This window comes from Nonomuraea sp. NPDC003709 (assembly GCF_040610775.1).
Taxonomy (GTDB): Bacteria; Actinomycetota; Actinomycetes; order Streptosporangiales; family Streptosporangiaceae; genus Nonomuraea; species Nonomuraea angiospora_A.
On record NZ_JBEXMW010000039.1, the window covers coordinates 1 to 92,947 of the forward strand.

The following is a 92,947-nucleotide window of genomic DNA, read 5'->3' on the forward strand; positions in this document are numbered from 1 at the left end:
GCGCCCGAGCCGCCGGCGCCGGAGGGCGACTGGTCCCCCGCCTCCGGGTACGCGGCGGGCCGGGCGCTGGCGGCGGACCCGCGGGTCACGGCGGTGTTCGCAGCCAACGACGACATGGCGATCGGCGTGCTGCGCGCCCTGGCCGAGGCCGGTCGCGCGGTGCCGGACGACGTGAGCGTGGTCGGCATGGACGACATCCCGGCGGCGGCGTACCTGTCGCCACCGCTGACCACCATCCGCCAGGACTTCGAGGCGATCGCCCGCCACGGCCTCGCGCTGCTCGCCGCCGAGATCGAGCGCTCCCCCGGCGAGCCCGGCGAGCCCGGCGAGCCCGGCCTGCCCGCGCACCTCGTGGTGCGCCGATCGACCGCACCGCCCGCAAAGTAAGGAAGGGAACCCCTGTGCCGCGAGTACTCTTCGGCGCCGCCTACTACCCCGAATACCACCCCGCCGACCTGCTGAAGACCGACCTGGACCTGATGGCCGACGCGCGTTTCTCGGTGATCAGGGTCGGCGAGTCGGTCTGGTCCACCTGGGAGCCCGAGAACGGCCGCTTCGACCTCGACTGGCTGCAACCGGCGCTGGACGGCGCGCACGAACGCGGCATCGGGGTCATCCTGGGCACGCCCACGTACGCGGTCCCGCCGTGGCTGGCCCGGCTCTACCCGGAGATCGCCGGGGAGCGGGCCACCGGGCAGCGCATCGGGTGGGGCGCCCGGCAGGAGATGGACTTCACGCACCCGGCGTTCCGCTTCCACGCCGAGCGGATCACCCGCAAGGTCGTCGAGCGGTACGCCGGCCACCCGTCGGTCATCGGCTTCCAGGTCGACAACGAGCCGGGCCTGCACCTGCTGCACAACCACGGCGTGTTCCAGCGGTTCGTCGACTGGCTGCGCGAGCGCTACGGCGACGTGGAGACGCTGAACCGGGAGTGGGGCCTGGTCTACTGGTCGCACCGGCTGTCGGACTGGGCCGACCTGTGGCGGCCGGACGGCAACGCCCAGCCGCAGTACACGCAGGCGTGGCGGCGCTTCCAGGCCGACCAGGTGACCGAGTTCATCGGCTGGCAGGCGGACATCGTGCGCGAGTACGCCCGTCCCGAGCAGTTCGTCACCACGTGCATCGCCTACGACCGGCCCGGGGTGGCCGACGACGAGCTGACCCGGCGGCTCGACGTCACCGCGGGCAACCCGTACTACACGATGCAGGACGGCCTCGCGCTGCCCGCGCCGCAGGACGCGCCGCAGAGCTGGATGACCAGGAGCACCTGGGCGCTCTATCTCAGCGCGGACCGGATGTTCTCCTCCCGCCAGGAGCCGTTCCTGGTGACCGAGACGAACGCGCAGGCCATCGGGGCGCCCTGGGTGAACCAGCCCGCCTACGACGGCCAGTGGCGGCAGGCCGCGTGGGCGCTCGTCTCCCGCGGTGCCTCCATGATCGAGTACTGGCAGTGGCGGACGCTGGTGTTCGGCACGGAGACGTACTGGGGCGGCGTGCTGCCCCACAGCGGGCGGCCGGGGCGCACGTACCGGGAGATCGCCCGGATCGGGGCCGAGCTGGAGACGGCGGGAGGGCTGGTCGAGGGGCTGGTCCCGGACGCGGACGTCGCGATGCTCTACTCCACGCCGAGCAAGTGGGCGCTGAGCGCCCAGCCCGCGCTCGGGCGGCCGGACGGCGGGCCGGACGAGCGCTCCTACCAGGGCATCTTCGAGCCGTTCTACCGTGGCGCGTTCGACGCCGGCTGCCAGGTGCGGGTGGTGCACGCCGCCCAGGCCGTCGCCGGGGAGCCGGCCGCGCTGGCCGCCCGGCATCCGGTGCTGGTGGCCGCTGGGCTGTACGTGGCCGACGACGCCACGCTGGACTGGCTGACGGCGTACGCGGCGGCAGGCGGGCACCTGGTGGTCGGCCCGCGCACCGGCTACGCCGACGCCGAGGCGCGGGCCCGCAGGGACGTCCAGCCGGGCAGGCTGGCCGACGCCGCCGGCGCCTGGTACGACGAGTTCAGCAACCTGTCCGAGGACGTGCCGGTCAGGGGCCCAGTCAGAGGCACAGTCAGAGGCGCGGCGTTCCCGGAGGACGCGGCGGGCACCCGGTGGGCGGACGGCCTGCAGGCGGACGGGGCGGAGGTGCTGGCCGGCTACGAACACCCGCACTTCGGGCGGTTCGCGGCGATCACCACCCGCGCGCACGGGCGAGGGCGGATCACCTATGTCGGCACCGTGCCCAACGCGGCCCTGGCCGAGGCCCTGTTCCGCCGGCTGGTGCCGTCGCCCGGCCCCTGGTCGGAGCTGCCGCCCGGCGTCACCTCGACCGGCGCCACCGCGCGCGACGGGCGGCGGGTTCGTTTCCTGCACAACTGGGCGTGGGAGCCCGCGTCGGTGCGGGTACCGGTCCCGGTACGGGATGTGCTCGACGGCTCCGCCCACGAGGCCGGCGCCGAGTTGCCGCTGGGGCCGTGGGACGTGCGGGTGCTGTCGGAGACGGCAGGCGGCGACGTACGCTGATCTTGCGCCCGTACGGCCAGGAAGGAAACGCATGGCGGTCAACGTCACTGTCTGGAGCGAGAACTATCACGAGCCGCGCGAGGAGGCGGTACGCCGCATCTATCCCGACGGCATGCACGGCGCCATCGCGGAGGGGCTGACCGAGCTGCTGGGCGAGCGCGTGAGCACGCGTACCGCCGTGCTCGACGAGCCCGAGCACGGCCTGACCGACGCGGTCCTGGCCGGCACCGACGTGCTGACCTGGTGGGGCCACATGGCGCACGAGGAGGTCGACGACAAGGTCGTGGAACGCGTGCGGCGGCGCGTGCTGGGCGGCATGGGCCTGCTGGTGCTGCACTCGGCCCACTACTCCAAGATCTTCCGTGCGCTGATGGGCTCCACCTGCACGATCAACTGGCGCGACGCCGGCGAGCGCGAGCTGGTCTGGACGGTCGCGCCCGGCCACCCGATCGCGCAGGGCGTCCCCCGTCCGCTGGTCATCGAGCAGCAGGAGACGTACGGCGAGCCGTTCGGCATCCCGGAGCCCGACGAGCTGGTGTTCATCAGCAACTTCAGCGGCGGCGAGGTGTTCCGCAGCGGCTGCTGCTTCCGCAGGGGCCTGGGCAAGATCTTCTACTTCAGCCCCGGCGACCAGGAATATCCCGTCTACCACCACCCCGGCGTGCGGCGGGTGCTCGCCAACGCCGTCCTGTGGGCCGCGCCGGCGGACGGCGTGGGCGAGCCGCTCCAGAACGCCCACACCCCCATCCAGTGGTAGGGGGCCGCGTGACCTTCGACATCGTCAAGGAGGACCGGCCGCTGCGCGGCGTGGTGGTCGGCGCGGGCTACATCGGCGGCCAGTGGGCGCCCGAGCTGCTCGCCCACCCCGGCACCGAGCTGGTGGGCTGGGTGGACGTGGTGGAGGAGCGCGCCCGGGCCGCCGCCGCCGAGCTCGGCCTCGACGACCTGCCCGTCAGCGCCTCGCTGACCGCCGTGCTCGACGGCGAGGAGCCCGACTTCATCGTCAACTGCACCGTCCCCCAGGCCCACCACGACGTGACGGTCACGGCGCTGCGGCGCGGGGTGGCGGTGCTGAGCGAGAAGCCCATGGCGGTCACCCTGGACGAGGCCCGCTCGATGGTCCGGGCGGCCGACGAGGCGGGGCGGCTGTTCGCGGTCAACCAGAACCGCCGGTTCATGCAGACCCTGGTGGCCTTCCGGCGCACGGTGGCCGACCTGGGGCCGCTGGGGGTGCTGACCTCGGAGTTCTTCATGCCCTACCGTGGGCCGGACTTCCTGGGGACGCTGGAGCATCCGCTGTTACAGGACATGGCGATCCACCTGTTCGACGCGGCGCGGGCGGTGTCGGGGACGGATCCCGTGTCCGTCTACTGCGAGTCGTTCCGGCCGTCGTGGACGTGGTATCCGGGGGCGTGCTCGGCGACCGCGATCTTCGAGATGACCGGCGGGCTGCGCTACACGTTCGCCGGGAGCTGGTCGGCGCCGGGCCAGGCGACATCCTGGACGGGCAGCTGGCGGGCGGCCGGTCCCCGCGGGACGGCGCGCTGGGACGGCAAGGGTGATCCGACGGCCGAGGCGGCCGAGGGGCACGTGGTGCGGCCGCACCCGCCGGAGGCCGACGCGTTCCCCGGCCGGCGGCGTTTCCAGGGGCTGGCCGAGGGGCTGGAGGAGTTCGTGACGGGGCTGCGTACGGGGCAGGCGCCGCAGGGCGAGTGCCACGACAACATCCGCAGCCTGGCCATGGTCACCGCGGCCCTGGAGTCGGCCCGCACGGGCGCGCGGGTGCCGATCACGCTCTGACACCCGGGGGCCGCGTCTCGGCGCGGCCCCCGCTAGGATGGGAGGGCGTTGCCGGGCGCGTCCAGTCCGCGGGGAAGGGATCATCCCACTGGCGGCACACTCCATGTGGTCGACGGACCTCGGCCCGAGCTCGCGGACCCGGGCAGCCGGAGGTTCGCCGTGTCCGATCTTCCCCAGCGCCCTTCGCTGGAGCATCTGCGCAAGCAGGCCAAACACCGCAAGCGTGCCCGGGGCGTCCCGCTGAGCCGGGCGCAGTTCGAGCTGGCCCGCGAGTACGGCTTCCCGAGCTGGCCGAAGCTGGTCGAGCACGTACGCGTCGCCGCCCTGGAGGGCATCGAGCGGGCGCTCGTCCTGGCCGATCCGGCCGCGCTGGCGGCGTTCCTCCCGGCCGGTGAGCCGGTCGGCGGGCTCCCGCCGCTGCTGGTGCTGCTGCGCCGGGCCGTCGCCCCCGACGAGCGGGTACGCGAGTGCGCCCGGCTCCTGCTGGACGCCGGCGCCGACCCCGGCAGCCACACCGTGGAGTGGGGCGGCGAAGGCAGGCGGACGGCGCTGTTCGACGCCGTGGAGCGGGGCGACCTGGCCCTGGCCCGGCTCCTCGTCGAGCGCGGCGCACCCCCGGACGAGGACGCCTTCTACCACGCGTGCGAGCAGTCGGACCCGGCCTTCCTCGACCTCCTCCACCGGCCCGGCTTCGAGCGCATGGTGGCGCACAAGCTGGACTTCGAGGACGCGGCGGGGCTGCGCTGGTTCCTCGACCGCGGCGCCGACGTGAACGCCTGCCGCGCCCTGCACCACGCCATCGCCCGCGGCCGGGGCGTCACCATCCTGACGATGCTCCTCGACGCCGGGGCCGACGTGAACCTGCCGTGGGACCGCTGGGACGTCGGCCGCCGCCCCCTCGCGCTGGCCGCCCGCTGCGGCCACCTGGCCGCGTACGAGCTGCTGGCCGCGCGTGGCGCGACGGCCGACCTGGACCCGGTGGACGCCGCCGTCCTGGCGGTGGCCCGGGGCGAGTCGGCGCGCCTGCCCGCCGCGCCGCCACCGGCTCTCGGCAACCCGGCGGACACCGGGGACTACGGCTGGGCGCTGGGCCAGTTCGCCCTGCTGGGCCGTACCGACGTGGTGCGGGCCCTGCTGGACGCCGGCATGGCGGTGGACACGCGCGGCTGGAGCAACTTCACGCCGATCGACCAGGCCGCCATGCACGGCCGCACGGCGACCGTGCGGCTGCTCATCGAGCGCGGCGCCGATCTGGACGACCGCGCCTTCGACGACGAGGGCCCGACCCCGCTGGACTGCGCGCTGTGGGGGCTGCGCCACAACCGCGCGGAGGACGGCGACTACGTCGGCACCGTGGAGGCCCTCCTGGAGGCAGGTGCCCCCACCCGCCTGGACCCGCCCACGGGCGACCCGGCCATCGACTCCCTCTTTCTCAACAGGATCAGTCGAGCTTGAGCAGTAGCTCGGCGAGCTCGGCCGGCATGGTGATCATGCAGTCGTGGCCGGTCGCCAGTTCCCACACCTGCGCCGGGGTGCCGTTGGGCTGCGTCTCGGGGACGGGCCGGCGGGTGATGCCGTCCGGCTTGCCGACGGTGCAGTGGATGTGGGTCCGCGGGATCGCGTTCACGGCCGGGTTGTCCAGCCGGACCGGTTGCTGGAGGGAGCGCACCGGCTGATCCGACAGCATCGTGCGCAGCCAGGCGACGTCCGCGGGGTCGGTGACCCCGAACAGCCCCGCGGGCGGCGGCAGCTCGGGCAGCGGCGGAACCCGCCAGCCGCTGCCGGACTGCGCGGCGCGGTCGATCAGAACCCGGGTCACGGGCTGGACGTCGGCCGCGCTCTCGCCGTCCTCCGGGACCATCGCGTCGAGGTAGACCAGGTGCGCGATCCGATCCGGGACCTGGTTGGCGGCGGACGAGATGACCAGCCCCGCGTAGCTGTGTCCCACGAGTATCACCTCGGTGAGGTCCTCCTCGAGGATCAGCCCGACGATGTCGCCGACGTGCGTGTCCAGCCCGACCTCGGGGCTGAGCAGATGCGCCTTGTCGCCGTGGCCGGTCAGCGACGGCGCGGCCACCCGGTGTCCGGCCGACTCCAGCAACGGGACGACCCGCTCCCAGCACTGTCCGCTGTGCCAGGCACCGTGTACCAGCAAATATGTTGTCATGGTCCGCCAGGCTGCCGACGAGGCCCGGACGGAGCCAGAGCCCCCGCGATCCTGGGGGTGACAGGACCAGGCAGGCAGGCGGTCGCGCGGATTACAGTGCGGAGATGAGCGAATCGAACCTGCTGGGTGATTACGTGCGCGCGCGCCGCGAGCTCATCACTCCGGAACAGGTCGGTATCCCCGTTTCGGGGGTGCGGCGCGTGCCGGGCCTGCGCCGCGAAGAGGTCGCGATGCTCGCCGGCATCAGCGCCGACTACTACCTGCGCCTGGAGCAGGGCCGCGACCGCAACCCCTCCGCGCAGGTCCTCGAGGCCCTCGCCCGCGTGCTGCGGCTCGACGACGACGCGACGGCGTACCTGCTGCGCCTCGGCGCCGGCAACCCCCGGCGGCGCCGGCGCCGGGCCAGGAAGGAGACCGTCCCTCCGGGCGTCGCCCAGCTCGTCGCCATGCTGCCGCTGCCCGCGTACGTCGAGGGCCGCTACTTCGACGTCCTCGCCGCCAACGCGCTGGCCACCGCTCTGTCGCCGCGCCTCGTGGCGGGAGCCAACCGCCTGCGGGACTTGTTCCTCGACCCCGCCGAGCAGGCGCTCTACCCGGACTGGGAGAACGCCGCCGCCGGCATGGTCGCCGGCTTCCGTGAGTCCGTCGGCACCGACACGGACGATCCCCGATTCATCGAACTCGTCGGCGAGCTCTCCCTCGCCAGCCCCCGCTTCAGCCGGCTCTGGGCCCGGCACGACGTGGAGGCGTGCGAAGGCGCGCCCAAGCACATCGATCACCCGCAGGTCGGTGGCCTGCGGCTGAACCGGGAGCGGCTGGGCGTCAGCGGCGCTCCGGGCCAGACGCTCGTCGTCTACCACCCGGACCCCGGCACTGACGACGCCGACAAACTCGCCCTTCTCGCCTCGGCCACGTCCACAATGGTCCACAAGAGCGAGCAATCGATTTCCCTGAAGATCCGCACGCCACGCGAGGGGTGAAAGATACTGCAAAGAACCAGTATGTCGTGACGAAGGCCACGGCCCCCAGCACGTAGAGTGACGGTTCTGGAGAGGGGTCTGGGGCGAGGCACGATCGGGATGGTGTGGGAAGACGCGCCGTACCCGATGCTGACGGTCGATAGCGCCGGCATCATCGAGCAGGCGAACGAGGCGGCCCGGCTGCTTCTCGCCGGCGCGGCCGTCGGCGTGCCGCTGGCGCGGGTGGCCCCGGCCTGGCTGTCGCAGGCCCATCGTGAGGCCTGCGCCGGGCGCCGTGTCGATCAGCGTGTCGATCAGCGTGTCGATCAGCAGGTGGGTCAGCGGGTGGGTCAGCGGGCCCGCGGGCCGGTCGGCGGGCCGGTGTTCGAGGCGCATCCGGTGCACGCCGGGCGCGATCGGGTCACGTGGTGGCTGGTCGACGTCGACGATCACCAGCGGGCCGTCGAGGAGCTGCGCGCCGAGCGGGAGTGGACCGCGTTCATGGTGGAGGCGTCCGTCGAGCTGCTGTCGTCGCTGAACATGGAGCGTTGCCTGGAGGCGACCGCGCGCCTGGCCGCCCGGCGGCTCGCCGACGCCGCGCTGGTCGTCATGCCGCTGGCCCCGCGCCAGTACATGATCGTCTACTGCGATCCGCGGGGCGAGGTGTCCCGCGAGCGCGCGTCGGTCGATCCCCGTACGCTCCCGGGGCTCGCGGAGGCGCTGCAGGGCTTTCCTCCGGCGCCCGTCCGGTGGGTCGAGCCAGCCGAGGCGCCCGGCTGGGTGCTGCGCGACCGGGGCGGCGAGGTGGGCTCCGTGGCGGTGACCGCGCTGCCGGGCCATGGCCTGGCCGCGGGCGCGCTGGTGCTGCTGCGCCGTACCCCTCAGGCCGGTTTCTCGGACGCCGAGACGGTGTTCGCGCCGCTGTTCACCGCGTGGGCCGGGGCGGCGATCTCGGTCGCGCGGCTGTACGCCGAGCAGGCGGCCATCGCCGAGACCCTGATGGCGGAGCTGCTGCCGCCCACGGCGCCGCCGCTCGAGGGCGTGGAGCTGGCGGCCCGCTACCGGCCCGCGGGCGACAGCGAACGCGTCGGCGGCGACTTCTACGACGTGCATCCCGTCGGCGGCTCCGGCCGGGAGTCGCTGGTGGTGCTCGGCGACGTGTCCGGCAAGGGCCTGGAGGCCGCCGTGCTCACCGGCAGGATCCGCAACATCCTGCGCGCCCTGGTGCCGCTGGCCGACGACCACCATCGGGTGCTCGAACTGCTGAACGGCGCGCTGCTCACCCATGGGGATCCGACGAGCTTCGTCACGCTCGTCCTGGCCTCGATCTCGCGCCGCGCGAACCAGGTCGTGGTGCGGCTGACCAGCGCCGGGCATCCGCCGCCGCTGATCCTGCGCAACGACGGCCGCGTGGAGCCGGTGCACGCCGCCGGCACGCTGATCGGCCTGGTGGAGCACATCACCAGCGTCACCGAGCCGGTGCTGCTGGAGCCCGGCGAGACGTGCCTGCTCTACAGCGACGGCATCGTCGAGGCCAGGGGCGGACCGCTCGGCGACGAGTTCTTCGGCGAGGAGCGGCTGTGCGAGCAGCTCCGGCAGTGCGCCGGCATGCCCCCCGAAGCCCTGGCCGACCGCGTCCAGATGCTGGCCTGCCAGTGGGTCGGCGCCGGCGAGCACGACGACATGGCGGTCGTCGCCATCACCGCGCCCCGCGAGCCCTCTCACGGCGCGCCGCCATGACACACGACGTCGAGGAACGGGTCGAGACATTGTGGGCGGCGGCGACGGCCGGTGACGAGTACGCCGCCGCCGACGCGGTGCTGGCCGCGCTCGACGCCGGGATGCCCATGGAGACCCTGCTGCTGGACGTCGTCGCCGCGGTGCAGTCGCGCGTCGGCCTGGAATGGGTGGCCGACCGCATCACGGTCGCCCAGGAGCACACCGCCACGGCCGTCAACGAGCGCGTGCTCGCGACGCTGGCTCATCTGCCCTCCGCACGGCGGAGTCCGGAGCCGGGCAGGGGCCGCATCACGGTGGCCTGCGTCCACGGCGAGTGGCACGCGTTCCCGGCGCGGCTGCTGGCCGAGGTGCTGCGCCTGCGCGGCTGGCACGTCGACTACCTGGGCGCGCAGGTGCCCACGCCGCACCTGGTCGCCCACCTGCACCGGACGGATCCGGACGCGGTGGCGCTGTCGGGCTCGCTCGCGCCCCGCCTGCCCGCCGCGCACGCGGCCATCACGTCGTGCCAGGCGGTGGGCACGCCGGTGCTGGCCGGCGGCGCCGCCTTCGGCCCGGACGGACGCTATGCCCGGCTGCTCGGAGCCGACGCCTGGGCCCCCGACGCGTGTGCCGCCGCCGACCTCCTGGCCGGCGGGCCGCCGCCGCGCCGCCCGGCGTCCGGCCGGAGCGCCGAGGAGCGGCCGCATCTGGCCGGCCGCGAGTACGCCGACCTCACCGGGTCCGCCGCGGACCTGGTGAGAGGCGTCGCGGAAGAGCTGACCCGGCGCGTCCCCGAGCTGGCGCCGGCCTACGCGGAGCGCAGGCTCGGACATCCCGCCGAGGACGTCGCGTCCATCATCGACCACCTGCGGGCCGCCCTGTACGTCGACGACCCCGAGCTGTTCTCCTCCTTCGCGGGCTGGATGGCGGACGTCCTCACGGCGCGGGGCATCCCGGCGCGGGTGCTGCTCCCCGTCCTGGAGGCGCTGGCCGAGCGCCTGCCCGGCGCCCCCCGCGCTCTCATCATGCTGGAGGGGGCGCGCGACGTGGCGCGTCGGTAGCGCCGTCTGGGAGGAATGACGGGGCTTCGTCCCTAGTTCTTGATGCCCGTCAGGGTGACCCCCTCGATGAAGTAGCGCTGCATGAAGAAGAACAGCGCGATGATCGGCGCGATGATGGCCGCCGAGGCCGCCATGAGGTAGCCCCACTGGGTGATGTACATGCTCTGGAATGACGCCAGCCCCAGCGACAGCGTGTAGTTCTCCTCGTTCTGCAGGTACAGCAGCGGCCCGAGGAAGTCGTTCCAGGTGCCGATGAACGTGAAGATGGTCACCACGATGATCGCGGGTTTGGACAGCGGCATGATGATCGTCCAGAACACCCGCCACGGCGAGGCCCCGTCGATGTAGGCGGCCTCGTCCAGCTCGAACGGGATCGTCAGGAAGAACTGCCGCAGCAGGAAGATGTTGAACACTCCCCCGCCCGCCCCGGCGAACCAGCTCGGGACCGTGAGCGGCGCGATGGTGTCGATCGCGTCCAGCTGCTGCCACATGACGAACGTCGGGATGAGCGTCACCGCGTACGGCAGCATCACGCCGCTGAGCAGCAGCGCGAACACCACGTTGCGCCCGCGCCAGCGCAGCCTGGAGAAGCTGAAGGCCGCCACCGCGCAGGTCAGCACGGTGCCCAGGACGCTGATGACGGCGATGACCACCGTGTTGAGGAAGTAGCGGGCGAACGGCTGGGTGGTGAGGGACTCGCTGAAGTTCGACCACTGGAACGGCGAGGGGATCCACTGGGGCGGCGAGACGAACATCTGCGCGTCCTGCATGAGCGCGCTGCGCACCAGCCAGACGAACGGCAGCAGGGTCGGGATCGACCCCGCCACCAGCGCCACGTAGAGCAGGATGCGGCCGTACCTGCGCGGTTTGCGCAGCCCCTGGGTCGGGGCCACGCCGCGCGCGGTGGTCTGGTCCGGTGTCGCCAGGGCGGTCATCGCGCGCCTGCCATCTCGTAGTAGACCCAGCGGCGGGCGTTTCTGAACATGAGGAACGTGACCACCATAATGATCATGAACAGGGTCCAGGCGAGGGCGCTGGCGTAGCCCATCTCGCTCTCGGTGAACGCCTTGCGGAACAGGTAGTAGACGTAGAAGAGCGTGGCGTGGTTGGGGCCGCCCTCGGTCATCACGTATGCCTGGTTGAACACCTGGAAGGTGCCGACCACGCCGACCACCAGGTTGTAGAAGATGGTCGGCGTCATCATCGGCAGCGTCACGTGCCAGAAGCGCCGCCAGGGGCCGCCGCCGTCGATCGAGACGGCCTCGTACAGGTGCCTCGGCACGCCCTGCAGCCCCGCCAGGAAGATCACCATGGTGTTGCCGAAGCCCCACGTGCTCATGATGATCATCGAGGGCACCGCGGTCGACTCGGCGTAGATCCACTGGGAGCCCGGCAGGCCTCCCTGCCGGAGCAGGGAGTTCAGCAGGCCGAAGTCCGGGTTGAAGATCCAGATCCACAGGACGACGTTGGCGATGGCGGGGACGAGCGTCGGCAGGTAGAAGATCGTCCGCCAGACGGCCAGGCCGCGCACCTTCTCGTTGAGCAGCATGGCCACGGCGAAGCTGACGATCAGCACCAGCGGCACCGCACCGAGGGTGTAGTACGTGGTGGTGGACAGCGACTTCCAGAACAGCTCGTCCTGGACCATGGTGGCGTAGTTGTCCAGGCCGACGAAGTTCGGGCTGGCGCCGATCGTCCAGTCGGTCAGGCTGAAGTACGCCGACGCCACCATGGGCCCGATCGTGAAGATGACGAACCCGAGGATGGCGGGCAGCGCCATCAGGATGCCCCATCGTGTTTCGAGGCGGCGCATCACAGCTCCTGGGAGTGCTGCCAGCCCTGGAGCATGCTGGAGATCTTCGGCGCGACGGCCTTGAGGATCTCGGCGGCCGGGCGCTTGCCGGTCTCGAGCTCCTGGAGGGCGGGGGTGAGGACGTCGCTGGAGATGGTGGACATGTTCTTGACGCGGTTGCCGAACGTGGGCACGCCGTGGTCGCGCGCGTAGTCCACCACGGCGGTGCGGAACTCCGGCGGGTGGAGCTCGTTCTTGGTCCAGGAGTCGATGGAGGCCTGGTCCTCGTAGTACTTCTTCTCCTGGGGCATCCACAGGCCCTTGGCGAACAGGTCGACGTAGCGCGGGTCGTTGTGGAAGGCGAACAGCTCGACCGCCTCCTGCTCGTGCTTGGACCCCGCGAACACCGCCGAGGCGCCCGCCACCTGGGAGGAGGTGAACGGCTCCTTGTACTTGGGCAGCACGCCGATGCCGTAGTCGACCTTGCTCTCGTTCATGTCGAGCAGGCTCCAGTGACCGTCCACCACCATCGCCACCCGCTTGGTCTTGAGCAGGATGTTGGTGCCGGGCACGTCGTCGCCGGTCGCGGCCAGCTGGCCCGGGCCGGGGGCGACGCGGTGCTTGTAGATGAGGTCCTGCAGGTTCTGGAACACCTGGATCGCCTCAGGGGTGTCGAGCAGGCACTTCTTGCCGGCCTCGTCGGCGAAGTCGACGCCGTTGCTGCGCAGGAACCCGTACCAGGCGGCGCCGTAGGTGATGCTGCTGGAGATGCCGAACTGCTTGATCTGCTTGGGGTCGAAGCCCGACTCGTCCGGGTGCTTGCCGTTCTGGTCGATCGTCAGCTTGTAGGCGTTCTCGACGAGCTGGTCCCACGTCCACGCGGAGGCGGCGTCGGCGGGCGGCGTCACCCCGGCGGCGGCGACGGCGGACTTGCTGTACCACAGCAGCTCGATCTCGTTCGCGGTCGCGACACCGTGCAGGTTGTCCTGGCCGCTCCACAGGTACGCGTCCGGCAGGTATCCGGCGAGCTGCGGATATTTCTTCAAATAGGGGAACAGGTTGACGAGCTTGCCCTGCTGGCCCAGCCGGTACGACATCGCCAGCGGCACGTACCCGGCGTCCGGGAGCCGGTTGCTGGCCACGAGCGTGTTGAGCTTCACGTCGTACTCGTCGGGCGTGTAGAGCGGCTTGACCGTCACCCCCGCGTGCTTCTGCTCGTACTGCTTGAGCATCCGCTCGACAGCCGCCTTCTCGAACGTCGAACCCCAGTACATGAACTGGAGCTGCACGTTCTTGCCGCCCGAGCCGGAGCCCGAGCCGCCGCCGCAGGCCGCGGCCGCGGTGCCGAGGGCGGCGAGCCCGCCCAGCTTCAACAGGTCGCGTCTTCTCATCCGCGTCTTTCCTTACGCGAGGGGGATCCAGACCCGCATCGGGCCGCCGTCCCGGTTGTCCCACTGGAAGTAGGGGACGGCGGTCGCGGTCACGCTGGTGCTGGTCGCCAGGGTTTTCGTGGTGTACGGCAATCCGCCGCGCGGCTGGTCCACGGCGGCGGCGTCGGTTTCGATCAGTACGGTGCGCCCGACGCCCGGGAGGTCGTCCACGGGCTTCAGACGCAGGGGTGCCTGCGGGCTCAGGGCAAGGTCGTCCACCTCGACGCCCTCGGGCTGGTCGGTCTGCTCGAAGCAGTAGACGAGCGGTCCGCGCTCCAGGGCCACGCTGCCCCGCAACGCGTCGATCCTGCGGTGGGGGTGGACGATCCTGGGCGTCATGTCGAGCCGGAGCTCGACCGTGTCGCCCCGGTGCCACTGACGACGGATACGGAAATATCCGTCCTCGGCGGCTCGGGCGGGGCTGTCATCGATGGTGGTTTTCTCGCTCCAGGCGGGGATGCGCAGCGCGAGCTCCCATTCGCCCTCGTCCTCGATCGTGATGCGGACGAGCCCGTCCCACGGGTAGTCGGTCTCGATCCGGACCCGGCCGTTCACGGTGCCGGGGACGTACTGGTGCAGCTGGAGGCCGGCGTCGGTGGTCGTGGCCAGGTAGGAGCCGAGCGAGGCCACCAGGCGCATGATGTTCGGCGGGCAGCAGGCGCACGCGAACCACTCCCTGCGCCGGCCGAGATAGGCGTCCTCGACGAGGTCGGAGCGGCGCTGCAGCGGGTTGACGTAGAAGAAGCGCACGCCGTCGGCCGACGTGGAGGCGGCGAAGGCGTTGTAGAGCGTGCGCTCGATCAGGTCGGCGTGGCGCCCGTGGCCGGTGGCCAGGAGCAGCCGCCAGTTCCAGTGAATGCTCGCGATGGCGGCGCAGCTCTCGCTGTAGGAGCGGTCGGACGGCAGCTCGTACCGCTCGCCGAACGCCTCGCCGTCGTGGCGCGAGCCGTGGCCGCCCGTGATGTACGTCTTGGTGGCGACCATGTCCTCCCAGCGGCGCAGCGAGCACTCCAGCAGCGACTCGTCGCCGGTCTCCAGGTAGACGTCGACGATGCCGGCCTCCAGGTAGAGCTGGCGCACGGCGTGCCCGACCGCGGTGTCGGCCTCGCGGACCGGCAGGTGGTCCTGGGCGTACAGCATGCCCATGCCGCTGTCCTTGATGAGGCCCTTGCCGCGGTTGTCGATCAGCTTGGACGCCAGCTCCAGGTACGTGCGCTCGCCGGTCAGCCGGTACAGCTCGACCAGCGCGGTCTCGACCTCGGCGTGGCCGTCGATGCCGTCGTTCCCGCCGGTCAGGAACTCCTCCACCAGGTGGTCGGCGAAGCGCCTGGCGACCTCGACCACCCCGTCGCCGATCCCGGCGCGGGCGGCGGCCACCGCCGCCTGGAACAGGTGGCCGGCGCAGTACATCTCGTGGCTGTACTCGAGCTCGGCGTAGATCTTGTCCGGCTTGACGACCTGGTAGTGCGAGTTGAGGTAGCCGTTGTCACGCTGGGCCTTCTTCAGCACGGCCGCGGCCTGGTCGGCGAACTCGGCGTACCCTGGCTCAGGGGCGCGGACGTACTCCCACGCGATCGCCTCCAACTGCTTGTAGAGGTCGGAGTCCTGGAAGCGGTAACCCTGGAAGGGGCCTTCGCCCTCACCTCCGGCGCGGCGGAGGTTGGGCAGCACGCCCGAACGCTCCATCTGCTCCAGGCCCAGCGGGATGCTGTCCTCATGATTGATCCGCTGCCATCGCGCGAACGGGCCGCCGGTGATGACGACGTCATTGATGCCGATCGGCCGCCACAGTGCCCGACTGGACGGAACGACAGGACTCTGGTGCATCAAGCTCCTCAACCTCAACTCGGGGCCTTGCTGAGAAAACCTTGGGAATAGGTTTTCTCAAACGGAGGGTAAGGTGTGATACATCACAGGTCAAGAGCGGATGCTTGTGCGAAAGGGGACTCGGTTGATCAGTCCTTCGGATGGGACGGCGAAGACCATCACGATCAGGGACGTCGCGGCCGCGGCCGACGTGTCGATCGGCACCGCGTCCAAGGCGCTCAACGGCCGCGGCCGGATGCGCGACGAGACCCGCGACCGGGTGCTCGCCGCCGCCGAGCGGCTCGGCTTCCGGCCCAATCCGCTGGCCCAGGGGCTGCTGGCGGGCCGCACGTACACGGTGGGCCTGGTCACGGGCGACAGCTTCGGCCGCTTCAGCATCCCGGTGATGCTGGGCGCCGAGGACGCGCTCGGCGCGGGGCAGATCTCGGTGTTCATGTGCGACACGCGCGACGACCCGATCAGGGAGCGGCACTACGTCGAGCGCCTGCTGGCCAGGCGCGTCGAGGGCATCATCGTCACGGGGCGGCGCACCGAGCCGCGCGCCGGCATCGGCCATGACCTGCCCGTTCCCGTCGTGTACGCGATGACGCAGTCGACCGACGACTCGGACGTGTCGATCATCCCGGACGACGAGGGCGGCGGGGCGCTGGCCGCCCGCCACCTCATGGCGACGGGCCGCACCCGCATCGGCCACGTCACCGGGCCGCAGCGCTTCCAGGCCGCGCGGCGGCGCGCCCAGGGCCTGACCACCGCCCTCGCCTCGGCCGGGCTGTCACCGGCGGGCGAGATCCTGTACGGGCAGTGGAGCGAGGAATGGGGGCGGCAGGGGGCCGACGTGCTGCTGCACGCCGCGCCCGACGTGGACGCCATCTTCTGCGGGAGCGACCAGATCGCCCGCGGGGTCGCCGAGACGCTGCGCGAGCGGGGGCGGCGGGTTCCCGAGGACGTGGCGCTGGTCGGGTTCGACAACTGGGAGCCGATGGCGCTGGGGTGCCGGCCGCCGCTGACGACCGTGGACATGAACCTGGGGGAGATCGGCCGGATGGCGGCCCGGCACCTGCTGGACGTCATCGCGGGCAAGCCCGCCACCGGCGGCGTCACGATCGTCCCGGCCAGCCTGGTCCTGCGCGAGTCCACCCGTCGCGCCGCCCCGTAGCGGGGGGCGCTGCAAGGCTCTGCAAGGCGGCGGATGGGGTTGACCGGTGCTGTGTAACACCTTACTGTGCGCCAGGGAAAACCTATTCCCATCCTTAAAGGAGTCCGGATGGACCGAGGATGCCGCAGCGCCCCGAAAGCCGCCAGGGGCGCCAGGCGAGTCACCGTGGCGGCAGTCGTACTCGCCTCCTTACTCACCGGCGTGTCGCAGCCCGCGCACGCCGCCGCGCCGACCGCGACGGTCGTCGACATGTTCGGCAGGACCGTCAACGACTACGGCGTCAAGCTCGTCGACTGGCAGGGCTACCTGGCCAACCCGTACGTCGAGCTCACCGTCAAACCCCCGACCGGCGTCCAGTACCCCGTCACGATCGACCTCAAGGCCGAGGGCACCTCCAGGCTCATGATGGACCTGCCCAGCCAGCTCACCGCCACCGGCGCCACCAAGACGCTGACGTTCGCGAGCGCGAGTGACCAGAAGGTGTTCCGCCTCGCGATCCACTCCAAGCGGGGCCCCGGCCAGGATGAAAGTTACACGCTCAAGCTGAACATCCGGGACGGGTCCGGCACGACGACCCTGCAGCAGCTGCCGATCCGGGTGCAGCAGGACGAGAAGACCGCGCTGCAGCCCAGCCTGCCCATCGCCTTCGACTACCGCTACGACAACATCACCGGCTACTTCAACGAGCCGAACTTCAGGAACGCCGCCGAGGAGGCGGTGAAGGACTGGTTCAGGTTCTTCGACATGCAGCCGTTCGACACCGTGGCGGCCGGGGCGGAGAACAACCACCTGCCGGGCAACGACTGGCAGAACAACATCAACGTCACCAACAACGCGGCCTACAACGGCATGTACGTGTTCTTCCGCGGCATCCAGACCCCGTACTCGACCGGCTACCCCGCCGCCAACGGCAAGTACAGCACCCGGGGCGGCCAGCAGCTCGCGGGCCCGCTGCACCGCTCGACCGCGATGATCTTCGAGTACGACGAGGCCGGCAAGCAGCTGTTCACCTCCCTGGCCGACGAGGACTGGTACAAGACGGAGATCGCGGGCTCGGTGCTCGACGTGCACGGCCTGGTCATGCACGAGTACGGCCATGCCGTCGCCTACCACAGCGACTGGGCCGGGATGCGCTCCTACGTGGCCTCAGGGGGCAATGACCCCGATGTCGTCGCCTACGAGGGCTACCCCGTCCCCCTGGACAGCAGCTACCACATCCCCGGCGACCAGAAGTACTGGGACCGGCTCAGCGGCCAGAACGGCGGCTGGACCCACATGTTCCCCACCCGCCGGTGGATGCTGACCAAGCTGGCGCTGCTGGTCGCGGAGAACGCCGGGTGGAAGCTCAACCGCAACCTCACCCCGTTCCTGCCGCCGTCCATCGTCACCACCTCCCTGCCGTCGGCCACGCCGGGCACGGCCTACAGCCAGACCCTTCAGGCCAAGGGCGGCGTGCCGTTCTACGACTGGCAGGTCACCGGCGGCTCCCTGCCCGCGGGGCTCACGCTCGACCGGTTCACCGGCGCGATCAGCGGCACCCCCACCACGGCCGGGACGTCCGGCTTCACCGTCCAGCTGCGTGACTACGACAAGCTCAGCACGCCGCAGACCAGGACCTTCCAGCTGACGGTCGGCAGCGGCGGCGGCACCTCCACCAACGTGGCCGGCAGCGCGACCCCGTCCGCCTCCTACACCTCCCCGTGGGAGAGCGTGGCGGCCATCAACGACGGCATCGACCCGCCCGGCTCGAACGACACCGTCAACCGCCGCTGGGGCACCTGGCCCAACACCGGCAGCCAGTGGGCCGAGCTCACCTGGCCGTCCGCCCAGACCCTCAAATCCGCCGACGTCTACTTCTTCGACGACGCCGACGGCGTGCGCCTGCCCGCCTCCTGGAAGCTCCAGTACTGGAACGGCAGCGCCTACGTCGACGTCCCCGGCACGTACCCGATCGCCATCAACGCCTACAACAAGGTCACGTTCAACCCGATCAGCACCACACGACTACGCGTGGTCCTGCAGAGCGGTCAAGCCTCGGTGGGACTGCTCGAAGTGAAGGCCTACACCTAGAAGGGTTCAATGCGGAAGATCGCCATCTTCAGCGCGCTGGCTGCCCTGGCCGGCGCGCTGTCGGTCCCCTCTCCCAGCCTCGCCGCACGCCAGCCCGCTCCCGCGCTGGACGTGTTCGACATCTTCTACCGCAAGGTCAACGACTACGGCGTCCAGCTCGTGGACTGGCAGGGCTACCTCGCCAACCCCTACATCGAGCTGACCGTGCGCGCGCCGAAGGTCCCCGGCATCCAGTATCCGCTGAAGGTGGATCTGCAGGCCAAGGGCACGTCCCGGCTGATGTTCAACATGCCGAGCGAGCTGACGGCCGCCGGGGCGACCAAGTCCTTCACGCTCACCGGCCCCGCCGACCGCGAGGTCGTACGGCTGGCCATCCACTCCAAGCAGAGTGGCGGCCAGGACGAGCAGCACCAGTGGATCATGAAGACCACGGACGCGAGCGGCGCCACCGGCACCCAGACCATGCCGATCCGGGTGCAGCAGGACGAGAAGACCCCGCTCAAGCCGACGATCCCCATCGACTTCGACTACCGCTACGACGACATCACCGGCTACTTCAAGGACCCCGGCGTCCGCAAGGCCGCCGAGGCCGCGGTGCGCAACTGGTTCGCGTTCTTCGACCTGCAGCCGTTCGACACCGTCCCGGCAGGCGACGAGGTCAACCGGCTGCCGGGCGATGACTGGCAGAACGAGGTCGAGGTCTCCAACGCCAAGCCGTACAACGGCATGTACGTCTTCTTCCGCGGCATCCAGACCCCGTACTCGACCGGCTACCCCACCATCAACGGCAAGTTCCACACCCAGAACGGCAAGCCCACCCCCTACCACCGCTCGACCAGCATGATCCTCGAGTACGACGAGCAGCTGATGAAGCTGTTCACCTCGCTCAAGGACGAGGACTGGTGGAAGACCGACCTCGGCCAGGTGATCGACATCGAGGGCCTGGTCATGCACGAGTACGGTCACGCGGTCGCCTTCCACAGCGACTGGCAGGGCATGGCCGACTACGTGGCCTCCGAGGGCAAGGACGACCAGGAGGTCATCGACTACCAGGGCTACCCCGTGCCGCTCGACACCAGCTACCACGTGCCCGGCGACGACCCGTACTGGGACCGGATCAGCGGGCAGAGCGGCGGCTGGCGGCACGTCTTCCCGACCCGCAGGTGGGAGCTGACCAAGCTGTCGCTGCTGATCGCGGAGAACGCCGGGTGGAAGCTCAACCGCAAGCTGACCCCGTTCCTCAAGCCCTCGATCGAGACCGCCACCGTGCCCGCCGCCACGGTCGGCGCCGCCTACCAGCACAAGCTCGCCGCCAAGGGCGGCGTCCCGTTCTACGACTGGCAGATCACCGGCGGCTCGCTGCCGGAGGGGCTCACCCTCGACAGGTTCACCGGAGCCGTCACCGGCAAGCCCGCCAAGGCCGGGTCGTACGAGTTCACGGTCCAGCTCAGGGACTACGACAAGCTGAGCGCCCCCGTCACGCGTGACTACAAGCTCACCGTCGGATAGCACGAAGGAGGGCGGCGGAGACCCCGCCGCCCTCCTCCTTTGCGTCTTTCGTCTTTCGTCAGAGGCCGTAGCGGCTCTTCAGGTGCCGCCACCAGTCCCGGAACATCCACTTGTCGAACTCCGTGATCTGCGCCGCGCTGCCCGCCTTCATCAGGAAGCAGCACTGGCCCGTCGGAGTCCAGTCGTAGAAGTCGTCCAGGCCGAACGAGTGGCCCATCTCATGCAGCAGGATGTGGATGTTGTCGGCGTTGAGGTTCGACATGTAGTACTCGCTGCCGATCCGCTGCCCCCAGTCGCCCCCGGCTCCCCCGCCGAACCCGGCGGTCAGCCAGAGCGACATGTCGTAGTGGTGCGAGGCGCCGCCCGGGCAGTTGGGGTACTGACCGCTCTGGTTGAAGAACCGGCCGCAGGGCTCGGAGCACTGGGGCGCCTTCTCGCGGATGTTGTTGACGTAGACGTCCACGGAGTTGTCGCTCCACTGCAGCTGCGCGCGGTCCCGTACGGCCCAGCCCACGACCTTGACCGGCACGTTCGCGTAGGGCCAGCCGTTGTGGCCGGCCATGACGTCCATCCACTTCTTGAACTGGCGGGCCAGCGCCGCGTGGATCTGGTCACGCTGCGCCGCGGTCACGGTGGCGGTGGTGTCCCAGCGTACGCAGTAGTTGATCGAGCCGCCGTTGGCCATGATCTGGTCCCAGCCGTAGTTGCGGAACCCGTACAGGTTGGGGTACGTGCTCTCGACGTGCTGCCAGACCTCGTTGAGCGGGGTGACCAGGTTGGCGGGCGGGTTCCAGTTCGAGGTGCCGCCGCCGGAGTCGGGGGCCCACGCCTTGACCTCCAGCAGGCCGACCGAGCCCGCGCCGCTCTGCAGCTGGACGCGCAGGCGCGTGGTGCCGACCTGCGTGAAGGTCACCTTGTTGTAGGCGTTGACGGCGATCGGGTACGAGGCGGAGATGTCGACGTAGGCGCTGCCGTTCCAGTACTGGAGCTTCCAGGAGGCGGGGACGCGGACGCCGCCGCCGTCGTCGAAGAAGTACACGTCGGCGCCCTTGAGGTTCTGGGTCGAGCTCCAGGTGAGCTCGGCCCACTGGGTGCCGGTGTTGGGCCAGGTGCCCCAGCGGCGGTTGACGGTGTCGTTCGAGCTGGGCGGGTCGATGCCGTCGTTGATGGCCGCCACGCTCTCCCACGAGGAGGTGTAGGAGGCGGACGGGGTCGCGGTGCCGGCCACGTTCGTGTCGGCCAGGGCGTTCTGGATGGGTAAGAAGAACGTGATGATCAGGAGGAGGGGCAGGACGGCCAGTCGTTTCATTCGGGCCTCTCTGGTTGTGGTAGCGCTAACATTCGAGGGCTCACCGGTAGGTGATGTCGGATGTGGAGTAGATGCAGTTCACGCCGTCGGCCCCGGATCCGATCTTCACCGGCTCCTGGCCCTTGGGGACGCCCCGGTACTTCTCGCAGATGGTGGCGCTGCCGTACACGGTGATCCGGCTGAACCTGGCCGTGTCGCCCCAGTTCGTGTTGATCCCGGCCAGAACCTTGGTGGTGCGGACGGTGACGCCGTCCATGACCACGTTCCGCCGGTAGGAGGTGGAGCAGTTTCCGCAGGCGCGGTAGAGCTTGCCCGAGCCGTGCACCTGGAAGTTCCTGATGGTCAGCGTGCCGGCGCCGTTGTGCTGGAACACCTTGTCGGAGGCGGACTTGGCGCCGCCGCCGTCCACCAGGTAGGTCGCCGACGAGCTGGACGACTTGAACGTCGCGGCGTCCTCGCCCACGTCGTTCCACCACACGTTGCGGATGGTGCACGAGCCCTCGCAATGGATGCCGTCGCCGGCCGGGGCGTCGATGATGACGTTCTGGATGGTGCCGCCGTTGGCCACGACGAACATCGGGTCCTGGCTCTCGCCCTGGCCGCCGTCGCCGATGCCGTAGTAGCGCTTCATGCCGCCGTCGAAGAACGTGCCGGCGTTGCGGGTCGAGGTGAGGTGCACGCTGCCGGTGTCCGAGGGCCAGGGGCCGCTGCCGTCGGTCGGGGCTGCCTGCGCGGGCGGCGCCGAGGTGACGGCGGCCAGCAGTCCGGCGGCCATCGCTGTGGCCACCACGGTGGAACGGGATCGGAATGTCAAGGTCGCCCTCCCTTTTCGGTAAGCGCTTTCCCAACGGGACTGAACCCGCGCCTGCTTTGATCGCACGGGCACGGGTCCACGTCAAACCGGGGACGGGGTTGTCACCGCCGACCTGCGGGTTCGGGCTGAAAGTTTCATCTTTCCCGGACCCCCTGAATTGTCGGCCCGGCCGCGTAGGGTGCCCGCATGGCGATGCTCATCGGGAGGGAGCGACCCGCGGCCGTGCTCCGCGGCGAGGTCGAGCGCACGCTCGTCAGCCACGGCGCGCTGGTGCTCGTCACCGGCGAGGCGGGCATCGGCAAGAGCGCCCTGGTGGCGGGCGCGGCGGAGGAGGCCGTGCGCGCGGGCGCCCGGCTGCTCGGCGGCGCCTGCTGGGAGGGCGAGGGCGCGCCGGGCTACTGGCCGTGGGTCCAGGTGGTCCGCCGCCTCGCGCCGGGGGCGACGCTGCAGAGCCCTTTTCTGGGCCTGGCCGGATCGGACGGGTTCGAGCTGTACGACGCGGTGACCGGCCTGCTGGTGGACGCCTCCCGCGAGCGGCCGGTGGTGGTCGTGCTCGAAGACCTCCATTGGGCGGACGCGGCCTCGCTGCGGCTGCTGGAGTTCGTGGTGCGTCATGCCTGGTTCGAGCGGCTGCTGGTGATCGGCACCTATCGTGACGCCGAGGTCGACGGGCCGCTGAGCCTGCCCCTGGAGGCCAAGGCCACCGTCCTGACGCTGACGGGGCTGGACCGGGAGGAGGTGGGCCGGCTGGTGGCCCACACCACGGGCGTGGACCCCGGCGAGGAGCTGGTGACGGAGATCCACCGGCGCACGGGCGGCAACCCGTTCTTCGTGGAGCAGACCGCCCGCCTGTGGCAGGGCGGGACCCCTCTCGCGACGATCCCGCCGGGGGTGGGGGCGGCCGTGCGCCGGCGGTTGTCGCGGCTGCCGGAGGAGGTGCTCGAGGTGCTGCGCATGGCGGCGGTCCTGGGCCGCGACTTCACCGAACCCACCCTCCACACCGCCCTCACTCCCCCACCCACCGACCCCCCACTCACCCCCTCCCCACCCCACGGCACCGCACCCCACAGCACCGCACCCCACAGCCCCGCACCCCACAGCCCCGCACCCCACAGCCCCGCACCCCACAGCACGGCACCCCACAGCACGGCACCCCACAGCACGGCACCCCATGCCACCTCATGCGACGGCCTCTCATCCCACGGCGCCTCACGCGACGGCACCTGTCTCGACCGCTCCCCATCCGACGGGGCCGCGCCCGACGGCTTCTCTCCCGACGCCCCTCCGCATGACGAGCCTGCACCGACCGAGCCTGCGCCCGACGGCTCCTCTCCCTACGAGCTCTCGCTTGACGAGCTCGCACCCGACGACCCCTCGTTTGACCAGCTCCCACCTGACGGGCCCGCGCCCGATGACCCCTCACCCGACAACTCTCCACCTGACGGACCCCTGCCCTGCCGAGGATCCGCTTCCTCACCCGCTCGCGGCGCCTCTCCGGCCGGGCAGTCGTTCGTGGCGACCGAGCTCTCGGTGCGGCGGGCCCTCGACCAGGCCGTGTCGGCCAAGCTCATCACCTCTCTGGGCTCCGGCCACCATGCCTTCATCCACGACCTCGTACGCGAGACCCTCTACGCCGAGCTGAACGAGCACGAAGTCCGTGCCCGACACGCGGCAGCCCTCCGCGCCCTCGACCCGGCAGCACCCGCGATCCGCGCCCACCACGCGTACCTCGCCGCCACACCCGATGCCCCCGCCCTCCTCCTCACGGCGGCCAGGGACGCCGAGGCACGGATGGCGAACGAGGAGGCAGTCGGCCACTACAGGCGCGCTCTGAAGCTGACCCCCACGGGGGAGGCTCGCAAACGGGTCACGATCGGCCTGGACCTAGGCGTGGCGCAGCACCGCGTGGGCGACACCGCCGCCGGCACCCGCACACTGGAGGCCGCCGTCGCCATCGCCCGTCGCCTCGACGACCCCGACCTGCTGGCCCTGACCGCCCTGAAGCTGCACGACCTCGGCCACACCGACCACGGCCGCTGGACCGACTTCGTCCACGAGACCCATAACCGCCTACTCCCGTCACCCACCCCCAATGCCGAGGCGCCACCCCACGAGATCACCGGCCCTGTACGGGGCGAACCCGCATACGAGCCACCCGAGGCTCAAAGCGCGCCGGATCAGGGCAGGCCCAGCCCAGCGAGCGCAGTGGGCCCGGCACGCAACCACACCCCAACGACACACCGACGCAACGGCATCGCGCAGACGTCCACCCACGTCTCCCACGGGACGAGCGACACCACGCGTGAAAGCGGAACCCCCCACCAGGGCCACACCACGCACGAAGGCAACACCAACAGACGCCCGCACGGCGACACCATGGGTGAGCGCAACACCACAAGCTCGCGCGATATCACGGGCAACCGGTGCGGCGGCATCGCGCACACGACCACTGACCCGTCCCACGAGGCAGCCGACACCGCAAGTCAGCACGACACCGCACAGGACCGCAATGCCCTCCACGAACGCAACGCCCCGCGCGAGATCGACCACCTGCACGAAGACGACGCCCAGCCCGGAGGCGACGCCCTTTTCAGGGATGACACCACACCCGACACCGCTGGCTACGGCCGAGGACGGTTGGATGTCGCCGCCCGGGAGTTGAGCGAGGTCGCGGCGGAGCTGGCCAGACAGGGGGAGGATGACGAAACACTCGGCTTCAGCCTGCTGACCAGACTAGGGGCCATTTGGGGGCCGGGCAGCGCGGCCGAGCGAATGGCCGTCATCGCGGAGTTGTCGGCCGTGGCGCGGCGAAGCCGGGATCCACGGCTGGAGCTGACCGCGCGCTCCTGGCACGTCGGGGCGCTGCTGGAGATGGGTGATCCACGGTGCCTGCCCGAGCTGCAGGCATTCGCCACGCGTGCCGAAGGTGCCGAGCTGGCGCTGTTCCAGCACGAGGCCACGGTCCTCAGAGCCATGTTCGCCACGCTCGCCGGACGCTTCGACGAGGCGGCGACGCACATCGACGCCGCCTACGAGCTGGGCGAGCAACCAGGCATCGGCCGACGTGACCTGCGCTGGATGCAGCGGTGGTCGGCTGCGACGCTCAGGGGCCACTTCGACGTGGCCGACGGCGTACTGGCGGAGATGGAGCTCGCGGGCAGCCATCACTTCCCGCTCTACCGCGCCGCGACGGCGGTGCAGCGCGGCGACGAGGGTGCGGCGCGCCACCTGGCGGAGGTCGTGACGCCGGGCGAGCAGTACCTACGGTGGATGGCGCCGCTGTGGCTGAGGCTCCAGGCGCAGGCGGCCGCCCTGTCCAAGGATCCGGTGCTCTGCGAGCGCGCGCGGGCCGCGATCACCCCGTACGTCGGCCAATGGGGCGTGACGGCCACTGTCGCCGTCGAGGGGCCGTTCGCGCACTGGGCAGCGGTGCTCGACGCCGCCCAGGAACGCTGGGACGAGGCCGTCGACGGGTTCACCGCCGCCTGTCGCGCGGCTGACCTGCTGGGTGCCCGACCCTGGTCGATCGAGTCCCGCGCCCGCCTGGCCGAGGCGCTGCAGGCGCGCGGCGACGACCCCTCCACGCTGATCGCGCAGGTCGAGCGGGACGCCGCGGCCCTCGGCATGCTGGTACGCCTGCCGCCCCCCGCAGCCAACGCCTTCCGCCTCGACGGCGGGGTCTGGACCCTGACCTTCGCCGGCCGCACCGTGCACCTGCCCGACTCCAAGGGCCTGGCCGACCTGCGCGTCCTGCTCGACCGCCCTGGAAGCGATGTCTCGGCGGTCGAGCTGCTGAACCCGGCCGGCGGCGAGGTCGTGCTCGCCACCCGGAGCATGGGCGGTGACGACGTACTGGACGAGGAGGCCAGGATCCGGTACCGGAGGCGGCTGGAGCTGCTCGACGACGAGCTCGACCGGGCCGCCGAGCTGGGCGACAACCGCCGGGCGGCCGAGCTCGACGCCGAGCGCACGGCGCTGCTGAACGAACTACGCACGGCCGCCGGGCTGGGCGGCCGCCCGCGCCGGCTCGGCGACGAGGCCGAACGCGCCCGCAAGGCGGTCACCAACCGGATCCGCAACACGCTGCGCCAACTCGACCAGCGCCACCCGGAACTGGCCGCCCACCTGAGATCCTCGCTCTCCACCGGCGCAACATGCCGCTATCACCCCAGCCCCGAGGTGCGCTGGCCACCGTGACAACCGGCCCTTGAAGGCGCTGGCCACCGCAACGACCGACCGTTTGGATGCCGGTCACCGCCTGAGCACCGTCACCCATGTCACCGAGTTGCCGTTACCGGGCACCCGCCGCCGTCACCGGGCGGGGTCAGCGGAGCTTTGCGAAGAACGCGGTGACGTCCTTGGCGAAGAGGCCCGGCTGCTCGGTGGCGAAGAAATGGCCGCCCTTGTCGTATTCGGCCCAGTGCACGATGTTGTGGTCGCGTTCAGCCCAGGGGCGGATGGTGACGTCGCAGGGCTTGGACACGAGCACTCCCGTCGGCACGGTGCCCCGCGCCGCCGCAACCCAGTCCCCCGCACCACCCCAGTCGCCCACACCACCCGAGTCGGACGCCCCCGAAGCGGCCGTACCGCCCCAGTCGCTTGCACCCTCCGAACCGAACGCAGCCGAAGCGGACGCAGCCGAGCCCGACGTACTCAAGCTGGACGCGCCACCCCGCTCACCGGCACCACCCAAATCGGAGGCACCACCCGAGTCGGGAGCATTCGCATCGGGCGTGCCAGCCCAGTCTTCGGAAGTGCCGCTCGAGGCGGACCCGCCGATTGAGGTGGCGGCCCAGTCGTCTGCGCCGGCTTCGCTCCAGTCGGCCGCGCCCATGCTCTCGTAATAGAACTGCGCCGACGACCCCGCAGTGCCGGTCAGCCAGTAGATGGTGACGTTGGTCAGCATGAGGTCGCGGTCGAGCGAGTCCTCAGGCAACCCCTCCACCGGGTCCGTCAGCTCCTTGAACTTCTCCATGATCCACGCCAACTGCCCCACCGGCGAGTCGTGCAGTCCGTACGAGACCGTCTGCGGCCGCTTCGACTGGGTCTGGAGGTAGCCGTCGTTGAAGTTCTGCATCGTGTCCCAGCGCCGCCGCTCCTCCTCCGTCAGCCCGTCCATCTCCCCCTCCTGGCCGACGGGAAAGGTGATGGCGGCGTTGAGGTGGACGCCGACGACGTGGTCGGGGGCGTGTTTGCCCATCTCCGGCGCGATGAAGGAGCCGCTGTCCCCGCCCTGCACCCCGTACCTGTCGTAGCCGAGCAGCGCCATCAGCTGCGTGAAGGCTCTGGCGGTGCGGGCGGGATCCCAGCCGAGGCCGGACAGCGGGGTGGAGAAGCCGAAGCCCGGCAGGGAGGGGATGATCAGGTGGAAGTCTCGCGAGAGGGGCTCGATGACGTCCAGGAACATCACGAACGTGCCCGGCCAGCCGTGCAGGAGCATGAGCGGCAGGGCGGACGGGTTTTCGGAGCGGATGTGGGCGAAGTGGATGTTCTGCCCATCGATCGTGGCGGTGAACTGGGGGATCTCGTTGAGCCTGGCCTCGTGGGCGCGCCAGTCGTAGCCGGTGCGCCAGTATTCGGCCAGGTTCTTGAGGTAGTCGAGGGGGACGCCGCGCTCCCAGCCGGTGCCGGGGAGCTGGTCCTGCCAGCGGGTCATGGCCAGGCGGGTACGGAGGTCATCCAGGTCTACCTGTGGGACTTCAATACGAAAAGGGCTAATTGTCATGATATTTCTCCTGTTAATGAGCTAAGGGCGGAAGGCGGCGGCGTGCTCCGAGGCCCACTGGGCGAACGTGCGCCCGGGGCGGCCGGTCACCTGCTCGACGGTGGGCAGCACGACCGAGGCGGCGTCCGGCGGATTGGCCCCGAGCCGGACCGCGAACTCGATCAGCTCCTCCCCCGCCCCCCACGCCTCCATCGACGCCCGGTACTGCGCCTCGCTCAGCTCCTCGAACCGGATCTCCCGCCCGACGGCCTCGCCGATCACGCGGACCCGCCGCTCCGGGGTTAGCGCCTCCGGCCCGGTGACCAGGTACGCCTGCCCGGCGTGCCCCTCCTCGACCAGCGCCGCCACCGCGACGGCGGCGATGTCGGCCTCGTGCACCACGGCCCCCGGACGGTTGCCGAAGGCCCGGACCACACCCTCCTCACGGATCGATTCGGCCCATTCGAGCGCGTTGGTCATGAACTCCACGCAACGCAACTGCGTCCAGCCGAGGTCCCCGGCCCGCAGCGCCTCCTCGACCGAGCACTCGTCCCAGCTGCTCAGCACGCTGACGCGGGTCACGCCCGCCTTCGCGGCCAGCTCGACGAGCTGGGGCCCGGTCTGGAGCGCCGCCTGGTCATCACCGGCGACGGTGATCAGGTGCAACCCGGTCACGCCTTCCAGCGCGGGGGCCAGGGACTGCGGCGCGGTCAGGTCGCCGTAGGCCACCTCCACGGACCCGGGCAGCCGCGCCGCCGCCGGGTTCCTGGTCAGGGCCCGGACCCGCTCGCCACGCGCGACGAGCTGCGCCACGATCTGGCGGCCGACCGTGCCGGTGGCGCCGGTCACGAGAATCGTCATTCTTTCCTCTCATCCGAAGGTCTCGAACGTCTCGAACGTCTCGACAGGCAGGCGCCACACGGAAAATGGCACCCGCTACACGGGTGGAGGCTCCGTCCCAGGCCGTGCCGCATGACCGCGCCCGCCATCGATGACGTACCGGACGAGGGCACTGGCGGCCCGGACGCACGCGCTCGGCGTGGGACGCATGTTCAGACAGCTCGGCCCCCTCATCGGCGACAGCCTGGCCACCTTGGAGGGCCCGCCCACCTGCTGCGCCGCCGCCTGATCCACCCGCCGTTCCGCGCCCGCGAGATCCCTGGGCACGCCAGCGTCATCACCCGGCTCGCCCGGGATCTGAGCGGCTCGTTCAAACCGCGAACCCGTACGCCTCGACCGCGCGCTCTAGCGGCTGACCCTCACCGCCACGGCCGAGACCCTGTTCTCGGTGGACCTGGCGGGTCCGTTCGTGGCGGAGGTCGATCGGTCGGTGCCGGTCGTCACCAGCGGCGTGGCACTGCGCGCCTTCCTGCCGCGAGCGTTCGAGCGGCTCCCGTCCGGCGCGGCCCGCCTGCCGCACACCGGCCTGGTCTTGAACGAGGCCAACCGCCTGTACTCGGCTCTGCTCTCATGCGGGCCACCGCCGGCCATCGACCTCGACGACGCTCGCCGGGCGAACGCCTCGCGCCCGGCACGGACATCCTGCTCAGCCCTTATGTGATCCTGCGCTTCTTCGACGACCGCTTCGACAGCGGCCGCGTCCACCACATCCCGCGCAAGGCGTACCTGCCGTTCGGCGCGGGTCCGCACGAGCGCGTCGGCGACGCCCAGCCCTGGGCCGAGGCGGTCATCGTACCGGCCGCACGGTGACCGCCGTCCCCAGCGTCGTCCCCCGGCCGGACACCCTTCGCATGATCCCCGAACCCGCACGTGAGCCCCGACGAGCGACATTTGACAAATTCACCTTCACCTGCTCTCTCAATTTACCTGGAGAGCGCCTTTAATTAATTTGTCAAATCGCCTCGATAAAGTCCTGAGTGGTCAAAATGAAGCGCTACCTTAAATGCATGGAATTTCGTCGTCTCGGTCGTAGCGGCCTGTCCGTAAGCGCGATCTCCTACGGGCACTGGCTCGCACACGACGCCCCTGACCAGGAAGAACGCGCGCGAGCGTGCGTCACGGCGGCGCTGGACGCGGGCATCACCACATTCATCACCGCGGACGCGTACGCGAACACCGCAGCCGAGTCGGTGCTCGGCCGCGCGCTGAAAGGACAGCGGCGGGAAAGCCTGGAAATATCCACGAAGGTGTTCTGGCCCACCGGGCCGGGCGGGCCCAATGACAAAGGTCTGGGCCGCAAGCACGTCATGGAGTCGGCACGCGCGTCGCTGCGGCGGCTGGGCACCGACTATCTCGATGTGTACCAGGCGCATCGATTCGACCGGACGGTGCCGCTGGAGGAGACCATGGTGGCGTTCGCCGATCTGGTCAGGCAGGGCCATGTGCTCTACGTCGGCGTCTCCGAATGGACGGCCGAGCAGATCACGAGGAGCGCCGCGCTCGCCCGGGAACTGCACGTGCCGTTGGTCTCCAACGAGGCGCAGTACAGCGCGTTGTGGCGGGTGATCGAGGCCGAGGTCGTGCCGGCGTGCGAACGGGAAGGGCTCAGCCAGCTCGCCTGGTCCCCTGTCGCGCAGGGCGTACTGACGGGCAAATATCGGCCGGGGCAGCCGGCGCCCGCCGGGTCGCGCGGCGCGGACCTGAACGGTGCGGGCAGTTTCATCCAGCCCTTCCTGCGCGAGGACGTGCTGGTACGGGTGCAGCGGCTGCGTCCTCTGGCCGATGAGGCCGGGCTGTCGCTGGGACAGCTCGCGCTGGCCTGGGTGTTGCGGCGCCCCAACGTGGCTTCGGCGATCATCGGGGCATCGCGGCCCGAGCAGGTGCGGGAGAACGTCCAAGCGGCCGAGGTCCGGCTCGACGCCGACCTTATGGAGCGCATCGATCAGGTGCTGGGCGGCGTTGTCGAAACGAACCCGGCGCTGACGACGAGCCCGTAAAGGGCCTTCGCCCAGCTCGACCGGGCACGGGTTGATCTTGACCCGGAAGACGGCACAGAGTCAGCCATCACGGCAGTCGTCGACGATCACGGCCAGGCCAGGCCATACACCCGCCAAGCGGCGCAGGTCGTCGGCGAGCGGGAGCAGGTGCGCGCCGGGGAGAAAGTGCACGGTCGTCCCCGTGGTGCCGTCACCGGCGATGGGCTCCAGGCCGGTGACGGGGACGCCGTGCTCGTACCGCTGGGTCCAGGATCCGTTCAGGCGGCGGTTGGTGTGGACAAGCCACTCGCTGAGCGCGGCGACGACGGACATGCCGCGGCGCGGATGCCCGTCGGCAAGCACCTCCGCGCCCGGGTCGTCGAAGAAGCGCAGGTCCTTGGACGCCATGACGGGCTTCTTCACCGGCCGCCCCTGCTCGTCGAACCGGGTGTCGGTGCCTCGCCCCTCGTCGGCCACGGACACCGAGCCGTCGGCGTGGAGGGTGACGGTGCAGCGTCCGGCGCCCGTGCTCGCCGCCTCGTCGGCCGGGTAGGCGAGGACTTCGAGGATCAGGTGCCGGACGCCGCCGGGGGCGAACTCGTCCGGGTTCTCCCGGATGCGGGAGAGGTGACCGAGGTCGACGTCGGCCGCCCAGTCATGGGTGGTGTTACGCCAGGAGGCTCGAGGTGCGCTCACCCCCGCACCCTATCCACGGTGGCTGCGGACAGAGCGTAGGTGACGCCGGTCAGGCGTTCGGACAACTGCCAGAGGCGTGCGGCTGTGGCCGTGTCGCGGATGGCGCGCTCACGAGTGCGACCGGTGGGCTCTCCGCGCAGTTGCAGCGGCCCGTCGGGAACGATGTAGCTGCCGCCGGGCAAATCCGGCGCGGTCGCCGCGTACAGAGAGGTCTTCGCCCCTTCCGGAGTGGGCCGGAAGGCCACGCGCACCAGCAGGCGGGCAAGGGCCGCATACAGCCGTCCCCTGCCGCTGTTGGCGCCGCCGGTGAGCACGTTGGTGCGGGTCAGACCGGGGGCGACTGCCATGCTGCGCAGCCGCAGCCCGGCGGCGTCGGCCCGGCGCTGCAGTTCCATCGCGAAGTAGAGGTTGGCCCGCTTGGACTGCACGTAGGCGAACGCCGTCCGGTAGCCGCGTTCGGCGTTGAGGTTGGCCAGGTCGAAGCGGGCGAAACGCTGGCCCTCGCTGCTGACGGTGACCACCCGCGGATCGGGCGCGGCGAGCAGATGCGGCAGGAGCAGACCGGTCAGGGCGAAGGTGCCCAGGTGGTTGACGCCGAACTGCGACTCGAACCCGTCGACGGTCAGTGCGTACGGCACCATCGCCACCCCGGCGTTGTTGACCAGCAGATCGATCCGGCCGCGGTCCCAACCGGCGGCGAACTCCCGGATGGAGGCCAGGTTGCCCAGGTCCACCCGGCGCAGATCCACGCGAGCGCCGGGCACCTCACCCCGCATGCGAGTGAGGGCGGCCTGGCCGCGTTCGGGGTCGCGGCAGGCCAGCACGACGTACGCGCCACGACTGGCCAACTCCCGGGCGGTTACGTAGCCGATGCCGCTGTTGGCTCCGGTCACCACAGCGACGCGCCCGGTCTGGTCGGGGATGGTACGGAGTGTCCTGGAGGGAGAGTTGCGCATGATGTATCACCCCAGTGAATATGTATCGCAACTTCGAGTTGCGATACATTCATCCTGTCAGCAGCCTCCGAATATCGCAACTTGGAGTTGCAATGCAGTCCGATCCTTCCACCGCCAGGCCGGTCGGCCGCGGCGCCAAAGTACGCGCCGCCGTCCACGCCGCCACGCTCGCCGAGCTCGTGGACAAGGGCTACGCCGCATTGACCATCGAGAACATCGCCCAGCGCGCCGGAGTCCACAAGACGACGGTGTACCGGCGGTGGAAAGATCGAGAGAGCCTGCTCACCGACGCCCTGTCCGAGCACATGGCGCTGGACATCCCCGTCCCCGACAGCGGAGCGATCGAGTCCGACCTGCGGGCGCTGGCGCGCTCGCTCGCCCAGGCCTTCACCAGCCCGACCGGGCAGGCCATCCTCGCCGCCATGTTCACCGGGGCCGCCCATCTTCCGGAGATCGCCGCAGCCCGGCGTCACGTGTTCGAGGACCGGCTCGCCAGAGCCGAACCGGTGGTCACGCGCGCCATCGAGCGCGGTGAACTTCCCGGCGACACCGACCCCGCCGAGTTGTTGAAGACCTTGGCCGCACCGATCTACCTGCGCCTGCTCATCACCGCCGAACCGGTCGACGAGACGACCGCCGACCAGGCGGTGCGCGTCACGCTCGCCGCGGCGCACGCAGGCGCCCTGCAGCCGGCCAACGGATGACACGGCCCAGCCCAGGACGCCGGTCAGCTTCGGTGGCGAGGGTAGGCGGAGGCGATGAGGCGGCCCAGGAATTGGTCGAGGTCGTCGAGTCCGTAGGAGGCGAGCACGTCGGGCGGCTGGGTGAGCAGGTAGGTCAAGGCGCTGTTGACGGCCAGGGTCACCATGGCGGCGCTCTCACGGGTGACCGGGAGGCCGGCGGCCTGCTGGGCGGCCAGGTGCAGGTCGAGGTCGGCGCGGGAGAGCCGGGCCAGGGTCTCCTGCACCTGGGGATTCCTGGCGGCCTCGGCGTGCAGCTCGATGTAGGCCAAAACCCGGGACCGGTTCACCGTCATCGCCCGCTCGATCATCAGGCGCAGCAACGCGAGCAACTGGTCGGGGGTGTCGATCTCGGCCTGCTGCAGCTCACTCCAGTAGCGCTCGACGCACCGCTCGGCGGCGGCCTGGAGCAGGCTGTCGCGGGTCGGGAAGTAGTTCTTGGCCGTGCCTTCCGGCAGCTCGGCAGCACGGTCCACCGCACGGTGGGTCAGGCCCCTGCCACCCTCCCCCGCCAGCACCTCGATAGCCGCGTCGCGCAACCGGTCGCGGCGGTCCCTGTTCTCCACCATGGCCCCCATCCTTCCGCCTTTGTGCAATCACCATAGCTGTGGTACCATATATGTGGTGATTGAGATGAAAAGAGCTGTCGTCGTCGGCGCCGGAGTCGGCGGGCTGACGACCGCGATCGCACTGCGCGCGATCGGCTGGGATGTTTCGATCTTCGAGCGATGGCCTCGGGTCGTCGCCGAGGGCACGGCGCTGGGCCTCCGCCCGGACGCCCAGGCCGGCCTGGCCCGTCTGGGGCTGGGCGAGCAACTGCGCGAGCGCACCGTCCCCTACCGGCGTGCGCAGATCCGCACCCCCGATGGCAGGCGTCTGGCCGACCTGCCGCTGGAGCGCATCGAACGGCGCGGAGGGGCGCCGGTCCGCATGCTGTCGCGGGTCTCGCTGATCGAGATGCTGGTGCAGCAGGTGGACCCGGCGACGATCAGCACGGGCGTGGAGATCACCGATCCCGCCGCACTACGCGCCGACTACGACCTGGTCGTGGGCGCCGACGGGGTGCGCAGCGCGGTGCGTCAGGCGTTCTTCGGCACCGCGACCCGTCCCCGCTACTCGGGCATCGTCGCCTGGCGCGGCGTGATCAAGGGCTTCGAGCCGCAGGACTACGGCGAGACCTGGGGGCGCGGGCAGATGTTCGGGATGACGCCGCAGGCTCCGGGGGTGACCAACTGGTACGCGCCCGTACGCACCCCGGAAGGGGTTCGCGAGAGCCTCGACGACCTGCGCGCACGCTTCGCCGGCTGGCACGACCCCATCCCGCGCGTGCTCTCGGCCGCCGAGGCGGACGCCGTGCTGCGGCACGAGGTCTACGACCTGGCGCCACCGCTGGGGTCCTACGTCACGGGGAACGTGGCGCTGATAGGAGACGCGGCCCACGCGATGACGCCCGCGTTGGGGCAGGGCGCCTGCCAGGCCGTGCTCGACGCGGTCGAGCTCGCCGGCTGCCTGCGTACGCACCCCGGCGACGTGGCGAAGGCGCTGCTCTCCTATGACGCACGGCGGCGCCCGGCCGCCCAGCGGACGGTCACCGCCTCCAGTTGGATGACCCGCCTGGCCGGAGCCGGTCGCCTGGCAGGGCCGCGCAACACTCTGATGCGGATGCTGCCCATCTAAGCCTACGAGAGGACCTTGAGCAGCCGGTCGGCCAGGACGGCTGCCGAGGCAGGGTTCTGGCCGGTGAGCAGGTTGCGGTCGACCACCGTGTAGGGCTTCCACACCTCGCCCTTGGTGAAGTCGACGCCCAGGTCGATGAGCTCGTCCTCCAGCAGCCAGCGGGCCCTGGGGCCGAGACCGACCGCGTTCTCCTCCTCGTTGGTGAACGCGGTGATCCGGTAGCCGGCGAAGGGCGACACGCCGCGGATCCTGGTCGCCAGCATCGCCGCCGGGGCGTGGCAGACGACGGCCAGGGGCTTGCCGGAGGCCAGCGCCTCGGTCAGCAACCGGCCGGCGTCCGCGTCGACGCACAGGTCTTCCATGGGGCCGTGGCCGCCGGGGAAGTAGACCGCGTCGTAGTCCTCCAGCCGGGCGTTCGCCAACCGGATCGGCCGTCGCATCTCCTCCGCGGAGCGGATGATCGCCTCCAGGTCGAGAGCGATCTGAGCGCTACCGGCCATTTCGGGGCGCAGGCTCATCATGTCGACGGTCGGGACCACTCCGCCGGGCGTGGCGACGACGATCTCGTGGCCGGCGTCGGTGAGCGCCTTGTACGGGGCCGCGAACTCCTCGGCCCAGTAACCCGTCGCATGCCTGGTGCCGTCCTTGAGCGTCCAGTACGCCGTCCCGGTCATCACGAAAAGTAGCTTCGCCATCGGACAACCGCCTCCCTGTCCTGCGTCTACAGCATTTTATGTCCGGCGTGATGTGCCGGATGAAAGCCTCCCATGCCGATATTGTTCTCTTTTTGCCAGGTGCCGAGTTTCCGATGGTAGCCGGGACCGGATATTCACCGGCGAATGATGAAGGGCTTACGAACACGAGACCGACCGCTCACACGGCGTTTCCCGGCGCGCCTGAAAGCCTTGCCGACCTGTAGACCTTTGAGAATGAAAAGGCAGCGAGGCTGAGCCGCCATTTGGCCGTCAGAGCCTAGCGTCAGGCCCATGACCTCACCGACCCGGTTCACCCTGACCGAGCACTCAGCCGCATTGTGGCGAGTGACGTTCGACAATCCTCCCGTCAATCTCGTCGACGCGACGATGACGAGCGAGTTGAATGCCCTGTTCGCGCGCGCCGAGGCGAGCGACAGTCTCGCGGTCATCGTCTTCGACAGCGCCGACCCCGACTTCTACCTGGCCCACTACGACCTGTCCGACAGTGACGAGGTGAAGCGCGTCCTGGCCCATCCGGAGGAGGTCCACCCGTGGACGGCGCTGCTGACCCGTCTCAGCTCCCTCCCCGTGGCGACCATCTCCTCCATCAGGGGCAGGGCACGCGGTGCGGGGAGCGAATTCCTCCTCGCCACCGACATCCGCTTCGCCAGCCGCGAGAAGGCCATCGTCGGTCAGTTCGAGATCGGCATGGCCGCCATCCCGGGTGGCGGACCCGCCACGCGTCTGCCCGGCCTGGTCGGACGGGGCCGGACCTTCGAGATCCTCTTCGGCGGGCTCGACTACGACGGAGCGCTCGCCGAAATGTACGGGTACGTGAACCGGGCCCTGCCCGACGACGACCTCGACGGCTTCGTCGACGCGTTCGCGTCCCGCGTCGCCTCCTTCGACCTGCAGACGATCAGGGACATCAAGCACTTCGTCAACCTCGCCACGCAGCGGCCCGAGGCCGAGTTCAAGGACCAGATGGATGCCTTCTGGGCCGCGGTGACCCGTCCGGCCCAGCAGCACATCGCGAGGCACCTGTTCGAGGCGGGACTCCAGCAGCGGAGCGACGTCGAACGCGACCTCCCGCATTGGGTGACGCGGTTCCCGTACCGGCCCGGCTCCGACGGGAAGTAGACGGCCCGAACTTCGCCCTCGGGCCACCGTTGGGCCACAGACGACGGCTTCCCGTGGCAGGCCCGGGGTCTCGTAAAGCGGCCTCAGCCCGGGCTGAACCAGCGGGTGAGGGCCGCCTTCAGGCCGTCGGAGTCCGCGCCCGCCCAGGCGACGTAGCCGTCCGGCCGGATGAGCAATGCGGGTGCCGGGGCGTCGGCGGCGGTTGCGGTCACACGGCGCACCCGGTCGTTCCAGGGCTCTGCGGTGGCGGCGAGGTCGTTCCCGCCGGTGAGGTCGAGAAGCAGGGGGCGGGCGTCGCGCAGGAGCTCGGCGAGGCGCCGCGCATGTCCGTCGCCGGTGGTCAGCTCAAGGGATGGTACGAACCAGCCGGTGGGCGCGGCGGGGTGGTCCTCGCCCATGGTGTAGCGGACATCGGCGCCCGCCAGCAGGGCGGCGACCAGATGCAGGTTCTCGGTGCGGCCGAGGAGTTCGGCGAAGAGCAGGCGCAGGGCGGTGACATCGCCTCCGGGTGCCATCAGGGCGGTCGCGGCCTGCGTGTGCATGAGCACGCGTTCGCCGCTCGCGTGGCGTTCGGTTCCGTAGCTGTCCAGCAGGCCTTCCGGGGCCCAGCCCTGCAGTGCGGCGGCCAGTTTCCAGGCCAGGTTGGCCGCGTCCTGCAGCGCCAGATTCAGGGTCGGCCCGTGGCTGACGTGGGCGGCGTCGCCGGCGATGAAGACTCGGCCGGCGCGGTAGCGGTCGGCGAGCCGGGAGTTGCGGCCGCACTGGCGGCGAAGCAAGGTAGGCGCACCCTCGGGCGGCGGAGTCAGGGGCAGGCGCACTCCGAGGACCCGTTCGACGCTGTCCTCCATCTCGGCCATCGTCATCGGCGCGCCCGGCCCCGGGAAATCGCCCGCCGGGTGATCTTCCCATTCGGCGGTGTTGACCAGCGGCCGCTCCGGGTCGTGCGCGAGGAGGGTGAAAACGCCCCGCTCGGTACGGTGGAAGTGCGCCGGGATCTCGCCGAGGCCCTCGATCACGACCCGTCCCCCCGGCGCGAAACGGAAGCGGTCGCTCGGCCCGATGAGGGCCGTCCGGTCGACGACATTGTCGTCGCCGGCGCCGAGGAAGGCGATTCCCGCCTGCCTGCGAACCAGGCTGTGGCCGCCGTCGCAGCCGACGAGGTACCGGGTCGTGAAGGTCGTCTCCGTTCCGTCCGCGCCGCGTGCCACGACGTCGACCTGGTCATCGTTCTGGCTGAAGGACAGCACGTCCCAACCTCGCCGGACATCCGCGCCGAGTTCTGCCGCGCGCTCGCCGAGCACCCGTTCCAGGTCACGCTGGTTGACCGGCAGGAGATACATCGGGTTCTCGCTGCCGAGCACGTGCAGCGGCAGGGGCATCCCGCCGAAGAAGAACCCGGGCGCAGGCACCGGTGCTCCTCGGCCCCCGCAGCGTTCCAGGAGGCCGCGGTTGTCCAGTAACCGCACGACCTGGCCGGCGAGGCCGTGTGCCTTGTCTGCCGGGTCCGGTTCCGGCCGTCGTTCCAGCACCAGGGGCCGGGCTCCCGCGAGGCGGAGCTCGCAGGCCAGAAAGAGGCCGGCGGGTCCACCGCCGACGATGATGACGTCGAACATCACTGACGCCTCCTTAGGATACGTGGCTGTATCTAACGGCGGACACCGTAAGTCACCGCGATAAGATACGCAAGTGGATCCTAAGTACGAGCGGATCGCGGATGAGCGCGGGACGATCGGGGCGCAGGCGGCGGAACGCCGTACCGACGGCGGCGCATCCCGTCGCCGTGGCTCCGAACTCGAGGGCGCGATCCTCGACGCCGCGTGGGACGTGCTGATCGAGCACGGATACCACGGCTTCACCTACGAAGCGGTCGCCGCCCGCGCCGGTACGAGCCGTCCCGTGCTCTACCGGCGCTGGCCGCACCGCGACGACCTGCTGCTGGCCACGCTCACCAAGTTCTGGCAGCCGATCGCGGTGCCCGACACCGGCAGCCTCCGCGACGACGCGATCGGCTTCCTGCGCAACGCCAACGCCGACCGCGCGCCCACGATCACGTTCATGAGCGTGCAGCTGGCGGACTACTTCCGCGACGCCGGCACCAGCTTCGGCGAGCTGCGCCGCACCCTCCTCCCGCCGGGCCAGGCGACCGCCTTCGAGACGATCGTCGCCCACGCGGTCGGGCGCGGCGAGCTGCCCGACGTGCCACGCCCGTCCCGTGTGGTGAACCTGCCGTTCGACCTGCTGCGCCACGACCTGCTCACGACGATGCGCGCGGTGCCGGACGAGTCGATCGTCGAGATCGTGGACGAGGTGTGGCTGCCGCTGCTGGGGACACGATCCCGTCCCCAAGCACCGCGACCGGGCCGCCTCTGAAGCCAGGTCGACGAGACGGACGGGACGCGCGCCTCAACGTTCGCGAAGACATCTGATGATCTCGTCAATCACCGGCACCCCCTGCCGCGTTCGGGCTACAGTTTGCAGTCATGATCACGGAGGAAGTGCTGTGAAACAGTCCAAAGCCCAACGAATCGGCCGGTCAGCGCTGGTCACGGCGCTGGCCGCAGGCGTCATGATGGCAGGCGTCGTTCCCGCGGCGAACGCCGCTGCCACCGCCCAGAAGAGGACGCTAGGACCGTTCGGGTACGGCAACATCAAGCTCGGGATGACGGAGGCGCGGGCCAGGGCGACCGGGAGAATCGTCCGCAAGACCATCAACGTCCCCACCAAGTGCTCGACCTATGACCTGAAGGAGCGGCGGTACAGCGGCAACCGGGCAGGGATGTACATTTCGAAGAAGCAGGGCGTGGTCACGATCTCCGCGCCGGGCCGCGGCGTCAAAACGCCACAGGGCATCGGCATAGGCGCCACTCCCGCGCAGTTGAAGGCCGCCTACCCTAACCTGAAGCAGAATGCGCTGTACGGCACCTTCGCCACCGTGCCGGGCAACCCCAAGGCGTCCTACGTCTTCCTCGTGTCGAAGAGGATGGTCCTCGGTGTGACCCTGGTCCTGACCGCTCAGGACTGCCTCGGGTAGCGGCTCCGTCCCACTCGTGAACGCGGCAGGCAGGACAATGGAATCCGTTCATGGAGACGGGTACGGGGAGCTCAGGCTCCAGACCCGGACCTTGCCGTCGTTGCCCCCGGAGACCGCCACCAGGCGGCCGTCCAGGTGTCCGGTTGCCACCGCTTCGATCAGGCCCACGTGGTCCTCGAAGGGTTCGCCGATCGGCTTGCCGGTCGCCAGGTCCCACACCCGTACGGTCTGGTCGTTGTAGCCGCCGGAGACCACGATCGGGCGGCCGTCGGTCAGTTGCGCCGCGGCCAGGCCGAGCGCCCAGCTCCGGTGACCCCTGAAGGGCCGGCCGATCAGTTCGCCCGTGGCCAGGTCCCAGACGCGTACGGTGTGATCGCCTTTCCCGCCGCCGGAGATCGCCACCGGGCGGCCGTCGAGTCGCGCCACCGTCGCCGATTCGACCGGCCCGTCGTGAGCGTTGACGCGTCTGGCCATGGGAGTGCCGGTGGCCAGGTCCGTCATCAGGATGGTGCCGTCCACGTCCCCGGAGACCACGATCGGGCGGCCGTTCACCTCGCCCACCGCCACCGAGAGCACCCAGCCGCGGCCGGCGCCGACGGGGTCGCCGACCCGGTCGCCGGTGGCCAGGTCCGAAACCTGCACCGTACCGTCGAGACCGCCGGACACCGCCACGGGGCGGCCGTTCACCTGCCCGACCGCCACCGATTCGACCGAGCCCCGATGGCCTTGGAAGGGCGTGCCGATCGGTTCGCCGGTGGTCTGGTCCCAGACGCGTACGGTGCCGTCGCGACCACCGGAGACGACGACCGGGCGGCCGCTCACCTGCCCCGTCGCCACCGACCAGACCGGACCCTGATGCCCCGTGAACGGGGAGTGGAGGGGTGCGCCGGTGGCGAGATCCGATATGAGCACCGTGCCGTCGTAGCCTCCAGAGGCGACCACGGGACGGCCGTCCCACTGTCCGACGGCCAGCGACAGCACCCACCGCTGCCAGCCGTTGACGGGCTCGCGGATCAGGGTGCCGAACAGCGCGCCCGTCGTGGAGGGCTTCGCGCCGGCGGTGGAGAGGGGGGTGCCGGGGAGGCTCCCGGCCAGGACGGACGCCAGCCACAAGGCCACGGGGATCGCGAGGACGACGGCGGCCGCCGCGAACACCTTCGCCAAGCCGGGCGGACGTTGACGGCGGCGGCGCGGGGCGTTTTCGGGTGGCGGTGCGGGCCGCCGGTAACCCGTGTCCTGGAGGGGAGTTTCGTGGGTGAGCGCGGTGAACAGGTCGGTGATGCTCGGCCGGGACGCGGGGTCCTTGGCCAGGCCGGCGGCCAGGAGGGGACGGAGGCGGTCGGAGACGCCTGCCAGGTCGGGCTCGCGGGTCATGATCGCGTTGAGGACTCCCGCGGTGACCGTGCCGGAGAAGGCCCGGTGCCCGGTGGCGGCATACACCATGGTCGCGGCCCAGGCGAACACGTCCGAGGCGGCCCCGGCCGGCTCTCCGTTGAGCTGTTCGGGCGACAGGTAGGCCGGGGTGCCGATCAGGCCGGGTCCCGTGGTGGAGTGGTCCAGTACCCGGGCGATGCCGAAATCGATGACGACGGGGCCCTCCTGGCCCATGATCACGTTGCTGGGCTTGAAGTCCCGGTGCACGATGCCGGCCCGGTGGATCGCGTCCAGCGCGACCAGGGTGGTGATCGCCAACCGGTCCAGCCCGCCGCCCGTGCGCGGCCCTTCCCGGGTCACGAGCTCGTCCAGGGACGGGCCCTGTACGTACTCGCTGACCAGGTAGGGCGCCCGGTCGGCGATCCCGGCGTCGACGACCCGCGCCGTGCAGAACGCCGCCACCGACCTGGCTATCTCGGTCTCGCGCAGGAACCGGTCCAGGGCTTCGTGCTCGGAGGCCATCCGGGCGTGCAGCGTCTTGACGGCCACCTGCCGGCCCGAGGGGGCCTGCCCCAGATAGACGACTCCCTGCCCGCCCACGCCCAGCACGCCGATCAGTCGATAGTCCCCGATCTGCCGGGGATCGTTCTCGGCCAACGGGCGCGGACCGGACATGAGGCAATCTTCTCCTGGGGTCAGGGAGGATCCACTCGGCTGCTCAAAAGGTATATGTCCGCATGATGACGCAAAAGCCTTGCTTATGGGCGCATGTGGCGGCGATCGCCCAACGCCTGGTGCTGCCGGCCGAGGCGGGCCTGGTGGCGGGTGCGCCATCGGGGCGGCGTTTCCGCGCCGATGCGGGCCCCGCGACCGGGACGGCCCGCTGGAGGCGTTGAAGGATCGTCCCGACGGGGATGGGGAGGGGAACGCGGAACTGGACGGGAAGGTGAACGACACCATGAAGACACCCCCGATCGTCACGCCACAGGAGTGGGAGGCAGCGCGCCGGCGGTTGCTCGTCAAGGAGAAGGAGCTGACCCACGCCCGGGACGCGCTGGCCGCGGAGCGCCGGCGGATGCCGTGGCTGGCGGTGGAGAAAGAGTACGAATTCGACGGGCCGGCGGGTAAGGCGAGCCTGCCGGACCTGTTCGAGGGCCGTCGCCAGCTGGTCGTCTACCGCGCATTCTTCGATCCCGGCGTGCACGGCTGGCCCGATCACGCGTGCGTCGGGTGTTCCATGGTGGCCGATCATGTCGGGCACCTCGCCCATCTGAACGCCCGTGACACCACTCTCGTCTTCGTCTCCCGCGCACCCCAGCCGGACATCGCGCGGGTGAAGGCGCGGATGGGCTGGACGATGCCCTGGTACACCCTGACCGACGACTTCGACGCCGACTTCGGCGTGAACGAGTGGCACGGCACCAACGCGTTCATCCGCGACGGCGACAGGGTGTTCCGCACGTACTTCATCAACGACCGCGGCGACGAGGCGCTGGGGAGCACCTGGAGCTATCTCGACATGACCGCGCTCGGGCGGCAGGAGGAGTGGGAGGACTCTCCCGAGGGCTATCCCCAGACCCCGCCGTACCAGTGGTGGAACTGGCACGACGAGTACGGCGCGGGCGAGGGCCGTCAGCCGGACAGGACCCGGTAGCCCGCGTCCACCGGGATACGGACGCCGGTCACGGCGTCGAAGCCGCCGTCGAGAATGGAGCCGATCACCGCGGCGACGTCCTGGGGATCGACCATCCGGCCGAGGACCGAGCGGCGCCCCAGCGCCGCCTCCGTCTCGGGCGTTCGCATCATGGCGCTGGCTTCGGTACGGACCGCGCCGGGCGCCACGACGTTCACCCGGATTCCCCAGGCACCGGCCTCCGCGGCGACGTGCTGGGCAAAGGTGTTGAGCGCCGCCTTCGCCGTCGCATGCGCGGCCGCGCCCGGACGTACCAGCTCGGCACTGAGGCTGGAGACGTAGACGATTCGGCCGTCGCCCTGCTCGCGCATGCGGTCCAGTGCCCGCCGGGTGATGTGGAAGACCCCGGCGAGCTCCCCGGTGACCTTGCCGGCGAAGTCCTCCCACGACATCTCGGCCAGCGGGCCGAACGGCGGGGGGACGTTGGCGTTGCAGACCAGCGCGTCCACCCGCGCGCAGGCCTCCACGAGTCCGGCCACCTGGCCAGGGTCGCGGACGTCGGCCTGGACAGCCTGCGCCGTACCGCCGGCCGCCTGGATCTGCTTGACCACCGAGGCGGCCGCCGACGTGTCGGCGCGATAGTTGACGATCACGTGGAAACCGCGACGGCCCAGCTCATGTGCTGTCGCGGCACCGATACCGCGTCCCGCGCCGGTGATGAGTGCGATGCGTCGCATGTCATGCCTCCCCTGCTCTACGGCTTCGGGGGCAGACTCTAGGTATTGAGCATTCCAGGAGAAAGTACCTACCTCTTGGTAAGCTCCATACCTTGCCGTCGGCTTTCTGCTCGTCAAGGGGTGGCAAGAGGTATGAGTGACGCGTTTCACAGGGACTGCCCGGCGCGCATGGTGCTCGACCACGTCACCAGCCGCTGGGCGGTGCTCGTGCTGACGGCCATCCGCGGTGGCCCGCTGCGGTTCCACGAACTGCGCACCAAGATCGAGGGGATCAGCGAGAAGATGCTGTCCCAGACGCTGCGCACCCTCGTACGCGACGGCTTCGTCCGCCGAACGGTCACCCACACCACGCCGCCACAGGTCAGCTACGGCCTGACCGCCCTCGGCGAGGGGATCACCGAGCCGCTCCAGACCCTGTCCGACTGGATCCGGGACCATGCGGGTGACATCCTCGCCGCCCAGGCCGTGTACGAACAGGAAACTCCCTGAGCGGTTCCGTCGACCCTGCGACCCCAAGGTGGCAGGCCGCATCCCGCGCACGCGGCGGACTCTCGCTCGAGATTTGCCGGTAACAACCTGGTAACAGGGTCTTCTCCTCGGCAATGTGAGCGGTCACACTCAGGCAACAAGAAATGTGACCGGTCACATCTGCGCACCTCCACGTCCCCCCAAGGGCTCTGACGCCCGAAGCACGCAAGGAGGTTGTCTCGCCATGAGGAGGAAATATGCCTGGTCAGCGATGCTGGCGGTGGTCCTGTTGACGGGTGCCGTGCACGCCGCCCCCGCCCAGGCCGCGTCTCAGCTCGTCGTCGATCTCGGCAGCTCGACCGGCGCGCTCAGGTACGGAGCCACTGGCTTCCTGTACGGGCTCGGCGACGAGGGCATCCCGAACGAGACCATGCTCGCCGCCATCAAACCGCAGGTCACCGCCCAGAAGGCGCCTGACGGCCTGCAGCACCCGAACGGCGACGCGCTCAAGATCGCCCCCATGTTCAAACGCGCCGGCGGCCGCGAGATCCAGATCTACATGCAGGACGTCTACAAGCAGTGGCCGTACGAGAACCTGGGCATCAACGACTACCTGGCCAAGGTGGACACGATGGTCAGGAAGGTCGTCGCCGACCCGTACCGCACCTCGTACGTCTACGTCCCCTTCAACGAGCCCGACCAGATCTGGTACGGCGGCAACCTCACCGGGTTCATGAACGACTACCGGACCGTCTACCGCCGGATCCGCTCCCTCGACCCCGGCGCCCGCATCGCGGGCCCGAACTTCGCGAGCTACCGCTCGGCCGACATCCGGACCTTCATGCAGTTCGCCCGGGACAACGCCGTACTGCCGGACGTCACCACCTGGCACGAGCTCGGCGACGACTTCTTCACCAGCTGGCACACCCACTACGCCGACTACCGGGCGATCGAGTCCAGTCTGGGCATCTCCCCCAGGCCGATCACCATCAACGAGTACGGGCGCTTCTCCGGGGACCTCGGCGTGCCGGGCAACCTGGTGCAGTTCGTGGCGAAGTTCGAGAACAGCAAGGTCGACGGCTGCCTGGCGTACTGGACGACGGCCGGCGGGCTCAACGACCTGGTCACCAGGAACAACCAGGCGACCGGCGGCTGGTGGCTGTACAAGTGGTACGGCGAGCTGACCGGCAACACCGTGGCCGTCACCCCACCCGCCCCCGACGGCTCCCTCCAGGTCCTGGCCGCGCTCGACCAGGGCAAGAAGCAGGCCAGGGTGATCTTCGGCGGCAACAACTCGGCCAGCGGCACGTACGACACCAACCTGGTCGTCAAGGGCATCCCGGGCGCCCTGGGCACCACGGTCCACGCCGCCGTCTGGGGCGTGGACAACACCGGGCTGAACCCCTCCCCCGGCCCGTACAAGGTCACCGAGGCGGACTTCACGCCGTCCGGCGGCCAGATCACGATCCCGCTCACCGGGCTCAAGGGCTCCTCGGCGTACCAGGTGATCGTGACCCCGGACAAGGACCCGACCACCGGCTCCCGCTACGAGGCCGAGTACGCCGCCGCGCCGGGCGCGATCACCTACGGCCCGGTCTCCTCCGCGGACGGCGGCGCCAAGTTCGTGGTCACGGCCCCCTCGGACGGCTACTACAACGTCGACCTGCGTTACTCCGCCTCCGCCGCCCGCACGGCCAAGCTGCGGCTCAACGGCTCCGACCTGACCGACGTCAGCCTGCCCGCCGCCGCGAGCTGGAGCACCGTCACCACCAAGGTGTTCCTGACCGCTGGGATCAACCGCCTGGAGGTCAGCGCCGCCGGCGTCAACGTCGACTACCTCGACGTGTCGGCGACGACGGGGACGATCACCGCGTACGAGGCCGAGTCCAGCGCCAACACGCTCGGCGGCGCCGCCAGGGTGGCGGCCAACTCCGCCGCCTCGGGCGGGAAGTACGTCGGATATGTCGGCGCCGGCGCGGCCAACACCTTGCGCTTCAACAACGTCACCGCCGCCTCGGCCGGCCGCTACCGCCTGGTCGTCACGTACGCCAACGGCGAGCTGGGCGAGGGCGCCACCAACTACAACAGCAACATCGTCGACCGCTACGCCGACATCTCGGTCAACGGCGGCGCGGCCCAGCGGCACTACTTCCGCAACACGCTGGGCTGGTCGAACTATCGGACCACGGTCGTGGACGTCACCCTGGCCGCCGGAGCGAACACGATCACGTTCGGCAACGCCTCCACCGGCTACGCGCCCGACATCGACCGCATCCAGATCGCCAAGCCGGTCGGCTGAGCCGAGCCGGCTCGACAAGCAGCACCCGCTAAGAAGCAGCAGAGGAGATCCATGAACACCAGCGTCGTCTGGGGCCACCCGAGCCTGCGGGTCGTGCTCGACGTCTCACCCGACGGCCCGGTCGGCGTCCGGTCGCTGTCCGGCGGCGACGCCGCCACGGCGCACCTGCCCAGGGCGACGCAGCCGCTGGTGGAGCTGCTGGTCCCGGAGGAGGGCCGGGCGCGGGCCTCGCACCGCTTCTCCCGGACGGCCGTCGGCCTGCGCCTGGCCTACCGGGGCTGCGAACAGCGCAGGGAGGGGGCATGGCACGTGCTGCAGCTCGACCTGCACGACGCGCGGAGCGGGCTGAGCGCCGAGGTGTTCCTTCGCTCGGCGGAGGGCGTCAGCGCGTTCCAGGTCTGGACGCGGGTGACCAACCGCGGCCAGGCCCCCCGGCTGCTGCTGGGCCTCACGTCGTTCGCCGCCGCCTTCGCGGGGGCGGTGGACGACCTGGACGTGGTACGGGCCGACAGCGAATGGCTGGGCGAGAGCCGCTGGGTCCGCGAAGCCCTGCGCGGGCAGGCCGTACCCGATCTCCGCCTGGGCGGCCACGGGCAGGACGGCCGCGGGCGGCTCGCGGTCGTCAGCACCGGCACCTGGTCGACCGGCTCCCACCTGCCCACCGGCGGCCTGATCGACCGCGCCGGCGGGCAGGCGTGGCTGTGGCAGATCGAGCACAACGGCGCCTGGCGCTGGGAGGTCGGCGAGCGGCTCGACGACCCGTACGTCGCGCTGCTCGGCCCGACCGACATCGACCACCAGTGGCAGCACCTGCTCCAACCCGGCGAGTCGTTCACCACGGTGCCGGTGTCGGTGGCGGTGTCCGGCACGGGCCTGGAAGGGGCGGCCGCGGCGCTCACCGCGCACCGGCGGATGATCGTCCGGCCGCACCCCGACCGGGAGCGGCTGCCGGTGGTGTTCAACGACTACATGAACACGCTGGCGGGCGACCCGACCACGGCCAAGCTCCTGCCGCTGATCGACGCCGCCGCCTCGGCCGGGGCCGAGACGTTCTGCGTGGACGCGGGCTGGTACGACGACGGCGGCACCTGGTGGGACAGCGTCGGCGAATGGCAGCCGTCGCAGACGCGCTTCCCGCGCGGCATCGAGGAGGTCCTCGGCCGCATCAGGGAGCACGGCATGGTGCCGGGGCTGTGGCTCGAACCCGAGGTGATCGGCGTCCGCAGCCCCATGGCCGACAAGCTGCCCGCCGAGGCGTTCCTGCAGCGTGGCGGCGTGCGCCTGGTCGAGCACGGCCGCTACCACCTCGACCTGCGCCATCCCCGCGCGATCGCGCACCTGGACCAGGTGGTGGACCGGCTGGTGGAGGAGCTCGGCGTCGGCTATTTCAAGCTCGACTACAACATCGACCCGGGCGCGGGCACCGACCTGGACGCCGACAGCGCCGGGGACGGGCTGCTGGCCTGCAACCGGGCCCACCTGGCCTGGCTGGACGGCGTCCTGGCGCGCCATCCGGGCCTCACCCTGGAGAACTGCGCGTCGGGCGCCATGCGCATGGATTACGCCATGCTGTCCCGGCTGCACCTGCAGTCCACCAGCGACCAGCAGGACTTCCGCCTCTACCCGCCGATCGCGGTGTCGGCGCCGATGTCCGTGCTGCCCGAGCAGTCGGCGAGCTGGGCCTACCCGCAGCCCGACATGTCGGACGAGGAGATCGCCTTCGCGCTGTGCACCGGCATGCTGGGGCGGCTCTACCTGTCCGGCCACCTGGACGGGATGAGCCCCGCCCAGCTCGACTCGGTCCGCGACGCCGTACGCGTCCACAAGGAGATCCGCGCGGACCTGGCCCGCGCGACGCCCGTGTGGCCGCTGGGGCTGCCGCGCTGGGGCGACCGCCACCTCGCCCTGGGTTTGCAGACGGCTGACGTCACATACCTTGGCGTATGGCGACGCGACGGGGCGAAGCCCGTACGGCTGGACCTGCCGCACCTGGCGGGCCGCGCGGTCGAGATCGACGTGATCTACCCGCGGCACCTGCCGGACTGGGCTCGCGACTGGCAGCCCGGCACCGGCGTGTTGACGCTCACCCCCTGCTGCGACGAGCCCCACTCCGCCCGGATCCTCCGCATCCGCACCGCCTCATGAAAGAGACCACCATGAAGACCACCTGGACGGCCGCCGCCGCCGCGACGGCGCTCGCGCTCGGCCTCGCCGCGTGCAGCGACCCCTCCGTCGAGACCTCCTCCGCCGCGCCCGCCACCGCCGCGGCCTGGCCCGAGCCGGCCACCAAGCTCGACGGCGTCAAGCTGACGATCTGGGCCGCCCAGAACAGCAACACCGTGCCCAAGGCGGTCATCGCCGGGTTCCAGCAGGCGACGGGCGCGACGGTCGAGGTCGTGACGATCCCGGACCCGTACGAGCAGGGCATCCAGACCAAGGTCGCCACCGGCGACAAGCCCGACCTGGCGTTCTGGCAGCCGACCGCGTCCATGCTGACCGCGATCAACGCCAAGGCCAACCTCCAGCCGCTGAACGACGCGCCGTGGCTGGCGCAGCTGTCGCCGGACCTGAAGGACATCACCGGCATCCTGGACGGCGCCCGGTACGCGGCCCTCATCACGAGCCCCGCGGTCGAGGGCGTCTACTACAACAAGGAGGTCTTCGCCGCCAACAAGATCACCAGCACGCCGAAGAACTTCGACGAGATGGTGAAGCTGGGGCGCACGCTGAAGGCCAAGGGCGTCACGCCGTTCTTCGAGATGGCCGGCGACAAGTGGGCGACCCAGTGGTGGGTGCAGGTCCAGCTCGCGGACGCGGCCAAGGACGGCCTGTGGGAGCGGATCAACACGGGCAAGGAGACGTTCAACGGCCCGGCCGTCGTGGGGGCGATCAAGACGTACAAGTCGCTGATCGACGAGGGGCTGTTCAACTCCGACATCAAGACCGCGAAGTTCGAGGACCAGGGCGCGGCGCTGCTGGCCGGCAAGGCGGCCATGGTCGTGCAGGTGAACTCGTTCTTCGGGCAGCTGCAGGCCTCGGCCGACACCGCCACGCTGAACAAGAAGATCGGCTTCTTCCCGATCTCGCCGTCGGGGAACGTCGGCACGTTCATCCCCGACCAGTCGAACGCGCTGGTGGCGTTCAAGACCGGGGACGCCAAGCGCGAGGCCGCGGCGCGGCAGCTGCTGGCGTACTGGATGGGGCCCGGCTACAAGGACTTCGTCGCCGACCGCAACACCGTCTCCCTGGAGCCGTCGGTGCCCAGCCCGGCGGGCGTGCCGCAGGCGCTGCTGGACGTGCACGCCGCGCTGCCCACCGCAGTCGGGTCGATGCAGGCGCTGGCGGTGGCCAACCCGGACCTGTACCTGAACCTGGCCGACATGATCACCGGGACCATGACGCCGGAGAAGGTCGCCTCGGCCACCCAGGATCAGTTCGCCCAGCTCGCCAAGGCCGCCGGGGCGAGCGGTTTCTGACGTGCTGATCACCACCTCGCGGCAGACCGCCTCCCGCACCACGACCGCGACCCGCGGGCGCCCGGTCGTCGGGAGGCGGACGCACCCCATGTGGTTCATGGCTCCGGCGTTCGCCATCCTGCTGGTGTTCTTCTTCCTGCCGACGCTGTTCAACTTCGTCTACGCCTTCACCGACTGGTCGGGCTTCAAGAGCGCGATCCGGCCCGTCGGGCTGGACAACTTCACCGACCTGGCCTCCAACGGCACGCTGTTCCGGTCACTGCGGGTCACGGTCGTGTACGCGGTGCTGGTGGCGCTCTTCCAGAACGCGTTCGGCTTCGGCCTGGCCGTGCTGCTCGAACGCGACACCTGGCTCAACCGGGTGGCCAGGGTGTTCTTCCTCATCCCGGTGCTGATGTCGGCCCTCGCCGTCGGCTACATCTTCCAGGCCCTGCTCAAGCCGACGGGCGGCCTGAACCGGCTGCTCGGGATCGACTACGCCTGGCTGGGCGACACCACCTGGACGGTCGTGGTCGTCGCGCTGATCCACGCGTGGAAGTGGATGGGGCTGTCGATGCTCATCTACCTGGCGGGGCTGAAGACCGTCCCGGAGGACATCGTGGAGGCCGCCCACATCGACGGGGCGTCGCGGTGGCGTACGTTCTGGGCGGTCCGCTTCCCGCTGCTGGCGCCCGCGATCACGTTCAACGTCGCCACGGCGCTGCTGGGCTCGATGAACGGCTTCGACATCGCCCAGGCCACCACCAGCGGCGGGCCCGCCCGCACGACGGAGATCCTGAACATCTTCATCTACCGCACCTTCGGCCAGGGGCTGTTCGCGCAGGCCACGACGATGAGCCTGGTGCTGTTCCTGCTGGTGGCCCTCATGGCCTTCCCTGTCATCTACGTGCTGCGCAAGCGGGAGGAGATCCTGTGACCCCCGTCGTCCCCGACCGCCGCGGGGTGAGCGACGCGCCCGTGTGGCGCCGGCTCCAGCCCGTGGTCACGTTCGTGCTCGTGGTGCTGTCCATCGGCATCCCGCTGTGGCTGGTGCTGGTGACGGCGGCCAAGTCCCGCGGCGAGGCGCTCACGCCGGACCTGTCGCTGCCGACCGAGTGGCACCTGCTGGAGAACCTGCGGCAGGTGTGGGGCGACGGCGAGGTCCTGCGGGCGTCGCTGGGCAGCCTGCTCGTCGTCGTGCCCTCGGTGATCGGGGTGCTGCTGTTCGGGTCGATGGCGGCCTGGATCCTGGCCCGCCGCGCCACGCGGCTCAACGCCGTCCTGTACGCGCTGGCGATCAGCGGCATCGTGCTCCCGCCCGCCGTCGTGACCGTCGTCCTGCTGCTGCGCCAGCTCGGCCTGGCCGGGAGCGCGGTCGGGATGATCGGCGTCTACATGGGCATCTACATGTCCACGGTGATCTTCTTCGTCACCGGCTTCGTGCGGACCATCCCCACCTCCCTGGAGGAGGCGGCGCAGCTCGACGGGGCGAGCCCGATGCGGGTGTTCTGGCTGGTGGTGCTGCCGCTGCTGCGCCCGGTGCTGGCCACGGCCACCATCCTGGTCTGCCTGTACGTGTGGAACGACGTCTTCTACGCCTTCTTCGTGATCGGCGGGCGCCTGGACACGCTGCCCCTCAACCTCTTCCGCGTGGCCAGCGCCGGGCTCTATCTCAACAACTGGCACCTGATCTTCGCGTACGTGATCCTGATGAGCCTGCCGCTGGTCGTGGTCTTCGCCGTCGCCCAACGCAAGATCATCTCGGGTATCACCAGCGGCGCCGTCAAGTAACGGGCCGGTCAGCCCCTGAAGAGCAGTGAGTCCAGTCCCCTGCGCACGCCCGTCTCCTCGCCCGCGTGGCGCACCGCCAGCAGCGTCCCGGCCACGTACGGGCTGGGGTCGGTGCCGGGGTCGTGCCGCATGACCAGGCGTTCCCCCGGACCGCCGAACACGATCTCGGTGCTCACCACGAAACTCGGCAGCCGTACCGAGTGGATGCGGCTCCCGGCAACCTCGGCGCCGCGCGCCTCCACCGGGCCGTGCAGCTCGCCGAGCGGCACCGCCGGCTCGGGTGTGCGGACCGTCGCCAAGGTCTCGGCCAGCTCCCGGGCGGTGCCGCTGGGCACGTCCGGCTTGGTGACACCGGCGTAGTCGATGATCTCCCAGTGGTCCAGGTGCTCGGCGGCCATCGCGGCCGCCCGGCGCAGCACGGTCGCCATCACGGAGAAGTTCCCCGCCGCGATCACCCCGGCGGCGTGCTCGCGGGCCAGCCGGTCCAGCTCGGCGTAGTCGTCGGCGGTCAGGCCGCTGGAGCCGACGACCACGTTCACCCCGGCCCGCACCGCCGTCCACACGTTGTCCTTGACCGCGGCCGCGCTGGTGTAGTCCACCAGCACATCGACCGGGACCGCCGCCAGCGCCTCGGCGACCGACCCGTACACCCGCCCGGCGCTCGCGGAGCCGGCCGCCTCCGCCAGGGACTTCCCCGCCGCGGACCGCGACACCCCGGCGGCCAGCGTCAGGTCGTCGGCCCGGTCGATCGCCGCGACGATCGGCGGCGCCGTCCAGCCGGTGACCCCGGCGAAACACACGTTGATCATGCCGTCACTCTAAGCGTCCGGACCGCCCGTCACGACGCCTTCTGCCAGACCGACACGTGGCTCCTGCTGTCGCCGGTGAAGGGCTCGCGCTCCCAGCCGGCCCACCGCTCGCGCAGGGTCATCCCGGCGATCCGCGCCATCAGGTCGAGCTCGGACGGCCAGACATAGCGATGCGCCGTCGAGCGGGTCTCCAACTGGCCGTCCACGACCCAGTAGTGATGGGAGACGGCGATCTGCGACGCCACGTCGTACTCCTCGAAACCCAGATGCGCGGGGGTCACGGTGAACGGCTGGACGGTCTGGCCGGGCGGGAGCCGCCGGAGCTCCGGGACGTACACCTCGATGACGAACCGGCCGCCGGGCTCCAGCTGGGCCGCCACCGTGCGGAAGCACTCCACCTGCTCTTCTTGCGTCGTCAGGTTGGTGATGGTGTTGCGCACCAGATAGGCGAGCGTGAACGTGCCGCCCGCCCTGGTCGTGGCGAAGTCGCCGATGGTCACGCCGATGTTGCCCCCGCCCGGCTTGGCCCGCAGTTGTGCCACCATGGCCGGCGACAGTTCGATGCCGTGCACCCGGACACCGCGCCGGCTGAGCGGCAACGCGATGCGGCCAGTGCCGATGCCCAGCTCAAGTGCGGCGCCTGGTCCCGCCAGATCGGCGAGGAAGCTCACAGCGGGGTCGACGACGGCCGGATCGAACAGTTCCGGCCATTTGGCTTCGTACGTCTGCGCTGTCCGTTCGTCGAAGTGGTTCTCCGGCACAGACCCACTGTGCCCAGGACGCCGGGCGACCGCCACCGATTAACCCGGCCTCCGCCTCGCGCCCGGCCCGGGATCGGCGGGCCGGGAGAGCCGGGGCGGTCAGGCGCAGGTGTAGCCGGAGGGGAGGTCGGTGTTGCCGTTGGGGCGGGTCGCCTGGAAGCCGACGCTGGTGGTGGCGGCTCCGGGGGCGAGGGTGCCGTTGTGGCCGACGTTCTTGATGGTCACGGTCTGCCCGCTGACGGTGGCGGTGCCGTTCCACGAGCCGGTCAGCGTGTGCCCGGCCGGCAGCGTGAAGGTGACCGTCCATCCGTTGATCGTCGAGGTGCCGGTGTTGGTGATGGTCAGGGGCTGGATGACGTACCCGGTGGCCCACTGGGTCTGGACGGTGGGGACGGCCGTGCACGTTCCGGTGGAGCTGCCGGGCTGGGTGGTGACCTGCGCGGTGTTCGAGAGCGGCGAGGTGTTGCCCGCGGCGTCGCGCGCCCTGACCTGGTAGCGGTAGGTGGTGCTCGGGGTCAGGCCCGTGTCGCTGAACGAGGTCGTGGCCGAGGTGCCGACCTGGGTGAACGTGCCGCCGCTCGCGCCGGGCGCGCGCAGGATGTCGTAGCCGGCGACGCCGGTGTCGTCCGTCGAGGCCGTCCAGCCCAAGGTCGTGCCCGTGGACGTGGTCGCCGAGGCCGCCAGGCCGGCCGGGGCCGTCGGCGGCGAGGTGTCGCCACCGCCGGTCGTCGTCGTGAACGTGACCGGTGGCGAGTCGCCGGACAGGTTGCCCGCACCGTCCCGTGCCCGCACGTACACCTGGTACTGGGTGTTCGCGGTCAGCCCGGTGAGGGTGATCGAGTTGGTGGCGGACTGGCCGAGTTGCGGGTCGGTGGTGCCCTGCTCGCGGTAGACGTTGTAGCCGGCCAGGCCGGAGCCGCCCTGGTCGGTGGACGCGGCCCAGGTCAGCGTGGCGCCGGTGGCGGTCACGTTGGACGCGGCCGGGGTGCCCGGCGTGCTCGGCGGGGTGGTGTCGCCGGAATCGCCGAGCGTGGGAGTCTGCCAGTCTCTCCACTCGGCCAGATTGCCGAGCGCCTTGGACGAGATCCTGATCGCGCCGGGGGCATTGCCCGTCTTCAGCAGGAACTTCTGGATGTTCTGCTGGAGCGGGGTCCGCCATTCCGCCCTGTTGGCGCAGTGGTTGCCGTCCTGGATGTCGGACCAGTACGTGATGTTGTCTCCCGCGCCGAGCGCCTTGTAGACCTCCGCCCCGCCCAACGCCGCCACGCTGGCGGACTTGGGTCCGAGATTGGTGATGTGCGGATTGTCCATGATGAACAGTCCGCGCGGCGCGACCATGGCCACCATTTCATGCGTGTCCACCGGCAGCCTGGCCGGGCTGCTCGTGAAGGAGCCGAACGCGTCACCCAGCCACGGCTGCTCTCCGTACGCGCTGCTCAGGCTCTGGGCGCCCTCCCCGGGAATTCCGCGGAAGATGGGAACGCCGGCGCTGCCCGACTCGATCGGCATGGTCAAGGCGATGCGCTGGTCGAACGCGCCGATCACGAAAGCGCCCTTTCCGAAGCGCGAGCATCCCGTGACGCCGGTCGCATCCGCTTTGAGAATGCCGCCGCCCGACTGTTCGATGACGTCGATGATCCGGCTCACGCCCCAGGCCCAGGCGAGCAGCAGCCCCGTGCTGCTGGAGGAGCCGTAGATGCTGTAGAACGCGCCTTGTTTGTTACTGCGTGGCGTGCCCTCTTTCCCGACCGCGTACGGGTCGTAATTGATGACGGCGGCGCCGGCCGCTTTGATGGCGGCCGTGTCCGCGCCGAATCCGCCCACGACCACGACGGCCGGGAAAGGTCCGGAACCACTCGGCAGATCGACGCTCGCCGAGAAACTCGAGCTCTTGCCGTTGTGGTTCACGTTCACGGTGATACCGGTCCTCGAAACCGTTCCGGTGACGCCGGCCGGTTTTCCCGGCTTCTCGCCGTAGACGAATTTCTCCGCCAGCTTCTTGATCTCCTGCCGTCGGCACCGCCAGTCGGACCTGGCGGAGATGCGCGTACCGTCCAGCTTCTTGAAGGGGTCGGGAAGCTTGGAGTTGGTGGGCAGGGAGCCCGCGTCGGGCAGGCCGGTCACCGTGCAGTCGGCGCCCTCGTCCTCGACTCCGGCCGCCGCGACGGCCTCGGGGGGCGCTACCGTCACCGCTCCGGCGACCGACAGCGCCGCTGCCGCCGTCAGCGCGACGACCCTCGTACGGATCTTGGAGCGGGCCAAGCTGGTGATCACCAGGGCTCTCCCTTCCGGGTGGAGTGTTGGCGATCAGTCTGGGAATCCCTATGAAACATGTCAATATAAGACAGAAATATTTCAACGATCAATCTTTTGCCGGGATTGTGAACTGGGAATATATCAGCACGACTGTCGAAACTTTCGGAGATGGGGCGCCGTTTAGTGCACCCCTGTCTCCATAGAGCCGCTATTCCGAAAGTTTCGAGATATCGCCGTTCGAGCCGCCGACGTACACGAAGCCGCCTGCCACGACCGGTCTGGTCTCGATGGGGCCGCCGGTCGGGAAGCTCCGGCGCACCGTGCCGGTGGCGGGGTCGAGCGCGTGCAACGTTCCCGCGCCGTCCCCGATGTGAATGGTCCCGCCTGCCGCGACCGGGCCCGCCGGGCGGCCCTTGCCCAGCGGGAACGACCATCGCGACGCGCCGGTGGCGGCGTCGAGCGCGTGCAGCATGCTGTCGGCGCCTGTGGCGTACACGAGTCCGGAGGCCACGGCGGCATCCCATCGGTAGCCGGGTTTGTCGCCTTCGGTCCGGAAGCGCCACAGCCGCGTGCCGGAGGCGGCGTCCAGCGCGTACGTCGTGCCGTCCCTGCCGCCGAGGTACACGGCCCCGCCGGCCGCCACCGGGCGGAAGTCGACGGAACCGGCGATCTCCGAGCTCCACCGGGCCTTCCCGGAGGCGGCTTCCAAGGCGTGCACCTCGCCGTCGGTGCTCGCGGCGTAGACGACCCCGCCGGCTCGCGCCAGATAGGTGTGGTCTCGTGCTCCGCCGGCCCGGAAACGCCATTTCCGGGCTCCGGAGGCGGCGGCCAGCGCGTACACCATGCCGTGGTCCCCGCCGACGTGGACGACGTCGCCGGCCAGCACGGGGTCGGGGTTGAGGACGTCGCCCTCCGGCCGGAAGGCCCACGCCCGCCTGCCGGAGGCGGCGTCGAGCGCCACGACATCGGCGTTCGCGGACCAGGCGGGGCTCCTGGTCCAGGCGTAGAGGCGGCCCGCCGCGCCCACCAGGTCGCCGGCCACGTTGAGCCTGCGGCTCCACCTCGGGCGGCCGGTGGCGGCGTCCAGCGCCGTCAGCCTGCCGGACGTGTTCGCGACGAAGACGGTGCCGTCCATCACCACGTGATCGAACTGAACGGGGCCGCCGGTCCGGAAGCTCCACCGCAGCCCGCCGGTGGCGGCGTCCAGCGCGGAGACCGTGCCGTCGCCGCTCGTGGCGTAGACGACACCGCCGGCCACCACCGGCTCGGCGTGGACGGCCCCGTCGGTCGGATGGATCCAGCCGCGCTCGCGGACGGGGCCGGGAGCGCGGGCGCCCGGCCGGTAGCGGGCGAGCAGATTGTCCCGCAGCAACGGGGAGAGGAGCCGCACGGCCTGCCGTGAGGTGGAGCTCAGCCGGACGATGACGGGGCCCGCGGTGACGATCGTCGCGCCGTGGAGTCCGTTCGTCCTGGCCACGGTGTAGGAGAGGAAGTCCGGGCGCTGGGTGGTGAGGTCGACGGCATCGGCCCCCTTGACGGCGTCCGCCTCGGCGGTGAACAGCTTCCGCGCGGCCGCGCTCGACGGGGACACCCATTCCACGGAGAGCGAGACGACGGCGCCGTCGTCCGTGGGCGGTATCCAGTCGCATGTCGCCGGTTTCGGCAGCGCCGGATCGTCCTGTCCGGGCACCGCGCGGTAGCCGTCCGCGAGGACGGACAGGTCACGGCCGGCCAGCAGGGCGCAGGCGTCCGGCCAGGCGCTCGCCGGGACGCCGCCGAACCGGGCAGACCCGTGGGAAAGCCCGTAGCTCAGCTTGTACGCGCTGAGGCGGCCGTCACCGTACACGAAAGCCAGGTCCCGGATCGCCCCGACGAGGGACACCGACCGCGCGGGCAGGTCGAGCGGCAGTGCGCCGAGCCGTCCGGTGGCAGGGTCCAGGGAGGTCAGGTACGCGGGCAACGGCCATCCGTTGTGCAGGAAGAGCGCGCCGTTGTCGGCCGCCACGGGGTATGAGCCGACGAACAGGGGTGTGCTCCAGCGGGTCGGGTTCATGACCCGCGCGGCTTCCGAGGCGGTGGACGCCGGGCGGCCGTCCGGACCGTAGAAGAAGTCCTCCTCCCCCACCGAGGCGTGGACATATCCCTCCGCATTGGCCGTGAGGGTCATCGGCGGGCCTCCGTCCGGCGGCGAGGCGAGCGACGACAGCAGGCGCGCCCAGCCGGGCCGGAGCGTGCGCGGATCCATCGAGGCGAGCCGCACCTGGCTGCTCGCGCAATAGCTGAGCAGCATCACCGATCGGGCGGTCGCGGCGCCTTGAAGGTCGCAGCCTCGCGGGTACGTCGCCCGCACCGTGGTCGCGCCGGTCCGGAGATCGAGGGCCTGGAGGTCGAAGGGTTCGGCGGGCCGCTCGAACACCACGATGCCGCGCTCGGTCACCATGATCCGCGGGCCCCGGTACACGACGGCGCCGATCGCCGGGGGCCGATGAGTGGAGACGGCGATCGTGCGCCGCCACAGCGTGGCGCCCGTGGCCAGGTCCAGGCCGATCAGGGCATGGGCGGCGACGTCGGGCGTTCCTCGCGACACGACCAGCGTGTCCGCCGCGATCCACACGCCGGTGACGGGCGCGGCGGGAGCCGGGCCTGCGGGGACGGTGCGCCGGAGCTCTCCTGTACGCGGATCGTGGATCCGTACGGTGCCCTGGCGGGTCGCCATGGCGACCGCGCGGTCGGACACGGCGTAGCGCGGAGTCTCGAAGGGCGGCTCGCCGGTGCCGGCGTCCGCGGGCGCCGACCACGCCACGCGCCACTCGACGGGTACGAGCGAGAGCCGCGGTGCGTCCGCGGACGAGCAGGCCGCCAGGACCACCACGAGCAGGATCGCCCCCGCGCGCCGCCCGAACACGGTCAGCACCCCTTGATCTTTTGGATCTTACGCTCGATCGCGCATGCCTGGCCGCGCGAGATCGGCTGCCAGCCGCCGAGCGAGGAGACGGCGTAGTAGGCGCTGTAGGCGTCGGCGATGCCGGTCACCCGGAACGGGCTCTTCCCCGGCCCCTCGATCGTCACCTGCTCGGTCCGGTCCTCCGCCAGCACGGTGACCAGGAGATCGAACTCGTAATACGCCGCCGTGCCCTTGATCGACAGGGAGAGGGTGACTGGCTCGTCCCGTTTCAGGTCTATCTGCTTCTTCCTGAAATACGAAGCGTCCTCTGCGGTGGCGAAGCGGGGAGCCGGCTCGTCGAGGTCGGCGGAGAGCTCGATGGTGTCGGCCTCGCCGGCGGGGGTGTAGACCAGCAGCGCGCCGTCCGACACCGGCTTGCGGTCGAGGACCCGCGGCTCGATGTCGACGATGCGTACGCTGCTGCGGTTGCCGATGAGGACGACGGTGACGTTCGCCTGTTCGAGCGGGGCCCGGCGATGGCTCGCCATGATCGTGTCACGGCCCGAACCTGAGGTGTTGCCCAGCAGGGCCGCTCGTTCTCCGGGGTCGGTCACCGGCATCCTCAGGGCGGTGTCCTGCGCGGAGTGGTCGACGGCCACGTGGCCGACCTTGATCGGGGGCGCTCCGCTGATCCGGTCGACCGTGTCGGGTCCGCGGGCGTTGAACCAGGCGGTGAACACGACGCCGATCGCCGCGATGAGCCCGGCGCTGAGAATGCCCGCCACCCACGTCCGCGCGGCCTTCCACCGCCCGGCCCCGGCCTCCTCCGATCGAGAGGCGGGAGCCTCGTCGGCTCCAGCGGATTTCGCACGCCTTTTGCGGCGCGCTTTGGCCATGAGGCGTCCCCCTGTGCCCGGCGAACGGCGGCTGACTCTCCCCTTACTGTCTACCTATACGGCTGCGACGGCTGTGGCGTTGCGCTGTCGACGAATTTCCTATGGCACGGACGGGGCTCGCCCGCTCGCCTTCGTCAACGGCCGAGAGGCGGGCGGCTCTCGGCGAGGGTGCGGACGGCCGACACCACGCTCTCGCGGCGCCGGGCCAGGGCCGCCTTGTCGTCCTGCTCGTCGAGGACGAGGCGGCACAGCTGGGGGACGGCGAAATTCCAGGCGACCAGCCCGAGCACGGTGAACATCCAGTCCTGGGCGGCGCAGGTGCGCTCGGGCCCGTCCAGCCCGGCGCCGACGCCGGCGTCCACGAGGTCGCGCACGTTGCCCCGATAGGCCTCGCGGCGTTCGTCCTCGCCCTGGACGGGACCCGGGCCGCTCTCCAGGGCCTCCCACAGCAGCAGCCTGATCAGGTCCGGATGGTCCTGGTACCAGTCGAACAGCTGCCCCACGGAGTCGGCCACCGCACCGGGATCGAGGGTGTCCGCGTGGCAGACCTCGTCGACCTTGGCCTGCACCACGGCGCCGAACAGCTTCTCCTTGCCCCCGAAGTACAGGTAGATCGCCTGCTTGTTGGCCTTGGCGGCGGCGGCGATGCGCTCGACCCGGGCGCCGGCCAGGCCGTGCGCGGCGAACTCGGCGGTGGCGGACTGGAAGATCCGCTGTCGGGTGGCCTCCGCGTCGTAGCTCATGAACTGAATTAAACCATCCAGTTGACTTTCTGCGCGACATCCGCTTCGATCTAAACCAACCAGATGGTTTATTGCTGAGGAGACATCATGTCCATAGCTCCCGTACCGGTCCGCTCGCCGCTCCCCACCGGTCTGGCCGGCTCCACCGTCGTCCTCATCGGCGGCACCTCGGGCATCGGCCTGTCCGCCGGCGTGCTGCTGGGTGGGGTGGGCGCCCGGGTCGTGCTGGTCGGCCGCGACCAGGCCAGGCTGGCCGCCGCCGTGGACCGGGTACGCGACGCGGCCCCGGCGGACGGCCCGGCCGACTCGGTGCTCGGCATTTCCGCGGACGGGTCGGACGAGGACGCGCTGGCGGAGATCTTCGAGCGGGCCGGGCACGTCGACCACGTGCTCGTGACGGCAGGCGGCCTGAGTGGCGCGGGCCCGGTGACCGAGCTCTCCCACGACGACCTCCGCTCGGCCCTGGACACCCGGCTCTGGGGGGCGGTCGTCGCCGCCCGGCTCGCGGCGACCCGGCTGCCGGCGGGCGGTTCGATCACCTTCACCTCGGGCACGTACGTCGTCCGCCCGATCCCCGGGATGACCGGCCCGCTGGCGGCCGTCGGCGCCGTCGAGACCTTCACCAAGGCGCTCGCCGTCGAGCTCGCGCCGAAGCGGCTCCGGGTGAACGCCATCCGCTACGGCACCTTCGACACCCCGCTGCTGCGCACGCTGTCCGGGCTCGACGGCGACGACGCGGTCGCCAAGGCCGGGGAGGGCTCCCCGCTCGGCCGCTTCGGCACCGCCGAGGAGGCCGCCGCGTCGGCACTCTTCGTGATGGCCAACAACTACGTCACCGGCCAGGTGATCACCGTGGACGGCGGACAGAGCCTGGCCTGAGCCGACCGGGGTGAGCGGCCCGGGCGCCGCTCACCCCTGTCCGCTCGTCGCTCGTTTCTGACCGCTCATCGTAAAGATCTTCGATACTGCATACCGTATGTGGTACGCGTGTGAGGTGGCAAGATTCCTCGACCGTTCCCGGATCGTGGCGGCACCCGGCTGGAGCCGGTGGCTGGTGCCGCCCGCCGCACTCTCGGTCCACCTCGCGATCGGGCAGGCGTACGCGTGGAGCGTGTTCAAGCCCCCGCTGGAGTCCTCCCTTCACCTCTCGGGCACGCAGAGCGCGCTGCCGTTCCAGCTGGGCATCGTCATGCTCGGCCTGTCGGCGGCCTTCGGCGGCACGCTGGTGGAGCGCAACGGGCCGCGCTGGGCGATGTTCGTCTCGATGGCCTGCTTCTCCTCCGGCTTCCTGCTGTCCGCGCTCGGCGTGGCCACCCGGCAGTACTGGCTGGTCGTGCTCGGCTACGGCGTCGTGGGCGGGATCGGGCTCGGCATCGGCTACATCTCCCCCGTCTCCACGCTGATCAAGTGGTTCCCCGACCGGCCCGGCATGGCGACCGGGATCGCGATCATGGGGTTCGGCGGCGGCGCGCTCATCGCCTCGCCGTGGTCGGCGCAGATGCTGGAGTCGTTCGGCACGAGCACGGGCGGGATCGCCACCACGTTCCTCGTGCACGGCGTGGTCTATGCGGTCTTCATGACGATGGGCGTGCTGCTGGTGCGTGTCCCGGCGGAGGGCTGGTCGCCACCCGGGTGGACGCCGCCGGTGGTCGCGTCGAGGCCGCTGATCACCGACGCGGACGTCTCGGCCCGCAACGCGATCCGCACCCCGCAGTTCTACTGCCTGTGGGTCGTGCTGTGCTGCAACGTCACCGCGGGCATCGGGATCCTGGAGAAGGCCGCGCCCATGATCAGGGACTTCTTCGCGGGCACGGCCACGCCGGTCGCGGTGGGGGCAGCGGCGGGGTTCGTCGCGCTGCTGTCGCTGGCGAACATGACCGGCCGCTTCGTCTGGTCCTCCACCTCCGACGTGATCGGCCGCAAGAACATGTACCGCGTCTACCTGGGGGTCGGCGCGCTGCTCTACCTGGTGATCGCGCTGGCGGGCAACTCCTCCAAGCCGCTGTTCATCGTGTGCGCGCTGGGCATCCTGTCCTTCTACGGCGGCGGCTTCGCGACGGTCCCGGCGTACCTGAAGGACCTGTTCGGCACCTACCAGGTCGGCGCGATCCACGGCCGCCTGCTCACGGCCTGGTCCACGGCGGGCGTGCTCGGCCCGCTGATCATCAACGCCATCGCCGACGCGCAGAAGGCGGCGGGGCGGTCTGGGCCGGAGCTCTACACGACCTCCCTCTACATCATGATCGGGCTGTTGGCGGTGGGCCTGCTCGCCAACGAGCTGATCCGGCCGGTGAGCGACAGGTACCACGAGAAGCCGGCCGAGCCGGCCATGGAAGGGCAGGCGACATGACGTCCAGGCGGACCGCCCTGATGGTGCTGGCGTGGGCCTGGGTCGCGCTGCCCTTCGCGTTCGGCGTGTACGAGCTGGTGCTGAAGCTCACGCAGCTGTTCGACTAGGCCCGGAACTCGGTGGTGGGATCGAAGACCGCGAACGGGATGCCTCTGGCGCGGCTGGTACCGCGAATCACCGAATGGCGTACCGAGCGTTTCAGGCCGTGCGGGCGGATCGGCTGTCCTGGGCGCCGTGTCCGCGCCCGGCACGGTGCCCGATCGGGATCACCGCGGCGGGACGGCCGCGGAAGTGCAGGGTCAGCAGCGAGCCCGAACCGTTGTGTTCCAGGGTGACTTCGTCGCACAGGCGCTGGATCACCCACAGGCCGAACCCTCGCGAGCCGGTCGCATCCACCGTGGCGGCGGCCAGATGCTCCGGGGTCAGCCGGCCGCCGATGTCGAGGATCTCCACGACGACGCCGTCGTCGTGGCCGCGCGCGGTGATCAGGCCGGCCTGGCCGCCGTGGTCGAAGACATTGGTGACGGCCTCGTTGACCGCCAGCACCAGCCCGTCCAGCTGCTCACCGTTCAGCCCGTGATGCTCGCCGTGGACGCGCACCAGGTCGCGAATGTAGCCCAGATCGGGGCTGATGGGGCAGTGCAGCTCGAAATTCATCGCTCTCCGAGGCCGCGGGCCGGGAATGGAGGGAAGGTTCGCGGGCTTTGGGGTTGTTTTCCGGCTGGCTGATCGTTAAACACCCGGGGTGTGATCTGCCGCGTGACGAGCAGCATGGAGTGGCGCCTCGGCGAGGCGGCAGCGGGCGAGGATCAGGACGGCTTCTGGGCGCCATCCGCGTCGTGGCCGCACATCGCGATGGCGGCCTGCTGAGCGTCGGCATAGATGGTCAGTAGCGACCACACGCCGGTGATCTGCAGGATGCGCGCGGGCCTACCCTGCACGGCGGCCACGCGGAGAAGGCCGCCCTGCTCGCCTACCGCGGCGTGCAGCCGGAGCAGGAGGTGCAGGCCGCGGCTGTCCAGGAAGGTCAGCCCACCCAGATCGAGGACCATGCCCGAACCGGGGCGGCGCTGCGACTCGGCGTAGGACTCCAGCTCGTGAGCGTTGGTGGCGTCGAGCTCGCCCGTCACTGTGATCAGCACGCCGCCGGGCAGGTCGCGGCAGCTCAGGCTCAGGGACGACATTGCACCTGAGCAAATCTCTTCCGAACAGGGCTCACCCATCACCCTCTCTACTACACGGCGCCGATCGGTTTCGCCCTCCCACTCTTGTCTCGCCGTCGCGGCTGGTCTGCACACCAGGCGAAGTATTGTCCGCACCGCTGTCCGAGAAACGAAATCGGCCGTCCCCATCCGCCCGCAGGCCGGGCTTCCTGCCGCGGGGCGCCGCTCAGTGGTGACGCGGTTCGGCCGAGGCATTCAGGGTTTCGCTGGGCGCGCACCCGTACACGGCCTTGTAGGAGAGGGCGAAACGCCCCGGGTGGAAGAAGCCCCAGCGGGCCGCGGTCGCGGCCACCGTGGTGGCAGCGGGATCGCCGGTCTTCAGCTCGTCGTGCGCGCGGGCCAGCCGGACTTGGCGCAGGTGGCCCAGCGGGGTGGTGTTCAGGTGCCGGTGGAAGGCGTACTGCAGGGCGCGGGCGCTGACCCGGGCCGCGGTGGCGATCTCGGCGATGCCCACGGGCATGTCGGCGTGCTCGTCGATGAAGGCGATCGCGCGGCGCAGCGTCTGGGGATGGGCGTCATGCCGGTCCATGCCGGTGGCCTCGGTGCCGGCGTTGCTGGGCAGGGCAGCCAGCACACTCGCGGCCAGCAGCTGCCCGGCGGTGGAGACCACGAGGGGCTCGCCGGCCAGGTCCGGGTCGGCCAGGACGTCGTCGCGCAGGTAGGCGATGGTGCGCTGGAGATGCCGGCCGGTGGCGGCGGAGACGGGCCGGTGCCCCAGCAGCCGTACCGGCTGCGGCCGGCGACCCGGGAGAGTGTCGGCCACCTGCTGCAACAGCTCCGCGTCGAACATGATGATGTTGTAGTGCGAGCGGCGGATCTCACCCGCGTAGGGCCGATCCGGCGGCGCGAACAACACCGCGTCCCCCGGCCCGAACACGTCCTGCTCGCCCCCCGCGACCTGCTGGACGATGGACCCGGACTCCACGGTGCACAGGCACACTTTGCCGAGCGGGTTCACGTCGTAGCTCATGGCGTACTCCAGCTGCAGCTGGTCGATGCTCACCGATCCCATGACCTGACGCGAGATCGAGGTCCGCGGACGCTCCACGTCGGACCCGATGCGCATCTTGGCGTAAGCCTTGCTGAGGAACTCCTCGGTCTGCCCGATATCCCGGCTGTCGAAGGTCAACGGCTCCATGGCACCCTCCGCTCGCGGCACGACCCGTAGCCACACCCGTGACATCTTCGAGACCCGCGTGCAGGCGCCGGAGCAAGGTGACTGATTAACCGACCATACCGTCACGGTAGTCCGCAGCAGACCTCCGCGGCGTATCTCGCAAGCCCGCCGATCTGGCTGACGCTCATCGTCGCGGCGGTGTTCGGGGCCGTGCTCGATGCAGCCGAAAGTCCCTCGATCGCTCCCCCTCAGACATCCGACGAATACTGCAGCCGCAGCCCTCGGTCAAGAGTCTTGACGCGCCAACGCGCTAAGTGATCCTATGACTCGTGATAGGAAAGTTTACTAATGGAGGGTCGATGCGATTACTCACCACGAGCGCGCTGACCGCCGGACTGCTGCTGCCCGCCCTCCCGGCCGCGGCCGACCCCGTGGAATCGGGGCCGTGGACCTCGTACTCGCCCACGTTCACCGTCCAGGAGCGGGGCTGCGGCGACGTCGGCGATCTGACGTTCAAGCTGACCTGCTCGACCGACAGCGGCGACCAGCGGGCCGAACGGCGCTACGCCACCTACTCCGACGGCACGCGCCAGTTCGAGGGCTACTTCAAGATCACCAGCCTGCCCGGTTCGCGGATCAGCCTCAAGCAGACGTTCAAGACCACGGGCCCGTTCTTCATGCTCGCCGTCGAGCGCGGCGGACGGCTGTACGCGGTGCACGGCGGCGACACGATCGCCACGGGCGCGACGATCGGCACCACGGTCCGCGTCAACACCGTCCACGTGGTCGGCAGCGTGCACCGCACCTATATCAACGGGTCGCTGAAGCACACCGTGGCCAGCGAGAGCGGCAGCTTCTACGACAAGTTCGGGGCGTACCGGACGGCCAGCGGGCAGGGGCCCGCCACGGTCGAGTGGAGCGGCGTCCGCTTCTGGCGTAAGTAGGGGCGATGAGGGCCCGGATGGTGTTGGTGCTGATGGCGACGGTGGTCGCCGGGTGCGCGGCCCCGCAGCAGGAGCGGCCGCAGGATCCGGCGGTCCGGCTGGAGGCCGCGCTCGTGTCGCCGACCGACGTCGCGCTGCGCTGGCAGGGCGGTGATCCGGGCGCCGCCGGGCACGTGATCGAGTTCGCCACCGAGCCTCAGGGGCCGTACACGATCCTGGGTTTCCTGCCGCCGGAGCAGATCACGTACACCCATCCCGACCTGATGCCGCGCACCACGTTCCACTACCGGCTGCGGCCCTACTACGGCGCGGCCTCCGCGCCCGTCGACGTCACGCTCGGCGACGGCCCGTACCCGAAGCCCGGCCCCGGCTGGGCCGAGCCGCGCGTGATCCCGGGAGGGTCCCCCGGGAGCCGGCCGGTGGGCGGCGAAGGGGCCGCGCCCACCGGCCTGACGGCCACGGTGACGCAGGCCGACGGAGTCGCGTTCCGGTGGGCCGACCGGGCCCGCGACGAGGAGGGTTTCCTGCTGGAGGACCGGCCCGCCGGCCGACCCGACTACCGCGTGACCGCCGTGCTGGCGCCGGACGTCAACGCGTTCGGCCTGGTGACCCTGCCCGAGGAGCGGCACGCGTCGTACCGGGTGCGCGCCTTCCGCTACGGCCCGCCGTCGAACGTCGTCAGGCGGACGACCGGCGACGACCTCCCATCCCCCACCACCGGAGAAGACTGAGCTCACCATGAACAAGCTGTCCGCGGCCGGAGCGCTCGCGCTGGCCGTCACGTTGGCGCTGAGCGCCTGTTCGAGCGGCACGCCGAGCACGTCCGCCGCACCCTCCACCGGGTCCTCCGCCGGGTCCTCCGCCGGGGGCAAGCAGAAGGTCACCTTCCTCGTCTTCCCGTCGCCGAACCTGCCGGAGTCGTACTGGAAGGCCCAGGTCGCGCTGGTGACGAAGGCCAACCCCGACCTCGACGTGGAGCTCGTCGCCGCGCCGTCGGAGTCGGAGCGCAACGACTACGCCAAGCAGCTCGCCGCCTCGGGCCAGCTGCCGGACGTGCAGATCGGCATGCAGGACCTGATCGCGCTGGAGCCGAACCTGGCGACCTGGACCGAGCAGGAGCTCAAGGACTTCATCTGTCCGACCTGCGGTGCGGTCAACGGCAAGGTGCTGCAGCTGCCGGCCAACACCCAGACGATCCCGAACGTCTACTACAGCAAGAAGCTGTTCAAGAAGGCCGGGATCGAGGCGCCGCCGAAGACGTACGCCGAGCTGCTCGCCGACGCCGGCAAGCTCCAGGCCGCCGGGATCACGCCGTTCGTGAGCGGCGGGGTGTTCGTCACCTCCCAGCCGTGGACCGCCATCCTGGCCACCGACCTGTACGCCAGGACCCCCGACTGGATCGCCAAGCGGCGCGCAGGCCAGGTGACGTTCGCCGCCGACCCGGCCATGAAGGCGGCCACGCAGAAGTTCGCCGACCTGGCCGCCAAGGGCTACATCGACAAGCGGCAGATCGGCCAGGACTACCCGAAGACGCAGGAGGCGTTCCTGGGCGGCAAGGGCGCGATGTACCCGATGGGGAGCTGGTTCGCCGCCGCGGCCGACCAGTCGGAGATGAAGGACGACATCGGCGTGTTCGCCTGGCCGAGCGACGACGGGAGCCTGCATCTCCCGGCGTTCACCGGCGGCGGCCTGTCCGTCAGCGCCACGGCCAAGAACATGGCCGCGGCCAAGAAGTTCGCGCTGGCCTTCCAGCTCACCAAGGAGAACCTGGACGCCTCGGTCAAGGCCGACGCGCTCTTCCCCGCCGTCAAGGGCTACACGCCGCCGTCCACCACCGGCCCGGTCTTCAAGGCCGTGTACGACCTGTGGCAGCAGGCGCTCCGGCAGAACGCGACCGTCCCGGCGTTCAGCTGGGAGGCGGGCGACGCGGCGATGCTGCCCGGCATGCAGGGCAAGTTCTGGTCGACCGCGCAGGACCTGGTCAGCGGCAAGAAGACGACGGACCAGGCGCTGGCCTTCCTCGACACCGAATGGGAGAAGAGCGGCTGATGGCCGTCAGCACCACCCATCGCAGGCCCGGCACGCTCACCCGCCGTGGGAGCAGGCGGCCGGCGTGGCCGGGCCTGTGGCACTTCCTGACGTTCGCGGCGCCGGGCACGCTCGTCTACACGTGCCTGGTCCTGCTGCCGATCGCGATGAGCGTCGGCTACAGCCTCACCAACCAGGCGCTGCTCAGGCCGAACACGCAGTTCGTGGGCCTGCGCAACTACGCGCTGCTCCTGCGGGACGAGACGTTCCTGAACTCGCTGCGGGTCACCACGATCCTGACGCTGATCGTGGTCATCGTCCCGAACGTGCTCGGCGTGGCCGTCGCCGTCGTCCTCGACCGGCGCGGCTGGCTCTACAACGCGCTGCGCAGCGTCTTCTTCACGCCGATGGTGATCAGCTCGGTGGTCATCAGCGTGATCTGGACGCGCGTGCTCGCCGACGACGGGCCGGTCAACCAGGGACTGCGGGCCCTCGGCGTGGCCGAGCCGCCGGGCTGGCTGTCCGACCCGGACGTCGCGCTGTACTCGCTGGCGTCCATCGTCTGCTGGCAGATGCTCGGCTTCTGCGTGGTCGTCTACCTGGCCGGGCTGCAGGGCGTGCCGCAGGAGCTGGCCGAGGCGGCCGCGATCGACGGGGCGGGGCCGCTGCGCCGCTTCTGGAAGGTGACCTGGCCGCTGCTGGCGCCCGCGCTGACCATCAACACCGTCGTGCTGCTGATCTCGGCGTTCAAGATCTTCGACCACGTGAAGGTCATCACGAACGGCGGCCCGGGCACGGGCACGACGGCCAGCGTGGCGTTCGTCGTCCTCCAGGAGGGGTTCGTGGAGAACCGCACCGGTTACGCCTCCGCCGAGGCGGTCGTCATGCTCGTCGTCATCGCCGCCCTGTCGGTGGTCACGCTGCGGATCCTGCAGCGCAGGGAGGTCCAGCTATGACCGGATCCCGGCTGCCGTGGGTGCGCCCGCTGGTGGCGCTGGTCATCGGCGCGGTCTTCTTCATCCCCCTCTACATCGCGCTGATCAACGTCTTCAAGGCGAGCGGGCAGGTCTCCCGCGACACGATGTCGTTGCCCGATCCGTTCACCCTGGACAACCTCACCCGCGTGCTGACCGACCCCGACAGCCTCTTCTGGTCGTCGCTGCGCACCAGCGTCGTGGTCACGTCGCTGTCGATCGTCATCCTGACGCTGCTGTCGGCCATGCTGGGCCACTACCTGGCGCGGCACACCCAGTGGTGGTCGCGCGCGGTCATGGTGCTGCTGCTGTGCGGGCTGATGATCCCGCCGCAGGTCATCCTCATCCCGGTCACGCAGGTGCTGAAGTCGCTCGGGCTGATGTCCACGCTCCAGGGGCTCATCCTGTTCAACGTCGGCTACTACGTGCCGTTCGGGGTGTTCGTCTTCTCCGGGTTCATGAAGGGCATCCCGCGCGAGCTGGAGGAGGCGGCCGCGATCGACGGGGCGACGCGCTGGCAGACGTTCTGGCGCGTCGTCTTCCCCCTCCTGCGGCCGGCCACCGCGAGCGTGCTGATCTTCCTCGGGGTGTGGATCTGGAACGACTTCCTCAACCCGCTGATCATTTACGGCCCCCGCGAGGGCACCACGATCATGACGGGCGTGTACAAGTCGCTCGGCCAGTACGCGGCGGACTTCGGCGGCATGTTCGCGCTGATGTTCCTGGCCACGCTGCCGATCCTGGTCTTCTACCTGCTGCTGCAGAAGCAGTTCGTCAAGGGCCTCACGGGCGGAGCGACGAAGGGGTGACGGTCTCCTCCAGGCGGATGCCCGGGGGCAGGCCCTTGAGCGTGGCGGTGCCGTCGCGGTCCACCCGTACCTCGACCTCGGCGTCCGCCACGCGCAGCCCGGCGGTCAGCGCGCCCAGGGGCGCGCCGGACAGCGGGCGCAGCTCCACCCGGCCCGCCGGCACGTCGGGGTAGAGCCCGGTGGCCGCGTGGGCGATGACGACCGCGGCGGCGGCCGACCACGCCTGGGGGCGGCAGGAGGCCGGGTAGGCCACCGGGCGGCCCACCCGGTCCCGGGCGTCGCCCGCGAACAGCTCCGGCAGCCGGTAGCCGAACGACTCGGCCGCCTCCAGCAGCCCCTCGGCCAGGGTGGTGGCCTGCTCGTCGAAGCCCTCCCTGGCCAGACCGGCGATGACGATGGCCGTGTCGTGCGGCCAGACGGAGCCGCAGTGGTACGACAGCGGGCTGAACCCGCCCTCCTCCGACGACATCGTCCGCAGCCCGAACGCCTCGGCCATGCCGGGCGAGGCCAGCAGGCCGGCGACCCGGGCCGACTCCTCGCGCGAGAGCAGGCCGGTGCCGAGCAGGTGGCCGATGTTGCTGGTCAGGGAGTTCACGGGGCGCTTGTCGCGGTCGAGGGCGAGCGCCGGGAAGGGGCCCTGGGGTCCGTCGACCCAGAAGGCGGCGCGGAAGCGCTCGGCCAGCGCCCCGGCGTAGTCTCGCCATCGGCCGGCTCCCGGGAGGTCGAAGGCGTCCAGGAGGGCGGCCCCGTGCAGGGCGGCCTGGTGGGCGTAGCCCTGCACCTCCGCCAGCGCGATCGGCGGCTCGGCCTGGCGGCCGTCGTGGAAGCGCACCGAGTCGCCCGAGTCCTTCCAGCCCTGGTTGGCCAGGCCGCGCCCGCTGGAGTCGATGTACTCGAGGAACCCGTCCCCGTCGGGGTCGGCGTGGTCGGCGAGCCAGCCCAGCGCCGCCTGGAGGTTCGGCAGCAGCGCCCGCACCTCGGAGTCCGGCAGGCCCCAGCGCCACGCGTCGTGCAGCAGGCTGATCCAGAGCGGGGTGGCGTCGATGGTGCCGTAGTAGGCGGCGGGCAGCCGTCCGCCCTTGTCGTCCAGGTCGAAGGCGTCCCGGCGCAGCTCGTGCATGATCTTGCCCGGGGCCTCGCCGGAGTCCGGGTCGAGACGCCGGCCCTGGCGGCGGGCCAGGACGCGCAGGGTGCCCGCGGCCAGCCGGGTGCCGAGCGGGAGCAGCATGCGCGCCGCCCAGATGCTGTCCCTGCCGAAGAGGGTCAGGAACCAGGGCGCGCCGGCCGCGAGGAAGGTGTCACCGGGCTCGCCGGGCTCGGCCAGCCGCAGCGACCGCAGGTCTTCTAGCGACTGGTCCAGCAGCCTGGTGACGCGCCGGTCGGCCGCGGTGACGTGCGGCGGGATCCATTCGAGGGTCGCGGCGGGGGGCACGACGACCGCGGCGGGGTCCTCGACGGCGAGCTCCCAGCGCAGGGTGGCCCGGCCGCGGGGCGGCAGGCTCACCTCCCACCGCAGGCAGGCCCCGTCGCCCGCCGTCGCGTGGGCGCCGTGGCCGGTGACGGTGACGCGGGCGGTGTCGGCGTGCCAGGTCAGGCGTCCGTCCCCGGCCGCGCCCGCCGGTACGGGGGTGCCGGAGCGCCCCGACTTGACCGCCTCGACGGCCGCGAAGTCGCAGGCCAGCTCGACCGTGACGGTGGCCGTGACCGGCGACGACGCGGTGGAGACGATCTCCACCTGCTCGCCCATGCCGAACGGCGTCACCTCCCGCGAGCGCTCGATCCGGACCGTGGGGTCGATCGTGCGGTCGCCGAGCCAGCGGGCCAGGGACACGAACCGGGCCTGGCCGGCGGCCCCGGGCGCGTACCCGATGGACTCCGGCTCGCGCCCGTCCACGAGGAGCCGGGCCTGGGACAGCACCCGGCGGTCCGCGCAGAAGAGCCCCTGCACGCCGGCCTGACGGATCTGGCCGTCGGCGTCGCTCAGCGCGCTCGCCGGCGCCATGACGGTGCTGACCAGATCGTGCAGCAGCGGCTGAAGCACTACGTTTCCCCCTGAGGTCAGATCAATGATCACCCCGGGTCTTGACAGACGGACGCCGGGGGTGCAGATTTCGAAACACTCCGCTAACTTTGAACGATCAAATCATGCCTCACCGGACTTTGAACGTTCAACCCCCTCGAAAGGCGATTTATGGCGGAAAAGGTGACGATCACCGATGTGGCGAAGGCAGCAGGCGTGTCGCGCCAGACGGTGTCGAACACGCTCAACAGCCCGGAAGTGGTCCGAGAGGAGACCCGCAAGCACGTCCTCGAGGTGATCGAACGGCTCGGCTACCGCGCCAACCAGGCCGCCCGCCAGATGCGCACCGGCCGCTCCCGCCTGATCGCCATCGGCATCGAGCCCGACGGCGACGGGATCAGCGGCTCGTGGGCCGACCGCTTCCTGCACAGCCTGTCGGAGACGGCCGCGCAGGAGGGGTACCGGATCCTGCTCTACACCGCCGCGGACGACCACGCGGAGATCGCGACGTACGAGGACCTGCTCGGCGCGTACAAGCCGGACGCGTTCGTGCTGACCGGCACCCACCACGACGACCTGCGCGCGGCCTGGCTGCTGGAGCGCGGGCTGCCGTTCGTGGCGTTCGGCCGGCCCTGGAGCGACCTGCCCGACGCGCGCCATCCGTGGGTGGACGTGGACGGCGCCGCGGGCACCGAGGCCGCCACCCGCCACCTGCTGGGCGCCGGTCACCGCCGCATCGGCTTCATCGGCTGGCCGCCCGGCTCGGGCGTGGGCGACGACCGCCGCGAGGGCTGGGCGAGAACGCTGACCGGCCACGATCTGGGCGGGTTGCAGCGAGCGGTCGAGGACGGCATCGCGGCCGGGGAGAGCGCGGCCCGCGACCTGCTCGCCGCCGACCCCGGCGTGACCGCCCTGGTGTGCGCGAGCGACTCCCTCGCCCTCGGCGCGCTGCAGGCCCGCGAGCCCGGCCGCCCCGTCGCGGTGATCGGCTTCGACGACACGCCCGCCGCCAGGGCCGTCGGCCTCACCAGCGTCCACCAGCCGCTCGGCGAGGCCGCCGCGGCCTGCGTCGACCTGCTCGCCCGTGCCCTGGAGAGCCCCGACGCCGAGCCGCCGTCGGCGCACGTGCTGCTGCCCCCCTCTTTGACCATCCGCAAGTCCGCCTGACCTTTAACCCCCCACAACGCGAGAACAGGAACCACCCCGATGACGTCACGTAACCGCCGCGCCGCCGCGATCAGCGGCCTCGCCTGCGCCACGCTCGTTCTGTCGGCCTGCGGCAGCGGCTTCGACGACAAGCCGAGCCAGGCCCCCCAGCAGAGCGGCGGCCAGGTCAACCTGCAGATTCTCATCGGCTCCTCCGGCGAGGCGGAGACCGCGGCCGTCAAGCAGGCCGCCCAGACCTGGGCCTCCTCGGCGGGCGCGGCCGCGACGGTGACGCCCGCGCAGGACCTCGCCCAGCAGCTCGGCCAGGCCTTCGCCGGTGACAGCCCTCCGGACGTGTTCTACGTGGACGCCTCCCGCTTCGCCGACTACGCCAGCGTCGGCGCCCTGGAGCCGTACGGCGACAAGATCAGCCAGCCCGACGACTTCTACCCCTCCCTGCGCACGGCGTTCACCCGTGACGGCAAGCTCTACTGCGCGCCCAAGGACTTCTCCACCCTCGCGCTGATCGTCAACAAGGACCTGTGGTCCAAGGCCGGGCTCACCGACGCCGACGTGCCGACCACCTGGGAGCAGCTCACCTCGGTCGCCGAGAAGCTCAAGTCGAAGGACGTCACCCCGCTGGCGATCGGCCCGACCCGCGACCGCGTCGGCGCGTTCATGGTGCAGGCCGGCGGCTGGCTGACCAGCCCCGACGGCAAGCAGGCCACCGCCGACAGCCCGCAGAACCTCGCGGCCCTCGAGTACGTGCGCTCGCTGGTGTCGGCCAAGCTGGCCCGCTACCCCGACCAGCTCGACGCGGGCTGGGGCGGCGAGGCGTTCGGCAAGGGCAAGGCCGCCATGACCATCGAGGGCAACTGGATCAAGGGCGCGCTCAAGGCGGACTTCCCCGACGTCAAGTACTCGGTCCACGAGCTGCCGGCCGGCCCCAAGGGCAAGGGCACGCTGTCGTTCACGAACTGCTGGGGCATCTCCGCCAAGAGCAAGCACAAGGAGCAGGCCATCTCGTTCGTCGAGGCGATGACCAAGGCCGACCAGCAGATGACCTTCGCCAAGGCGTTCGGCGTCATGCCCTCGCGCCAGTCCGCCAAGACCGCCTACACCGCCGAGTTCCCCGACGACGGCCCCTTCGTCAACGGCGCCGACTACGCCCAGGGCCCCGTGAACGCCCCCAAGATGGACAGCGTCCTTACCGACTTCGACACCGGGCTGCAGCAGCTGGCCACCACCGCGCCCAAGACGCTGCTCCAGCGGACGCAGAAGAACATCCAGGCCGCGCTCGGCACGTCATGACCATCAGCAAGACTCGTGAGCACCTGGCGGGCTGGCTCTTCGTGGCCCCCGTCGTGGTGATCCTGGGCCTGTTCATGCTGGCGCCGATCCTCATGGCGCTGTGGGTGAGCCTGACCGACTGGAACGGGCAGGGCAGCCCGTTCCGGGGCAGCGTGCCGTTCGTCGGCGTGGACAACTACACCCGCCTGTTCACCGAGGATGGGCTGGCCAGGCAGGACTTCATGACGAGCGTCCGCAACAACGTCTACTACGTGGCCATCGTGGTCCCGTTGCAGACCGTGCTGGCGCTCGGCCTGGCCCTGGTCGTCAACAGCCGGCTGCTGAAGGGCCGGACGTTCTTCCGCGCCGCGTTCTTCTTCCCGTCGGTGACCAGCTCGGTGGCGATCAGCGTGGTGTTCCTGTTCGTGTTCGCCAACTCCGGCGCGGTCAACGCCCTGCTGGGGATGTTCGGCGTCGACGGGCCCCAGTGGTTCGCCGACTCGCGCGGGGTGCTGCACCTGCTGCTCGGGTCCGTCGGCCTGGTCGATCCGGCGGCCCCGCCGGAGGCGCTGACCTCCGGCGGGCCGTTCGGGCTGTCGTGGTGGGAGTGGCTGTCCGGGCCCAGCGTGGCGATGACGACCATCATCGCGCTGGTCGTCTGGACCACGTCGGGGACGTTCATGCTCATGTTCCTGGCGGCGCTGCAGGACATCCCGGTGTCGCTGGAGGAGGCCGCCATGCTGGACGGGGCGGGCCGCCGCCAGGTCTTCCGGCGCGTGACGCTGCCGCTGCTCAAGCCGACCATGTTCCTGGTGCTCACGCTGGGGCTGATCTCGACGTGGCAGGTCTTCGACCAGGTGTACGTGATGAGCCAGGGCAATCCCGCCAAGACCACCCTGACGCCGGCGTTCCTGTCGTACCAGACGGCCTTCCGCAGTTTCGAGTACGGCTCGGGCACCGCGATCTCGTTCGTGCTGTTCGCCATCATCGTGGTGCTGACCCTGGTCCAGCGCTGGGTGATGAGAGAGAGGCGTCATGCGTAAGGACAACGCGCGGTCGCTGGCCTCCACGTTCGCCGGCTACTGCATCCTGATCTTCTTCGCGCTCGTCTTCCTCTACCCGTTCGTCATCCAGATCGCCGCCTCCTTCAAGACCGAGTCGGACGCGGCGGCGCATCCCCTGTCGCCCATCCCCGACCCGGTGACGCTGGGCGGCTACGAGAAGGTGTTCCTCAACACCGACCTGCCGCTGTGGCTGGGCAACTCGTTGCTGGTGACCGTGGTCATCACGGTCGGGCGCGTGCTGCTCGACTCCATGGCCGGGTACGCGCTGGCGCGGCTGCGCTTCCCGGGGCGGCGGGCGATCTTCTCGACGATCATCGCGATGCTGGCGGTGCCGGGCGTGGTGCTGTTCATCCCGAAGTTCCTGGTGCTGAACCAGTTCGGCATGTACGACAGCTACACCGCGCTGATCCTGCCGGTGATCGCGGACGCGGCCGGGGTGTTCATCATGAAGCAGTTCTTCGAGTCGCTGCCGGTCAGCGTCGAGGAGGCGGCGAAGGTGGACGGGGCGGGCGTCTTCCGCACGTACTGGTCGATCGTGCTGCCGATGGCCCGGCCCGCGCTGCTCACGCTCACCATCATCTCCTTCCAGGGCTCCTGGAACGAGTTCGCGCACACGCTGGTGGCGGTGCAGAACCCCGAGCTGTTCACGCTGCCGCGAGGGCTGGCCGACCTGGTGAGCGGGTCGCTGGGCAAGGGCACGCAGTATCCGCTCAAGCTGGGGGCCGCGCTGATGGCGACCATTCCGGTGGCGGTGGTGTTCGTGATCTTCCAGCGGTACTTCGTGCGCGGCGCGAACGAGGGCTCCGACAAGGGCTGAGCGTTCCTCTGGACGTCAGCGGATGTTCAGAAGCACCCCCTAGATTCCGGTCACGTGAAAGTCGATGACAGATCTTCCCTGCTCACCCGTCGTTCCCTCCTTGCCGGCGCGCTCTCCGGAGCGGGCCTCGCCGTCCTGGGCGGCACCGCCGCCCAGGCGGCCACGCTCGGGAGGGCACCCCGGGTTCTGATCGCCACGAACGAGCCGTGGGGCACCTACCACGTGGCCCCGCTGCTCCCGGAGGCGCGGCGGCGCGGGTGGGAGATCACGCAGCTGGTGCCCGACCTGACGGGGATCAAGCCGGGCGACCCGGTGCCGGTCGCGACGCCGGACCGCGTTCCGGACGCCGACCTGCTCGTCGTGACGGGCGCCGGAGACTGGCCGGCGGAGTGCGCCGCCCGGTTCCGGAGCCTGCCGCTGGTCGCGAGCTCGCTGGCGTACCAGCTGCCGGTCGAGGCGCCCCGCGCGAAGGAGTTCCGCGACCGGCTCAGGGCGATCACCGCGTCCTCGCCGGCCGAGGCCAAGGTGTTCGACGACTACCTGGGCACGCGCCGCCCGATCACGGTCGTCGGCACCCCGCAGACCGACGACCTGCCCAGGCACGCGCCCGAGCCCGGCACCGTCCTGGTGCTCACCAGCGTGACCAAGTCCAGCAGCACGGGCGGCTCGGCCCCCGGCACCGAGCTGCTGCTGGCGGCGGCCGATCGGCTGGCGGCGGCGGGCAAGCACATCCTCGTGGGACTGCACCCCCGCGAGGACCGCTCGCTCTGGGAGAAGTACGAGATCAGCTCCGTGCCGTCGGTCCAGGCCTCGGCCAGGGCCGAGGCCGCCATCGGCATCCCGGGCACCGTCTTCCCGGTGGTCGCGGCCGTGGGCGTCCCGCTGGTGGGCTGCACGGACCCGGGTCTGAACATCCCCGCCTACCTGCTGAGCGTCTGCTCCCACACGATCACCACCGCGGACGAGGCCGTGACCGCCGTGGCGGGGGCCGAGCCGGTGTCGCGGGAGGTGCTGTACGAGGCCGTCGGCCCCATCGGCGGCTCGGCCCGCCGGCTGCTGAAGGCGTGGCGGAAGGCCGGCGTCCGGGTCTAGCGGGTCATCGTCTGGCGCAGCCGCTCGGCCTGCTCGCGCAGGGGTTGCGGGATCAGCTCGACGAGCTGGTCCGGCCTGAGCGGCAGGTCGAGCAGGCTGAGCTTGATCCGCTTGCGCTGGGCGTAGGTGTCGGCGTCGAACCGTACGACGTCCACCGCGTCCGTACGCAGCCGCGCGGACAGCTCGGCTCCGGGCCGGAGCTGCCTGGCGGGGGTGCCGTCCACGGAGAAGAGCAGCGTCATGTCGTCCGACGGGTTGCGCAGCACGATGTGGTCGTCCTTGCCGAGGATGACCGAGCGGCTGATGCCGGACATCGGGGCCACCGGGGTCAGGGCGACGGCCTCGGTGGACGGGGAGATGATGGGGCCGCCGGCCGCGTGGTTGTAGGCCGTCGAGCCGGTCGGGGTGCAGACGATCACCGCGTCCGCGCGGTAATAACCGTGCCTCAGGCCGTTGACCTCGAGGTCGAGGGTCAGGCTGGACAGCGGATCGGCGGCGGTGACCACGATGTCGTTGAACGCGGTGTGGTCGTCGGCCTCCAGGCAGCTGTGCGGTTCGAGGGTGTAGTGGCCCTCGGCCAGGCGGTCGAGGGCCGGCTCCAGCTCCGACGGGGTCACCTCAATGAGGAAGCCCAGGTGCCCGTGGTTGACGCCGAGCACCGGCACCTGGCGGCCGACCACCAGGCGCATCGCGCCCAGCATGGTGCCGTCGCCGCCCAGGCTGATCACTCTGGTCACCCGCTCGACGAAGTCCTCGGGCGTGACGATCTCGACCTCCGGCCCCACTCGCCCGGCGTCGCACCGCCGGGCGATGACCACGCCTCCGGCGCGCCGCGCGTGCCGGAGGATCAGCCGTACGGAGTCCTGCACCGGCCGGTCGGGGTGCACCACCAGCCCAAGAGTGAAGTGCTTCACGTGGTGCCCCCTACCCAGCGATGCGGTCAGCGGACCTTTCGGATAGGAATCACCGTCAGGGCGCCGAGCACGGCGAACACCAGGGCGGCCGTGAAGGCGGCGGGATAGTTGTCGGTGCCGCCGCCGATGGTGAGGAAGAGCGGGGCGATCAGCGGGGCCAGCGACTGGGGCAGCGAGTTGGCGATCTGGAAGACGGCCAGGTCCTTGGCCGCGTTGTCGGGGTTGGGCAGGACCCGCACGACCAGCGCGATGTCGACGGCCATGTACGCCCCGGTTCCCAGGCCCAGGATCAGCGAGCCGACCAGGTACTGGGGGTAGGTGGTGGTGAAGCCGAGGGTCAGCAGGCCCACCCCCATGATCAGGGACGCCACCAGCACGAAGACCTTCCTGCGTCCCAGCCGGTCGGACAGCCAGCCGCCGATCGTGGCCGTGACCAGCGAGCCGCAGGTGAAGACGAGCGTGGCGGTGAAGACCAGCGACACGGCCTCGGTGGGGCTGTAGCCGAGGCGGTCGGTGATGACGTAGAAGCCGAACGTCAGCTTGAACGCGTTCCCGGTGAAGATCAGGAAGCGGCCGGCGAAGGCCCACCCGAAGTCGCGGTGGGCGAAGGGGTTGACCCACAGGCTGCGCAGCAGGTCGAGGGGGCGGAACGGGCCGAGCGCGGCCCGGTCGGCGGGACGGTCGGGCAGGAACGCGATCAGCAGCCCGAGCGCGACGAACGCGAAGACCCCCGGCAGCAGGAACATGAGGAACGTGCTGCCGGCGACGGACGTGGTGATGAACGTGCCGGCCAGGATGCCGACATTGCTCATCAGGCCGATGACGCCGGAGACCCGTCCGCGCTGCCGCTCCGGTATGTGGTCGGGGTTGATGGCGTTGAGCGCGGCCTGGGCGGCGTTGTAGCCGGCCTGGGTGACGCACCAGCCGAGCAGGATGGTGGGGACGTTCTGCGCGAGCGCCATGATGAGCAGCCCCGCCGCCCCCGCGAGGGCGCCGCCCGCCAGCCACGGACGGCGGCGGCCGAAGCGGCTGGTGGTGCGGTCGGAGAGGTTGCCCCAGATGGGGGTGATGGCCATGGACAGGAACGCGCCCACGGACAGGATGAGCCCGAGGCTGGCGGCCTTGGTGTCGGGGGCGACGGCGCCGACCTTGACCGAGAGGGTCACGGTGATCGGGGTCAGCAGGGCGGCCCAGAGGCCGAGCTGGCCGAAGGCGTACAGGGCGATGAGGCGGGTGCTCGCGGGGGCGGCCGGCGCGTCGTGCGGGCCGGTCGCGGCCGGGGTCGGGAGAGCGGTCACGGGGACCTCCGGAGGTGGAGCAGGGGGGTCAGTTGTGGAGCAGGTCGAGGTCGTCGGCGAGGTCGTGCAGCGAATACGGCGGGGCCGCGCCATCGGTGACGGCGGCGTGCAGGTGACGCCAGGCGGCGCGGTAGGCGCTCTCGTACAGGGTGGGCAGCAGGCGTTCGCCGTCCGCGTCGGTGCGGGCGACGGTGGCCGGGCGGGCCGTCGCGGGATCGGGGAACGAGAGCCGCCACTGGACGGCGGGCCCCAGCACGTCCAGCCGCGCCCGCCGGGTGCCCAGGCCGGAGACGGCCGCGGCGAGGTGCACGGGCACGTCGCCGACGTGGGCCCGCGCGAGGTGCCCGTGGACGTCGGCCTGGATCACCTCGACGGCCCGGGCGGGGCCGATCGCGGTACGCAGCAGGGCGAGCTGGTCGAGCAGGACGTCCGGCGGCGAGCTCCCGGCCGGGACCGTCGCGGTCACCTCGATGAGCGAGGCGTCCTCGGCGTCCAGGGCTCCGGCGAGGGCCGCGACCGCCGGATCGAGCGCCCACGGCCCGGCCACGACGACGGGGACCCCGGCCGCGGCCGCACGTCCGGCGAGCTCCCGCACGTCCGCGACACCGCCCGCGGCGACCCCGGCGAGCAGGATGCCGGTGGGCCGGGCGTCCAGGGCGGCGCTCAGGGCGGTCAGGGTCGGCACGGCCGTGACCGTGCCAGTGATTGGGCCGGTGGTCGGGCCGCCGGGGGTGGCGGGGCGGAAGTACTTGGGCAGCGAGGCCAGGGTGGCGTGAACGGCGGGGTGGTCGGTGCTCCCGGCGAGGGAGACGGGCAGCGGTTCGAGGGTGGTGCTGGTCATGCGGCGGTTCCTTGGAGCAGCAGGTCGGCGGCGCGTTCCGCGAGGTCCAGCGCGTAGGCCAGGTCGTCGACGAGGTCGGACGCGGCGTAGCGGAGCGGTTCGGCGCCGGTGGCCAGGGCGGCGAGGTGCTGCCACTCGCCTGTGTAGCCGTTGTCGGGGTGGGGGCCGAAGGTGTGCAGCCCGGTGGGGGTGCGAAGCTCCGCGGTGGCCGAGCCGGCGCGCACGTACGACGGGGTGAAGTCGAGCCGCAGCTCGCCGCCGTCCCCCCACACCTCGAAGCTCCACTCCTCCCGCCAGCCGCGGTGCAGGTAGCCGATGAGCTCGGCCGTCCGCCCGCCGCCCTGGAAGGTCAGGACGTAGCCGAACGGGCTGAGCGGCCGGGCGACGTCCACGCGCTCGACGCGCGGCAGGAAGCGCCGTACCAGCGGGAGGTTGTGGATGGCCAGGCCGAGAACGGCTCCCCGGATGGACGCCGCCCGCACCGCCGGGTCCGACGGGTCGCCGGCGCGGACCGGGAAGACCGGTTCGGCGTGCAGCTGGGTCGCCAGCGTCTCGAAGCGGGCGTTGGGCGGGAGCACGATGCGCGAGCGGATCCGGCGGGCGGTGGCGGGCAGGTCGGCCCAGTGCCGCTCGGCGGCCAGCCACGCCGGGTCGTAGGTGTGCATGGCGCCGACCACGATCGGGACACCGGTGTCCTGTGCCGCCTTGGCGATGCCGCGGGCGGCGTCCAGGGTCGTGGCCAGCGGCTTCTCCACCAGGACCGCCTTCTTCCCCGCCGCGCAGGCGGCCTCGGCCTGCTCGGCGTGGAAGGCGTGCGGGCTGCACACGGCGACGATCTCTACAGCGGGGTCGGCGAGCAGTTCCTCGACGGAGGTGCCGTGGGCGGCCCCGGCGCGGGCGGCGACCGCCGCCGCGGTGCCCTCGTCCACGTCCATGACGCGGGCCACGTGCAGCCGGTCGGACAGCCCGGCGACGGCGGGGAGGTGGATGGCCTGGGTGACCGGGCCCGCTCCGATGAATCCGACGCCGACGGTCATCGACGCTCCTCTGCGGTGGTGAGGTGTTCGGTGACCCACTGGCGCGACAGGAGCGCGCTGTCCTTGGGGGTGCCGTGGTCGGGTACGTCGACCTCGACCACCAGCCACCCGCCGAAGCCCGCGGGCAGCGCGGCGAGCGCTCCTTCGAGATCCACGTCGCCCTGACCCGGCTCGGTCCACAGGTGGCGGGCCACGGTGGCCTCCCGGTAGTCCGCGCCCGCCTCGCGGGCCTGCCGGGCGACGGCGGTGTGGACGTCCTTGAGGTGGACCGCGCCGACCCGGTCGCGGTAGCGGGTGATCAGTTCGGCCGGATCCGCGCCCGCCCAGTGCAGGTGGCCGGTGTCGGGCCCGAAGGAGAGCAGTTCCGGGGCGATGGCGTCCAGGACCGCGCGGGTCTCCTCCTCGGTCTCGATCCAGGTGCCGACGTGCGGATGCAGGCACGGGCGCAGCCCCTCGCCGGTGATGATCTCGCAGGTCCGGGCGAGGTTCTCGATGACGGTGGCGAGCCTGCCCGGGTCGTACGCGGCGCCGGTCGCGGGTGCGGCGAGCCGTTCCGGGGTGAGGGCCGAGGCGATGAACACCTCGGTCATGCCGAGCGCGGCCTGCGTTCCCGCGTGACGCCTGGCGTGTTCGAGGAGGCCGGGCATCGCCTCGGGGTTCTCGTACGTGCCCTGGAAGTAGCCGGGCGCGGGGGCGAGTCCGTACTCGCCGAGGAGGGCCAGGTAGGCGGCCGCCGAGGTGCCTTCGGGCACGTCGGCCTGGACGGCGGTGAAGCCCGCCTCGGCGATCTCGGCGAAGGCGGTGCGCAGGGTGGGGACGTCCAGCATGAAACCGGACGGCCCGAGCAGCCAGGGTAGCGGGTTGATGCCGATCATCTCGGGGTCCTTCCAAGGGCGCGAGCATGTGGCGTCGCGCCTGCTCCAGGGCGTAACGGAGCCCATCGGGGAAATGTGATCGAGTGTTAACCTTTGGGACTCAAAACGTAAACGCCTGATAGCTTTTGACGCAAGAGGTTGATCCGAAGATTTTCCGTGGGAGGCTCAGAGGGTGGCGAACGTCGGCGGGACCCCGCGCGGCCCGTACCGGAGCGGCATCAAGCGCCGCGAGCAGATCGTCAGCGCCGCCGCCAAGGCCTTCGGCGAGCGCGGCTACAACGGGGCGTCCATGCGGCAGATCGCCGCGGACGTGGGCGTCTCACCGGCGGCCCTGCTCCGCCATTTCCAGGACAAGGAGGAGCTGCTCGCCGCGGTGCTCGAATGGTGGGCGCGGGAGACCGCCGCGCTCCGGCACGAACGGCGCGACGGGCTGTCGGCCTTCGACGACCTGCGCGACCTCATGACGTACCACACCCACCACCGGGGCCTGCTCGAGCTGTTCATCCACCTCACGGGCGAGGCATCCAACGAGAAGCACCCGGCGCGCGCCTTCATCCAGGACCGCTACACGGGCATCGTGAACATGCTGGTCAAACGTCTGCTCGCGACGGCGGAGACGGGAGAGATCCCGCCGTTGACCGACGCGCAGGCCGAGGCCGAGGTACGCGCGCTCTGCGCCACCATGGACGGCCTGGAGATCCAGTGGCTGCTCGACCCCACCGTGGACCTGGTCGGCCTCTTCGACTTCCACCTCGACCACACGCTGGCGCGATGGAGGAGCGGCGCGTACGCGCCGGTCACGGCCTCCTGAGCCCGCGCAGTCGACGGCGGGTCCTGAAGCGTCACCCCGATGCCGGGGGGTTCAGCGGGGCGGCAGGTCGAAGCGGGTCAGCACGCTCCTGCCGTCCGTCACCATGACGTCGAGGAGGTCGTCGCCGGCGGCGAGGACCAGCTCGTCGTCCCCGTCGCCGTCGTAGTCGCCCGCCGCCAGCGGCGCGCCGCGGACCAGGCCGCTGATGCCGCCACCGGCGCGCAGGCCGCCGGGGCCGCCCCAGAACATCCGGACCGGCTCACGCCCGTCGCGCGCCCCGCCGAAGGCGAGGTCGTCACGACCGTCGCCGTCGAAGTCGCCGGCGACCGCCGAGCCCCTGCCGCCCTTGAACGTCCGGGTGCGGCCGTCGCCGTAGTAGACGGTCAGCGTCCTGTCGACGTCGGGCGCCTCGGTCTCGGTGCCGGGCTCGTCGTTGCGGCTGCCGTCGTCGCCGACCGCCAGGTCCCTGGCGCCGTCGCCGTCGAAGTCGCCGAACGTGGCCGCCATGCCCTTGCCCAGCCTGCGCCCCGTCTTCGCCAGGCCGTCCGGACCGCCGTTCAGCAGCCACCCGGAGGTCTGCTCGCCGTCGTCGCCCTCGAACACGACCAGCCCGGTCGCGTGCCGCCCGTCGATCTCGTCGACGGTCATCCGCCAGAAGTCGCTACCCGTGGGCGAGGGCTGGACGGTCTGGCGGCTCGGCACGCCCGCGCGGCTGAACGGGCCGTACATCACGACCAGGTTGGAGCCGCCTCGGTTGTCGTCGGCGGACATCGCCACGTCGGCGGCGCCGTCCCCGTCGAAGTCGCCGGCGACGGAGCGGAACGTCGCCGTGGTGGTCTTGACGGGCGGCGGCACCGGGGTCGGGAGCGTTCCGGTGTCGATGCCGTCCGGGCCGCCCCAGAAGATGTGCGGGCTCATCGTCTCGTCGCGATCACCTGGCCGCCCGTAACCCAGGATGTCGCCGAAGCCGTCCCCGTCGAGGTCGGCTCGGATGCCCGGGTCGATCTGCCAGGCGTAGAACGTCCGCGACGGCACGATCGCCGGCCTGCCGGTGCGCAGCCCCCGGGGCGAGCCGTAGACGACCGCGAGGAAGCGCAGGCCCGGTCGGAGCAGCTCGGCGTAGACGAGCAGGTCCGCACGGCCGTCGCCGTTGACGTCGTCGGGAAGCCCGCCGGCCTTGGCCGAACGCCGCGCGGGGGTCGGCGCGGGGGTCGGGGTGGCGGTCGGCGTCGGGGCCGGGGTGGACGCCGACGGCGACTGACCGGCGGGGCTGGGCGCAGGCCGGACGCCGCCGCATCCGGCGAGCAGGAGGACCAACGCCGGCCAGATCATCACCCTTCGCGGCACAGGCACCGAGCTTAGTGCGCGACCCTGCCGAGCGCCGGGTTTCCGCCACCCGCTTTCCGCCACCCGCGCCCGCGCCGCCGGGCCTTCTCGCGGCGTCGCAGGACGCGTCAGATCCGCTGCAGGGCCTTCTCGTGGCGTCGCAGGGCGCGTCAGATCCGCTGCAGGGCCCTCTCGCGGCGGGCCGCGACGCTGGAGCCCGACTCCCCGCGGGCCATCCTGCGCAGCACGAACGGGGCCGTGACCAGGCCGAGCACGGCCCAGGCCACCAGCACCCCGGCCGTCTCCACGGGCCGCCAGGACCCGCCGATCTCGACGGCCGCCGCGGCGTCCGGGAGCAGGGCCGAGCGCATGCCGAGCCCGAGCCAGTAGACCGGGAACGCCTGGGCGATCCACTGCACCCACTCCGGCAGCGCCGTGATCGGGTAGAAGATGCCGGAGATCGCGATCAGGCCCAGCACGGGGAGCTGGATCAGCCCCTGGCTGCGGGCGCTGACGAACACCGAGCCCAGCACCGCCCCCAGCGGCAGCGTCGCCACCAGCCCCAGCACGAGCACCCAGACCACGGTCAGCCAGGCGCCCGCGTCGCCGAACGCCAGGCCGGGCACCAGGAACATGCCGGGCACCAGGAAGATCGCGAGGTCGGCGACCAGTCCGCCGGCGACGAGGATGATCTTCCCGAGCAGGTAGCCGGTCATCCCGTGCGGCGTGGCCTTGGCGCGCAGCAGGGTGCCGTCCTCGCGGTCGGCGGTGAGGTGCTGGCTCATGCTCACCATGGACATCCCGGCGTTCATGCCGAGGATGCTCGGCAGGGCCAGGGCTCCGAGGGAGAGCCCGCTCTGCCCGAAGGAGACGTTCCGCAGGAAGTACGTGGTGACCAGCATCAGCACGGGCCAGAGGAAGTGGCCGAACAGGTCGGCGGCGTTCGTGAACGACTGCCGCAGCTCGATCAGGCCGCGGGACCATCCGGCCCGCCAGGCCATCGCGGTCGGGCTCATCGGGCCGCCTCCTCCGCCTGCCGGACGAGGGAGAGATAGGTGTCCTCCAGCGAGGCGCGGCGCACCTCGAGGTCCTCGATCTCCTCGCCGTACTGCTTGAACAGGTCGAACACCAGCCGGGTCGCCTCGGTGGCCGACCGGGCGAAGCGCTGTCCGTCGCGGGTCCAGCGCACCTCGTCCTCGCCGGCGATCTGCTGGGCGAGCTGCGCGACCGTGCCGTCCGCGACGATGCGGCCCCCGTCGAGCACCATGATGCGGTCGGCGAGCTTCTCGGCCTCGGCCAGGTCGTGGGTGGTGAGCAGGATCGTGGTGTCACCTTCGGTGGCGAGCTCCAGGACCAGCTCGTGGAAGGCGCGCCGGGCCACCGGGTCGAGCCCGGCGGTGGGCTCGTCGAGGAAGACCAGCTCGGGGCGGCCCACGAGGCCGACGGCCACGTCGAACCTGCGCCGCTGGCCGCCCGAGAGTGTCCTGATCTTGTGCTCCGCCTGCTCGGTCAGCCCGACCGCCGCGATGAGCCGGTCGGCCGGCCACGGCCGGGCGACGGTCTCGGTGGCGTACGCGGCGTAGTAGCGGCCGAGGTGCTCGAGCAGCTCGCGTACCCGCCATTTGCCGTGGTCGCGCCAGGACTGCAGGACGACCCCGATCCGCGCCCGCCAGTCCTCGCCGCCGCGGGCCGGATCGGCGCCCAGCACCTCGACCCGGCCGGCCGACCGCATGCGGAAGCCTTCGAGGATCTCGATCGTGGTGGTCTTGCCCGCGCCGTTCGGGCCGAGCAGGCACACCACCTCGCCCCGGCGTGCCCGGAAGGTCACGTCGTGCAGGACGTCGGCGGGGCCGTAACGCATCCGCAGGCCCTCGACGTCCAGCACGACTTCGCTCGTCGTCATGGATCTCGCCTCTCGTGGGAGCACGCCTCGGCGTGGCGCCCGGAGAGCCCGGCCGCGCAAGCAACCCTAGTTGACTAATTCCGACTTAGTCAACGCGGGTTGCTTCGCGCGGCCGTGCGAGGTCACTTCAGGCCGTACGCCCGCTGGACGGTCTGCTCGACGGTGTTGCCCTCGGCGTCCGTCGCCTGGGCCCGCAGGCCCACGGCGCCCGTGGTGGCCGCCAGCGCGGGAGGTGTGACGGTGGCCTGGCCGGAGGCCGAGACGCGGACCGGCGTCCAGTGGGCGCCGTCGTCGAACGTGACGGAGAGCTTCACGTCCTTGACCTTCGCGTCCGGGGTGCCGTAGGACCCGTGGTAGCCGGTGACGGTGATCCGGTGCGGCGTGCCCGCCTTGAGGCGGTTGTCCAGGTCGAGAGGCACGTCGTAGCGGAGGTTGAGCCGCCGGACCGGCTCGCACGGCGCCAGCTTGCCCGTGGCGAACCAGGCCAGGCAGAGCCCGTCGTCCGTGGTCTGCATCCCGCCGGTGGGCCGCTTCGACTTGAACGTCCAGGCGGTCTCGACGTCCTTGGCGTACAGCTGGGACGGGTTCGGGGTGTGGAACTTGTCGGTGAGCCGGTAGGCGGCCTCCGCCTCCGGGAGGGTGAAGGTCGGCACGATGATCGCGAAGATGGCGATCACGACCGTCGCCTCGACGAGCGGGACCTCCCGCCCGTCGCGGTACAGGCGCAGCTCGTCCTTTCCGCCGTGCTTGTCACCCTGGAAGTTGGCGTTGTACGCGAACGCCTCCTGGTGGTTCGGCACCGGGCCCATGATCGGCAGGGCCGACAGGAAGGTGTCCTTCGTCCGGCAGGGGAAGCACTGGGCGGTCCCGGAGCGGAGCACCGCGTCGGAGACGACGACGTTGCCCGGCACGCGGGGCTGGATCCCCCACGGCTCGGTCCGCGTGCCCGCGGTGGCGAAGATGTCCACCGCGGTCGCCGACAGCGCGCGCCTGTTGTAGAAGTCGCCGCCCTCGTCGTAGTTCATCGTGTTCGTGCGGGTCCAGACGACGTCCGGCGAGACGGGCCCGACGTACTCCGTGAAGGTCGTCTGCGCCCGCACGGTGTGCTCCATGGACCACGTGTTCGCGAACCTGGCCGGCCGCACCATCCCCGCCGACGTGCTCAGCTCGACCGAGCCGGGCCGGTCGGCGTGGAAGCGGTCCTCGATGCGCTGCAGGTCGCTGGTCCTGAGCGAGTAGGAGAGGTCGGCGGGGACGCGGCCCTGCTCGGGCAGCATCAGCGAGTACAGGTACGGCGTGGTCGCGACGCCCTCCGCCGTGACCGTCACCGGCCGGCGCCCGGCCAGGGCTGCCAGGGCCCGCCCCTGCTCGGCGGTCAGGCTCATGGTCGGGATCGGGTACGTGGGCCAGCTGCCCGCCGGGTCGAGGAAGGCCCGGTTGACGGCCCCGTACCCGAGGACTCCCACGGCCCCCGCCTGCTGGGCGGCCTTGACCCGGTCCAGGGCGTTGCCCGTGCAGGCCACGGCCGGGCAGAGGTCCTCGAGGTTGAGCAGGACGAGCTTGCCGCGCACGTCCAGGCCGCCGAAGTCGGTGCCCTTGCCGGCGTAGGCCAGCGAGAGCCTGCTGCGGCCATCGAGCTTGGGCGTCTGCGGCGCCATGTCCTGGTAGCGGGGGGTGACGCGGGGGCCGCCGGGCACCGTCATGGTGATGGCGGGGGCGCCGAGCTGGTAGCGGCCGTTGAGGGTGAACGTGCCCTGGGTGACCTTGCGGGTGGGCAGCATCACGTAGTTGTCCAGCCCGTACTGCGGGTACAGGGACTGCACGTCGACGTAGCCGACGCCGTTGGCCGCGGTGCGCCGGTAGGCGTACTGCGAGAGGCGGGTCTCGGACTCGCGCGGCGTCCGCACGGACACCTTGCGCGCCTTGCGCAGGTCGAGCGTGACCGTGGTGTCCTTGGTGATCTCGATCTGCGGGTCGGACGGGAGCGACTGGACCCATGCGCCGTCCGCGCCGCGCCAGGCCAGCGCGGTGAGCACGGTGTAGGTGCCGGGGTAGACCTGGGCCTCGGTCTCGGTGCCCGAGGCGGGGGTGTAGGCGTACTGGAGGTCGTCGCGGTCGTCGGTGCGCATGAACATCCACGGGTTCTCCGTGGGGGCGCTCGCGCCGTCGGGCAGCACCACCCGGGCCCGGACGGTGACCTTCTTCGGCTCGACGAACGCGCCCACGGCCGTGTTCACCTGGACCTGGCCGTTGTCGCCGGAGGCGCGGACGGAGCCCTCGTACCAGGTGTCGGGGCCCGCGGGGTCGAATGTGACCGAGACCGGCGCGGTGCCGTGCGCGGGGACGGTGACCGTGTCGCGGTCGACCGTGAGCGTGCGCGCGGGCACGTCGCCGCCCCGGTGCGCCTTGACGCCCGTGCTCAGCGTGAGGGTGACCGGCTGGTCGCCGTCGTTGGTGTAGGTGAGGGTCTTGGTGACCGGGCCGTTCTGGGGAGAGGGCAGGAAGCCGAAGTCGATGCCGCCGGAGCCGCGCACCTGCTGCTTGACGGCGCGGGCGACGTCCACGCGGCCGGCGCCCTGCTCGTAGGCGTCCTGGCCGTCGCCGTGGGCGGAGCTGGTGAGCGCGGCCTTGAGCTGGGTGTTCGTCCAGTCGGGGTGCTGCTGGGCGAGCAGCGCGGCGGCGCCCGCGACGTGCGGGGTGGCCATCGAGGTGCCGGACGCGGTGGTGTAGCCGTCCTCGGCGGGCTCGCCCATGGACGTGCCCGCCCCGCGGGCGGCGACGATGTCCACGCCGGGGGCGCTGATGTCGGGCTTGAGGCTGTAGTCGATCGCGGTGGGGCCCCGGCTGGAGAAGGACGCCAGCTTGTCGTCGCGGTCCACGGCGGCGACCGTGAGCGCCGAGGCCGCGGTGCCCGGGGCACCGACCTGGCGGCTCTGGCCGTCGTTGCCCGCGGCGACCACGAACAGCGCCCCCGAATCGGCGGACAGCTTGTTCAGGGCCTGGTCGAGGGGGTTGTCCGGGCCGGGGCAGCAGCCGCCGAGGCTCATGCTGACCACGCGGGCCTTCTGGTCGACCGCCCACTGCATGCCCGCGATGATGTCGGATGAGAGGCCGCTGCCGTAGTTGTTGAGCACCTTGCCGACCAGCAGCGACGCCTCGGGGGCGACGCCCCGGTACTTGGCGCCGTTGCCCGCGATGATGGAGGCGACGTGCGTGCCGTGGCCGTGGCCGTCCTGGGCGGTCTTCTCCGAGCTGAAGTTCTCGGCCGCGGCGATGCGGCCGGCGAGGTCGGGGTGGGTGGCGTCGATGCCGGTGTCGAGCACGGCCACCTTGACGCCCGCGCCCTTGAGCCCGGCCGCCCACGCCTCGGGCGCGCCGATCTGCTTGACGCTCCTGTCGAGCGAGACCTGGACCTTGCGGTCGAGCCAGATCTTCTCGGACGCGGTCCTCGCCGTGCTGACCCCGGACCAGAACTGGCCGGCGGCCTTCTTGTCCACCTTCACGGCGGCGGCGTCGATGCTGGCCAGGGTGCGGGCCCCGGCTATGCGCTGCTGCGCCCCGTGCTGGACGATCAGGGGCAGGGTGGGGCTCTCCGCGTCGGAGTAGCCGTTGGCCGCCAGGTAGGCGACGTCGAACAGGCCTCTGTCCAGGCGTCCCGCCGACACCAGGCCCATCACGTCCGTGGGGTAGACGTAGTACGCGGCGGGCTCGCGTACCGACATGAAGAACACCGGGGCGCCGTCCGGGCGCCGGGCCGGCTGGATCTGGGCCTGCGGGCTGCCGTCCGGGGCGGTACTGTAGGTGACCACATCCCCGGTGATCAATGTGATCCTCTTCGCGGACTCCCCCGCCGCGCCGACGACCGGCGGCGGCACGGAGGGAGCGGGAGGTGGGGTCGGGGCGGCCATCCCGGTGGAAAGCAGCACCCCCAACGCGACAAGCGACCGGCCGATCATGCGTCTCCTCAGAGATCATCGTGTCCCCGGGAACCATGACAGATCGCAGTAAAGCCGCGAAAGACGATTGTGAGTCCTCTTCCCGCCATGTGCGGAAATAGGACATGCTGTGATCGTGCTGGAGATCATCGGGCTCTCGTACGCCGAGCAGGCGCTGTACGAGGCGCTGGTGGAGCGCTCCCCCGCCGCACTCGCCGAGCTGGGGCACGCCGCCTCCACGGCCGCCAGGCTGGAGCAGCTGGGGCTGATCACCCGGCTCCCGGAGGACCCGCCGCGCTACGTTGCGGTCTCTCCCGAGATGGGGCTGGACGCGCTCATCCGGGCGCGCACCCGGGAGCTGGCCGCGGCCCGCCACCGCGCCGCCCAGCTCGCCGCGCGCTTCCACCGCTCGGTGCCGGACGGGGACTCCGCCGACCTGGTCGAGGTGGTGATCGGCAAGGACGCGGTGGGCCGGTGGTTCCGGCGGCTCCAGGAGAGCGCGCGGCGGCAGATCAGCGTCTTCGACGCGCCGCCGTACGCGACGCCCATGGGCGGCAACGCGGTGGAGTTCGAGCTGCTGGAGCGGGGGGTCGAGTACCGTGCGCTGTACGACCGGCGGGCCATGGAGGTGCCGGGCACCCTCTCGCTCATCACCCGCTACGTCGCGGCCGGCGAGCAGGCCAGGGTCGGCGACGTGCCCGTCAAGCTCGCGCTGAACGACCTCCCCATGGCGATCATGCCGCTCCGCCACGACCAGCACGTGGTGGAGTCCGCGCTGGTGGTGCATGACTCGACGCTGCTGGACGCGTTGTCGGCGTTGTTCGAGATGTACTGGGAGCGGGCCGTGCCGCTGCAGGTCAGGCACGGGCGGCTGGCCGAGGCGACCGGTCCCGCCGACGCGCAGCGGGACCTGCTGCCGCTGCTCACCGCGGGGCTGACGGACGCGGCCATCGCCGCCCACCTCGGGTGGAGCGACCGGACGGTACGCCGCCACGTGCGCGCGATGATGGTCCGGCTCGACGCGCGCACCCGCTTCCAGGCGGGCTACCAGGCGGTCGTACGCGGCTGGCTGGACGGGGACGCGTTATGACCCCCCTTGGGCTCGGCATGGATGGGGGTGGGCCGTGACCTCGCTGGGCGCGATCGGGCTCAGGCCCGATGAGGAGGCGCTGTACGAGGTGCTGCTCGACCGCTCCCCCGCCACCCTCGCCGAGCTGGCCGCCGCCTGGCCACGCGCCGACCTGCAGCCGCTGCTCGCGTCGCTGGAGGCCAAGGGCCTGCTCAACACCTCCCCGGGGCCTCCGCCCGCCTACGCCGCCGTCGCCCCGGAGATGGCGCTCGACGTCCTCCTGCTCGCCGCCGAACGCGACCTGCTGCGGGTCCGCGAACGCGCCCGCGAGCTCGAGGAGGTCTTCCAGGAGCGCGCCCGCGAGCGTACGCCCCCGGTGGTCGTCGAGGTGGTCACCGGGCGACGGGCGGTCGAGCAGCGGCACGCCCAGATCCAGCGCGCCGCCAGGCAGCAGCTCCGGTGCCTGTCCAGGCGGCCGTACTTCGACCCCCTGGGCAGCGTGGCCGCGCAGCGGGAGCTGCTGGAGCGCGGGATCACCAGCCGCATGATCTACGAGCGGGACTTCGTGGCGGCCGAGGGCGCGTTACGGCAGATCGAGGAGATGGTGGGGGCGGGCCAGCAGGCGCGGGTGCTGCCCGAGCTGCCGATGAAGCTGTACGTGGTGGACGACCGGCTGGCGCTGCTCCTGCTCAGGCACGAGCCGGCGGACGCGGTGGCGGCGCTCGTCATCCATCCGTCGGGGCTGCTGGAGGCGCTGATCAGGCTCTTCGAGGGGTTGTGGCAGCGGGCGCTGCCGCTCGGGCTGGCACCGTCCGTCCGCAACCCGCCGCCCAGGGACTCCCGGGACGACGCGCGGCTGATCGCGCTCCTGCTGTCGGGGCTCACGGACGAGGCCATCGCCCGCCAGCTCGGGGTCGGCCACCGGACGGCGGAGCGGCGGATCGCCGAGCTGATGTCCCGGCTCGGCGCCCGCACCCGCTTCCAGGCCGGCGTCCAGGCCGCCCTCTCCCAGCCACCCCCACCACCCTCCCCCTGACGGCGGGAAAGCCCCTCCCCCACCGACCGGGGTGCGGTCCTTCGGGGAGAGGGAGTGTCAGGACGCGCTCAACGCCGCACAACCACAGCACCGGCCCTCCCTCCAAGAGACCCCGCCCCTGACGGCGGGAGAGCCCCTCCCCCACCGGTCAGGGGGCGGGGTTTTTCGGGGAAAACATGGATGTGGCCGGATCGCGAGCCCCGCGCGATCCGGCCACAGCTCAGAGAGTCAGCTTCCGCAGTGTTCGAAGGGGCTCTCGTACGTGCTCGCCCCTGCCTTGCCGCCCCACTTGACGCACTTGTCGGCGGCGGCGGCCCGGACGGGTCCGGCGTAGTACTCGAAGTTGCCGGTGTCCGTGACCCGGGCCTTGTCCTCGACCTCCAGGAAGGCCGTGGTGGCGGTGGCCGTCCCCAGCGAGGTCTTCTTGATCGTGGCCACGCAGTTGTTCCCGTTGTCCGTGTTGTACAGCAGGTAGACGGTGCCCGCCGTGCCCAGCGCACTCGAGTCGATCACCTTGTAACCGGTGCCGCACACCGACTCCGGCGTGTGCGGGTTGGTGCCCCCGCCGCCGCCACCGGTGACGTACTGCATGTACTTGGTCCAGTCCCAGTACTGGCCCGGGTCGGTGTGGTCGGCCTCCGGGACCTCGCTGTGGCCCACGATGTGGGTGCGGTCCTTGGGGATGCCGTACCGGTCGGCGATATTGCGGGTCAGCGCCGCCGACGCGCGGTACATCGTGTCGGTGAACCACGTCGCGTTGTCGACCCAGCCCTCGTGCTCGATGCCGACCGAGCGCCGGTTGTAGTTCCCGGCGTGGAAGGCCCGGTCCTTCTCCCTCACCGTCTGCGTGATGGCGCCGTCGGAGGAACGGACGACGTAGTGGGCCGAGGTGGGGTTCGGCCGGGGCCCGGTCTGGAACCAGTCGATCGTCCCGGCATAGGTGCCCTGCGCCACGTGGATGACGATGCGGTCGATCGCGTCGCTGGTGGGCCGGTTGGAGACGGCGTAGTTGGTGCTGTGCGCCGGAGCCCACGCGGCGCCCGGGTAGTCGGTGCTCGCCGCGAGCGTGCTGGGCTTGTCCAGGTCGTCCGCCTTGGCGTACGGGCCGCGGTCGGGCGTCACGGCGCGTGCGGGCGCGGTGACGGTCTCCCCTGCGGGCGTCTTGGCGTTCACGCCCTTGGCGAGCTGCTCGTACACGGTGTCGGCGTACAGCCGGGCCACCGCGGGCGAGGAGGCGCCGCCGTACTTGGCGACCGCCTGGTACCACTTGCCCGCGTCCTTGCGGGCGGT

Annotated in this window: 79 protein-coding genes; 43 read left to right on the plus strand and 36 right to left on the minus strand. The window is 71.0% G+C overall.

The window, feature by feature from the left end:
* The 5 genes from ABZX61_RS59460 to ABZX61_RS59480 form a co-directional block, all read left to right on the plus strand.
* Positions 1-387, plus strand: a 387-nt coding sequence (locus ABZX61_RS59460; RefSeq protein ID WP_355210459.1) for a substrate-binding domain-containing protein, incomplete at its 5' end; no start/stop codon positions are given.
* A gap of 14 nt (positions 388-401) precedes the next feature.
* Entirely contained in the window at positions 402-2,504 is a 2,103-nt protein-coding gene (locus ABZX61_RS59465) for a beta-galactosidase (protein WP_355210462.1), read from the plus strand.
* Between the two features lie 31 nt (positions 2,505-2,535).
* Positions 2,536-3,261, plus strand: a complete 726-nt coding sequence (locus ABZX61_RS59470; RefSeq protein WP_350736561.1) for a ThuA domain-containing protein — start codon at positions 2,536-2,538, stop codon at positions 3,259-3,261.
* Between the two features lie 8 nt (positions 3,262-3,269).
* Positions 3,270-4,304 (plus strand): Gfo/Idh/MocA family oxidoreductase, encoded by a 1,035-nt coding sequence (locus tag ABZX61_RS59475; RefSeq protein ID WP_355210465.1) that lies wholly within the window; start codon positions 3,270-3,272, stop codon positions 4,302-4,304.
* Between the two features lie 159 nt (positions 4,305-4,463).
* Positions 4,464-5,759, plus strand: coding sequence for an ankyrin repeat domain-containing protein (locus ABZX61_RS59480; RefSeq protein WP_355210468.1), 1,296 nt, complete (start codon positions 4,464-4,466; stop codon positions 5,757-5,759).
* Here the strand turns inward: ABZX61_RS59480 and ABZX61_RS59485 are convergent.
* On the minus strand, positions 5,746-6,471 hold the full coding sequence (locus tag ABZX61_RS59485; RefSeq protein ID WP_355210471.1) for an alpha/beta hydrolase: 726 nt from the start codon (positions 6,469-6,471) through the stop codon (positions 5,746-5,748). The genes ABZX61_RS59480 and ABZX61_RS59485 overlap by 14 nt on opposite strands.
* A gap of 104 nt (positions 6,472-6,575) precedes the next feature.
* Here ABZX61_RS59485 and ABZX61_RS59490 point away from each other — a divergent pair, with 104 nt between their 5' ends.
* The 3 genes from ABZX61_RS59490 (at position 6,576) to ABZX61_RS59500 (ending at position 10,210) form a co-directional block, all read left to right on the plus strand.
* Positions 6,576-7,451, plus strand: coding sequence for a helix-turn-helix transcriptional regulator (locus ABZX61_RS59490; protein WP_355210474.1), 876 nt, complete (start codon positions 6,576-6,578; stop codon positions 7,449-7,451).
* Between the two features lie 126 nt (positions 7,452-7,577).
* A complete protein-coding gene (locus tag ABZX61_RS59495) occupies positions 7,578-9,170 on the plus strand; it encodes a PP2C family protein-serine/threonine phosphatase (RefSeq protein ID WP_355210477.1) in 1,593 nt (530 codons plus the stop codon).
* Positions 9,167-10,210, plus strand: coding sequence for a cobalamin-dependent protein (locus ABZX61_RS59500; protein WP_355210480.1), 1,044 nt, complete (start codon positions 9,167-9,169; stop codon positions 10,208-10,210). The genes ABZX61_RS59495 and ABZX61_RS59500 overlap by 4 nt, the downstream gene beginning before the upstream one ends.
* A gap of 32 nt (positions 10,211-10,242) precedes the next feature.
* Here the strand turns inward: ABZX61_RS59500 and ABZX61_RS59505 are convergent, their stop codons facing one another.
* The 4 genes from ABZX61_RS59505 to ABZX61_RS59520 are packed head-to-tail and all read right to left on the minus strand — an operon-like array spanning position 10,243 to position 15,259.
* Positions 10,243-11,145 (minus strand): carbohydrate ABC transporter permease, encoded by a 903-nt coding sequence (locus ABZX61_RS59505; protein ID WP_355210483.1) that lies wholly within the window; start codon positions 11,143-11,145, stop codon positions 10,243-10,245.
* Positions 11,142-12,023 carry a sugar ABC transporter permease gene (locus ABZX61_RS59510; protein WP_355210486.1) on the minus strand — a complete coding sequence of 294 codons (882 nt, stop codon included), beginning with the start codon at positions 12,021-12,023 and terminating at the stop codon, positions 11,142-11,144. Before ABZX61_RS59510 ends, ABZX61_RS59505 begins: the two co-directional genes overlap by 4 nt.
* Positions 12,023-13,393 carry an extracellular solute-binding protein gene (locus tag ABZX61_RS59515; RefSeq protein ID WP_355210488.1) on the minus strand — a complete coding sequence of 457 codons (1,371 nt, stop codon included), beginning with the start codon at positions 13,391-13,393 and terminating at the stop codon, positions 12,023-12,025. Before ABZX61_RS59515 ends, ABZX61_RS59510 begins: the two co-directional genes overlap by 1 nt.
* A gap of 12 nt (positions 13,394-13,405) precedes the next feature.
* Complete coding sequence (locus tag ABZX61_RS59520) at positions 13,406-15,259, minus strand: beta-L-arabinofuranosidase domain-containing protein (RefSeq protein ID WP_355210491.1); 1,854 nt, start codon at positions 15,257-15,259, stop codon at positions 13,406-13,408.
* Between the two features lie 124 nt (positions 15,260-15,383).
* Here ABZX61_RS59520 and ABZX61_RS59525 point away from each other — a divergent pair, with 124 nt between their 5' ends.
* The 3 genes from ABZX61_RS59525 (at position 15,384) to ABZX61_RS59535 (ending at position 19,994) form a co-directional block, all read left to right on the plus strand.
* Entirely contained in the window at positions 15,384-16,415 is a 1,032-nt protein-coding gene (locus tag ABZX61_RS59525; RefSeq protein WP_350736589.1) for a LacI family DNA-binding transcriptional regulator, read from the plus strand.
* A gap of 108 nt (positions 16,416-16,523) precedes the next feature.
* Positions 16,524-18,485 carry an Ig domain-containing protein gene (locus tag ABZX61_RS59530; protein ID WP_355210494.1) on the plus strand — a complete coding sequence of 654 codons (1,962 nt, stop codon included), beginning with the start codon at positions 16,524-16,526 and terminating at the stop codon, positions 18,483-18,485.
* Between the two features lie 9 nt (positions 18,486-18,494).
* The gene (locus ABZX61_RS59535) at positions 18,495-19,994 is read left to right on the plus strand and encodes an Ig domain-containing protein (RefSeq protein WP_355210497.1); all 1,500 of its coding nucleotides are present in this window, start codon (positions 18,495-18,497) and stop codon (positions 19,992-19,994) included.
* A gap of 58 nt (positions 19,995-20,052) precedes the next feature.
* On the opposite strand, the gene ABZX61_RS59540 is transcribed toward ABZX61_RS59535, so the two are convergent.
* Complete coding sequence (locus ABZX61_RS59540) at positions 20,053-21,303, minus strand: hypothetical protein (protein ID WP_355210500.1); 1,251 nt, start codon at positions 21,301-21,303, stop codon at positions 20,053-20,055.
* 40 nt (positions 21,304-21,343) lie between these two features.
* A complete protein-coding gene (locus ABZX61_RS59545; RefSeq protein ID WP_355210502.1) occupies positions 21,344-22,117 on the minus strand; it encodes a pectate lyase in 774 nt (257 codons plus the stop codon).
* 186 nt (positions 22,118-22,303) lie between these two features.
* Here ABZX61_RS59545 and ABZX61_RS59550 point away from each other — a divergent pair, with 186 nt between their 5' ends.
* The gene (locus tag ABZX61_RS59550; protein WP_355210505.1) at positions 22,304-26,314 is read left to right on the plus strand and encodes an AAA family ATPase; all 4,011 of its coding nucleotides are present in this window, start codon (positions 22,304-22,306) and stop codon (positions 26,312-26,314) included.
* A 127-nt stretch (positions 26,315-26,441) separates the two neighbouring features.
* Here ABZX61_RS59550 and ABZX61_RS59555 read toward each other — a convergent pair whose 3' ends face one another.
* Positions 26,442-27,842: an epoxide hydrolase gene (locus ABZX61_RS59555; protein ID WP_355210508.1), complete on the minus strand. Its 1,401-nt coding sequence runs from the start codon at positions 27,840-27,842 to the stop codon at positions 26,442-26,444.
* Between the two features lie 21 nt (positions 27,843-27,863).
* Positions 27,864-28,682, minus strand: coding sequence for an NAD(P)H-binding protein (locus ABZX61_RS59560; RefSeq protein ID WP_355210511.1), 819 nt, complete (start codon positions 28,680-28,682; stop codon positions 27,864-27,866).
* A 130-nt stretch (positions 28,683-28,812) separates the two neighbouring features.
* Between ABZX61_RS59560 and ABZX61_RS59565 the strand changes: the two genes are divergently transcribed.
* The 4 genes from ABZX61_RS59565 (at position 28,813) to ABZX61_RS59580 (ending at position 30,718) form a co-directional block, all read left to right on the plus strand.
* Positions 28,813-28,950 (plus strand): hypothetical protein, encoded by a 138-nt coding sequence (locus ABZX61_RS59565; protein ID WP_355210514.1) that lies wholly within the window; start codon positions 28,813-28,815, stop codon positions 28,948-28,950.
* Between the two features lie 159 nt (positions 28,951-29,109).
* On the plus strand, positions 29,110-29,382 hold the full coding sequence (locus ABZX61_RS59570; RefSeq protein ID WP_355210517.1) for a hypothetical protein: 273 nt from the start codon (positions 29,110-29,112) through the stop codon (positions 29,380-29,382).
* Entirely contained in the window at positions 29,379-29,531 is a 153-nt protein-coding gene (locus tag ABZX61_RS59575; protein ID WP_355210520.1) for a hypothetical protein, read from the plus strand. The genes ABZX61_RS59570 and ABZX61_RS59575 overlap by 4 nt, the downstream gene beginning before the upstream one ends.
* 197 nt (positions 29,532-29,728) lie before the next feature.
* Entirely contained in the window at positions 29,729-30,718 is a 990-nt protein-coding gene (locus tag ABZX61_RS59580) for an aldo/keto reductase family protein (protein ID WP_355210671.1), read from the plus strand.
* Positions 30,719-30,778: 60 nt separating this feature from the next.
* Here ABZX61_RS59580 and ABZX61_RS59585 read toward each other — a convergent pair whose 3' ends face one another.
* Both ABZX61_RS59585 and ABZX61_RS59590 read right to left on the minus strand, forming a co-directional pair.
* On the minus strand, positions 30,779-31,393 hold the full coding sequence (locus ABZX61_RS59585; protein WP_355210522.1) for a hypothetical protein: 615 nt from the start codon (positions 31,391-31,393) through the stop codon (positions 30,779-30,781).
* Complete coding sequence (locus ABZX61_RS59590) at positions 31,390-32,349, minus strand: oxidoreductase (protein ID WP_355210524.1); 960 nt, start codon at positions 32,347-32,349, stop codon at positions 31,390-31,392. The genes ABZX61_RS59585 and ABZX61_RS59590 overlap by 4 nt, the downstream gene beginning before the upstream one ends.
* 92 nt (positions 32,350-32,441) lie before the next feature.
* Between ABZX61_RS59590 and ABZX61_RS59595 the strand changes: the two genes are divergently transcribed.
* Positions 32,442-33,053 carry a TetR/AcrR family transcriptional regulator gene (locus ABZX61_RS59595; RefSeq protein WP_355210527.1) on the plus strand — a complete coding sequence of 204 codons (612 nt, stop codon included), beginning with the start codon at positions 32,442-32,444 and terminating at the stop codon, positions 33,051-33,053.
* 23 nt (positions 33,054-33,076) lie between these two features.
* Here ABZX61_RS59595 and ABZX61_RS59600 read toward each other — a convergent pair whose 3' ends face one another.
* Positions 33,077-33,658 carry a TetR/AcrR family transcriptional regulator gene (locus ABZX61_RS59600; RefSeq protein WP_355210530.1) on the minus strand — a complete coding sequence of 194 codons (582 nt, stop codon included), beginning with the start codon at positions 33,656-33,658 and terminating at the stop codon, positions 33,077-33,079.
* Between the two features lie 64 nt (positions 33,659-33,722).
* Between ABZX61_RS59600 and ABZX61_RS59605 the strand changes: the two genes are divergently transcribed.
* The gene (locus ABZX61_RS59605) at positions 33,723-34,766 is read left to right on the plus strand and encodes an FAD-dependent monooxygenase (RefSeq protein ID WP_355210533.1); all 1,044 of its coding nucleotides are present in this window, start codon (positions 33,723-33,725) and stop codon (positions 34,764-34,766) included.
* Positions 34,767-34,768: 2 nt separating this feature from the next.
* On the opposite strand, the gene ABZX61_RS59610 is transcribed toward ABZX61_RS59605, so the two are convergent.
* Entirely contained in the window at positions 34,769-35,461 is a 693-nt protein-coding gene (locus ABZX61_RS59610; RefSeq protein ID WP_355210536.1) for a type 1 glutamine amidotransferase domain-containing protein, read from the minus strand.
* Between the two features lie 291 nt (positions 35,462-35,752).
* On the opposite strand from ABZX61_RS59610, the gene ABZX61_RS59615 reads away from it, so the two are divergent.
* Positions 35,753-36,601 carry an enoyl-CoA hydratase/isomerase family protein gene (locus ABZX61_RS59615; protein ID WP_355210539.1) on the plus strand — a complete coding sequence of 283 codons (849 nt, stop codon included), beginning with the start codon at positions 35,753-35,755 and terminating at the stop codon, positions 36,599-36,601.
* Between the two features lie 83 nt (positions 36,602-36,684).
* Here ABZX61_RS59615 and ABZX61_RS59620 read toward each other — a convergent pair whose 3' ends face one another.
* A complete protein-coding gene (locus ABZX61_RS59620) occupies positions 36,685-38,214 on the minus strand; it encodes an FAD-dependent monooxygenase (RefSeq protein WP_355210542.1) in 1,530 nt (509 codons plus the stop codon).
* A gap of 73 nt (positions 38,215-38,287) precedes the next feature.
* Here ABZX61_RS59620 and ABZX61_RS59625 point away from each other — a divergent pair, with 73 nt between their 5' ends.
* Positions 38,288-38,971 carry a TetR/AcrR family transcriptional regulator gene (locus ABZX61_RS59625; RefSeq protein ID WP_355210545.1) on the plus strand — a complete coding sequence of 228 codons (684 nt, stop codon included), beginning with the start codon at positions 38,288-38,290 and terminating at the stop codon, positions 38,969-38,971.
* A 130-nt stretch (positions 38,972-39,101) separates the two neighbouring features.
* A complete protein-coding gene (locus ABZX61_RS59630; RefSeq protein WP_355210548.1) occupies positions 39,102-39,632 on the plus strand; it encodes a hypothetical protein in 531 nt (176 codons plus the stop codon).
* 48 nt (positions 39,633-39,680) lie between these two features.
* On the opposite strand, the gene ABZX61_RS59635 is transcribed toward ABZX61_RS59630, so the two are convergent.
* The gene (locus tag ABZX61_RS59635; RefSeq protein WP_355210551.1) at positions 39,681-41,681 is read right to left on the minus strand and encodes a serine/threonine-protein kinase; all 2,001 of its coding nucleotides are present in this window, start codon (positions 41,679-41,681) and stop codon (positions 39,681-39,683) included.
* A 283-nt stretch (positions 41,682-41,964) separates the two neighbouring features.
* On the opposite strand from ABZX61_RS59635, the gene ABZX61_RS59640 reads away from it, so the two are divergent.
* The gene (locus ABZX61_RS59640) at positions 41,965-42,660 is read left to right on the plus strand and encodes a DUF899 domain-containing protein (RefSeq protein ID WP_355210554.1); all 696 of its coding nucleotides are present in this window, start codon (positions 41,965-41,967) and stop codon (positions 42,658-42,660) included.
* Here ABZX61_RS59640 and ABZX61_RS59645 read toward each other — a convergent pair.
* Positions 42,639-43,376 (minus strand): SDR family oxidoreductase, encoded by a 738-nt coding sequence (locus tag ABZX61_RS59645; RefSeq protein WP_355210557.1) that lies wholly within the window; start codon positions 43,374-43,376, stop codon positions 42,639-42,641. The genes ABZX61_RS59640 and ABZX61_RS59645 overlap by 22 nt on opposite strands.
* Before the next feature lie 132 nt (positions 43,377-43,508).
* Between ABZX61_RS59645 and ABZX61_RS59650 the strand changes: the two genes are divergently transcribed.
* The 6 genes from ABZX61_RS59650 (at position 43,509) to ABZX61_RS59675 (ending at position 51,389) form a co-directional block, all read left to right on the plus strand.
* Positions 43,509-43,865: a helix-turn-helix domain-containing protein gene (locus ABZX61_RS59650; RefSeq protein WP_355210560.1), complete on the plus strand. Its 357-nt coding sequence runs from the start codon at positions 43,509-43,511 to the stop codon at positions 43,863-43,865.
* Between the two features lie 223 nt (positions 43,866-44,088).
* Entirely contained in the window at positions 44,089-46,143 is a 2,055-nt protein-coding gene (locus tag ABZX61_RS59655) for a CBM35 domain-containing protein (RefSeq protein WP_355210563.1), read from the plus strand.
* A gap of 51 nt (positions 46,144-46,194) precedes the next feature.
* Complete coding sequence (locus ABZX61_RS59660; RefSeq protein WP_355210566.1) at positions 46,195-48,288, plus strand: glycoside hydrolase family 36 protein; 2,094 nt, start codon at positions 46,195-46,197, stop codon at positions 48,286-48,288.
* Positions 48,289-48,299: 11 nt separating this feature from the next.
* Complete coding sequence (locus ABZX61_RS59665; protein ID WP_355210569.1) at positions 48,300-49,619, plus strand: extracellular solute-binding protein; 1,320 nt, start codon at positions 48,300-48,302, stop codon at positions 49,617-49,619.
* A gap of 1 nt (position 49,620) precedes the next feature.
* Positions 49,621-50,535, plus strand: a complete 915-nt coding sequence (locus ABZX61_RS59670) for a sugar ABC transporter permease (protein WP_355210572.1) — start codon at positions 49,621-49,623, stop codon at positions 50,533-50,535.
* A complete protein-coding gene (locus tag ABZX61_RS59675) occupies positions 50,532-51,389 on the plus strand; it encodes a carbohydrate ABC transporter permease (protein WP_355210575.1) in 858 nt (285 codons plus the stop codon). Before ABZX61_RS59670 ends, ABZX61_RS59675 begins: the two co-directional genes overlap by 4 nt.
* An 8-nt stretch (positions 51,390-51,397) precedes the next feature.
* On the opposite strand, the gene dapB is transcribed toward ABZX61_RS59675, so the two are convergent.
* The 6 genes from dapB to ABZX61_RS59705 all read right to left on the minus strand — a co-directional run bounded on the left by dapB (position 51,398) and on the right by ABZX61_RS59705 (position 59,738).
* Positions 51,398-52,198, minus strand: coding sequence for a 4-hydroxy-tetrahydrodipicolinate reductase (gene dapB, locus ABZX61_RS59680; protein WP_355210578.1), 801 nt, complete (start codon positions 52,196-52,198; stop codon positions 51,398-51,400).
* 29 nt (positions 52,199-52,227) lie between these two features.
* Entirely contained in the window at positions 52,228-52,959 is a 732-nt protein-coding gene (locus tag ABZX61_RS59685) for a class I SAM-dependent methyltransferase (RefSeq protein WP_355210581.1), read from the minus strand.
* Between the two features lie 99 nt (positions 52,960-53,058).
* Entirely contained in the window at positions 53,059-55,233 is a 2,175-nt protein-coding gene (locus ABZX61_RS59690) for a fibronectin type III domain-containing protein (RefSeq protein WP_355210583.1), read from the minus strand.
* Positions 55,234-55,423: 190 nt separating this feature from the next.
* Positions 55,424-58,129, minus strand: a complete 2,706-nt coding sequence (locus ABZX61_RS59695; RefSeq protein WP_355210586.1) for a PQQ-binding-like beta-propeller repeat protein — start codon at positions 58,127-58,129, stop codon at positions 55,424-55,426.
* On the minus strand, positions 58,123-58,995 hold the full coding sequence (locus tag ABZX61_RS59700) for a hypothetical protein (protein ID WP_355210589.1): 873 nt from the start codon (positions 58,993-58,995) through the stop codon (positions 58,123-58,125). Before ABZX61_RS59700 ends, ABZX61_RS59695 begins: the two co-directional genes overlap by 7 nt.
* A gap of 134 nt (positions 58,996-59,129) precedes the next feature.
* Positions 59,130-59,738, minus strand: coding sequence for a TetR family transcriptional regulator (locus tag ABZX61_RS59705; RefSeq protein WP_355210592.1), 609 nt, complete (start codon positions 59,736-59,738; stop codon positions 59,130-59,132).
* Between the two features lie 87 nt (positions 59,739-59,825).
* Between ABZX61_RS59705 and ABZX61_RS59710 the strand changes: the two genes are divergently transcribed.
* Together ABZX61_RS59710 and ABZX61_RS59715 are read left to right on the plus strand one after the other, a co-directional pair.
* Positions 59,826-60,617: an SDR family oxidoreductase gene (locus ABZX61_RS59710; protein ID WP_350742780.1), complete on the plus strand. Its 792-nt coding sequence runs from the start codon at positions 59,826-59,828 to the stop codon at positions 60,615-60,617.
* A 115-nt stretch (positions 60,618-60,732) separates the two neighbouring features.
* A complete protein-coding gene (locus ABZX61_RS59715; RefSeq protein WP_355210595.1) occupies positions 60,733-62,088 on the plus strand; it encodes an OFA family MFS transporter in 1,356 nt (451 codons plus the stop codon).
* Positions 62,089-62,286: 198 nt separating this feature from the next.
* Here ABZX61_RS59715 and ABZX61_RS59720 read toward each other — a convergent pair whose 3' ends face one another.
* The 3 genes from ABZX61_RS59720 to ABZX61_RS59730 form a co-directional block, all read right to left on the minus strand.
* A complete protein-coding gene (locus ABZX61_RS59720; RefSeq protein WP_355210598.1) occupies positions 62,287-62,745 on the minus strand; it encodes an ATP-binding protein in 459 nt (152 codons plus the stop codon).
* A gap of 152 nt (positions 62,746-62,897) precedes the next feature.
* On the minus strand, positions 62,898-63,272 hold the full coding sequence (locus ABZX61_RS59725) for an STAS domain-containing protein (RefSeq protein ID WP_355210601.1): 375 nt from the start codon (positions 63,270-63,272) through the stop codon (positions 62,898-62,900).
* 205 nt (positions 63,273-63,477) lie between these two features.
* The gene (locus tag ABZX61_RS59730) at positions 63,478-64,449 is read right to left on the minus strand and encodes a helix-turn-helix transcriptional regulator (RefSeq protein ID WP_355210605.1); all 972 of its coding nucleotides are present in this window, start codon (positions 64,447-64,449) and stop codon (positions 63,478-63,480) included.
* 338 nt (positions 64,450-64,787) lie between these two features.
* On the opposite strand from ABZX61_RS59730, the gene ABZX61_RS59735 reads away from it, so the two are divergent.
* From ABZX61_RS59735 to ABZX61_RS59755, 5 genes are read left to right on the plus strand one after another with little or no spacing between them, the layout of a single operon-like run.
* Positions 64,788-65,372 carry a hypothetical protein gene (locus ABZX61_RS59735; protein WP_350742817.1) on the plus strand — a complete coding sequence of 195 codons (585 nt, stop codon included), beginning with the start codon at positions 64,788-64,790 and terminating at the stop codon, positions 65,370-65,372.
* A 17-nt stretch (positions 65,373-65,389) separates the two neighbouring features.
* On the plus strand, positions 65,390-66,103 hold the full coding sequence (locus ABZX61_RS59740; RefSeq protein WP_355210608.1) for a fibronectin type III domain-containing protein: 714 nt from the start codon (positions 65,390-65,392) through the stop codon (positions 66,101-66,103).
* Between the two features lie 7 nt (positions 66,104-66,110).
* Positions 66,111-67,421: an extracellular solute-binding protein gene (locus ABZX61_RS59745; RefSeq protein ID WP_355210611.1), complete on the plus strand. Its 1,311-nt coding sequence runs from the start codon at positions 66,111-66,113 to the stop codon at positions 67,419-67,421.
* Entirely contained in the window at positions 67,421-68,356 is a 936-nt protein-coding gene (locus tag ABZX61_RS59750; RefSeq protein WP_355210614.1) for a sugar ABC transporter permease, read from the plus strand. Before ABZX61_RS59745 ends, ABZX61_RS59750 begins: the two co-directional genes overlap by 1 nt.
* Entirely contained in the window at positions 68,353-69,183 is an 831-nt protein-coding gene (locus ABZX61_RS59755) for a carbohydrate ABC transporter permease (RefSeq protein WP_350742823.1), read from the plus strand. The genes ABZX61_RS59750 and ABZX61_RS59755 overlap by 4 nt, the downstream gene beginning before the upstream one ends.
* Here the strand turns inward: ABZX61_RS59755 and ABZX61_RS59760 are convergent.
* Positions 69,158-71,224, minus strand: a complete 2,067-nt coding sequence (locus tag ABZX61_RS59760; RefSeq protein ID WP_355210617.1) for a glycogen debranching N-terminal domain-containing protein — start codon at positions 71,222-71,224, stop codon at positions 69,158-69,160. The genes ABZX61_RS59755 and ABZX61_RS59760 overlap by 26 nt on opposite strands.
* Before the next feature lie 162 nt (positions 71,225-71,386).
* Here ABZX61_RS59760 and ABZX61_RS59765 point away from each other — a divergent pair, with 162 nt between their 5' ends.
* From ABZX61_RS59765 to ABZX61_RS59785, 5 genes are read left to right on the plus strand one after another with little or no spacing between them, the layout of a single operon-like run.
* Positions 71,387-72,370, plus strand: a complete 984-nt coding sequence (locus tag ABZX61_RS59765; RefSeq protein ID WP_355210620.1) for a LacI family DNA-binding transcriptional regulator — start codon at positions 71,387-71,389, stop codon at positions 72,368-72,370.
* A gap of 39 nt (positions 72,371-72,409) precedes the next feature.
* On the plus strand, positions 72,410-73,660 hold the full coding sequence (locus tag ABZX61_RS59770) for an extracellular solute-binding protein (RefSeq protein ID WP_355210623.1): 1,251 nt from the start codon (positions 72,410-72,412) through the stop codon (positions 73,658-73,660).
* Positions 73,657-74,682, plus strand: a complete 1,026-nt coding sequence (locus tag ABZX61_RS59775) for a sugar ABC transporter permease (protein WP_355210626.1) — start codon at positions 73,657-73,659, stop codon at positions 74,680-74,682. Before ABZX61_RS59770 ends, ABZX61_RS59775 begins: the two co-directional genes overlap by 4 nt.
* On the plus strand, positions 74,675-75,520 hold the full coding sequence (locus ABZX61_RS59780) for a carbohydrate ABC transporter permease (protein WP_350742833.1): 846 nt from the start codon (positions 74,675-74,677) through the stop codon (positions 75,518-75,520). The genes ABZX61_RS59775 and ABZX61_RS59780 overlap by 8 nt, the downstream gene beginning before the upstream one ends.
* Positions 75,521-75,574: 54 nt before the next feature.
* Positions 75,575-76,612 (plus strand): hypothetical protein, encoded by a 1,038-nt coding sequence (locus ABZX61_RS59785; RefSeq protein ID WP_355210629.1) that lies wholly within the window; start codon positions 75,575-75,577, stop codon positions 76,610-76,612.
* Here the strand turns inward: ABZX61_RS59785 and ABZX61_RS59790 are convergent.
* Genes ABZX61_RS59790 through ABZX61_RS59810 form a run of 5 tightly spaced genes read right to left on the minus strand, consistent with a single transcriptional unit; the run spans position 76,609 to position 81,577 of the window.
* The gene (locus ABZX61_RS59790) at positions 76,609-77,526 is read right to left on the minus strand and encodes an NAD(+)/NADH kinase (RefSeq protein WP_355210632.1); all 918 of its coding nucleotides are present in this window, start codon (positions 77,524-77,526) and stop codon (positions 76,609-76,611) included. The two genes, ABZX61_RS59785 and ABZX61_RS59790, sit on opposite strands and share 4 nt — an antisense overlap.
* A gap of 26 nt (positions 77,527-77,552) precedes the next feature.
* Positions 77,553-78,824, minus strand: a complete 1,272-nt coding sequence (locus ABZX61_RS59795; RefSeq protein WP_355210635.1) for an MFS transporter — start codon at positions 78,822-78,824, stop codon at positions 77,553-77,555.
* A 28-nt stretch (positions 78,825-78,852) separates the two neighbouring features.
* Positions 78,853-79,665, minus strand: a complete 813-nt coding sequence (locus tag ABZX61_RS59800; protein WP_355210638.1) for a hypothetical protein — start codon at positions 79,663-79,665, stop codon at positions 78,853-78,855.
* Positions 79,662-80,702 (minus strand): Gfo/Idh/MocA family oxidoreductase, encoded by a 1,041-nt coding sequence (locus tag ABZX61_RS59805; RefSeq protein ID WP_355210641.1) that lies wholly within the window; start codon positions 80,700-80,702, stop codon positions 79,662-79,664. Before ABZX61_RS59805 ends, ABZX61_RS59800 begins: the two co-directional genes overlap by 4 nt.
* Entirely contained in the window at positions 80,699-81,577 is an 879-nt protein-coding gene (locus tag ABZX61_RS59810) for a sugar phosphate isomerase/epimerase (protein ID WP_355210644.1), read from the minus strand. The genes ABZX61_RS59805 and ABZX61_RS59810 overlap by 4 nt, the downstream gene beginning before the upstream one ends.
* Before the next feature lie 172 nt (positions 81,578-81,749).
* On the opposite strand from ABZX61_RS59810, the gene ABZX61_RS59815 reads away from it, so the two are divergent.
* On the plus strand, positions 81,750-82,388 hold the full coding sequence (locus ABZX61_RS59815; protein WP_355210647.1) for a TetR/AcrR family transcriptional regulator: 639 nt from the start codon (positions 81,750-81,752) through the stop codon (positions 82,386-82,388).
* Between the two features lie 51 nt (positions 82,389-82,439).
* On the opposite strand, the gene ABZX61_RS59820 is transcribed toward ABZX61_RS59815, so the two are convergent.
* From ABZX61_RS59820 to ABZX61_RS59835, 4 genes are all read right to left on the minus strand, one after another.
* Positions 82,440-83,735, minus strand: coding sequence for an FG-GAP-like repeat-containing protein (locus ABZX61_RS59820; RefSeq protein ID WP_355210650.1), 1,296 nt, complete (start codon positions 83,733-83,735; stop codon positions 82,440-82,442).
* A gap of 149 nt (positions 83,736-83,884) precedes the next feature.
* Positions 83,885-84,730 carry an ABC transporter permease gene (locus ABZX61_RS59825; protein WP_355210653.1) on the minus strand — a complete coding sequence of 282 codons (846 nt, stop codon included), beginning with the start codon at positions 84,728-84,730 and terminating at the stop codon, positions 83,885-83,887.
* The gene (locus tag ABZX61_RS59830; protein WP_355210656.1) at positions 84,727-85,617 is read right to left on the minus strand and encodes an ABC transporter ATP-binding protein; all 891 of its coding nucleotides are present in this window, start codon (positions 85,615-85,617) and stop codon (positions 84,727-84,729) included. Before ABZX61_RS59830 ends, ABZX61_RS59825 begins: the two co-directional genes overlap by 4 nt.
* Before the next feature lie 122 nt (positions 85,618-85,739).
* Complete coding sequence (locus ABZX61_RS59835; RefSeq protein ID WP_355210659.1) at positions 85,740-89,573, minus strand: S8 family serine peptidase; 3,834 nt, start codon at positions 89,571-89,573, stop codon at positions 85,740-85,742.
* Positions 89,574-89,688: 115 nt separating this feature from the next.
* On the opposite strand from ABZX61_RS59835, the gene ABZX61_RS59840 reads away from it, so the two are divergent.
* Complete coding sequence (locus ABZX61_RS59840; protein WP_355210662.1) at positions 89,689-90,642, plus strand: LuxR C-terminal-related transcriptional regulator; 954 nt, start codon at positions 89,689-89,691, stop codon at positions 90,640-90,642.
* Positions 90,643-90,676: 34 nt separating this feature from the next.
* A complete protein-coding gene (locus tag ABZX61_RS59845; RefSeq protein WP_355210665.1) occupies positions 90,677-91,657 on the plus strand; it encodes a helix-turn-helix domain-containing protein in 981 nt (326 codons plus the stop codon).
* 228 nt (positions 91,658-91,885) lie between these two features.
* On the opposite strand, the gene ABZX61_RS59850 is transcribed toward ABZX61_RS59845, so the two are convergent.
* On the minus strand, positions 91,886-92,947 hold a 1,062-nt coding region (locus ABZX61_RS59850), incomplete at its 5' end, for an N-acetylmuramoyl-L-alanine amidase (RefSeq protein WP_355210668.1).

Coding starts and splice junctions, on each gene's coding strand:
- ABZX61_RS59470 (WP_350736561.1), top strand. CDS start 2,536: ATGGCGGTCAACGTCACTGTCTGGAGCGAGAACTATCACGAGCCGCGC.
- ABZX61_RS59485 (WP_355210471.1), bottom strand. CDS start 6,471: ATGACAACATATTTGCTGGTACACGGTGCCTGGCACAGCGGACAGTGC.
- ABZX61_RS59490 (WP_355210474.1), top strand. CDS start 6,576: ATGAGCGAATCGAACCTGCTGGGTGATTACGTGCGCGCGCGCCGCGAG.
- ABZX61_RS59495 (WP_355210477.1), top strand. CDS start 7,578: ATGCTGACGGTCGATAGCGCCGGCATCATCGAGCAGGCGAACGAGGCG.
- ABZX61_RS59500 (WP_355210480.1), top strand. CDS start 9,167: ATGACACACGACGTCGAGGAACGGGTCGAGACATTGTGGGCGGCGGCG.
- ABZX61_RS59505 (WP_355210483.1), bottom strand. CDS start 11,145: ATGACCGCCCTGGCGACACCGGACCAGACCACCGCGCGCGGCGTGGCC.
- ABZX61_RS59510 (WP_355210486.1), bottom strand. CDS start 12,023: ATGCGCCGCCTCGAAACACGATGGGGCATCCTGATGGCGCTGCCCGCC.
- ABZX61_RS59515 (WP_355210488.1), bottom strand. CDS start 13,393: ATGAGAAGACGCGACCTGTTGAAGCTGGGCGGGCTCGCCGCCCTCGGC.
- ABZX61_RS59520 (WP_355210491.1), bottom strand. CDS start 15,259: ATGCACCAGAGTCCTGTCGTTCCGTCCAGTCGGGCACTGTGGCGGCCG.
- ABZX61_RS59530 (WP_355210494.1), top strand. CDS start 16,524: ATGGACCGAGGATGCCGCAGCGCCCCGAAAGCCGCCAGGGGCGCCAGG.
- ABZX61_RS59535 (WP_355210497.1), top strand. CDS start 18,495: ATGCGGAAGATCGCCATCTTCAGCGCGCTGGCTGCCCTGGCCGGCGCG.
- ABZX61_RS59540 (WP_355210500.1), bottom strand. CDS start 21,303: ATGAAACGACTGGCCGTCCTGCCCCTCCTCCTGATCATCACGTTCTTC.
- ABZX61_RS59550 (WP_355210505.1), top strand. CDS start 22,304: ATGGCGATGCTCATCGGGAGGGAGCGACCCGCGGCCGTGCTCCGCGGC.
- ABZX61_RS59555 (WP_355210508.1), bottom strand. CDS start 27,842: ATGACAATTAGCCCTTTTCGTATTGAAGTCCCACAGGTAGACCTGGAT.
- ABZX61_RS59560 (WP_355210511.1), bottom strand. CDS start 28,682: ATGACGATTCTCGTGACCGGCGCCACCGGCACGGTCGGCCGCCAGATC.
- ABZX61_RS59565 (WP_355210514.1), top strand. CDS start 28,813: ATGACGTACCGGACGAGGGCACTGGCGGCCCGGACGCACGCGCTCGGC.
- ABZX61_RS59580 (WP_355210671.1), top strand. CDS start 29,729: ATGGAATTTCGTCGTCTCGGTCGTAGCGGCCTGTCCGTAAGCGCGATC.
- ABZX61_RS59590 (WP_355210524.1), bottom strand. CDS start 32,349: ATGCGCAACTCTCCCTCCAGGACACTCCGTACCATCCCCGACCAGACC.
- ABZX61_RS59595 (WP_355210527.1), top strand. CDS start 32,442: ATGCAGTCCGATCCTTCCACCGCCAGGCCGGTCGGCCGCGGCGCCAAA.
- ABZX61_RS59600 (WP_355210530.1), bottom strand. CDS start 33,658: ATGGTGGAGAACAGGGACCGCCGCGACCGGTTGCGCGACGCGGCTATC.
- ABZX61_RS59605 (WP_355210533.1), top strand. CDS start 33,723: ATGAAAAGAGCTGTCGTCGTCGGCGCCGGAGTCGGCGGGCTGACGACC.
- ABZX61_RS59610 (WP_355210536.1), bottom strand. CDS start 35,461: ATGGCGAAGCTACTTTTCGTGATGACCGGGACGGCGTACTGGACGCTC.
- ABZX61_RS59615 (WP_355210539.1), top strand. CDS start 35,753: ATGACCTCACCGACCCGGTTCACCCTGACCGAGCACTCAGCCGCATTG.
- ABZX61_RS59620 (WP_355210542.1), bottom strand. CDS start 38,214: ATGTTCGACGTCATCATCGTCGGCGGTGGACCCGCCGGCCTCTTTCTG.
- ABZX61_RS59635 (WP_355210551.1), bottom strand. CDS start 41,681: ATGTCCGGTCCGCGCCCGTTGGCCGAGAACGATCCCCGGCAGATCGGG.
- ABZX61_RS59640 (WP_355210554.1), top strand. CDS start 41,965: ATGAAGACACCCCCGATCGTCACGCCACAGGAGTGGGAGGCAGCGCGC.
- ABZX61_RS59645 (WP_355210557.1), bottom strand. CDS start 43,376: ATGCGACGCATCGCACTCATCACCGGCGCGGGACGCGGTATCGGTGCC.
- ABZX61_RS59650 (WP_355210560.1), top strand. CDS start 43,509: ATGAGTGACGCGTTTCACAGGGACTGCCCGGCGCGCATGGTGCTCGAC.
- ABZX61_RS59655 (WP_355210563.1), top strand. CDS start 44,089: ATGAGGAGGAAATATGCCTGGTCAGCGATGCTGGCGGTGGTCCTGTTG.
- ABZX61_RS59660 (WP_355210566.1), top strand. CDS start 46,195: ATGAACACCAGCGTCGTCTGGGGCCACCCGAGCCTGCGGGTCGTGCTC.
- ABZX61_RS59665 (WP_355210569.1), top strand. CDS start 48,300: ATGAAGACCACCTGGACGGCCGCCGCCGCCGCGACGGCGCTCGCGCTC.
- dapB (WP_355210578.1), bottom strand. CDS start 52,198: ATGATCAACGTGTGTTTCGCCGGGGTCACCGGCTGGACGGCGCCGCCG.
- ABZX61_RS59700 (WP_355210589.1), bottom strand. CDS start 58,995: ATGGCCAAAGCGCGCCGCAAAAGGCGTGCGAAATCCGCTGGAGCCGAC.
- ABZX61_RS59705 (WP_355210592.1), bottom strand. CDS start 59,738: ATGAGCTACGACGCGGAGGCCACCCGACAGCGGATCTTCCAGTCCGCC.
- ABZX61_RS59710 (WP_350742780.1), top strand. CDS start 59,826: ATGTCCATAGCTCCCGTACCGGTCCGCTCGCCGCTCCCCACCGGTCTG.
- ABZX61_RS59720 (WP_355210598.1), bottom strand. CDS start 62,745: ATGAATTTCGAGCTGCACTGCCCCATCAGCCCCGATCTGGGCTACATT.
- ABZX61_RS59725 (WP_355210601.1), bottom strand. CDS start 63,272: ATGTCGTCCCTGAGCCTGAGCTGCCGCGACCTGCCCGGCGGCGTGCTG.
- ABZX61_RS59730 (WP_355210605.1), bottom strand. CDS start 64,449: ATGGAGCCGTTGACCTTCGACAGCCGGGATATCGGGCAGACCGAGGAG.
- ABZX61_RS59735 (WP_350742817.1), top strand. CDS start 64,788: ATGCGATTACTCACCACGAGCGCGCTGACCGCCGGACTGCTGCTGCCC.
- ABZX61_RS59740 (WP_355210608.1), top strand. CDS start 65,390: ATGGTGTTGGTGCTGATGGCGACGGTGGTCGCCGGGTGCGCGGCCCCG.
- ABZX61_RS59745 (WP_355210611.1), top strand. CDS start 66,111: ATGAACAAGCTGTCCGCGGCCGGAGCGCTCGCGCTGGCCGTCACGTTG.
- ABZX61_RS59750 (WP_355210614.1), top strand. CDS start 67,421: ATGGCCGTCAGCACCACCCATCGCAGGCCCGGCACGCTCACCCGCCGT.
- ABZX61_RS59755 (WP_350742823.1), top strand. CDS start 68,353: ATGACCGGATCCCGGCTGCCGTGGGTGCGCCCGCTGGTGGCGCTGGTC.
- ABZX61_RS59770 (WP_355210623.1), top strand. CDS start 72,410: ATGACGTCACGTAACCGCCGCGCCGCCGCGATCAGCGGCCTCGCCTGC.
- ABZX61_RS59775 (WP_355210626.1), top strand. CDS start 73,657: ATGACCATCAGCAAGACTCGTGAGCACCTGGCGGGCTGGCTCTTCGTG.
- ABZX61_RS59780 (WP_350742833.1), top strand. CDS start 74,675: ATGCGTAAGGACAACGCGCGGTCGCTGGCCTCCACGTTCGCCGGCTAC.
- ABZX61_RS59800 (WP_355210638.1), bottom strand. CDS start 79,665: ATGACCAGCACCACCCTCGAACCGCTGCCCGTCTCCCTCGCCGGGAGC.
- ABZX61_RS59805 (WP_355210641.1), bottom strand. CDS start 80,702: ATGACCGTCGGCGTCGGATTCATCGGAGCGGGCCCGGTCACCCAGGCC.
- ABZX61_RS59810 (WP_355210644.1), bottom strand. CDS start 81,577: ATGATCGGCATCAACCCGCTACCCTGGCTGCTCGGGCCGTCCGGTTTC.
- ABZX61_RS59825 (WP_355210653.1), bottom strand. CDS start 84,730: ATGAGCCCGACCGCGATGGCCTGGCGGGCCGGATGGTCCCGCGGCCTG.
- ABZX61_RS59830 (WP_355210656.1), bottom strand. CDS start 85,617: ATGACGACGAGCGAAGTCGTGCTGGACGTCGAGGGCCTGCGGATGCGT.
- ABZX61_RS59835 (WP_355210659.1), bottom strand. CDS start 89,573: ATGATCGGCCGGTCGCTTGTCGCGTTGGGGGTGCTGCTTTCCACCGGG.